The sequence below is a fragment of the Amycolatopsis sp. NPDC043887 genome, from assembly GCF_056435665.1.
The window spans coordinates 356,870-437,862 of sequence record NZ_JBWKEB010000008.1 but is presented as its reverse complement, the minus strand read 5'-3'; the positions used below and the strand labels follow the sequence as shown (position 1 = coordinate 437,862).

Genomic DNA, 80,993 nt, shown 5'->3' with positions numbered 1-80,993 from the left:
AACTTCAACGGCCCCTGAGGCGACCGATCCCCGCGGATCTCGAACATCACAACCCCTGAACAAGTCAGGTGTTGCAACCACCGCTAGAACCCAAGCCCTCGGCTCAGCCGAGGGAAGGGGGCCTTCACGCGCATCCGGCAACGTGCCCCAAGGCGTGCCTCGCGTGCTCAGAGACGTGACTCGCGTGCTTGGAGGCCGCACACGCGAGATCCGTGTCTGAGCACGCGAGATCCGTGTCTGAGCACGCGAGTCACGTGTTGAGCACGACTTGCCCGGCGAGGTCGATGGAGACACCCCCATGGCGGAAGTCCGTGAAGGCCTCCTTCCCTACCCTGAAGGTAGTGAAGGAGGCGTTCACGGCATCACGCCTTTTGTAACCGTCTGGGGGCGGAAAGTGACAAAGATCAACTCCTGCCGGCTTTCACATCAGAGACGGTCCGTTCGCGCGTCGGAACGATCAACGGACCACCGAGCCCGGGTGGTCCGGTCCGCGCCTCGACCGACCGAACGTTCATGCACTTGTCCGCAGAGCGGACAGCGACCGGACAGTCGCTAGCCCGACTGGGGGAAACTTACCGCCCTTGTACATCCACCCGTTAGCATCCGCACATTTGTTCGTTCCTGCGCGTCCCGATCGGGCGAAGAACACGTCTCACCATTCAAGTCCACAAGACGAGTGAGGTCGCCAGCGATGAGCACAGAGGGTCTCTCGATGCCAGGTATCTCGGTGGGCGGCTCCGGAGCGGACGCCGCCGACCGGATGCGCCGTGCCGCCGGGGTCATGTCGTTCGCCAAGATCAAACGCCCGGCGCTGGTCGCGCTGGGCATCGACACACTCGCGATCTTCCTGGCCGCGCTCGACGTGTGGCTGGTGATCCCCGAGAAGGCTCAGCCGTACTCGATCTACCTGTCCGGCGCCGCGTGCCTCGGCCTCGCCTTCCGGCGCAAGCTGCCGTTCCTCGCGGTGATCGTCACCGTCCCCGGGTTCCTGGCGGGCTGGTCACAGCTGGCCGCGATGATCGCACTCGGCTTCCTCGCCACCCGCAAACAGATGCACTGGCAGACCTGGACCGGGTTCGCGCTCGTCTTCACCTGCCGGTTCGTCCAGTGGCCGCTGGCCGACTTCGTCGAGCTCAGCTGGCGTGAGCACGTCCTGGACGGCATCTACGGCGTCATCGTCGCCGGGATGCCGGTGGCGATCGGCCTGCTCATCGGAGCGCGGACCGAGATTTCGCAGAAGCTCACCGAACTCGCCGCCAGCCGCGACCGCGAGCGCCGCTTCCACGCCGACGCCGTCCGCGCGGAAGAGCGTGCCCGCCTCGCGCGGGAGATGCACGACGTCGTCTCGCACCAGATCACGCTGATCGCGATGCAGGCTGGCGCGCTGCAGGCGCAGACCACCGACGCCCGCTCGCTCGAAACCGCGCAGGTCATCCGGAAGCTGAGCACCAAGACGCTCGAAGAGCTGCGTTCACTCGTGAGCGTGCTCCGCTCGAGCTCCGAAGACGACGGGCCCCGGCCGGGGATCAACGAACTCGACCGGCTGATCCGCGGCTCGGACGTCCCGGTGCATCTGACCGTCGAGCGGATCCCCGACCTCCTGCCCAGCCAGGTTTCGGCGGCGGCCTATCGGACCGTGCAGGAATGCCTGACCAACGTGCACAAGCACGCGCCCGGCGCCACCGCGACCATCCGGATCCAGGGCGAGCACGGTTCGCTCAAGGTCGAAATACGCAACGAGCGCGCTCGGACCCCCGGTGCGGCCCTGCCCTCGGGAGGGCACGGGCTGACCGGGCTGGCCGAACGCGCTCGACTGCTGGGTGGGAGTTTCGAAACCGCCGACACCGAGGACGGCGGGTTCCGGGTGCGTGCCCGGTACCCGCTCGACCGGTAGGCCTCGGGGAGTCTCAGATCTCCCGGCGCTGGCGCAACCGCTCCAGCGCCTCGGCGAGAATGGCCTCGCCGTCGGCGTCGGAACGCCGTTCCTTCACGTACGCGAGGTGAGTCTTGTAAGGCTCGGTCCGCGGCGCGGCAGGAGGGTTCTTCTCGTCCTGCCCACCGGGGAGCCCGCATCGCGGGCAGTCCCACTCGTCGGGAATCTCGGCGTCCATCGAGAACGAGGGCTGTGCCTCGTGCCCGTTGGCGCACCAGTAGGAAATGCGGCGCCGCGGCGCCGACTCACCCCGTTCCGATTCGCCCGAAGGACCGGCACCCACACGGGTGCCCCGAATCGCGTTACCGCCAACCATGAATCCTCACACCTATAGGGATCGGCGGCGCGCCCCCCATAGGCACGCCGAAACACCTGGATCGATCAGACCTTGAGCAGGAGCCCGAGGCCGATGATGCTGATCAGCCACACCGCGCCCAGCAGCAGCGTGATCCGGTCGAGGTTCTTCTCGGCCACGCTCGAGCCGGAGAGGCTCGACTGCATACCGCCACCGAACAGCGAAGACAGACCGCCACCACGGCCGCGGTGCAGCAACACGGCGACCACCAGCAGCACGCTGGAGGCGATCAACAGGATTTGCAGGAACAGCTTCATGTCATCCTCTGCGCTCTTGGAGAATGCAGGAAAACGGTGTGCCACCGGCGGCTGTCGACCGCCAGAACACACCGTACTCCTGGACTCGTCCACTGCTGTGTGACGGACCGGATACCCAGGTTACCCGGTAGGTGCCCCGATCAGGGCAGGGGCCCGCCCGCGGCGAGTGCGCAGAGTTTGGTGAACTCGTCACCATCCAGGCTGGCACCACCGACGAGCGCACCATCGATGTTCTCGCAGGCGACGAGGTCACTGATGTTGTTGGCCTTGGCAGAGCCGCCGTAGAGTACGCGGACCGAGGACGCGACCTCGGCACCGTACTTCTCGGCGAGGGTGGCACGGATGGCTCCGCACACCTCCTCTGCGTCCGACGGGGTCGCGACCTTGCCGGTCCCGATGGCCCAGACGGGCTCGTAGGCGACGACGACGTCCTTGACCTGCTCGGCCTTGAGCCCCTTGAGGCCCTCGACCAGCTGGGTCGTGGTGTGGGCGATGTGCTCGCCGGCCTCGCGGACCTCGAGCTTCTCCCCCACGCACAGGATCGGCTTGATGCCGTGCTTGAGCGCGGCCTTGACCTTCTTGTTCACCAGTTCGTCGGTCTCGCCGTGGTACTCACGCCGCTCCGAGTGCCCGACGGTGACGAAGCTGCACCCCAGCTTCGCCAGCATCGGACCCGACACATCGCCGGTGTAGGCACCGGAGTCGTGCGGCGACAGGTCCTGGGCGCCGTAGGTGAGCGACAGCTTGTCGCCGTCGGTCAGCGTCTGGACGCTGCGGATGTCGGTGAACGGCGGCAGGACCGCGACGTCGACCTTCGCGTAGTACTTCTCCGGCAGGGCGAAGGCGATCTTCTGAACCAGCGCGATGGCTTCGAGGTGGTTCAGGTTCATCTTCCAGTTGCCGGCAATGAGCGGTTTGCGCGCCACTAGTCGTTCTCTCCCAGCACAGCGACTCCGGGCAGTTCCTTGCCCTCCAGGTACTCCAGCGACGCACCGCCGCCGGTCGAGATGTGCGAGAAGCCGTCCTCCGGCAGGCCGAGCTGCCGCACGGCCGCGGCGGAGTCTCCCCCGCCGACCACGGTGAAGGCGTCGCTCTTGACCAGCGCTTCGGCCACGGCACGGGTGCCGCCGGCGAAGGACTCGAACTCGAACACGCCCATCGGGCCGTTCCAGAACACGGTCGCCGCGTCGGCCAGCTTGCCCGCGAACAGTTCCCGCGACTTCGGGCCGATGTCGAGACCCATGCGGCCGGCCGGGATGGCCTTCGCGTCGACGACGTCGAACTCCGCGTCGGCCGCGAAACCCGTCGCGGCGAGGACGTCCACCGGCAGGATCAGCTCGACGCCGCGCTTCTCCGCCTCGGCGAGGAAGCCGCGGACCTGGTCCAGCTGGTCCTCCTGCAGCAGCGAGTTCCCGACCTCGTGGCCCTGGGCCTTGAGGAAGGTGTACGCCATGCCGCCGCCGATGAGCAGCCTGTCGACCTTGGTCAGCAGGTTGGCGATGACGCCCAGCTTGTCCGAAACCTTCGCGCCGCCGAGGACGACGACGTACGGCCGAGCCAAGTCCTCGGTGAGCTTCTTGAGGACATCGACCTCGGCCAGCACGAGCCCGCCCGCGTACGCCGGAAGCGCCCGCGCGATCTCGTAGACCGAGGCCTGCTTGCGGTGCACGACACCGAAACCGTCGGAGACGAACGCGCCGCCCGGGACGAGCGCGGCCAGCTCGGCGGCCAGCTCCTGCCGCTCGGCCTCGACCTTGCTGGTCTCGCGCACGTCGAAACGCACGTTTTCCAGCAGGGCCACCTGGCCGTCGGCCAGACCGGCGACGGTGGCCTTGGCGGACTCGCCGACCAGGTCACCGGCCAGCGGGACGTCGACGCCGAGCAGCTCGGTGAGCTTCGCGGCGACGGGCGCGAGCGAGAACTTCGGGTCCGGCTCGCCCTTCGGACGGCCGAGGTGCGCCGTGACGACCACCTTCGCGCCCGCCTCGGCGAGGCGCTTGAGGGTCGGCAGGGCCGCGCGGACGCGGCCGTCGTCGGTGATCTTGTCCCCGTCGAGCGGGACGTTCAGGTCGGAACGCACGAGTACGTACCGGCCCGAAACGTCCCCGCTCAGCAGGTCTTCGAGGTTCTTCAGCGCCATGGCTCAGGAGAGCTTGGTGCCGACGAGCTTGACGAGGTCGGCGAGGCGGTTGGAGTAGCCCCACTCGTTGTCGTACCAGCCGACGACCTTGACCTGGTTGCCGATGACCTTGGTCAGCGGCGCGTCGTAGATGCAGGACGCCGGGTCCGTGACGATGTCGGCCGAAACGATCGGGTCGTCGCTGTAGCGCAGGATGCCGGCCAGGGGGCCCTCGGCGGCGGCCTTGTACGCGGCGTTGATCTCGTCGAGGGTCGCGCTCTTGGTCAGCGTGACGGTGAGGTCGGTGGCCGAACCGGTCGGGACCGGGACTCGGACCGCGTAGCCGTCGAGCTTGCCGTTGAGTTCCGGCAGGACCAGGCCGATGGCCTTGGCGGCACCGGTCGAGGTCGGGACCATGCTCAGCGCGGCGGCGCGGGCGCGGCGCAGATCCTTGTGCGGCGCGTCCTGCAGGTTCTGGTCCTGCGTGTACGCGTGGATCGTGGTCATCAGGCCCTGCTCGATGCCGAACGCGTCGTTGAGGACCTTGGCCAGCGGGCCGAGGCAGTTGGTGGTGCAGGACGCGTTCGAGATGATCGTCTGCGAACCGTCGTACTTGTCGTCGTTGACGCCCAGCACCACGGTCAGGTCCTCGCCCTTGGCGGGCGCGGAGATGATGACCTTCTTGGCGCCACCGGCGATGTGCGCCTTGGCGGCGTCACCGTTGGTGAAGAAACCGGTCGACTCGACGACGACGTCCACGCCGAGGTCGCCCCAGGGCAGGTTGGCCGGGTCGCGCTCGGCGAGGGCCTTGATCGTCTTGCCGTCGACGACGATGCCCTCGTCACTGACGCTGACCTCGCCAGGGAAACGGCCGAGGATGGAGTCGTACTTGAGCAGGTGGGCCATGGTGGCGACGTCGCCGAGGTCGTTGAACGCGACCACCTCGATGTCGTGACCGGCGGCCTGCACGGCCCGGAAGAAGTTGCGGCCGATGCGGCCGAAGCCGTTGACACCTACGCGAACCGTCACTGCTGCCACTCCCTTGAGACTCGTCCGGGATCGCCCCGGTAAGACGTCCTTTACTCGGGCGCAACCCTAGCGTGCGTGCTCGGGCGACCCTCTTTGCCCTGACGAGACTTCCACCACTCGGTGGGTCAGGTCAAGAATCGATTAAGACCATCGCTACCAGGCCGTCTTGTCAAAACTCTCAGCTTCCCTGTGCTAGCCGTCGCTCCAACGGTGTCCGCATCCGTGGCGTGACTCGCACCTCTCCGAACCACTCGGCCAGGTGGTTCGCCTCCGTCTCGACGGCCCGTTCGACCTCCGCGCCGACGTCCTCCAGGAAGTGGTGGACGATCTCGCCGTCCGGACGCTGCGCCCAGCCGCCGACGATGCGGCCGCCGGCCCAGACGGTGGGCCCGATGTTCCCGGTGCCGTCGAACAGCGGTGCCTTGTGCGGGCCGAGATACCAGTCGCGCTCGATCCAGCCCATCGACGTCGGATCGAGGGACGGGAGCAGCGCGACCCACGGGGCGGGCTCGTCGACCGGCTCCAGATCGTCGGCGAGGACCACGCCGGGAACGCCGTCGAGATCGACCTCGGCCGGCTGAATCGCCGCGAGGGCCTTCTTCGTCTGGCCCGCCGTCCAGCCCGTCCACCAACGGAGGTCCGCGATCGGGGCGGGACCGTAGGCGTAGAGCCACCGCCGGGCGAGCTCGGCCCTGGCGGCGTCGGCGTCCCATTCGGCGAGGCCCTGTGGCAGCCAGCCCGCCATCGGGGCCCAGTAGTACTGGCTGCTGATCCAGCTGCCGCGCGGGCGGCCGCGAACGATGCGGCCGTCGACCGCGAGCTGGAACAGGACACGGCTGGTGACGTTGGCGATCGCCTCGTACGGCTTGCCCTTGGCCATCAGCAGCTGCTGTTTGAGGCGTGGCTCGTCCTCGGACAGCTGCTGTGCCGTGGCGGAACCGCGGGCCTTCAGCGCACGCTCGGTCGCGTCCTCGACCTCGGCGAGCCAGCCCTCCGGCTCCGGCACGTTCTCCGGGTGTCCCTGCGTACCGAGGTGCTGTTCGAGCAGGCGGCGCTGCTTCCTGGCGATGTCGGCGGAGCACGCGGCCTGCACGAGCGCCGCGTTCTCGTGGCCGAGGACGAAGACCGTGCGGCGCATGCCGAGCATCCGGATCAGCGTGCGCTCCTCGTACAGCGCGCTTTCCAGCTCGGCGACGCCGTCGCCCTTCACACGCGCCCACGCCGACAGGTGCACCGACGCCGGGTCCGTGGCGTGCAACGCGACGACCGCGTCCGCGGCGGCGTGCACCGACTCGGCGGGCGTGACGAGGCGATGGCGCGTCGCGAGGCGGGCACGGCGCTGCCGGATATCGATCTTGGGGGTCACGGATCGTTCCTACCACCGGCCCCCGACAAAACTCCGGATCGGACCGGGGCACCGTACGGCTTCGGTCCGTGAAGGCCTCCTTCCCTACCCTGAGAGTAGGGAAGGAGGCCTTCACGGACCGCGCTCACCGCTACTCCCGGCCGTGGGCCAGTGGCGGCACCGGTGGCCCGGGCCGTGACTCGACGCGAGCGACCCGCGGACGCCGTGCCTGCGGGTGAGGCGGCGGCGCGGGAGGGACGGCCGGAATCACCTGGGTGATCTCGGTGTCCGGGTGCGGCGCGGGTTTTCCCTTGCCGGACCGGGGTTCGCCCGGCGCACGGAGGTAGATTCGCAGCTTCTGCGTCGGCCGTTCGATCAGCCGCCAGGACACCACCCCGCAGGCGTACGCGGTGGGCACCGCGAGCACGATCAGCAGGTACGAATTGCGGACCCCGGCGAGGGTGTACAGCTGCTGCACCGGCATTCCCCACACGTACATCCCGTAGCTGGGATAGACCCACTGGTCGTAGCCGTCCAGCCGGCGCGGCCAGTGGTACGCCCAGGTGATCGCGCCGTAGCCCGCGGCGATGGGCAGGATGAAGCGCGTCGCGGGTTCGATGGGCGGGGTGAAGTTCGCGACGAGGTAGAGCGCCACCAGCGCGTACGCGACCGCCGGGCGCAACGGGATGAGGTCCCGGTAGCTGTGCAGCAGCATGCCGATGACGAACGCCACCAGGAACGCCACCATCGATCCCAGCGGCACGCTGAACAACGTGCCCGCGTCGCCCTGGAAGCCCACCGAGGCCCCGATGATCCCGTCCGCCACCATAAACGCCAGCAGCAGCGGGAACAGGACTATCCGTCCGCGCGCGAGGCCGCCCACCAGGCCGATGACGAGCACGATCAGATACCCGGTGGTCTCCATCGGGAGTGTCCAGATCGAACCGTTCGCGGAGTACGGGTACGGGTTCTCGGTGAACACCCCCGGCAGCAGGTGCTGCAACGGGTACAGCATCGCGTTGTGCACCACGTAACCCCAGGTGTCGGGATTCCCCCAGTACTCGCGCGGGCTGAGCACCGTCACCAGTGGCCCGATCACGAACGCCGTCACCATGACCACGAACAGCAGCGGCGGCCAGATCCGCAGCACCCGCTTGAGCAGGTAACGCCACCACGAGGAGTCACGCTGCCAGCTGTCCGCGATCTGGTAGCCGCTCATGGCGAAGAAGCCCATGAGCGCGAAATACCCCAGCGAGATGTTCCAGCTCGACGGCAGGCTGGTGATCCGGCTCGGTTCGATGATCGGGAAACAGTGCTCGAAGACGACCAGGATCGCCCCGAACATCCGCAGCCACGCGAACCCGGTGTCCGGTTTCGCGTAGGTCTTCGCGCCCGGGCTACTCATGGACCACCGGGGCGAGCAGTCCGCTCAGGGTCTCGCGGGCCACCCCTGGCCCGAACTGGTCCGCGACGGCGACCCGGCCCGACTCCGAAAGCCGTTGCCACAAAGCGTCGTCGATGAGCAGGGTGACGATCTTCTCTGCGATCTCTTCAGCCGTCTCACCGGTCAGTACCTCCTCGCCATCGCGCAGCCGCATACCTTCGAAGGCCAGCGGGGTACCGACCACCGGCACCCCGAAGGCGAGGCTCTCGCCCACTTTTCCTTTGACGCCCGAGCCGAACCGCAACGGCGCCAAGGCCATCCGCGTGGCGGCGTAACGCGGCTCGAGTTCGGCGACCCAGCCGCGGACGACGACGCCGTCACCGGCCAGCGCGTGGATGTCGCCGGTGGGGTCGGCGCCGACGAGCTCGAGCTCGGCCGACGGGCATTTCCGCCGCACGGCGGGCCAAATCTCACCGGCCAGCCAGAACGCGGCGTCCCGGTTCGGGCCGTGTTCGAAGCTGCCGACGAACATCGCGCCCGCCCGTCCCTCGGGGCTGGTGGGTTCGCTGCTGAAGGGATGCACATTGGACAGCACGTCGACCTTGGCCGATGGCACCAGTTCGGCGAGCAGGTCCCGTTCGGCCTCGGACACCACCAGCGTGCGGTCGGCGGACCGGACCAGCGCCAGCTCCAGTTCGCGGTACAGCTCGGCACGCCGCCGCAGCATCACCGCGATCGCCGGATCGCCGATCCGCTCGACGAGATCGGCTTCCCTGCCAAGCCGGACGAAGTGCAGATCGACGGTGTCATAGGCCAGAACCGCCTGTGGCGCGCAGATCTGGATCCGCTCGGCCATATGCCAGGCGACCGTCGGCCGGGACAGCAGCACCAGGCTCAAGGCGCCGCCCGCCTCTTCGAGGAACTTCTCGCGGTCGGCCGGTTCGAGTAGAACGGCGACCCCGGCGCGTCTGAGGTCTTCGGTGTATTCCGGCGACTGGACGTCGTCCATCGGGCAGAACACCACCCGCTGCCCGAGCGCGAGCAACTCGTCCACGAGCCTGCGCATCCGGACCGAGCCGGAATCCTTGTCCGGCGCGGGCACCCGCAGATCGGCGATCAGCACGATACCGGTGTCACGGGGTGCTTTCCCGGGCATCCGCTGCCGCCCGAGCCACAGTCCCGCCGGGCTCGGCCCGGCGATCTGCCCAGTCAGGGTCTCCGCCCACTTCTCGGCGAACACCAGCCGGTTGGTCTCCTGGAAGCGTTTGTGCCCCGAGCTCGGATCCGTGCCGTTCGAGACGCCCTCGTGGTGCACCACGACCGCGGCCGGTTCGACCACGGTCCGGAAACCGGCGGCACGCACCGCGAACGCCAGGTCGGTGTCCTCGTAGTACGCGGGCGTGTAGCGCTCGTCGAACCGGCCGAGCTGCTCGAAGAGTTCGCGGCGGATCATGATCGCCGCGCCGGAGCAGTAGTCGACGTCGCGGACCGAGGCGTAGCGGGCGTCGTCCGGGTCGTCACCGTGGCCGTAGTTCGCCGCGCCGGCGTCCGCCCACACGATCCCGCCGCATTCCTGCAAAGTGCCGTCCGGGTAGACCAGTTTCGCGCCGGCCAGGCCGATCCCGTCGTCGCGATAGACCGCCTCGGCGAGCGAGTCCAGCCAGCCCGGCTTCGGCTCGGTGTCGTTGTTCAGCAGGACCAGCAGTTCGCCGCGGGCTTCGGCGGCGCCGAGGTTGGTGGCCTTCAGGAAACCGACGTTGGTGCCGGTGCGGACCAGCCGCACGCCGGGACATTCGGCGAGCACCCGCGCGGACGCGTCGGGCGAATCGTCGTCGACGACGATCACCTCGAACGGCACCCGCGGCCGTCCTTCCTCGATCGAAGCCAGGCACTGCCGCGTGTAGTCCCATTTGCCGTGAACCGGGATGACGATGCTGACCAGCGGTTCGGCACTGGTGCTCACGGCCACCGGTTCCAGGCCGTGCCCCTCCTGCGGGACTTCGTCGGTGCGCCCGAGTGCGCGCTCATAGGCGCTCCGGACCGCGCTGCCCCTCGGCGCGTACTTCTCGATGGCGCCCCGGTACTTCTTGACCAGCCGGTTCACCGTGGCCGAATGCCCGTCGCTCAGCACCGCGTTCTCCGCGGCGAGCCGGGCCGCCTCGGCGCTGTACCGCTCGGCGGTCTCGGTCCGCCACGCCAGCCGTGCCGCGTCCAGTTCCGCCTCCCGGCGGAGTTCGGCGACCTCGGCCGTGAGCCGATCGCGTTCCTCCCTCAGCCGGGCCAGCTCCTCCTCTGTCTCGGCGTGCCTCGATGCTCCCTGTTCCCGCATGGCTCCCAGCAGGGAGAGCCGGGGGTCGAGCAGGGTGCCGACGGCCGGGACGGCGTCCAGCGGGCCGTCGGAGGCGATCCCGACGAGGTACGTATGCGGGCTGCCGTCGGTGACCGTCCAGCCGTCCTCGCCGTTCCCGGTCAGGCTCTGGTTCAGCGCCGGCCCCTTCGCGTGCGGCTCGCCGGGATCGGCGGCCAGCAGCGAACCCACCGCGATGTTCTGCCGCAGCACGGCCATGTTCCCGAAATGGCCGCCGAGGAGCGCGCGGAACTCTTCCTCGGTCAACTCCTTGACGTGGAAGGGATTGTCGTTGCCGTGTTCGTGGCTGTAGACCCGGAGGTCCGGGGTGCTGCCGAGGAAGACCCCGCCGGGGGCGAGCCGGACGCGAACCAGGCTCATCAGATCGTCGTGTTCGACGACATGCTCGATGGCTTCGAAACAGGTGATCACGTCGAATCGACCGGCGTCGGAAAGCAGTCCCTGGTCGATGATCGACCCCTGGGCGAAACTGAGATTCTTCCGCCCTGCGTAGGTGTTTCGCGCGTGTTCGACGGCCGACTCGTCGATGTCGACCCCGACGACCTCGGCGGCGGTCGTGGCCATCAGCGCCGCGCCATAACCTTCACCACTGGCGAGGTCGAGTACGCGCTTGCCCGCGACGAATCGGGAAGCGAGCGCATACCGGTGGTGGTGCTCGTAGATCATCTGAATGTCCCCGGCCCACGGCACACACCGCTCGCCGGTCCATTCGATCAACCGATGAGAGTCTCCCGAACCCGCCATGCGCGGCAGGCTACCGGGGCCTTGCCAGGGTCCGTGCAAGATACCGATACTTCTGGTGAAAAAGTACCGACGCCAGCCATCACTGAACACTGAGAGCACAGAAGGAGTGACCCACGGTGACCGAGCCCGATCGTTCACGCCGGGAACTCAACCTGGGACTGGTGGTGATCGTGGTGCTGTTCATCGTCCTGGAGGCCGCGGTGATCGGTTACCTCGTCACCTCGAACTGAGCGACGGCCGGGCTGTCAGGCGTTCACCGGACTCCCACGGCTCTTCGAACCCGATACTTTTCTCTCTGTCAACAGACCGCGGCCCACCATTTCGTGCGCACGCACAATTCGGCTGGCTACCGCTGTCCTCTGGTTGAAAGAGTGGGGAAAACCATGTCCAAAATCGGGAGAATCATCACCTCGTCCGCCGCGACCGCGGTAATGGCGGGAACGGCGATGTTCGGCCTGCTCGCCGCGCCGGCCCAGGCCGCGGAAACGGCCGCGTCGAGCGAAATCGGCATCGCGTCCTCCGACGACGGCGCCTGCAAGACGAAGAAGACGGTCGGAAACGCGCGGAACAAGGGAGATGTCTTCCACTCCTACGCCAAGACCTCCGTGTTCAAGCACAACCACGTCGGCATCTACTACACGACGAAGACGATCGTCGAGGCACCCGGCAAGGGCAGCAAGAGCAGGTCCGTCACGGCGTCCACGCTGAAAAAGTGCGGCCCCATCTACAAGATGTCCGTCAACGCCAAGCAGTCCAGCCGCGACAAGGCGGCCAACCACGCCTACAACAAGTTCCGCGGCCTGGCCTACGACGCGGACTTCGCGAACAACAAGTACAACAACAACGGGAAGCTGAACTGCTCCGAGCTGGTGTGGAAGGCCTACAAGGATTCCGTCGACATCGACTTGGACAAGAACGGCGGACTGGGCGTCTACCCCGACAACATCAAGGATGACGGCAGCACCGTGGTCTACGCGACCATCAAGTAACGACATTCGATGGACGGGTGCGGCCTGCCGGGTGCGGGCCGCACCACCCACCGCCTGAGAGGATTCGGCCCGGTGCGCCTCCCCCGACTCGTCGCGCTCGCCGCCTGCGCGCTTCTGGCCGTGACGGCCTGCACTTCGCCGGACGGCGGAGCGGAGATGAACATCGCCGATCCCGATGTGGTGAAGCTCGGCGAAACCGTCGTCGCGTTCTACCTCAGCCCGGACACCTCCGCCGACAAGCCGGCGGAAAAGCGGCAGCCTGCCTATCTGGTCCTGGTGCGGGCGGACGGTGGCACACAGCTGATCGAGACCGGCGGCATGACCGAGTCGCATATCGCGTGGTCGGAGGCCGGGCTGTTCTTCAGCGACGACACCCGCGACTACATCCTCGGCAAGGACGGTCTGGCCAGCTTCGAGAACAAGAAGGCAGGGCATCAGCAGTCGGCTTTCGCGCTACCCGGCGACAAGGGTTTCGTCGCGGTCTACAATGAAGGCTTCTCAGAATCCGGTTACACCAATCAGGTGGCCGTCACCACTTCGACCGGTTCCCAGCTCTACCGGGTCGAAGGAAACTACTTCATGAACGCGCTGTGCGGCGGCGTCCTCAACGGAATCGCCACCGACGCGGGAGCTCATTTCGCGGATTCGGCCAAAATTCCCGGCATGCGCTCGAAGGCCGATCCCGGTGCGCAGCCGGAGCTGCTTTCGCAGCTGTACCCGGCAACCGAAGGAAAGGAAAAGGTCCTCGCCTGGCGAGGAGTCTTCGACGCGGGAGACCACAACCGTCACGTTCCCTGCCAGGACGGTGTCATCACGTTCCTTTCCGATTACACCGACGCCGACGGCAAGCCCCATCTGGCCATCGTTTTGTGGAACACCGGCGACGGTAAGTACAACGAACAGCCACTCGTCGACGCCGAGGGACGCCCCATCACCGAGAAACTGGTCGACCCCGAGACGTTCTCCCAGAAGACGTACGACGCCAAGGCCGTGCGGGAAGGCCGCCTCGAATGGCTCGCCGCGGACGGCCGGATCATGAGTACCGAAATCGCCTCCGGGATCACCACGCCGCGGTTCGACACCGGGTTCACCTCGGACAGCGATTCGTCCAGCCAGGCCGTCTTCACGGACCGGTCGATAAATCTGATCCAGGAAACGTTCGACGGCAAGACCCCCGTCAGGATCAAGCGGTTCGATCGCGTCACCGGGAACCTGATCACCGAAATCACCGTGCCCGGACTGGCGGAACGGTTCGGCATCCAGTTCAACTTGCGCGGTATGGCCGTTCCCCCGTCGTCGTGAGTGGCAAGGACGGTTAGAACCGTCCTTGCCACTCACGAGGGGGCTAGACCCGCTCCAGCTCGAAGACCGGGATGACGCGGCTGGTCTTGCTCTGGTACTCGGCGAACTGCGGCATGACGGCGGACTGCCTGGTGTAGATCTCGTCGCGCTCGGCGCCGGTGAGCAACCGCGCGCGGACGGGGAAGGTCTCGGTGCCGAGTTCGACCTTCGTGTCCGGGTTGGCCACCAGGTTGTGGAACCACGCCGGGTTGTCGTCGGAGCCGCCCTTGCTCGCGAAGATGAAGATCCGGTCGCCTTCGAGAAGCGGGACGAGCGGCGCGATCCGCTGGGTGCCGGATTTCGCGCCGGTGTGGTGGACGAGGACGAGCGGGTAGCCCTCGAACATGCCACCCGCCTTGCCGCCGGTCTCGCGGAACTCGGCGATCACGGTGCGGTTGATCTGGTCGAAGTCGAACGTGTCAGTCATGACCTCGATCGTATGACGCACTCAGTGACCGTATCGATGCCTGAAGACGCCACGAACATATCCGTTTGTCGCACTATCGTCGATGCCATGGACCTGTTGGCCGAAGCGCTCGCCGTGGGCGGCGTCCGTGGCACCGCCGGGGCGCGGATCGAGGCATCCGGACCGTGGGGCATCCTCTGGCACGGCACCACCCGCGCCGCCTTCTACGCCGTCACCTGCGGCACCGCCTGGCTGGAACTGGCCGGGCACCCGCCGCGGCAGCTCATGCCCGGCGACGTCGTCCTGTTGCCGAACGGCCCGGAGCACACTCTGCGCAGCGCTCCGGACGTCGCGATCATTCCCAACCTGTGCACGGCGGCGGAGAAGGCGCGAGCCTGCGGCGGCGTGTTGCGCCTCGGGTCCGGCGAGGTGGACACCCATGTCCTCGGCGCGTCCTACGACTACGACCCGGCGGTGTCCACCCAGGTGCTGGCCACCCTGCCGGAACTGGTGCACATCCGCGCGAACCGTGTCGGCGGCGGGCTGGACGACACCGTCCGGCTGTTGTCGCGGGAGCTGGCCTCCCCGCAGATCGCCACCGAGTTCGTCCTCAACCGCCTCGTCGACATCCTCCTGGTCCAATTGCTCCGCGCGTGGCGGACCGAAAAACCGGCCGAGGCGCGAGGAACCTGGCTCGGTGTCCTCGGTGATCCGCTGATCAGCGTGGCACTGGCGAAGCTCCACGAGGGCCCGGCGAAACCGTGGACCACCGATCTGCTCGCGGCGGAACTGGCGACCTCGCGCAGCACGTTGACCCGGCGCTTCCGCGAAACCACCGGCCGGACGCCCGGCGAGTACCTGACCCAGTGGCGGATGGACCTGGCCGCCGTCCGGCTGCGCGACACCGACGACACGGTGGACACCATCGCCCGCTCGGTCGGCTACACGTCGGTGTACGCGTTCAGCCGCGCCTTCCGTCGCGCTCGCCGTCAGGCTCCTGGGCAATACCGGGCCTCGACGCGGGAAGGCCTCAAGCCGGTCGGGTGACGGATCGCTCGACGTTGAAGGTCGCGAAAGCCACTTTCGCGACGGGGGCACCGGACCGGCTTGGCCGGAACTCACCCCTCGACCGTCAGGCCGTCTCCTCCTCCGGCTCCGGCTCGTCCGCCGGCCGCGTGAACAGCCGAGTCGCCGAAAGCCGCGCGACGCCGTCCGGCTCGCCGAGTTCGTCGGTCGCGTTCCGGATCGTCGCGTCGACGGACAGGTACTTGCGCCCCGCCCGCAGATCCGCGTCGTTGCGCAGCCGCACGATCAGCGGGAACTCGCTCAGCGCGCCGGCGTCGAACAGGCCAGTGGTGTAGATCAGCTGGACGCCCAGCGCCTCCGCGACCGCGCGCTGCAGTTCCAGCAGATAGCCCGCCGACGCACGGCCGATCGGATTGTCGAGGAACAGCACGCCGGAATGCCGGTTGCGGGCCTTGCCGCGGTTGTTCGCCCGCAGCGCCGCCAGGGTGCAGTACAGGATGATCGCCGCGGTCAGCTGCTGCCCGCCGGAGAACACGTCCCTGATCTCGGAGACACGCTGCCGCTCGGTCCGCAGCACGGAGTCCGGCTTCAGCATGTCGACCCGGAAACCCTTGGGAGCGGCGGCCTGCACGCCGCGCAGGACGAGCGAAAGCCCGTCCCGCTTGACATCCCGGCCGTCGGAGGTCTTCCCCACCGCGGCCTCGTCGACGACCTCGCCCAGTTTCTCGGCGAGCACGTTCTCCTCGAGTTCGGTGAAGCGGATCCGCAGGAACTCCTGGCCCGACCAGTCGCCGAGACCGTCCGGCAGCCGCGAAACCCGTTGTGCCGCACGGAGAGTGCGCAGTGCGCCGTCGACCATGCCCTGCAGGCGGGTGATGATGCCGCCGCGGTGCCGGTCGATCTGCGCGAGATCGTCGGTGAGCGTGCGCAACCGGGGCCGCAGCGCCTCCGCCCATTCCGCGGCGTGGGCGGGCAGCTGATCGCGGCGGACCGAGATCACCTGCTGCCGCACCGGCGTGCTGAGCTTCTCGAACCGCTTGTCCGTGGCGTACTGCGCCAGCTGGTCGGCCGCGGCCCGCACCCGGCGGTCACCCGCGTCGGCGGCGTCCTGCGCCTCGGTGAGCGAGGTGTTGAGCCGCGAGTGCTTGGCGCGCGCGGATTCGACATCGCCCTCGAACGCCGCCACTTCGTCCTCTTTGGACAAAAGGTGCGCCATGGATTCGGCCAGCAGGCCGAATCCGGACGCGGAGGCCTTCGCGGACTCCAGCGTCGCTTCGGCCGCGGCGCGGCGCTCCTGCAGCTCCTCCCATTTCCGTGCGGCGGCGGACACTTCCAGGCCGGCGTCGTCGATGAGCGCCAGGCCGTGTTCGACGTCCTTCGGCCGCGCGTCGGACGAGATCGCGGCGAGCTGGGCGCTCGCTAGCTCCGGAAGCTGGTTCAGTTCCGCCTTGCGGGTCGCGACGAGCCCGACGATCTCGGTGCGCTCTTCCTCCAGCACCGCGACCGCGCGGTTCGCCCGCGCTTGCGCGGCCGCCCGTGCCGAAGCGTCGGAGCCGTCCGGCGTTTCCAGCAACGCCGATGCCCGCTCGCGGACGGCGTCGTCCAGGGCCTCCACGGCCGCCCGCGAGGACGCCTCGACACTCTCGGCCTGGTCGAGTTCGGCACGGAGGTCACTGCCGACCTCCACCTTCGCGTACGCCTCGGAAGCCGACGCGAACGTACGCCGCAACGCGTCCACCGGTTCGGTGGGCACGGGGTCGTTTTCGGTGACGTCACTCGATCCCGGTACCTCGGCCAGTTCCGCTTTCGCGGTCGTCGCCGTGCGGCGGTGCCCGTCGGCGGTGCGTTGCTCCTCGCTCGCCTGTTCGCGCAGCCGGGACGCCTTCACGGCTGCTTCGGAAGCCGTCGCCTCCGCCCGCTCGGCGGTCTCGGTCGCGCGTTCGACGTCGTCCGTCCACTCGGGAATCTTCGCGGCACGCGCGGCGAGCGTTTCGAGCCCGCGGGCCCGCTCCCCCGCCTCGGCCGAAGCCGCACGCAGTTCGGGGACCCGTTCCCGCAGCCCTGCCGCCTTCTCACCGAGGCGCTGGAATTCCTTTTCCGCCTGCTCCAGCGCGACCTGCGCGGTTTCGTGCGCGGTGCGCGCGTTCTGGAGCTGCTCGGCCAGTGTCGCGATGCTGCCGGGCGGGTAGTCCTCGCGCCAGGTCTTGAGCTTCCACGACAGGGCGCTGTCGTCGGCGAGCGACGTCGCCAGCGCTTCCAGCCGACGCTGACGCTCCGCGTGCCGGAGCGCGATGGCCTCGCGCTCGGCGTCTGCGGCTTCCTCGTCGTACATCGCCGGGTTGGGCGGCACCAGGAATTCGATCCCGGCCTCGTCCGGCAGGCGGTCGGTCGCGGTGGCCTCGGTCGTGGCGACCGGGATGATCGTGGTGGGCAGCAGACGCCGCTCCGACAGGACCTTCTCGGCGCGCCGGACCTGATCCGGTTCGTTGAGCAGGATCCCCGAGACCAGCTGGGGCGCGCGGGCCAGCACGGCCGCCCGCCGCTTTTTGTCCAAAGTAGACAGATAGCGCCAGCCGGACCACGCGTTCATCCCGGCGGCTTCCAGCGCGTCCAACGCGGCCTGGACCTCTTCGGTGGCGGGCAGGAGGCCGCCCGAACCGAGCGCGTTCAGCGCGCGCTCGTCGACCGATTCCTCCATCCGCAGCGCGGTCTGCTCCTTCTCCGCGGCCGAACCCGCCTCGCGTAGACGCTCCAGCAATACCGGAAGGTCCGTCTCCAGCGTGACGTCGTCCGCGCCGAGGAGCTCGCTCAGCCGGGGTTCGACGGCTAGCGCGTCGGTGCGCCGGTTGGCCCGGTCGAGTTCGTCTGCCGCGCGCTCCAGACGGTCCTTTGCAGACCCCGCGAGCCGGTGCGCGTCGTTGACGGTGGCCTGCGCGGATCGCAGATCCTCCGCGACTCGTTCGAGTTCCTGTTCGCGCCGGACGAGTTCGGCGGCGGTCTCCTCGGTCTCCGCCCTGGCCGCACGCGCCGCTTCGGCGACGTCGGCACCGGACTTGAGCGCGCCGGACCGGACGGTTTCCGCGATCTCCTCACGGATTTCCGCGATCCTCGCTCCCAGCCCTCGGGCCTCCGCCCGGCGCGAGGCCGCGAGGTTCGCCGACTCGTCGCGTTCCGCCTGAGCCTTCTCCGCCTCGGCACGCAGCGCGCCGACATGGGCTTCGGCCTTCGCCGCCTGCTCGGTGGCGTTCTTGGCCAGGGCCAGCAGGCCCCGCGCGAGCGCGCCCGCGGCGGCGTTGCGCGCCTGCAGCGCGGGCTGCGCCTTCTGCTCGCGATTCCCCACCAGTTCCCGGAAATCTCGCGCCTTGCGCGACGCGTTGAGGTGGTTCAGCACGGTGGCGCATTCACGCCAGGCCTCGGCTACGGTCTTGGCCTCGGCCAGTTCGCCGTCGATCCGCTTCTTGCTCTCCTGCGCCTCCTCGAGCCGCAGTTTCCCGACCAGGCGGCGGAGTTCGGTGACCCCGGCGGTGAGACGGCGGTGGTCGCCCTCGGCCAGTTTCTCCGCGGACTTCACCTCGTCGACGTGCTGTTCGAGCCCGCTCAGCCGCTCGTTCTCCAGCTTGTCGCGCGCGGCGACCTGCCCGGCCAGCGTCCGCATCTCGGCGCGGGCCGCGTCGGCGAGCTTCCGTGAAGCGGCGGCGACGCCTTCTTCGTCCGCCAGCGGCGTGAGCAGGTCGAGCGCCCCCGCGACGAAATCGCGCTCCGACAGCAGATCCCCGCGCCGTGCGAGGTTGTGCGCGTACGTCGCGACAACCTCGGCGAGATCCTTCGGCTCCTCCTCCGAAAGCACCGCGCGCAACAGGAACTCGACGAACGCCTCGTCGGTGCTGAACGCGAAGGCGTCCGCCGCCTCGCCCTCACCGGCGTTCATCGCGCGCTGGTACCGGAAGAGTTCGGTGTCGAGGCCGAGCCCGTCGAGCCGGGACGTCCATTCGTGGTGACGCCGCGTCCAGAACAGCTCCAGTTCGGGCTCGCCGCCGTGCACCTTGTCGAGCTGGTCGTGGAAGCCGGACATCGTCAGCAGCCTGCCGTCCGACGTCAGCGGGAGCGAGTCCAGATCGAGCGAGGGCGTCGGCCGGAAGCAGTACCAGGAATCGACGAGGTTCTCCGAGTCCGCCGACACCACGTGCCCGCGCCATTCCGACACCTTGCCGGTGATCACCCGGTGGCCGGTCTCGACCTGCAGCCACTCCAGCACGACGTGCGAGACGTCCTTGGCGGCGACGAACTTCTCCAGCACCTTGGTGTTCGTCGTGCCGACGACCTGGCGGCGGCCGGGCAGCATGACCGAGAAGATCAGCTTGATCAGGACGGATTTGCCGCCGCCGTTCTCCAGGAACAGCACGCTCGCCGGCGACGGGCGCCGCGGCGGCCCCTCCCCCGCCAGGTGGATCCCGGCGCTGAACAGCGCATCTTGTTTGGGCGCGGTGATGGCCGCGCCGACGCCGCTGAAGTCCAGCAAGACATCCTGGTACCGCGCGCCCGCCGGGCCCACCGAGTGCAGGCGAACCCGCGAAAGCTCGTACATCGATTCCCCTTGTTAGAGCGTGTCCGACGCGGCCGCGCGCAAGGTCCCGCCGCCGTTGGCGACCGAGACGACGTTCAGTTCGAGCAGATCGTCGAAGGCCGCGTCGGCGGCGAGTTCGCGCACCTGCACCTGATAGCGCGGTGTCGTCCGGTAGGTCCCGCCCTGTTCTCCGCTGACCTGGACGAGAAACCCTTGATCGGCGAGGAAACGCAGCGCACGCGCGACCATGCCGCGTGTGGTGTCCGACGCCAGTCTGCCGTCCTTGGTCGCCGCGGCCGCCGGACGCCGGGCGTAGGCGCGCCAGGCCTGTTCGAGCTCGGGCGCGTCGGCCAGCGGGTCGTTGTTCGCCTCAGCCTCCGCAGCGCGCTCGTCGAGGATCCGGCAGGCCTCCCGCACCATCGCGTCCACCTGCTCGACACTGACGCGGCCGATGTAGGTGTCGTTGGCGAGATCGTCCGGGCGCGGGTAGCCGAGCGCGGCGGTCGCGAGGTGGACGAGCCCGTGCAGGACCTTCTCGGTCTCCCGGCGTTCGCGGATCTTGCTCTGTCGCGCGTAGCTGTCCATCTTGATCTCGAAGACGGACTCGTCGGTCGCCGCCAGCACGGCACCGGCCTGGAGGTTGACCTCCAGCACCATCAGCCCGAGCCCTGCCGCGACCGCGTGCGTGAGCTGCTTGAACGCCCTGTCTTCGCCGTAGCGCCGGACGAGGTCGCCATACACGACGTCCCGCGACGGCAACTGCTTCGGGCGCATCCCGAAGGAGACGAGCCGGGCCGCGGATTCGACGTCCCCTGTGGTCGTCACGCGACCTCCTCCTCATCTTCGTGGCGATCGACCGTGGCCGACGAAAGCAGCAGATCCGCTCCGCCGAACTCGGGATCTTCGAGCAGCGTGCCGTCGTCGACGGCCAGCAGCACCTGGCGCTCCCCCTGCCGCAGCGCCGCGCCGACCTCGGGACTGTAGGCGTGCACCGCCCGCAGGGCGACCAGGGCCGGCAGCCCGGGATCGATCCGGCGAGCTTCTTCGAGCAGCCCGGACAGCCTCCGCGGCACCTCCGGCAGGTCGAGCAGGTCGTCGGCGAGGCGCCACTGCTCGTCGCCGAACCGGTCGGTGACCTCGGCGGGCATGAGTTCGGGTTCGGGGATTTCGCCGACGAGCTGGTCGCGTTCGGGGGCAGGCCGCAGCAGCAGCGACACCAGCGACGACAACGACGGCACGGTCGGTGGGGAGATCCCGGCGCCGGCGTGGAAGAACGATTCGGCGGGCGCGACGGCTTCGGCGATCGGCAGGCCCAGCGTCGGCATCAGGAGCTGGCCGAACAGGTCGATCGTCGCGCGCTGCGGCGGCCCGGAGAACTGCTGACGGTCCTGCTCGGCGCGGAACACCGCGCCCGCGTCGGCCAGCCGTGACTGGAGCCGGGTGTGGCGGCGGATGCAGTCACCGACGATGTCGACGAGCTCGGCCGCGCGGCGTTTGCGGTCGAGGTCCTCCGTCTCGTCCCTCGACGCGGTGATGTTCTTGAGGATCGCGTTCTCGGCGCGGAAGCGGGACTCGATATGGGACAGCGCCTGATCCAGCAGGTCCGGGACCTCGCGCTCCCAGTCGACCGCGCGCACGTCGCGCCGGGTGGCGTCGAGCTTGGCGCGCAGGGTCTCGCCGTACTGGACCGTCCGGTAGCGGGCCTGTTCCGCCGCGAGCTTCGCGTCGGCAAGGCGGCCGCGGTTGATCAGGTTCTCCAGTTTGACCTCGGCCGCGATCTGGGCCGACTCGACGTCGGTGTCCAGTGCGCCGACGAGCACGTTGATCGCCTCGTCGGTGGCGCGCAGGTAGACCTCGCCGTCGGGTGCGGCCAGCTCGACGAGCAGCTTGAAGTCGAACTGGCGGCGCTGGTAGCCGCCGCCGGGGCCGATGGAGCCGTAGACGCGGCGGAACCCGCGATCCGTGGTGCCGACGTTGATCAGGTTGTCGAGGACCCACCGGGCGACCTTGGCGTGCTCGTCGGGCGTCCGGCCGGGCGCCTGGAGCGCCACGAACGGCAGCAGCCGCGCGATCACCTGTTCGTGATCGGCGCCCGTGTCGAAGTCCATCGAGACGGTGACCTGGTCGATCGTGTGCAGGGCGATCTCGGCCATCTGGTAGATCGTGGCGTCCGCCCAGTCCAGCTTCGCCTTGCGCGCGTCGAGGTCGTGCAAGGGCGCGGTGCAGGCCAGCGCCTTGAGGCGGCGGGTCAGCCCCTCGTCGGCCAGCCCCATCCCGGTCAGCTCGTCGTCTCGCACAGCAGGCCAGGCTAGTCGCCGCCCCTCGCGCCCCGCACGGGTGACCGGGGTGCCCGGCGCTCCGGGCGGCGGTAGCGTCTGGTTCATGCGTGAAATGAGCCGGGACGAATGGTGGAAGTTCGCGAGCGAGGGCACGCGGACGGGCATGCTCGGCCTGGTCCGCGCCAACGGGGCGCCGATCGTGACGCCGGTGTGGTTCCTGCTGAACGAGGGGCCGGACGGTGACGAGCTGATCTTCACCACCGGCACGGACACCCTCAAGGGGAAGGCACTGCGGCGCGATCCGCGGCTTTCGCTGGCCGTCGACGACCAGCGGCCGCCGTACTCGTACGTGCAATTCACCGCCGAAGCCGTGTTGCACGACGACCTCGACGAGATGCTCGAATGGGCGACCAGGCTCGGTGGGCGGTACATGGGCGAGGACAAGGCCGAGGCCTACGGCAAGCGGAACGCCGTGCCCGAGGAGTCGTTGGTGCGGGCGCGGATCACGAAGGTGATCGCGCGGGCGGACATCGCCGGCTGACGCCTTTGTCTCCGCGTGAAGGCCCCCTTCCCTCCCATCGCGTTTAGTCCTCTGGATGCGGTCCTTGCACACGCAAGGACCGCATCCAGAGGACTAAACGCGTTTCGGGAGGTGACCCTCCGTGTTGATGTTGGTCAAGTATTGACACGAAGCACCCGCTGGTGTGTGATCTGAACCATAGATAGGAAAGTTTCCTAACTAAAACTCCACGCCCCCCGCCGGGCTCGCCCGGTCCGCCGTTGCACCTCCCGACCCCGAACTTCACGCATGGAGGCTCCAGTGGCACCCCGACCACCGTGGCGCGCGCTGCTCACGTGTGCCGCCGCGACGGCGATGACCTTCGCCGTCCTGCCGGCTCTGCCCGCCGGCGCGGCACCGACCGATCACGAATCCGAAGCCGCGACGATCTCCCAAGGCGCCGTCGAAAAGAACCACGCCGGCTATTCCGGCACCGGGTTCGTGAACTTCGACAACGTCATCGGCAGCTATGTCGAGTACACGGTGAACGCCGCGCAGGCCGGAACCCAGACGCTGACTTTCCGCTACGCCAACGGAACCACGATCGACCGGCCCGTCTCCCTCAGCGTCAACGGCACGGCCGCCGGGACACTGTCCTTCCCCGGTACGGGGGCGTGGACCACCTGGAAAACCGTCACGAAGGACGTCGCGCTGGCCGCCGGGGCCAACAAGATCCGCACCACCGCGACGACCGCGAACGGCGGTCCCAACGCGGACAAGCTCACCGCGAGCGGGGTGCTCGACGCCGAAGCGCCGACCCCGCCGAAGAACCTGGCCGCCAAGGACATCAAGGCCCGCAGCGCCACCTTCACCTGGGAGGCCGCGACCGACAACGTCGGCGTGGTCCGCTACGACGTCATGCGCGGCGGCAACGTCCTCAAGACCGTCGACGGGAACACGCTCACCACGACCGTCGACAACCTGCAGCCGAACACGGCCTACGACATCTCGGTCGGCGCCTTCGACGCGGCCGGAAACCCTTCGCAGCAAAGCAATGTCGTCCAGTTCACGACACCGCCCAGCGGGGACACCACACCACCGACGGTGCCGGGGAACCTCCGCTCGACGTCGGTGACCGCGAACAGCGTCTCCTTGGCGTGGAACGCTTCCACGGACAACAGCGGCACGATCGCCGGCTACGACGTGTACGAGGGCACCACGAAGGTCGCGACGACGCCTTCGCTCGAAGCCACGGTGACCGGCCTGACAGCGAACACGTCGTACACCTTCACGGTGAAGGCGCGTGACCTCGACGGCAACGCATCGGCCGCGAGCAACGCACTGACCGCGAAGACGAGCGGCGCCGCGGGCGGCGGGATTCCCGAATACGACAAGGACATCACGAAGGTGGACCTCGCCTGGTCCGTCGACTTCCTGCCGGACGGAACCGGGCTGGCGACCGAACGGGACCGGTTCGAGATCCTGCGGATCACGCCGTCGGGCGAGAAGACCACGCTCGGCAAGGTTCCCGGCGCGGTCGGCACCAGTGGCGAGGGCGGCCTGCTCGGCATCGCGATCTCGCCGAACTACGCCACCGATCACGCGATCTACCTCTACCACACGGCTTCCGGGGACAACCGGATCGTGAAGATGACCTACGAGAACGGAAAGCTGTCCTCGACGTCGACGCCGGTGCTCACCGGGATCGCCAAGAACCGTTACCACAACGGGGGAAGGGTGCGGTTCGGTCCGGACGGCAAGCTCTACGCCACCGTCGGCGACGGGCAGAACAAGGCGACGGCGCAGGACAAGAGTTCGCTCAACGGGAAGATCCTGCGGCTCAACCCCGACGGCTCGGCGCCGAACGACAACCCGTTCTTCTCCACCGGCGGCAACGCCCGGTACGTCTGGAGCTACGGGCACCGCAACCCGCAGGGCCTCGCGTGGGACTCCCGCGGCCAGCTGTGGTCCTCGGAATTCGGGGACGGCACCCAGGACGAGCTCAACCTGATCCAGAAGGGCGGCAACTTCGGCTGGTCCCAGTGCGAAGGGACCACCGGCAGCTGCGCCGGCACGATCGCGCCGAAGAAGACCTGGCCGACCAGTTCCGGCGGGCCGAGCGGGATCGAGATCGTCAACGACTGGATCTACGTCGCGGCCGTCACCAGCCAGCAGCTCTTCGCCACCCAGATCAACGCGGCGGGCAACGGCGTCGGCTCGGTGCAGTCGCTGTTCTCCGGCCGCTGGGGCAGGCTCCGCTCGGTCACCAAGACACCGGACGGCGGCCTGTGGGTCACCTCGACCAACGCGGACAAGAACGGCGGCACCCCGAGCGGGATCGACAACGTCGTGGTCCGGCTGAAGTTCCCCGGTGCCTCGCAGCCGGGAGCGTTCAAGCTGACCAGTTCCGCGTTCGCCGACAACGCGTCGATCCCGGACAAGTTCACCTGCGCCGGCGACGGCACCGCGGGCCAGGACACCTCCCCGCCGCTGGCGTGGGGCGCCGGGACCACCGGCGCCAAGGGCTACGCGATCGTCTTCGCCGACGTGGCCAACAACGGCAACAAACCGCACTGGGCGATCTGGGACATCCCGGCGTCCTCGGGGTCCACAGTGTCACTGCCCGAAGGCCTCGGAGCGGGCTACACCGTCCCGAACCAGAACGGCGCCAAGCAGAAGGCCATGGGCAGCGGAGCGAACTCGCAGAAGTACTTCGGTCCCTGCCCCGGCGGCTCCAGCCATCCCTACACCTTCACGCTCTACGCGCTGAAGTCGGCAACGGTTCCGGGCTTGTCCTCGTCCTCGACGATGGCTCAGATCGAAACGGCGATCAAGAACGCCTCGACGGCCAACGTCAAACTACGCGGCAAATCCAGCGCCGCGTCCTGAGCACGGCCGGGGTGTCCGGAGCGGCGCCGGGCACCCCGACCGTATCCAGTGTGAGCTGGAGGAACGCCACCCCGTCCGGGACCTCCCGGCGGGGTGCCGTTTTACGTGCTCACCAGCCGAACAGGTTCCGCATGATCCGCCCGCACCGCTCGGTCATCGCCGCGGCGTCCTGGTCCGGCTGGTCGATCCACCAGCTGATCAGCGAATCGACCACGCCGGTCCACACCTGCGCGATCGCCTCGATGTCGCGATCGTCGTCCAGGCCCCGCGAGCGCATCAACTGGGCGGCGCCGACCAGGGCGAACCCGTCGAGCCGGTAGCGGTAGTCGATCGCGACGCCGGCGATCTCACCCGTCGAGGGCACCGTCGGGTCGCGGAGCAGCTTCCAGGCGTACCGGTCGTTGTCGAACGTCTCGAAAATGGCCGAGAGCACCGCGAGCGGCATCCGTTCCGGCGGCTCGGCCTCCGCCGCCATCGTCTCGGCGACGCCTTCGGTCAGCCTGTCCCCCGCGCGGTGCAGGCAGGCGAGGTACAGCCCGTCCTTCGAGCCGAAGTACTGGTACAGCAAGGGTTTCGTGACACCGACCCGGCGGGCGATCTCCACCATCGACGCCCCGGCGTACCCGTTCTTGCCGAACTCCTCCGTCCCGGCGCGCACGATCTGGGCCTCCCGCTCTTCGCGGGGCACCCCCTTCGTGCCGACGGCCCTTGCTTCTGTCACGGCGATTATCTTACCCTGAGGTAAGTGACCCTCGGGTAAGTTACCTGACGGTCAGATTACGGGGGCGGACGAGGGAGAGGTGCGGTGGCGGATTTTCTTGCCCATCTGAGTGACCCGGTGCTGCTGGCGACACCGGTGTTCCTGCTGTTCGTCGCGATCGAGATCCTCGCGCTGCACGTGCTGGGCCACGACGACAACGTCATCGGTTACAGCGTCAAGGACACCCGCACGAGCATGTCCATGGGCGCGGTGGCGGTGGTGATCAACGGTGTCTTCCGCATCGCCATGCTGTTCGTGTTCGCCGCGCTCTACGAACTGGCGCCGGTGAAGTTCAGCCCGCACGACTGGTGGACCTGGGTCCTGATGCTGCTGGGCCAGGAGATCGTCTTCTACGCCTACCACCGGGCGAGCCACCGCGTCCGGATCATGTGGGCGGGCCACCAAGTGCACCACTCGAGCGAGCACTACAACTTCTCGACCGCGTTACGGCAGAAGTGGACACCGTACTTCCAGCTGCCGTTCTGGTCGGTCCTCGCGCTCGCGGGCATCCCGCCGTGGATGATCCTCACCGGCCTGTCGATCGACCTCGTGTACCAGTTCTTCGTGCACACCGAGAAGATCCGGAAGCTGCCGCGCTGGTTCGAGTACGTGTTCAACACGCCTTCACACCATCGTGTGCATCACGGCAGCGACCAGGAGTACCTGGACGCGAACTACGGCGGCATCCTGATCATCTGGGACCGGATGTTCGGCAGTTTCGTGCCGGAGGGCAAGCGCCCGACCTACGGGCTGACCAAGAACGTCGAGTCCTACAACCTGCTCAAGGTCGGCTTCCACGAGTACGGCTCGATCCTGCGCGACGTCCGCGCGGCGGAGTCGTGGCGGGACAGGCTCGGCTACGTGTTCGGCCCGCCGGGATGGCAACCCAGGGAGGCGTTAAGCGCTCCTGCGCAAGGCGGGTGAGTTCTCCGGGCGGATCTCCGGCGGGAGGCTCTCCAGCGGCGGCCGCTGCGTGAGGGCCACGTCGGTGAGCACGAGTTCCCGCTCGACGGACTCCCCCGCACCGCGCCGGAACTGGGCGAGCGACGTCGACGGGGGCGCCGCGGAGATCACCCGGCCCCCGCGTTCCAGCCGGTCCATCAGGGTCAGCATGATCTGCGCGGACATCCGGCCGAGGGCCTGCGTGCTCTGGTGGCGGTGGGTCCGGTGACCGAGGTCGACCTGCGCGAGCGCGTCGAGGCCGTGCGCTTCGAGCAGGTCGATGAGGTGGCCGACCTCGACGCCGTAGTGCGTGACGAACGGGATGCCTTCGAGCACTTCACGGCGTCCCGCGTACTCGCCGGCGAGCGGCTGGACGAAACCGGCCAGTTCCGGCCAGTACATGTTGAGCAGCGGCCGGGCGACGAGTTCGGTGACGCGGCCGCCGCCGTCGGGTTCGACGCCTGCCGCCCCGGCGAGCGGACGGTGGTAGAAGCCTTTGACGTAGGCGATCCCCGGGTCGGTCAGCAGCGGCCCCAGCAGACCGGTCACGTAGCCGGCGGTGAAATCGCGGAGATCGCCGTCGACGAAGGCGACGAGATCGCCGGTGGTTTCGGCGACGCCCTTCCAGAGCGCTTCTCCCTTGCCTGCCAGGCTTTCCAGCTCCGGGAACACCGCGTCCTGCGCGACGACGCCCGCTCCGGCCGCACGGGCGACCTCGGCGGTGGCGTCGGTGGAATGACTGTCCACCACCAGGATCTCGTCCACCAGGGGGAAGCGTTCGACGAGTTCACGCCGGATGGTGCCGACGATCGCACCCACCGTCTCCTCCTCGTCGCGGGCGGGGATCACCACCGAAACCCGGGTCCCGCGTTTGGCGGCGACCAGCTCCGCCGCCCACCAGTCACCCGCCCGGCTGCTGCGCCGCGCGAGCCACCTGCCGACCTCCGCCGATACCCGCATGGCTGTCCCTTCCTCGAAGATCACCTCTCCGGCGATCTTCGAGTGAGGCTGTTTCCATCGGTCGTCACCGCGGAAACCGCCGCGTTACGCCTGCCCGCGACAGGTTAACGCCTGGGAGAGGACCTCCCCGGTCCGTCGCTTGGCGAGGTAGAACGCCGCCTCGTGCGGTTTCGCGCCGTTGTCGACGGTGTAGCCGCTGTCCAGGACACCGTCGGCGCCGGGGAACATGCCGCTGAGATCCGGCCGGGCGGCGACGAGATCGTCCCGGTCGGCCAGGTTCACCCAGCGCGCGACGCCGGGCGGGACACACGGCGGCTGCGGACGGGTCCGTTCGTAGACCACCGTGCGCAGGCCCAGCGGCGAGCCGAGGGTGAGCAGCAGCGGCAGCGGACGGCCGTGCCGATGGGCGGCTTCGTAGGCGACGACGGAACCGAGCGAATGCCCGACGATCGCCTCGGTCTCCGGCCCGATGTGCTCGGCGACGCGCTCCTGCACGCGTTCCCGGATCGTCTCGTCGGTGAGGTACAGCGTCACCTGTTTGAGCGCCTTGACCACCACGCGTTCGGCGAACGCGACCCCGAGTCTCGCGAACGGCTTCAGCCGCACCAGCGCGTTCAGCACCGGGCGGGCGGCCGCGCGCACCCCTTGGGTCTCCCCGGCCGGGCCGTCGAGCTGGGCCAATTCGGCCCTCGCCCGGTCCCGGTCCGTCTCGCGGGACGCCGACGAAGCAGCGTTGCGGAGCCATTCCGCCGCCAGGGTCTCGGCGAGCGCCCACTCGTCCGCGGTCAGTTCGTCCGCGCCGCCTTGCTGGCCGTCCTTGCGGAAAAGGTCGCCGTAGAAGGCCATTCGCGCGTCGCCGGGCCGGGCGTCGCGCCACACGGCGTCGGCCAGCGCGGTGTCACCGGCGAGCCGGACACCGCCCGCCAGACTCGGCAGCCATTCGGCCTCGAGGGTGTCCGCGGACTTCTGTTCCTGGGCGATGCCGTGCACCAGAACGATCCGAGCCATGGCGCACAGTATCGCGGCCCCTTGCCGGGTGACCGCCCGATGAGACAAAGTGATCTCCGTGGGAGAGCGCAGGTCGTTGGTGGTCGCGTCGCAATGCGACTCACTGAACCTTCTCTCGTTCCTCCCCGACGCGGGGCATCAGGTCTCGACGGCCCTGCTCGACCCCGAGATCGGCGGCTGCGTGCCCGCGCTCGAAGACGGCCGCGGCCTGCTCGTCGACCCGACGATGGTCGAACTGGACGACGCGCTCGTGGAGGCCTTCGAGCGCGCGTCGGAAGACGAGGCGACGCTCTTCCTCTCGCTCGTCGGCCACGGCGAATACGCCGACGACGACTTCTACTTCCTCACCAAGGACACCGGCCTGCCGGTGGACAGCCGCAGGTCGTTCCTGTTCGCCCAGCGCATCAAGGAGCTGCTCGGCCGCTACTCGATGCTGGACGGTCTGGTGATCCTGCTCGACACCTGCCACGCCGGTATCGGGGCGAGGCAGGCGGGCCAGCGCTGGCTGAGGATCGTCGGCGAAGCGGGCAAACGTTTCGACCTGCTCACCGCCTCGGACGACCGCGTCGCGGCCAACGGGTGTTTCAGCCGGTCACTGGTCTCGGTGCTGCGGTCGGGGCACGCGGAGTTCGGCGAACGGGTCCGGTGCGCGGATCTCAAACGGGTGATCACCGGCCTGTGCCCGATGCAGACCGCCATCCACCTCGGTTTCGACGGCACCCGTGAGGTGGCCGAGGCCGATCAAGGGCTGTGGCTCGCGCTGAACTCCTCCCCCTCTTGGCGGCGTTCCCCGCTGGCGGGCAACCCGGCCGCGCCCCGGATCGAACGGCTGACCGCGAACTACCAGCAGGATCCGAAACTCGGCGAGACCGTCGGGCGCCTGCTCACCGGCGCCCGGCTGGTCGCGATCACGGGTGAGGCCGGCGCGGGGAAGTCGACCATGCTCGCCGCGCTCGCCCGGCCGTCGGTGGCCGGCTCCTATGTGCCGCCCGACTTCCTGCACGGCGTCCTGTTCGCGAGCCGCGGCGACACGGCGGAGCGGCTCGCGGGGGAACTCGCCCGCCAGTTGCGGCGCACCGTGCCCGGTTTCGCCGAAGCCGAGCAGGCTCACCATGCCGGGCTCGACGACGCCGCCCGCAGCGGTGCCAGCGCTTTCGATCTGGCGCTGCGCGGTCCCCTGCGGACGCTCGCTCCACAGTGGACCGGAGCACCGGTGCGGATCGCGATCGACGGGCTCGACGACCTCGACCCCGACGTCCGGGAACGCCTGTACGGCCTCGTCCGGAGCCTTTCGACGGACCCGGGCTTGGAGCTGGTGACGACGGTCGTGGCGACGCGGGATCCGGGGCGCCTTCCGCCCGCGGCGGAGGTTTCACTGGTACTGGCCGGCGGTTTCGAGCCACCCGGCGGGTGGTGGCCGACCGTGGATCCGCGGCCGATGACGCGGGAACCCGAGGACGCCGAAGAGTGGGGTCGCCATCACGCCGGTTCGGCCACCTCACCGAGGATCACCCCGGCCACCCTGATCATCGACGTCCCCGGTCAGCCGCCCGCGCACCACGAACTGTCCTTCGGGCTCACGACGCTCGGCCGCAGCAGGAACGCCGCGGTCCGCCTCGGGGACTCGCGGGTGTCCCGGCTCCACTGCAAGATCCGCTGGGACGGAACGACCGCGTGGCTGACCGACCTCGACTCCGCCAACGGCACCTTCGTCAACGGGCAGCGAGTGCCGGACGCCGAGCTGGCGCACGGCGACGTTCTCCGGCTCGGTGATTCGACGGTCACCTTCATCAGCGTCGCGCAGGTGGATGAGGCGGCCGAGGAAGACGTGTCCGACGTCGAGCAGGGCACCGGTGCGGTGGCCTCGCCGCGGCCGGGTCACGCGCTCCTGCTGGAACTGCTGGGGCTGGCCGCGACCCGCGGGCCCATCCCGATCTCGATCCTCACCGCGGCGAGCGCGGCGGCGGGTGGCCCGGCGCGGCGGGTGCACGTCCGTGATTTCCTGGCCGGGCTCGGAGACTCGGTCAGCCGGACGCGGGCGGGTCTCGCCGACGAAACCGTCCTGTGGACCGAAGAACAGCCCGTTCTCTCCCCCGACGCGGCGACCCGCCTGCACGCCCGGCTGGCGGCGGCGACCTCGGAGGTGGCACTCGTGACCGTAGACGACGAGCCGACGCTGGAACAAGGCTACGCGGCGGCCAACGAGGCCGAGCACTTCTGGCTCGCCGGACTCCGCGAAGACGCCCTCGCCGCGCTGGAGCGCAGGGCGTCCCACATCCCCGTCGAGAACCGGGAACGCTGGGCGGCCTGGGCGAACCGCGCCGAACGGGAACTCGGCGAGACCGACCGGATCACGCTGCGCTGCAAGGCACGGCACGCGACGTGGACCGGCAAGGCGGGTGACGCGGCCGCGGCGCTCGCCCGATTCGAAGAACTGCTGCCGATCGCCACGATCACCCTGTCGGACGGCGACGAAGACGTCTTGAGCATCCGCAACAACCTCGCTTTCTGGAGCGCCGAAATCGTATCGACGGCTCCTCGGCGAAGCGACGGGACGACTGAATGACCGGCATCCCGACGTCCTCGACCTCCGGTTCGGTCTCGCGCTCGCCAAGGCGGGCCAGGTCACCGAGGCGCTCTTGGCCTGGACCCTGCTGCTCGGCGATTCCGTCGAGGTCCGCGGCGAACGGCACGACGAAACCCGGAAGATCCGCGAACAGCTCGTCTACTGGGGTACGCGGGAGTGAGCGGTGAGCGCACTGCGGATCGCGCTCCTGACCTACCGCGGGAACCCGCGCAGCGGCGGGCAGGGCGTGTACGTCCGGCATCTGAGCCGCGAACTCGCCGCGCTGGGGCATCACGTCGAGGTGCTGTCCGGGCCTCCGTACCCTGAGGTGGATGACGGCGTGCGATTGACGAAGATCCCGGGGCTCGATCTGTTCGCGGAGCCGAATCCCTTCCGGACACCGCGACCGGGTGAACTACGCGATCTGCCGTCCTGGGTGGAGTTCCTCGGCATGCGGCGCGGCGGCTTCCCCGAACCTCTCGCGTTCTCCCTGCGTGCCGCCCGCGCTCTCGCGAAACGCCGGGGCGACTTCGACATCGTCCACGACAACCAGGGCCTCGGCTACGGCATGCTCCATTGTGGACTGCCGACGATCGCCACCGTCCACCACCCGATCGCCGTCGACCGGGCGTTGAAGCTCGCCACCGTCACCGGGCGCGAAGCGGCACGGGTCAAACGGTGGTACGGGTTTGTCGACATGCAGCACCGGGTCGCCCGGCGGCTGCCCACGCTGACGGTGTCGCGGGCGTCCCGGGCGGCCATCGGCCGGGAAATGGGTGTGCAGGAGGATCGGATCCACGTCGTCCCGCTCGCCGCCGACACGAGGTTCTTCCGGCCGCGCCCCGAGATCCCGCGGGTCCCGGGGCGTGTCGTGGCCACTGCGAGCGCGGACGAACCGTTGAAGGGGCTCGAACACCTCCTGACGGCGTGGGAACGGATCGAGGGTGAACTGGTGATCGTCGGCAAACCGAAACCGGACGGCCCGGCGGCGCGGGCGCTCGCCCGGCTCGGCCCCGGCGCCGGCGTCCGGTTCGTCGGCGGGCTGACCGACGACGAACTCGCGCGGTTGCTCTGTTCCGCCGAAATCGCTTGTATACCTTCGTTGTTCGAAGGGTTCTCGCTCCCGGCCGCCGAGGCGATGGCCTGCGGGACGCCGGTCGTCGCGACGACGGGCGGGGCGCTTCCCGAGGTCGTCGGCGACGCCGGGATCCTCGTGCCGCCAGGTGACGTACCGGCGCTCGCCGAGGCGCTCACCAAGGTCCTCGGCGACGAACACCTGCGCGCCGACCTCGCGGCCCGTGGCCTGGAGACGGCGGGAGCGCTGAGCTGGCAGCGCACCGCCGAGGAGACCGCGGCGTACTACCGGCGTGTCCTCGGCCGGGAGCGTGCGGGATGCTGACCGTCGACTTCGACCGGTTCCCCGTCGGCCCCGGGGACCGGGTGCTGGACCTCGGCTGCGGCGACGGCCGTCACGCCTACGAAGCGTACAAACGCGGCGCGGACGTGGTCGCCGCCGACCTCGACGACATCGCGCTCAAACACGTGCGGGATATGTTCGCCAATCTGGCGGAGGCGGGCGAGGCTCCCGCCACGGCTTCGGCGCTGGCCGTTCGCGCGGACGCCCTCAGGCTTCCGTTCCCGGACGGTTCGTTCACGCGGGTGATCGTGGCCGAGACGCTGGAGCACATCCACGCCGACCGGACGGTGCTCGCGGAGGCGAGCCGCGTGCTGGCGCCCGGCGGCAGGCTGGTGGCGACCGTGCCTCGCTGGTGGCCGGAGCGGATCTGCTGGCTGCTCTCGGACGCGTACCACGAGGTCGAAGGCGGGCACATCCGGATCTACCGCCGCCGCGAACTGCTCGGCAAGCTCAGGGAAGCCGGACTGCGGACGGAAGGCGGCCATCACGCGCACGCCCTGCACTCGCCGTACTGGTGGCTGAAGTGCGCCGTCGGTCCCGACGAGGAGCACCGGCTCTGCGCGCTGTACCACCGGTTCCTGGTCTGGGACATCATGCGGAGCCCCCGGCCGGTGCGGTTCGCCGAGTGGGCGCTGAACCCGGTGCTCGGCAAGAGCCTCGTCGTCTACGCGCGCAAACCGTGAAGGCCACCGCCGCCACGATCGCGGCCGTGCAGCGGCCGGACGGCGGGATCCCTTGGGAGACCGGCGGTCACCTCGACCCGTGGAACCATCTCGAAGCCGCCATGGGGTTGGACGTCGCCGCGTGCGGGGCCGAGGCCGAAGCCGCGTACGACTGGCTGGTCCGGAACCAGCGCCCTGACGGGACCTGGGCTGCCCGGTACCGCGACGGCGGAATCGACTTGTCCACTATGGACACGAACTTCACCGCCTACGTCGCGGTCGGGACGCGGCACCATTTCCTGCTGACCGGCGACCACGCGTGGCTGGAGCGGATGTGGCCCGTCGTGGAAAGGGCCGTCGACGCCGTCCTGCGGCGGCAGCAACCATCTGGCGCCATCTCCTGGCGCGACGACCCTGAAGTCCGCCTGGTCGCGGGATGCAGCAGCATCCACCACGCGCTGACGCAGGCGCTGGCGCTCGCGTCCACGACGGGGCTGGACCGTCCACAATGGCGGGACGCGGCGCACCGGCTGCGCGCGGCCCTGGTCGGCGAGCCGCGGCTGTTCGCGGCGAAACCGCACGCGATGGACTGGTACTACCCGGTTCTGGGCTCCGTGGTGACCGGCGCCGACGCCTCGGCGCGGCTGGCGGCGGGCTGGGACCGGTTCGTCGCACCAGGGCTGGGTGTGCGCTGTGTGCACCACGAGCCGTGGGTCACCGGCGGGGAGACCGCCGAACTGGCACTGACTCTCGCCGCCCGCGGAGACCGGGCCCGCGCGGGCGAACTCCTCGCGTGCGTGACCCGGCTCCAGCTCGACGACGGCTCGTACTGGACCGGCTATCAGTACGCGGACGAGGAATTCTGGCCGGACGAGCGCACCACGTGGACCTCGGGCGCCGTCCTCCTGGCGACCGCCGCCCTCGATGGCGACCCGGCCACGTGCGAAGTCTTCGGGGAACACCGCATTTAGTCCTCTGGATGCGGTCCTTGCACACGCAATTACCGCATCCAGAGGACTGAACGCGAGCTGATCAGGCCTCGTCTTCTTCGAGCATGTCCGGCGTGACCGCGGATTCGGTGTCCGGAATGCCTTGTTCCTTCGCCTTCTTGTCGGCCATCGCCAGCAGGCGGCGGATCCGGCCGGCGACGGCGTCCTTGGTCATCTGCGGATCGGACAGCTGGCCCAGCTCTTCGAGCGAGGCCTGCCGGTTCGACAGGCGCAGTTTGCCCGCGGCGAGCAGGTGGTCCGGGGCGGATTCGCCGAGGATGTCCAGCGCACGCTCCACCCTGGCCGCCGCCGCCACGGCCGCGCGAGCCGAACGCCGCAGGTTCGCGTCGTCGAAGTTCGCGAGCCGGTTCGCGGTGGCGCGCACCTCGCGGCGCATGCGCCGCTCTTCCCAGGCGAGCACACTCGTGTGCGCGCCGAGCCGGGTCAGCAGCGCGCCGATGGCGTCACCGTCACGCACGACGACCCGGTCCGCGCCGCGGACCTCGCGCGACTTGGCCTGGATGCCCATCCGCCGGGCGGCGCCGACGAGCGCCAGCGCGGCCTCGGGACCGGGGCAGGTGACTTCGAGCGACGACGAGCGCCCGGGTTCGGTGAGCGAACCGTGCGCCAGGAACGCGCCGCGCCAGGCGGCTTCCGCGTCGGCGACACCACCGGACACGACGGCGGCGGGCAGCCCGCGCACCGGGCGGCCGCGCTGGTCGATCAGGCCGGTCTGCCGGGCGAGCCCCTCGCCGTCCTTGACCACCCGGACGACGTACCGCGTGCCCTTGCGCAATCCACTGGAGGAGATGACGTGGACGTCGGACTGGTGTCCGTACAGTTCGTGGATCTCCTTGCGCAGCCGCCTCGCCACCGAACCGGTGTCGAGTTCGGCCTCCACCACGACGCGGCCGGCCACGATATGCAGCCCGCCCGCGAATCGCAGCATCGACGCGACCTCCGCGCGGCGCGGGCCGATCTTGGTGATCTCCAGCCGGCTCAGCTCGTCCTTCACGGCGGCGGTCATCGCCATCGCTGCCCCTCCATACCTTCAGCTCCTCCCCCGGTGAGACCGAGAGCGTCCCGCATACAGCCCGCGAGCGCATCAGGATCATGCCGCCCCGTCACGACCGGGTCAGCCACCGCCCCCAGCAACGCCCGCGCGCCCAGTCTCCCGGCGGCGTCCCGCAACCGGGCTGGTGAGGGCACCGAGTCACGATCCGCGATCACCGCGTCCACCCGCAATTCCGGGGCGTGTTCGAAGAGTACGTCCAAATGCTTCTCCGGCGAGAACCCCGCCGTCTCCCCCGGTTGGGGGATCAGGTTGAGGATCACGACCTTCGTGGCGTCCGTTCGGAGCAACGCGTCGTGCAGATCCGGCACCAGCAGATGGGGCAGCACACTGGTGAACCACGACCCCGGGCCGAGGAACACGACGTCCGCGCCGAGCACCGCCTCGATCGCCTCGGCGCAGCCACGCGGGGGCCGGTCGGCCTGGCCGGACGGGTGCAGGCTGATCCGGTGCACTTGCCCCGGGGTCGTCGCCACCGCCACCTGACCGCGGATCCGCCGGACCGCCTCGGGATTCTCGGCGTCCAGCCCCGAGACCTCACCCTGGATCTCCAGCGGTTCGGGTGACATCGGCAGGACGCGGCCGGAGACGCCCATGAGCCTGCTCGCCTCGTCGAGCGCGGCGACCGGATCCCCGAGCACCTCGAACAGCCCGGCCAGCAACAGGTTTCCGACCGCGTGCCCGGCGAGCGCGCCGTCGCCGCCGAAGCGATGTTGGAACACCTCCGCCCACAGGGTCCCGCCGTCCTCGGCGGCGAACGCGGCGAAGGCCTGCCGCAGGTCGCCCGGCGGGAGCAGCCCGAGCTCCCGGCGCAGCCTGCCGGACGAGCCCCCGTCGTCCGCGACGGTGACCACGGCGGTGACCTGCGAGGTCACCCGGCGCAACGCGGTGAGGGTGGCGTGCAGGCCGTGCCCGCCCCCCAGTGCGACCGCGCGCGGATCACTCGCGGCCAAGGTCGCGGTGCACCACCTTCACGGCCATACCGTCCTCATTGGACAGACGCTGGGCGAGTTCCTCGGAAATGGCGACACTGCGGTGCTTCCCGCCCGTGCAGCCGACGGCCAGCGTCAGGTACCGCTTGCCTTCGCGCTTGTAGCCCGCGCCGATCAGGCGCAGCAGCTGGTGGTAGCGGTCGAGGAACTCGTCCGCGCCTTCCTGGCTGAGCACGTAGTTGCGGACCTCGCCTTCGAGACCGGTGTGGTCGCGCAGTTCCGGGATCCAGAACGGGTTCGGCAGGAATCGGACGTCCATCACCAGGTCGGCGTCCATCGGCAGGCCGTACTTGTAGCCGAACGACAGCACGGTGACCCTGGTCTGCGTGCTCGCCTCGGAGCCGAAGGCGTCCTCGATCTTGGCGCGCAGGTCGTGCACCGAAAGCGACGAAGTGTCGAGCACAAGGTCGGCCTCTTCCCGCAGCGGCTCCAGGAGCGTGCGCTCGGCGGTGATGCCGTCGGCGAGCCTCCCGTCGCCCTGCATCGGGTGACCGCGGCGGACGGCCTCGAACCGGCGCACCAGCACCGCGTCCGTGGCCTCCAGGAACAGGACTCGCGGCTTGTACCCGCGGGCGTCGAGGTCCTTGATGACCGACGCCAAGTCGTCGGTGAACGCGCGCGAACGCACGTCCATCACCACGGCGACCTTGGTGATCGCGCCCCGCGCCTGCGCGCCGAGCTCGACCATGGTCGCGATCAGCTCGGGCGGCAGGTTGTCCACCACGAACCAGCCCAGGTCCTCCAGGCATTTCGCGGCGGTGCTGCGGCCCGCTCCGGACAGACCGGAAACGACCGCGACCTCCATCCCCGAACCGCGGCCTTCTTCTTGCGCACTCACGATGGTCCCTTCACCGATCACGTACCGGACTCCCCCGCCGCCGCGGCTTTCTCCCCTGCGAGTGCCGCGACGACCGCTTCGGCGGTGCGCCTGCCGAAGCCGGGCACCGCCTCGATCTCCTCTATCCGCGCTTCGCGGAGCTTCTTCACCGAGCCGAAATGCTTGATCAGCGCGGTACGGCGAGCCTGCCCCAGCCCGGGCACACCGTCCAATGCGGACACCTGCATCCGTTTGGACCGCTTCTCCCGGTGGTACCGGATGGCGAAGCGGTGCGCCTCGTCACGCAGCCGCTGCAGCAGATACAGCGCGTCGGAGGTGCGCGGCAGGATCACCGGGTCGGGGTCGCCCGGGAGCCACACCTCCTCCAGCCGCTTCGCCAGGCCGACCACGGCGACGTCGGTGACGCCCAGTTCGGAGAGGACGTCCGCGGCGGCGGTGGCCTGCGGGCCCGCGCCGTCGACGACGAGCAGGTTCGGCGCGTAGGCGAACTTGCGCGGCTTGCCGGTCTCCGGGTCGATGCCCGGACGGTCCGGATCGACCTCGGCACCCTCGGCGTTTTCCTTGAGGTAGCGGGAAAACCGGCGACGGACGACTTCGGCGATCGAGGCGACGTCGCCTTCCTCCGCGGCCTCGCGCAACGCGAAGCGCCGGTACTCGGACTTGCGCGGGATCCCGTCCTCGAACACCACGAGCGACGCCACCACGTCACTGCCCTGGATATGGCTGATGTCGACGCATTCGATGCGCAGTGGCGCGGTTTCCAGCGCCAGGTAGTCCTGCAGTTCCGCCAGCGCGGCCGACCGCGCGGTGAGATCGCCGGCGCGGCGCAGTTTGTGCTGGGTGAACGCCTCGCCGGCGTTGCGCGTCACCGTCTCCGCGAGGGCGCGCTTGTCGCCGCGCTGCGGGACCCGCAGGCTCACCCTCGACCCGCGCAGCCCGGAAAGCCACTCGCCGAGCGCCTCCGCGTCGGCGGGCAGTTCGGGGACGAGGACCTCGCGCGGCACCGGCGGGCCGCCGTCGGGATCGTCCGCGCGTTCGGCCTGCTCGCCGTAGAACTGCGTGATGAAGTGGTCGACGAGTTCCTGGACGCCCATCTCCTCGGCCTTGTCGATCACCCAGCCGCGCTGGCCGCGGACCCGGCCGCCGCGCACGTGGAAGACCTGGACGGCGGCTTCGAGTTCGTCGTGGGCGAAGGCGACGACGTCCGCGTCGGTACCGTCGCCGAGCACGACCGCCTGCTTCTCCATCGCGCGCCGCAACGCGCCGAGATCGTCCCGCAGCCGGGCGGCACGCTCGAACTCCAGCTCTTCGGACGCGGCCGCCATTTCCTGTTCCAGTCGGCGGATCAGCGCGTCGGTGCGGCCGGCGAGAAAATCACAGAAGTCCTCGACGATCGCGCGGTGTTCGTCGGCGGAGACCTTGCCGACGCACGGCGCGGAACATTTGCCGATGTAGCCCAGCAGGCAGGGCCTGCCGATCTGGCCGTGCCGTTTGAAGACGCCCGCCGAGCAGGTGCGCGCCGGGAAGACCCGGAGCAGCAGGTCGAGCGTTTCGCGGATGGCCCAAGCATGCGCGTACGGACCGAAATACCGCACGCCCTTCTTGCGCGCGCCGCGATAGACGTGCAGGCGCGGGAACTCCTCGTTCATCGTGACGGCGAGGACGGGATAGCTCTTGTCGTCGCGATAACGGACGTTGAACCGCGGGTCGAACTCCTTGATCCAGTTGTACTCCAGCTGGAGCGCCTCGACCTCGGTGCTCACCACGGTCCACTCGACGCTCGCCGCCGTCGTCACCATCTGGCGGGTGCGCGGGTGCAGGCCGGTGAGATCGGCGAAGTACGAGTTCAGCCTGCCGCGGAGGCTTTTCGCCTTGCCGACGTAGATGACCCTCTTCGTGGCGTCACGAAATTTGTACACGCCGGGGGCGTCCGGGATGCTCCCCGGCGAGGGACGGTAGGTGGTCGGGTCAGCCACGCCGCCAAGCCTATGGGGCACCACCGACAGTCTTACGAGGCCCCGTCCTTAGCCGCGCTCCGGTCAACCCTTCGAGTGGCCATTCCCACGATCCGGTCCGTATTTCACTACGTATACCGACCTAAGTCGGGTCTTCGGCCGGAACCGACGTTCGTTGGTTCCTAGCGAGTGAACCGGTTGATTACTTTCCGTCCCAGTTCCACTTCACTCGGTTCTTCGTCAGATGACGCTCGAAAGGACTCCTGCACCGTGAGCCGTCTTCGTACGCTGGGCGCCGCCACCCTCGCCGCCGCAGCCCTCACCATGACCGCCGGCGCGGTCGCCTCCGCGGGCACCCCCACCGGTGTCCAGCCCAACATCGTGGGCGGCGGCACCGCCCCCACCGTGAGCTGGGGCGCCCAGATCTACGTCAACACCCCGGGCCGTCAGTGGGACGGGTTCAACTGCTCCGGCAGCGTCATCGCCCAGCGCTGGGTCCTGACCGCCAAGCACTGCCTCGACTCCGACGGCAGCGGCATGCGGGTCCGCGTCGGCAGCAACCAGCTCCAGGGCGGCCGTGAGATCGCCGTCGACCGCAAGGTGTCCTCGCCGAACGGCGCCGACATCTCGCTGCTGCACCTGGCCTCCGACGCCGGTGTCACGCCGATCGGCCTGGCCAGCTCGAACCCGTCGGTCGGCAGCACCAACCAGCTCTACGGCTGGGGCCGCGAGACCCCCACCGGCCCGCCCGCCTCGGCGCTGAAGGTCGCCAACGTGCGCGTCACCGGAACCTCGCGCGACGCCTACGGTGGGCCCGCCATCCAGAGCGTCGGCATCGACGGTTCGGCGTGGAAGGGCGACTCGGGCGGTCCCCAGGTCTTCAACGGCGTCCAGGTCGGTGTCGCCTCGACCGTGCAGAACCAGAGCGGCTCGAACATCCGCGGCACCAACAACTACGGCAGCGTCGCTTCGGCCCGCTCCTGGATCCGCTCGACCACCGGGGTCTGACCTCCACCCCGGCCGGCCCCTGTCGCGACGTGACCCGTCGCGGCAGGGGCCCTTTCACGTCAGGGTGTCGGTGGGGTGTGGGACGCTCGCGGGCATGCGGATCGCGACCTGGAACGTGAACTCGATCGGACCCCGGCTGCCAAGGGTGCTGGACTGGCTCGGCTCGGTACAGCCGGACGTGCTGTGCTTGCAGGAACTCAAATGCGGCACCGACGCCTTCCCCTTCGACGCCGTGAAGGAATTGGGCTATGAGACGGCCGCGTACGGCATCGGACGCTGGAACGGCGTCGCGATCGTGTCCCGCGTCGGCTTGGAAGACGTGACACGGGGCCTGACCGGCGAGCCCACCTTCGAGGACAAGGCCGACGCGCGGGCCATCGGCGCCACCTGCGGCGGGCTGCGGCTGTGGTCGGTGTACGTGCCGAACGGGCGTGACCTGGAGAACCCGCACTACGGCTACAAACTCGCCTGGCTTTCGGCGCTGGAGGCGACCGTGCGGGAGGAGCAGGCGCGCGGGCTGCCGTTCACGGTGCTCGGCGACTTCAACATCGCGCCGACCGACGCGGACGTGTGGGACATCGGCCTGTTCGCCGAATCGACGCACGTGACCGAGCCGGAGCGGAAGGCGCTCGCCGCGCTGCGCGACCTCGGGCTGTCCGATGTGTTCCCGCGGCCGCTGAAGTACGACCACCCGTTCACGTACTGGGACTACCGGGCCGGGAACTTCCCGAACAACAAGGGAATGCGGATCGACCTCGTCTACGCCGACGCGACGGTGGCCGGTGCGGTGACGGATTCCTATGTGGACCGTGAGGCGCGGAAGGGGAAGGGGCCCTCGGACCACGCGCCGATCGTGGTGGATCTTTCGCTTTGAGCGCTTGCCGGTCCGTGAAGGCCTCCTTGCCTACCTTGAGGGTAGTGAAGGAGGCCTTCACGGACTTGGTGACCTGGAGGTCGCGGTCGGCACCCCCGAACGCAATGAAGGGGCCTTTCATAGCAAATTTTGCTATGAAAGGCCCCTTCATTGCACTGCAAAGAGAGCCGCGTCAGCCTTCCCAGGCGGCCTTGTGCAGCCGCCGCAGCGCCCGCACCGCGGCCACCGCGCGTTCCCGGTCCACCGCCTGCACCGCCATGACCGAGTAGTACTCGTCGTCCGGCAGTTCCAGCCGCGCCCACGAGGCCCCGTCCGGGAAGCTCACCGAGAGCACCTCGCTCCACGCGAACTTCTTGGTCATCAGCACGTTCCGGACCTCGATGCCGTCGGCGTCGGCCTTCACGCGCGCGGTCGCGAACAGCATCGTGCCCGCGGCGAGCAGGACCCCGATACCGATCATCGCCGCCTGGTCGGACGGCTGGAAGATCACGCCGGTGTCCGAGCCGCGCAGCAGGACCGCGACGACCACGAACGTCGCCAGCATGATCACCGCCAGCACCGAGCACATCACCAGGGCACGGCGGGGCCGCACCACCACGACCTCGGATTCCGTCATCACATCCGCCTCGACGCTCACACGAAGCCCCGCTCGGTCCACGGCTGGCGCAGGTTCCGCAACGCGTGCGCGGCGTCCAGCGCGGCGACCGTCGCTTCGTAGCCTTTGTCCTCGGCGGAGCCGGGCAGCCCCGACCGGTCGAGGGCCTGCTGCTCGGTGTCGCAGGTGAGGACGCCGTTGCCGACCGGGGTGCTCTCGTCGAGCGCGACCCTGGTCAGGCCCGCGGTGACCGCGTCGCAGACGTACTCGAAATGCGGCGTCCCGCCCCGGATGACCACGCCCAGCGCGACGACCGCGTCGTGCGTGCGGGCCAGCGCCTGCGCGGCGACGGGCAGTTCGACGGCGCCCGCGACGCGCACGACCGTCGGCTCCTCCTCCAGGTCGGCCGCCTTGGCCGCCTCGAGGGCGCGTTCCAGCAGCGCGCTCGTGATCTTCGTGTGCCAGCGCGTGGCCACGATCCCGAGCCGGATGTTCTTACAGTCGGACAGGTCGAGTTCGACGTCCGGACGGCCCTCGCCGCTCACCGCGTGCCACCTCCGTTGCCCTGGTCGACCTCGGCGCCGACCTGGTCGAAATGCTCCAGCTGGGACAGGTCGTGCCCCATCCGGTCCCGTTTGGTCTTGAGGTAGCGCAGGTTCTCCGGGTTCGGCGAGATCGGCAGCGACACCCGCCCGCTCACCCGCAGGCCGTAGCCCTCCAGCCCGACCCGCTTGGCCGGGTTGTTCGTCAGCAGCCGCATCGAGCGGACGCCGAGGTCGCACAGGATCTGCGCGCCGGTGCCGTAGTCCCGCGCGTCGGCGGGGACGCCGAGCTGCAGGTTCGCGTCGACGGTGTCCGCGCCGGCGTCCTGCAGCTGGTAGGCCTGCAGTTTGTGCAGCAGCCCGATGCCGCGGCCCTCGTGGCCGCGGATGTAGAGCACGATCCCGCGCCCTTCCTTGGCGACCGCTTCCAGCGCGGCCTCCAGCTGCGGGCCGCAGTCGCAGCGCAGCGAACCGAAGACGTCACCGGTCAGGCACTCGGAGTGCACGCGGACCAGGATGTCCTCGCCGTCGCCGATCTCGCCGTAGACGAACGCGATGTGCTCGATCCCGTCGAGCAGGCTGTCGTAGCCGACCGCCCGGAACGTGCCCGCGGCCAGCGGGATACGCGCCTCGGCGACCCGCTCGACCTGCTTCTCGGTGCGCCGCCGGTACGCGATCAGGTCGGCGATGGTGATCATCTTGAGGTCGTGGTCCGCGGCGAAGACCTCGAGTTCGTCGCGGCGGGCCATGTCGCCCTCGTCCTTCTGCGAAACGATCTCGCAGAGCACGCCGGACGGGGAAAGCCCGGCGAGCCGGGCCAGGTCGACGGCGGCTTCGGTGTGCCCCGGGCGCCGCAGGACACCGCCCTGCTTGGCGCGCAGCGGGACCACGTGGCCGGGCCGCCGGAAGTCCGACGCCTTGGACGCCGGGTCGGCGAGCAGCCGGACGGTGTGCGACCGGTCGGCCGCGGAGATACCGGTGGTGATGCCCTCCGCGGCGTCGACCGTGACGCTGTACGCGGTGCCGCGCTGGTCCTGGTTCGTGTGGTACATCGGCGGCAGGTCGAGCCTGTCCGCCTCGGGTTCGGTCAGCGCCACGCAGACGTACCCCGAGGTGTAGCGCACCATGAAGGCCATCAGTTCCGGCGTGGCCTTCTCCGCCGCGAAGATCAGGTCACCCTCGTTCTCGCGGTCCTCGTCGTCCACCACGACGACCGGACGGCCGGCCTTGATGTCGGCGATGGCCGCCTCGATGGCATCGGCGTTCACGGCCACCCCGCCTCCACAGGGGGTCAGATCCGCCGACCCCGGAATCGCACTCGTCTCGCTCACGCCCGCTCCTCCGTACCGCCATTGTCCCCCTGCGCGCGCAGGTGCGGCATGGCCAGCTTCTCGACGTACTTGGCGACCACGTCGACCTCGAGGTTCACCAGGTCACCCGGGGTGTTCCGGCCGAGCGTGGTGAGTTCGAGGGTGGTCGGGATCAGGGCGACGGAGAACTCCTCGTCGGTCACCGAAGCGACCGTGAGGGAGACGCCGTCGACCGCGATCGACCCCTTCTCGACCACGTACCGGGACAGCTTCTTCGGCAGCGCGAACGTGGTGAGTCCCTGCTCGTCGCGTTTGAGGAAGACGCCGGTGCCGTCGACATGGCCCTGCATGATGTGCCCGCCGAGCCTGCCGCCCGCCGGCGTCGCGCGTTCGAGGTTGACGACGTCGCCGACCTGCACCTTCGCGAGGCTGGAGCGCTGCAGGGTCTCGTGCACGACATCGACGGTAAACTCACCGCCCGCCACCGCGACCACGGTGAGGCACACGCCACTCACCGCGATGGAGTCGCCGTGCCCGGCGTCGCTGGTCACCAGCGGCCCCCGAACGGTCAGTCTCGCGGCGTTCGGGACCTGCTCGACCGCGGTGACCTCGCCGAGTTCCTCGACAATGCCGGTGAACACTCCTGCTGCCCTCCTCCTGGCTCGCACCGTCGCTGGGAACGGTGCTCCCCACATCCAACACCCATCGGGGCCGATTCCTTCTCCTGACCCGACGGCGGATCACCGAGGCGGGATCAGCCGCGGACGCGGGCCGCCTGCTCGCGCAGCGCCGCGACCGCCTTACCAGGGTCTTCGGCACCGTAGACGGCGGAACCGGCGACGAAGCAGTCCACACCGGCTTCGGCGGCCTGCTCGATGGTGTCGGCGTTGATCCCGCCGTCGATCTCGACGACGAGCTTGAGGTGGCCGGTGTCGACGAGGCGCCGCGCGGTGCGCACCTTGTCGAGGACGCCCTCGATGAACGACTGACCGCCGAAACCGGGCTCGACCGACATCACCAGCAGCGTGTCGTAGTGCTTGAGCGTCTCGAGGTGGTCCTCGATCGGCGTGTTCGGCTTGATCGACAGACCGGCCTTCGCCCCGGCGGCGCGCAGGTTCTTCGCCAGCGCGATCGGGTCGTGCGCGGCCTCGACGTGCACGGTGACGTTGTAGGCGCCCGCCTCGGCGTACCCGATGGCCCACTTGTCGGGGTTCTCGATCATCAGGTGGCAGTCGATCGGCACGTCGGTGGCCTTGAGCAGAGACCGCACCACGGGCAGGCCCAGGGTCAGGTTCGGCACGAAATGCGCGTCCATGACGTCGACGTGGACCCAGTCCGCGCGGGTTTCCCCCTCCCCCGCGACGGCGCGGATCTCTTCGCCGAGGCGGGCGAAGTCCGCGGAGAGGATGCTGGGTGCGATCAAAGGTCGGTGAGCCACGCGCCCGAGTGTAGGAGGGCGCCGCTAACGCCCGCTAACCGGCTGTGACCGGCGACCCGGTCTGCAGTATGACGCGAAATGGCACCGCAGTGGGAGGTGCGCGCACGCGCCGCCGAATAGCGTTCCGGTCATGGTCAACCCCCTGAAACCCCTCGTGCGGATCGGCGGCTACCGCAGCATGCCGTTCGGGCTCCTCGGCATGGTGATGACGGCGGTGCCGTTCCCGATCGCGCTCATCCCCGCCGTGCTGATTCCCGGCGACGTGCGGCTGAAGTTCGTCTACGGGATGCTCGCCATGGGCGTGCTGGTCGTGCTGGCCGGTTTGCCGGGGCCGATGCGGCGGGTCGGGATCTGGTTCTCCAACCAGATGCTGGGCACCCGGATCGCGCAGCCCTTGCCGAACACGAAGGTCGCCTGGGCCGAGCGCTGGCGTTCGGCGGCCTGGCTGCTCGTGCACACCGCGCTCGGCTGGGTGCTGTTCGGCCTCGGCTGTTTCCTGATGCTCGGCTTCGTGTTCGCCATCGTGTGGGCTGGAGGCGGCGGCAGCCCCATCGAGTTCTTCGGGGAACGGGTGACGATCGAATCGGGCACCGGCGGGCTGTGGACACTGCCGATCGCGCTGGTCACGCTCGTCGTCATCGCCTACGTCCTCGCAGGTTTCACCAAACTGTTCCAGTACAGCGCGGTCGCGCTGCTGGGTCCCTCGGCCGCCGAACGCGTCGCCGCCGCCGAAGTCCGGGCGAACCACTTCGAACAGCGCAACCGGCTGGCCCGCGAACTGCACGATTCCATCGGCCACACGCTGACGACGTCGACCATCCAGGCGGCCGCGGCCGCCGAACTGGTCGATTCCGAACCGCAGCTGGTGCGCCGGGCGCTGGGCACCATCGAGGAGTCGTCCCGTGCGGCGCTCGAAGACCTCGACCACGTACTGGGCCTGCTGCGGGACGACCGGTCCTCCCGCGAACCCGAACGACGGCTGATCGAGGTCGGCACGCTGGCCGAACGGGCTCGCGCTGGTGGCGCGGTGATCGACTACGAGCTGAGCGGGCCCGCCGCGGAACTTCCCGCGACCCTTTCGCGGGAGGCGTACCGGATCGTCCAAGAAGGACTGACGAACGCGCTGCGGCACGCTCATCCCGGCCCGGTGACCGTGCGGGTCGCGGTGCTCGCCGACGCGTTGCGGATCGAGATCGTGAACCCGCTCGTGGAGCACACGGCCGCTTCCGGCCGCGGCGGCAACGGACTGCCGGGTCTCACCGAACGCGTCGAAGCGCTGCGCGGCGAGCTCGTCGCCGGCCCCGCCGTCGACGGGGAGCCGCTGTGGCGGCTGGTGACCACGATCCCGCTACGGTCGCGCCCATGACCCTGCGTGTCCTGATCGTCGACGACGAACCCTTGCTGCGTGCCGGTTTGCGCTCGCTGCTGGACAACCAGCCCGATCTGACCGTGGCCGGGGAGGCCGGCGACGGCGGCGAAGTGGTCGATCTGGTGCGGCGGACGCATCCCGACGTGGTCCTGATGGACGTACGGATGCCCGGGGTGGACGGGATCGAGGCGACCCGGCGGGTACTGGCCGAAATCCCCGAACCGCCGAAGGTCCTCGTGATCACGACGTTCGACAACGACGACTACGTCTACGACGCGCTGCTGGCCGGGGCGAGCGGATTCCTGCTGAAGCGGGCCCGCAAGGAGGAGTTCGCGCACGCCATCCGGACCATCGCCGCCGGGGAGACACTGCTGTTCCCCGACGCCATCCGGCGGATGGTCACCGCGCGCCCGACGCCGTCCGGCCTCGCTCCGCGGCCTTCCTCGCTGACGAAACGGGAGACCGAGGTGCTGCGGCTCATCGCCACCGGGATGTCAAATGTGGACATAGCGGCCGAGTTGGTGATCAGTCTCGAAACCGTCAAGACCCATGTGGGCAACATCTTCGGGAAGCTGGGCGCGGCCAACCGGAGCCAGGCGGTGGTGTTCGCCTACGAGACCGGCATCGTCGCACCGGGGCACAGCCTGCGCTAGGCCTCTCCTCGCGCGGCCCCACGCCCGGCCGTGTCGCGAAAGTGGCCGCGGCGCCTTGCACCCGAGAGTCCGTGAAGGCCTCCTTCCCTACTTTGAGGGTAGGGAAGGAGGCCTTCACGGCCAGGTGGGGCAGACCCCCGGTCCGGCGTGGGGCCTGCCCCATGGCCACCGCGCCCGAGCGTCCCTAGCTTGGTATCCATGCGAAAATCCTTGCCAGGCAAGAAGATCATCGCCACCGGTTCCCTGGTCGCGCTGCTCGCCGCGACGACGGCCACCCCGGCGCTCGCCGTGACCGGGGCCCATCACGACGTCGACAAAGCGCTGAAAACGCTGGTGCTGGACGGAGTTCCCGGCGCGCAGGCGACGGTGACGAACCCGTCCGGGCGGACGTGGTCGGAGCGCGAAGGCGTCGGGAACGTCGAGACCGGGACACCGTTCCCACACGGCTCGAAGTTCCGGGCGGCCAGTATCACGAAGACGTTCGTCGCCGTCCTCGTGCTGCAACTGGTCGCCGAGGGAAAGGTCCGGCTGGACACGCCGATCGACCGGTACCTGCCGGGGCTCGTCAGCGGGAACGGCAACGACGGCACGAAGATCACCGTGCGCCAGCTGCTCCAGCACACCAGCGGGCTCTACGACTATCTCCGTGACCTCGACCTCGAGGAGTGGCGCCATCGCGGTGCCGAACCCGAGGAGCTGGTGGCGATCGGTCTCGCGCATCCGCCGTCGTTCGCGCCCGGCACGAGCTGGTCGTACTCCAACACGAACTACATCATCGCCGGGATGCTGATCGAGAAGCTCACCGGTCGTTCCGTCGCCACCGAAATCCGGAGCAGGATCACCGAACCGCTCGGCCTGCGCGACACCTCCCTGCCGTCGCGCGGCGACGAAGACTTGCCGTATCCGCACGCCAGGGGCTACGCACCGGGCCACACCGACTACACCGAATTCGATCCGTCGGCCGCCGGGGCCTCCGGCGGGCTCATCTCGACCGGCGCGGACCTGAACCGGTTCTACGGCGCGCTCGTCGACGGCCGCCTCCTGCCGCGTGCACAGCTGGCGGAGATGCAGCGGACTGTTCCTGCGCCCGTCGGGCTCCCGGGCGGGGAGTACGGCCTCGGGATCGCGTCCGTCCCGCTGTCGTGCGGCGGCAGGTTCTGGGGGCACGGTGGGAACATCGTCGGCTACGCGAACCTGTCGGGCGCCGTCCCGCACGGCAGGCGGGTGAACGTCGTGGTGAATCTGAATCCCGCGCCGCCCAAGGTGGCCGACGACCTCGCCAAGGCGCTGGACACCGGGTTCTGCGCCCGCTAAACCGACGGCAGCAGGTCCAGCACGGAGGTCCACGAGGCCTCCGGGCTGAGCCTCGCGGTGGTGACCCCGGCGGAGGCGAGCGTGTCGAGATGGCGTTGCCACGCCGGATGGTGGATCCGCGTGTCCTGGATCTGGTAGCCCAGCACGATCGTGATGCCCGGCGTGCCGAGGACGTCGCCGAGCAGGGTGAGCGCCTGGTTGTCGGCGATGCCCAGCGCCAATTTCGCGACGGAGTTCGCGGACGCGGGCGCGAAGAGGAACACCTCGGGATCCGGATGCGGCCGGGGTTCGCCCGGCAGCCGGGAGGTACTGCGGACCGGCAGCTCGGTGCACTTTTCGAGGTCACCGAACCCGCCGGTCTCCTCCAGCCAGCGGGCCGCGGTGGGGGTCAGCGTGATCGCGAGCTCCCAGCCGCGGTCCGCGGCCGGTTTCGCGAGCTGCGCGGCGAACCGGGTGTCCAGTCCGCCGCACGAGCTCGCGACCAGGCCGAGGACCCTGCTCACCCGGCGGATTCCGGCTTCCGCAGGACGGCGCAGAACATCGCGTCCGTGCCATGGCGGTGCGGCCACAACTGGACGTACGGGCCGTTGCCGAGCTGCGGGACACCCGGGAAGAACTCCCGCGCGTCGACGATCTGGGCGCCGGCGCGGCGTGCGGTCTCCCCCACGACGCCTTCGGTCTCGGCCAGATGCGGCGAGCAGACGACGTAGGTGACGATGCCGCCGGGCCGGACCAGGTCCAGCGCCGCGATGATCAGCTGGCCCTGCAGTTTCGTCAAGTCCGAGATGTCGCTGGGCTGACGGCGCCAGCGTGCCTCGGGGCGGCGCCGCAGTGAGCCGAGTCCACTGCACGGCGCGTCGACCAGGACGCGGTCGTAGCCCGGTTCGAGACCGGTCTCGCGGCCGTCGGCGACGTGCACGGTCACCGGCAGGTCCTGGACGGCCTTCTCGATCAGCTTCGCCCGGTGCGGGGCCTTCTCGACGGCGTCGACGGTCGCGCCGGCGGCCACCGCCAGCGCGCCGAGCAGCGCGGCCTTGCCACCCGGGCCGGCGCACAGGTCCAGCCACCGCACGTCGGTGCCGGAGACCGGGACTCTCGTGACGGCGTAGGCGCACAGCTGGCTGCCCTCGTCCTGGACCGCGGCCAGCTTTTCCTTGATCGGTTCGAGGTCGCCGGGGTCGCCGGAGCCCGCGGGCAGCCGGACGCCGTAGGGCGAGTACGGCGCGACGTCGCCACCGGTGATGGCGGCCAGCTCCTCGGCGCTGATCTCGCCGGGCCGGGCGACCAGATGGACGTCGGGGCGGTCGTCGTCGGCCTCCAGGGCCGCCTTCAGCTCAGGCCCCTTGTCCCCCAAGGCTTCCGCGAACGACCGGGCGACCCAGCGCGGATGCGCCGTCCGCAGGGCGTAGGCCCCGATCGGGTCGGCGGCTTCGTCGGGCGCCAGCTCGTTCAGCCAGGTCTCTTCGTCCTTTTCGGACACCGAGCGCAGCACGGCGTTCACGAAACCCGCGATCCAGGAACCGACTTCGGCGCGGACGAGGTCCACAGTGGACCCGACGGCGGCGTGCTGGGGGATGCGGGTGCGCAGCAGCTGGTACGCGCCGAGCCGCAGCCCGTCCAGCACGATGGCGTCCACCTTGGCCAGCGGCCGGTCGAGGCAGGCCTCGATGACGGCGTCCAGCATGCCGACCGCGCGGCAGGTGCCGTAGGTCAGTTCGGTGGCCAGCGCCGCGTCACGACCGGAGATCCGGCGGGTGCGCAGCAGTTGCGGCAGCACCAAGTTCGCGTATGCGTCGTCCTCCCGGACCGCGCGCAGGACGTCGAAGGCGACCTGGCGAGCCGGGTCGATCTGCGGCGGGCGGCTCGGCCCCTCTTTACGCTGGCCCGGACGGCCGCGATCCGGCCTCGACGGCCGGCGTTCCCTACGCTCGTTCACTGCAGGCGCTCTCCTTGTTCGATCCTCGTACCGCGCGCCCAGTCGGTGGCCGCCATCCGCTTCTTCCCCTGCGCCTGCACCTCGCCCAGCCGCACCGGCTTCGACGCCGTGCCGACCAGGACCCGCTTGCGCTCCACGACCAGTTCACCGGGCGGGGGCCCCGGCTCGTCGACGACCGTCACCGGGCCGAGCTTCAACCGCTCGCCCCGGAACTCCGCCCAAGCGCCCGGTTCCGGCGTGACCGCGCGGATCTGCCGGTCGACCGCGGTGGCCGGGTCGGCGAACGACACGCGTGCGTCCTCGACGGTCACCTTGGGCGCGTAGGTCACTCCGTCGCCGGTCTGCTCCACCGCACGCAGCGTTCCGTCGGCGATCCCGTCCATCGTGGACACGAGCAGCTTCGCCCCGGACTCCGCCAGCCTGGCGAGCAGTTCCCCGGCGGTGTCGGTGTCGGCGATCTGCTCGGTGACCACGCCGAAGACCGGGCCCGCGTCGAGTTCCTTGACGATGCGGAAGGTCGAGGCGCCGGTGATCTCGTCCCCGGCGCGGATCGCGGCCTGGACCGGCGCGGCGCCACGCCACGCGGGCAGCAGCGAGAAGTGCAGGTTGACCCAGCCGTGCGCCGGGATGTCCAGCGCGGCCTGGGGCAGCAACGCCCCGTACGCGACCACCGGGCACGCGTCGGGCGCGATCTCCGCGAGCCGGGCGAGGAACGCGGGGTCGCTCGCCTTCGGCGGGGTCAGCACCTCGATCCCGTGCTCGTCGGCCAGCGCGCCGATCGGGGACCGGACGACCCGGCGGCCGCGGCCGGCCTGTGCGTCCGGGCGGGTGACGACGGCGACGACCTCGTGCCGCTCGGACGCGAGGAGCGCGCGCAGCGACGGGACGGCGGGCTCGGGGGTGCCGGCGAAGACGAGGCGCATCAACGCACCTCCGCCGGGGGGACGGGTACCTCTGACTGGGCGAACATCGCCGCTCAGTCTAGAAGGGCCCCGCCGCCGGGGCGCGCTCGCTCTCCCCGTGCCCACCGAGGGCCGCGATGAAGGGGCCTTTCATCGCAAATTTTGCTATGAAAGGCCCCTTCATTGCACGTGAGCGGGGACCTACCGCGGCGGCCAGGGCAGCACGACGGCCGCCGAGCCGCCACCCCGGCGCGTGGGTTCGGCGGCGGCGAGCCACCGGCCGTCCTGCAGCCGTTCGACACCGGTCGCCGCCCCGATCTCCGCGGGCGTCGCCGAGAAGCCCTGTCCCTTGGCCTTCAGCGCCTTGAGCACCTCGGTCTGATCCAGGAACACCCGCTCGACCTGCGCGGCCGCGGAGTTCCGCTGCGAAGCGCGCGGTTCGGCGATCGCGTCGGCGAGCTTCAGCCCGCGGTCGATACGGCCGGTGAGGATCTGCAGCACCGTGGTGATGATCGACGCGCCACCGGGCGAGCCCACGGCGAGGAACGCCTTGCCGTGGTCGAGCACGATGGTCGGCGCCATCGACGAACGCGGCCGCTTCGCCGGGCCCGGCAGGTTCGGGTCGGGCACACCCGGCGTCACCGGAGTGAAGGAGAAGTCGGTCAGTTCGTTGTTGAGCAGGAACCCGCGGCCCGGCACGACGATGCCGCTGCCGCCCTCCTGCTCGATGGTCAGCGTGTACGCGACGACGTTGCCCCACCGGTCGGCGACCGTGAGATGCGTGGTGTTCTCGCCCTCGTACGGCGTCGGCGCGGCGTTCGTCCCCGCCACACACGGCGTGTGCTTGCGCGGGTCGGCCGGTGCGACCGGGCTCGTCCCGGCCTTCGCGGGGTCGATCAGGCACGCGCGGCTGTCGGCGAACTTCTGGCTGATCAGTTCCTTCGCCGGGACGTCGACGAAGGCCGGGTCGCCGATCCACCGGTTGCGATCGGCGAAGGCGTACCGCGTCGACTCCAGGAAGTAGTGCAGGTAGTCGGCCTTCTCCCGTTTGGAGAGCTTCGTGTTCTCGAGGATGTTCAGCGCCTCGCCGACGGTCAGCCCGCCGGACGACGGCGCGGGCATGCCGTAGACGTCGAGGCCGCGGTACCGGGTCTTGGTCGGCTTCCGCTCGACGACGCGGTACTTCGCGAGGTCGGCCGCCGTCATGTCACCGGGCCGGACGTTCAGCGTCGACGCCGGGTCCACCGGCGGCTTCCGGACGGTGTCGACGACGTCCGCGCCGATCGGGCCGCGGTAGAGCACGTCGGTGCCCTTGGCGGCGAGCTGCGCGTACGTGCCGGCGAGGTCCGGGTTCTTGAACGTCGTGCCGACCACGGGCGGCGCGCCGCCGGGCAGGTACAGCGACCTGGTCGACGGGAACGCCGAGAAGCGGGCGGCGTTGTTCGCGATCTGGGTGGTGAAGGTCTGGTCGACGGTGAAGCCCTTGCGGGCGAGGAGTTCGGCGGGCTTGACCGCCTTCGCCAGCGACCTGGTCCCCCACTTGCGCAGGGCTTCGTCCCAGGTGGCGGGCGTGCCGGGCACGCCGACGCCCAACCCGCTGGTGACGGCCTCCGGGAACGGGATCGCCTTGCCGTTCTCGACGAAGAGGTTCTCGTTCGCCGTCGACGGCGCGGTCTCGCGGCCGTCGAGGGTGTGCACCTTGCCGGTGCGCGCGTCGTAGTAGACGAAGAAGCCGCCACCGCCGAAGCCCGCGGAGAACGGGTCGGTGACGCCCAGCGCGGCCGCCGTCGCGACGGCGGCGTCGACGGCGTTGCCGCCCTCGCGCAGGATCTTCGTGCCGATCGCGGTCGCGTCCGCGTCGATACTCGACACCGCGCCCAGATAGCCGACGGCGGTCGGCGACTTGGGGGTCGGTGGTGCCGCGGCCGCGGTACCCGGCGCGGCCGTGCCGACCAGTGCGGCGATCGCGGTGACTGCGGTGATGCGTCCCAGAGTGCTTCTGTGCGCGGCCATGGCGCGAGTCTGCCCCGCCTGTCCACCTCGGACAAGACCCGGCCGGACCTGCGAACGTCGGTAGTGCGGGCAGGCCTCGATGAGAAGAATGCGGCCCATGAAGACACCCGGCAGGCGGCGGAGCGCGCTCCTCCCGCTGCTCATCGCACTCCCCGTCCTCGCTGTCCCCGGCGTCGCCCGAGCCGAAGGCGCCCGTGCCTGCTTCGACGAGTCCGCCGCGATCACCGTCGAGGAGAAGCGGCTCACCGCGACCCTGCCTTCGGGTGGCCCGGCGGTCGGTCCGGAGCTCGTCCGGCTCGCCGGATTCGACAAGCTCGTCTCCGACTTCACGGCCCGTCTTTGCGCGACCAAGACCGCTTTGCGCGCCGGGAAGCTCGCCGGGACCGCCGGTGACGGGCTCTGGCGGACCGCGGTCGACCGCGCGCAGGGCCGCCGTCCCGATCTCGGCACCATCGACAAGGCCGACGACCGCCCGCTCTATTGGGCACGCCTGCGGATGAGCAAAGCGCTGCGGCAGTGGACGCCGAGCTTCCCGCTGTCCGCACCCGCCCGCGCGGAGCTGCTGAAGACGTTCGACCTCGGCGCGCGCGGACTCGACGACTCCCGTTTCCCGTCCGGCCCGAAGCTGCGCCGGGTGCTGGTGAGCGGATTCGACCCGTTCACCCTCAACGGCGCGGGAGTCCGCATCGCGAACCCGTCGGGCGCGGCCGCGCTGCACCTCGACGGCAAGGTGATCCAGACCCCGACCGGTCCCGCGCAGGTGCAGGCCGTCTCGTTCCCGGTGGTGTGGAGCTACTTCGACGCCGGCATCGTCGAAGCGGCCTACGGTCGGGCGTTCACGGACCGCTTCCGCCGCCCGGAGCTGATCATGACGATCAGCCAGGGCCGCCCGGGCCGGTTCGACATCGAACGCTGGGCCGGTGCGTGGCGCGGTGGCTCGCCGGACAACCTCGACGAGCCCGTCCGCGGCCCGGTCCCGCCCGCCCGCGGCTGGCCGCAGCCGGACGTCCAGTTCATCGAAACCACGCTGCCCTACGAAAAGATGCTCGCCGCGCCCGCCGGGGCGTACCAGGTGCTGTACAACCAGGCGTTCTGCGTCTGGCCGGACAGCTCGAAGCCGGGGACCGGCACCGCGGTGTGCCGGACGGACGCGCCGAAGCCCGGTGAGGTCGCCGCTTCGGGCGGGGGCGGCAATTATCTGTCGAATGAATCGATGTTCAGAAGCAACCGGCTCCGGACGGGACTCGGCCTGGACGGGATCGCGGGCGGGCACCTGCACACGCCCGTCCTCGGCACGCCCGCCGATCCTTCGGCGCTGACCGACGCCGGCTTCGAGGCGCGGCGGGCGGCGATCTCTTCGCAGATCGTCACCCTGCTCACCGCCGCTCTCGGTGGCTCAGCCGCGAAGCCGGCTACGCCCGCTCCGGGCTCTTCGGCCCGCGCCGACGTCCTCGCCACCCCCGGCACGACGCTCTGACCCCGCGCAATTAGTCCTCTGGATGCGGTAGTTCGAGGTCGAACTACCGCATCCAGAGGACGAAACGCGGAGGTTAGATGAGCTCCAGAGGGTCCAGCTGGATCCGGATGGGCTCGGACGCCTTGCGCGCGTCCCGGCGGGCGGCGGCCGCGTGGATCGCGGCGGCGAGCGCCTTCCCGTCCGGACGCGCGACGCGCACCAGTGCCCGTTCGCGTTCGGCGTTGCCGTCCTCGTCGACGTCTCCGAGCGGCACCGGGCCCAGCACCTCGCCGGTCTCCGGGAGGGCGAGGTCGTCGAGCAATCCGGCGACCGCGTCCGGCGTGCCCTCGACGCTCGCCATCCGCATCGCGGGCGGGAACCCGAGTTCGCGCCGCTCGGCAAGCTCCAGGCTCGCGTGCCAGCCCGGGTCCCAGCGCACCAGCGCCTGCACCACCGAAAGGCCCGCTTCCGCGCCGACGAACACGCGACCGCCTTCGGTCCCCGGTCGCACCAGGGCCGCCGCCGCCATCCAGCGGCGCAGGGTCTCCTCCCCCGCGCGCAGGTCCTGCCGCCCCAGCAGCGCCCAGCCGTCCAGCAGCAGCGCCGCGCCGTAGCCGCCTTCCGCGACCGGCTCGGCGCCCGGCGTGCACACCACCAGCGCCGGTTTCCCGGGTACCGAAGCCAAAACCTCCGTCGCACCCGAAGTACGCACGGGGAATCCGGAGAACGCGCGGCCCAGCTCCTCCGCGGTGCGCTTGGAGCCCACGACGACCGCCCGCAGCCGTACCGAACCGCAAGCCGCGCAATGGAAGTTCGTCTCGGGGACGCCGCACCACCGGCAGGCCGGCGGCCTCGGCGCGCCGTCGATCAGCCCGCCCGGCAAGGAAAGCGGACCCGCGCAACGACGGCAGTGCGCCGACGTCCGGCAGTTGCCGCAAGCGAGCCCCGGAACGTAACCGCGACGCGGAACCTGGACCAGCACAGGGAATCCGCCGGCCAACGACTGCCGCGCCGCCTCGAACGCGACCGATGGGAGCCGCGCGGCCTTCGCCGCTTCGTCCCGGGCGACGTCGAAGTCCTCACCGACCGGCGTGACCCTCGGCGCGGCCGCCCGCAGCTCGGGGCGGGCCGCCACGAGAGGCTGCGCCCAGCCTGATTCCACCAGGAACTGCGCCTCGGCGGTGCGCGCGAAACCGGCGACGAGCATGGAGCCCTTCGCGGTGTGCGCGCGATCCATCAGCACGTCGCGAACATGGGGGTACGGCGCGTGCTGGTCGAGGTGGACGTCGTCGCCGTCGTCCCACACCACGAAGAGGCCCGGATCGGCGACCGGCGCGAACATCGCCGCGCGCGTGCCGACGACGACGCGCACCGCGCCGCGCAGCACCGCGAGCCACCGGCGATAGCGCTCGGCGGGGCCGAGCCCGGCGATCAGCGCGACCACGGAATCGGCGCCCAGCAAGGAAACGCACGCGTCGTGGAGCCGCGTCAGGTCGCGGTGGTCGGGAACGACCATGACGACACCCCGGCCCGCGGCGGCCGCGACGGCGGCGGCTTCGGCGAGGCGGCGAGGCCAGTCCTCGCCCGGCAGCGCCTGCCAAACGGCGTTGGCCGGCCGCCGTTCCGCGACGGCTTCCAGGAACGCCGGACCGCTCTGGTACTTCTCCCAGGCGGTCGTTTCGGGTGGCTCCGGCGTCTGCGCGGGTTCGGCGGGCGGTTCGGCCTCGACCTTCGCGTGCCGGGACGGGATCGCGAGCCGCAGAACGTCGCTGAGCGTGCCGCCGTACCGGTCCGCGACGGACCGGCAGAGGGTGTGCAGCGCCGGAGGCAGCACCGGCTCGCTGGAGGTCACCCGGTCGATGTACGCGAGCTTGCCGGTGAACTCCGTGGCGTCGGTGCGCTCGACGAGGTACCCGTCGACGAGCTGGCCCGCGAACCGGACGCGTACCCGGCAGCCGGGCACGGCGGCTTCGTGCAACTTCTCCGGGATCCGGTAGTCGAAGGTCCGGTCGAGGTGCGTGAGCGGGATGTCCACGACGATCCGCGCGACCGGGTTCTCGGGCGCGGGGTTCTGCGCGCCGCGACGGCTGGCCGTTTTCGCGCGCGCCGGCTTGGCCTTCCGCGACGGCTCGGCTTTCGGCTCCGGAAGGTCCCACAGCGGGGTCGGTTCGGGACTGCTGCTCACCCGGTGATCTCTACCAGACTCCGTCGCCACTGCCTGTCACCGCGTGCGATGAACGGTCCGTTACTTGCGAATTTTGCAAGCAACGGACCGTTCATCGCACACGCTCCTGGGGCACATGTCGCGCTGGTCAGGGCCCTCCGCCACATCAGCCGGTGACGTAGTGAAGGCCTCCTTCCCTACCCTCAAGGTAGGCAAGGAGGCCTTCACGGACGGATCAGGCGCCTGCGGCCGACTTCAGGTCCGCGGCCCGCGCCGTGCTCTCCCACGGGAGCTCCAGCTCGGGACGGCCGAAGTGGCCGTACGCGGCCGTCGGCGCGTAAATCGGGCGGAGCAGGTCGAGGTCGCGGATGATCGCGGCCGGACGCAGGTCGAAGACCTCCTGGATGGCGGCCTGGATCTTCGACGGGTCGACCGTCTCGGTGCCGAAGGTCTCGACGAAGAGGCCCACCGGGGCCGCCTTGCCGATCGCGTACGCCACCTGCACCTCGGCACGCGAGGCGAGACCGGCGGCGATGACGTTCTTCGCCACCCAGCGCATCGCGTACGCGGCCGAGCGGTCCACCTTGGAGGGGTCCTTGCCGGAGAACGCGCCGCCACCGTGACGGGCCATGCCGCCGTAGGTGTCGACGATGATCTTGCGGCCGGTCAGGCCCGCGTCACCCATCGGACCGCCGATGACGAAGCGGCCGGTCGGGTTGACCAGCAGCCGCACGTTGGAGGTGTCGAGACCGAGCTCGGCGATCTCCGGGGCGACCACGTGCTCGCGGACGTCGACGCCGAGCATCTGCTCGAGGTCGATGCCGTCGGCGTGCTGGGTGGACACGACCACCGTGTCGAGCCGCACCGGCTGGTCGCCGGCGTACTCGATGGTGACCTGGGTCTTGCCGTCCGGGCGCAGGTACGGCAGCACGCCTTCCTTGCGGACCCTGGTCAGGCGCTGCGAGAGCCGGTGCGCCAGCGCGATCGGCAGCGGCATCAGCTCGGGGGTGTCCGAGCAGGCGTAGCCGAACATCAGGCCCTGGTCGCCCGCGCCCTGACGGTTGATCTCGTCCTCGTCGGACTCGACGCGGGACTCGTACGCCGTGTCGACGCCCTGCGCGATGTCCGGCGACTGGGAGCCGATCGCGACGTTGACGCCGCAGGAGTTGCCGTCGAAGCCCTTGGCCGAAGAGTCGTAGCCGATCTTCAGGATCACGTCGCGGACGATGGTCGGGATGTCCGCGTAGGCCTCGGTGGTCACCTCGCCGGCGACGTGCACCTGCCCGGTGGTGATGAGGGTTTCGACCGCGACCCGGCTGCGCGGGTCTTTAGCCAGCAGACCGTCCAGGATCGAGTCGCTGATGGCATCGCAAATTTTGTCGGGATGACCTTCGGTCACCGATTCCGACGTGAACAGTCTGCTCGTGGACGCGCTCACGGTGGCCGTCACTCCCTCACCTAGACGTCTGATGCCCAGTAAGTTAGGCACCCCTCAGCTTGCAATCAAGCCTACTGACTATCGCTTGGGGGACTCTCAACGCTTCATCAAGGTCACAACAGCATCCCACAATGTGGACGCGAGTTCGGCCTTGGCGCCGAGGGGGATCGGGATTTCGGTGCCGTCGGCCCCGAGCAGCCAGCCCGAGTTGTCCTCGGTCCCGAAGGCCTTCCCCTCACCGACGGCGTTCACCACCAGCAGGTCCGCACCCTTGCGCTTCAGTTTGACCCTGGCGTGATCAAGGACGCCACCCTTGTCGTCCCCGGTTTCCGCGGCGAAACCGACGACCACCTGGCCGTTTGTCCGGTTTCGCACCAGTTCGGCCAGGATGTCCGCGTTGCGCGCGAGCTCGACCACGGGATCCGGCGCGTCGTCGGACTTCTTGATCTTGTGGTCCGCCCGGTTCGATGGCCGGAAATCGGCGACGGCCGCGGCCATCACCACGACGTCGGCGGTGGCGGCCTCGGCGTGCATCGCCTGGCGCAGTTCCTCGGCGGTCGACACGTGGACGACCTTCGCGCCCGCGGGCTCCGGCAGCGCGATGGTGTGCGCGGCGACCAGGGTGACCTCGGCGCCGCGCTGGGCGGCGACCCGGGCGAGCGCGTAGCCCTGCTTGCCCGACGAGCGGTTGCCCAGATACCGGACCGGATCCAGTGGCTCGCGGGTGCCGCCCGCCGAAATGGCCACGCGCACGCCTTCGAGGTCGCGCGGGAGGGCCTTCGGCACGGCGAGCAGGAGCCGGGCGAGGTCGACGATCTCGGCGGGGTCGGCGAGCCGTCCCTTGCCGGTGTCCTTGCCGGTCAGCCTGCCGGCGGCGGGTTCGGCGACGATCAGGCCGCGCGAGCGCAGCAACGCCACGTTGTCACGGGTGGCCGGGTGCTCCCACATCTCGGTGTGCATCGCCGGGAAGAAGGCGACCGGGCACCGGGCGGTGAGCAGGGTGTTGGTCAGCAGGTCGTCCGCGATGCCGTGCGCGGCCTTGGCGAGCAGGTTCGCCGTGGCGGGCACGACGATCACCAGGTCGGCTTCCTTGCCGACGCGGACGTGCTGGACCTCGGGCACTTCGGTGAACACGCCGGTGTTCACCGGGTTCCCGGACAGTGCCTCGAAGGTGGCCGCGCCGACGAAGTTCAGCGCGGCTTCGGTAGGGACCACGCGGACGTCGTGACCGGATTCGGTCAGTCCGCGCAGGACCTCACAGGCCTTGTAGGCGGCGATCCCGCCACCTACGCCCAGGACGACCTTGGGTTTACTCAACGGTGTTCTCGGCAGAGTCGCGCCGGGTCACCTTGACAGCCGCCGTGGCCATCGAGTCCCTACTCACCCTCGGTGTGCTCGAGCAGGCCGCCGTGGATCTCGCGCAGGGCGATGGAGAGCGGCTTCTCGCGCGGGCCCGGCTCGACGAGCGGGCCGACGTACTCCAGCAGGCCCTCGCCCAGCTGGGCGTAGTAGTCGTTGATCTGGCGAGCGCGCTTGGCCGAGTAGATCACCAGCGCGTACTTCGAGCTGACCTTCTCGAGGAGGTCGTCGATGGGCGGGTTGGTGATGCCTTCGAGCTCTTCGTGCAGCGTGGCCTGAGTCGTCACTCGTGGTGCTCCGAATCTTCGGTCTAGTTGTCGCCGGTTATCAAGTTTAGCAACTGCTCAGCGGCCTCTCGCACGTCGGCGTTGACAACGCGCTCGTCGAACTCCCCGGCGGCGGCGAGTTCGCGTTCGGCCTCGGCCAGCCTGGCCTTCACCGCGGCCTCGTTTTCGGTGCCGCGGCCGGTCAGCCTGCCGACCAGTTCTTCCCACGACGGCGGCATCAGCATCACCAGCCGGGCCTCCGGCATCGCCTTGCGGACCTGCCGCGCGCCCTGGAGTTCGATCTCCAGGATGGCGTTGCGGCCTTCGGCGAGCACCCGCTCGACGGGCCCGCGCGGGGTGCCGTAGCAGTTGCCCGCGAACTCGGCGTGTTCCAGCAGTTCGCCGTCGGCGACCATTCGGTCGAACTCGGCCCGGTCGATGAAGTGGTAGTGCTCGCCGTCCACCTCACCCGGCCTCGGCTTCCTGGTGGTCACCGAGACGCTGAAATAGATCTCCGGATCCAGCTTGCGCAGCTCCTTGGCCACGCTCGACTTCCCGACTCCCGAAGGCCCCGATACGACCGTGAGCCGGTGCCGGGATGCAACTCCCGCCACCGGCTCACCGCCGCGGTCAGCGCCCGGGTTCACCGGGTGGTCCTGACCGGTGCCGCTCACTCGCCGCTGAATTCGGCCAGCAGCGCCTTGCGCTGCCGGTCGCCGAGGCCGCGAAGACGACGGCTGGGTGCGATCTCCAGTCGTTCCATGGTCTGCTGGGCACGGACCTTGCCGACGCCCGGAAGAGCCTCGAGCAGAGCCGAGACCTTCATCTTGCCGAGGACTTCGTTCTCCTCGGCCTGCTTCAACACGTCGACCAGAGTGGTACCGCCCCGCTTCAGCCGCTCCTTCAGCTCAGCACGGATGCGGCGGGCGGCGGCGGCCTTCTCCAGCGCCGCAGCGCGCTGTTCCTCTGTCAGCTGGGGAAGTGCCACGTTTTCCTCCGGTAGTTCTCAAATCTGGGTGGGTGTGGCGACGGTACCCACCCGTTACCTCGGCCCACAATGCGGGGGTGGCTGGTCATGACGGATTCCCGAGCCTGCTATTGGCCATTTTCCAGGGGACCGAGGGAATCCCGGGTCCGCCGAACGGCCGCACGCAGAGCTTCGGGGTCCGGCCCGTGCCTGAGGACGTCGCGGGACGACGCGGGCAGCACACCCGGCAGTCCCGGCCCGAAAAGGGCCCGCAAATCGGCCGGAGTGGCCCCCTGTGCCCCGAAACCGGGCGCCAGGACGGGACCGTTCAGCTTGCCCAGATCGAGCTCTCCCGGCGCGATGGTGGCGCCGACGACGACACCGATGTCACCCAAGGGCCCGACACCCGCGTTGTACGCGGCCGCGGTGTCGACGATGTCCTGCGCGACGGTTTTTCCGTTGGACAGCAAGGCGTTCTGCAATCCCTGCGCCTCCGGGTTCGAGGTGCGCGCGAGGACGAAGAGCCCCTTGCCCTGTGCCTGCGCGACATCGATCGCGGGGGCGAGCGAGCCGAATCCGAGGTACGGCGACACCGTGATGGCGTCCGCCTCGAGTTCCGCGCCGCCGGGCAGGAACGCCGCCGTGTACGCCGCCATCGTCGAGCCGATGTCGCCGCGTTTGACGTCCAGCAGGACGAGCGCGCCCGCCTCCCGGCACACCTTGATCGTCTTGGCCAGAACGGCGACCCCAGGCGGCCCGTAGGCCTCGAAAAAGGCCGACTGGGGTTTGATCACCGCGACCTCGGGCGCGAGCGTCTCAGCGGCCGTGAGCGCGAATTTCTCCAGTCCGCCCGCGTCCGCCGGGAGCCCCCACGCCTGGAGCAGCCCGGGATGGGGGTCGATCCCGGCGCAGAGCGGCCCCTTCTCCGCGACCGCCAGCGCCAGCCTCGCCCCGAACCGTTCGCTCATGCCTTGGCCTTCAGCGCCGCCTGCAGGCTCTGCAGCGACCGCACACCGATGTCGCCCTTGATGACGGCCTCTATCCCGTGCACGGCCGCCGCCGCGCCCTGCACCGTGGTGATGCAGGGGATGTCCCGCGACACCGCGGCGGTGCGGATCTCGTAGCCGTCGATGCGGGGACCGCTGTTGCCGTACGGGGTGTTGATCACCATCTGCACTTCGCCGCTGAGGATGACGTCCACGACGTTTTGTTCGCCTTCAGCCGAACCTTCGTAGTGCTTGCGCACGACGGTGCAGGCGATCCCGTTGCGCCGCAACACTTCCGCGGTGCCGGACGTGGCGAGGATCTCGAAGCCGAGGTCCGCCAGCCGCTTCACCGGGAACACCAGCGAACGCTTGTCGCGGTTGGCGACGGAGACGAATACCTTGCCCGACGTCGGCAGCGAACCGTAGGCACCGGCCTGCGACTTGGCGAACGCCTTGCCGAAGGAGACGTCCACGCCCATGACCTCGCCGGTGGACTTCATCTCCGGGCCGAGCAGCGAGTCGACGCCGTGGCCCTCGGGCGTGCGGAACCGGTGGAACGGCAGGACCGCCTCCTTGACCGCGACCGGCGAATCGGCGGGCATGTGGCCGCCGTCACCCTCGGCCGGGAGGACGCCGGACTCGCGCAGATCCTTGATCGACGAGCCGGTCATGATCAGCGCCGCGGCCTTCGCCAGCGGCACCGCGGTCGCCTTCGACACGAACGGCACCGTCCGCGACGCGCGCGGGTTGGCCTCCAGGACGTACAGGACGTCGTCCTTGAGCGCGTACTGGACGTTCAGGAGCCCGCGGACGCCGACGCCGCGCGCGATGGCCTCGGTCGAGCGGCGCACCGTCTCGATGTCGGTCCGGCCCAGCGTGATCGGCGGCAGCGCGCACGAGGAGTCGCCGGAGTGGATCCCGGCCTCCTCGATGTGCTCCATGACGCCGCCGAGGAAGAGCTCGTCGCCGTCGAACAGCGCGTCGACGTCGATCTCGATGGCGTCGTCGAGGAACCGGTCCACCAGCACCGGGTGCTCGGGGGTGACCTCGGTGGCGCGGTGGATGTAGCCGGCGAGGGATTCCTCGTCGTAGACGATCTCCATGCCGCGCCCGCCGAGCACGTAGGACGGCCGCACGAGGACCGGGTAGCCGATCTGGTCGGCGATCCGCTTCGCGCCCTCGAACGAGGTCGCCGTGCCGTACTTCGGCGCGGGCAGCCCGGCGTCGGTGAGGACCTCGCCGAACGCGCCGCGGTCCTCGGCGAGGTGGATCGCGTCCGGGGAGGTGCCGATCACCGGGACACCGGCGTCGGCGAGGCGCTTCGCGAGCGAGAGCGGGGTCTGGCCGCCCAGCTGCACGATGACCCCGGCGACGGTGCCCGACTCCTGCTCGGCGTTGACCACTTCGAGGACGTCCTCGAACGACAGCGGCTCGAAGTAGAGCCGGTCCGAGGTGTCGTAGTCGGTGGAGACGGTCTCGGGGTTGCAGTTGACCATGACGGCCTCGAAACCGGCCTCGCGCAGGGCGATCGCGGCGTGCACGCACGAGTAGTCGAACTCGATGCCCTGCCCGATGCGGTTCGGCCCGGAGCCGAGGATCAGCACCTTCGGCTTGTCGGTCTGCGCGGTGATCTCCGACTGCGCCGCGGGGTCGGTCTCGTAAGCCGAGTAGTGGTACGGCGTCTTGGCCGCGAACTCGGCCGCGCAGGTGTCGACGGTCTTGTACACCGGCCGCACCCCGAGACGGCGGCGCAGCGCGCGGACGCCGTCCTCCCCCGCCAGTTCCGGCCGCAGCGAGGCGATCTGGCGGTCGGAGAGGCCGATCCGCTTGGCGCGCCGCAGCAGCGGCTCGTCGAGTACCTGGGCGTCGCGGACCTCGGCGCCGACCTCGCCGATGAGGGCGATCTGGTCGATGAACCAGGGGTCGATCCCCGAGGCCTCGTGCACCTGCTGGACCGTGGCGCCGAACCGCAGCGCCCGCTCGACCTCGTAGAGGCGCCCGTCGTGCGGCGTGCGCAGGGACTCCAGTACGGACTCCAGCGTCGCGCCTTCGGGGTCGGGGCGGGTCCAGAAGCCGGTGGCCTTGGTGTCGATGGACCGCAGGGCCTTGCCGAGCGCCTCGGGGAAGCTGCGGCCGAACGACATCGCCTCGCCGACGCTCTTCATCGTCGTGGTCAGCGTCGGGTCCGCGCCGGGGAACTTCTCGAAGGCGAACCGCGGCACCTTCACCACGACGTAGTCCAGCGTCGGCTCGAAGGCCGCCGGGGTCTCGCCGGTGATGTCGTTGCGGATCTCGTCGAGGGTGTAGCCGATGGCGAGCTTCGCGGCGATCTTGGCGATCGGGAAACCGGTCGCCTTCGACGCCAGCGCGCTCGACCGCGACACGCGGGGGTTCATCTCGATGACGACCATGCGGCCGTCCTCGGGGTTGATCGCGAACTGGATGTTGCAGCCGCCGGTGTCGACGCCGACCTCGCGCAGCACGGCGATGCCGACGTCGCGCATGTGCTGGTACTCGCGGTCGGTCAGGGTCATCGCGGGCGCGACGGTGACCGAGTCGCCGGTGTGCACGCCCATCGCGTCGATGTTCTCGATCGAGCAGACGACCACCACGTTGTCGTGCCGGTCGCGCATGAGCTCGAGTTCGAACTCCTTCCAGCCGAGGACGCTCTCCTCGATGAGCACCTCGGTGACCGGCGACTCGGTGAGGCCGGTGGAGGCGAGGCGCTCCAGTTCCTCGTCGGTGTGCGCCATGCCCGAGCCGAGCCCGCCCATGGTGAACGACGGCCGGATGACCACCGGGAGGCCGACCTCGGCGACGGTCGCGCGGACCTCGTCCATGTCGTGGCAGACCCGCGACCGCGGCACCTCGGCGCCGATCGTGCGGACGATGTCCTTGAACTTCTGCCGGTCCTCGCCGCGCTGGATGGCGTCGACGTCGGCGCCGATCAGCTCGACGCCGTACTTCTCCAGGACACCGCGCTCGTGCAGGGCGACGGCGCAGTTCAGCGCCGTCTGCCCGCCGAGGGTCGCGAGGATCGCGTCGGGGCGCTCCTCGGCGATGACCTTCTCGACGAATTCCGGGGTGACCGGCTCGATGTAGGTGGCGTCGGCGAACTCGGGGTCGGTCATGATGGTCGCCGGGTTCGAGTTCACCAGCGAGACGCGCAGTCCCTCTTCGCGGAGTACGCGGCAGGCCTGGGTGCCGGAGTAGTCGAACTCCGCCGCCTGGCCGATCACGATCGGCCCGGAGCCGATCACCAGCACGTGCTGGATGTCTGTCCTCTTCGGCATTACTTGGCCTTCTCCATCAAGCTCACGAACTCATCGAACAGGGGGGCCGCGTCGTGCGGACCGGCGGCGGCCTCGGGGTGGTACTGCACCGAGAACGCGGGGACGTCGAACGCGCGGACACCTTCGACGGTGTCGTCGTTCGGGCAGTAGTGCGAGATCTGCGCGGCGCCGAACGGCGTCTCGAAGCGCTGGCCCGGCTCGCCTTCGAGGGCGAAACCGTGGTTCTGCGCGGTGATCGCGACCCGTTTGGTGGCCACGTCGATCACCGGGATGTTGATCCCGCGGTGGCCGTAGCGCATCTTGTAGGTGCCCAGTCCCAGCGCGCGGCCGAGGATCTGGTTGCCGAAGCAGATGCCGAACAGCGGGATCTCCCGCTGCAGCACCGATTTCGTCAGCTCCGTGGCATGCGCGGTGGTCGCAGGGTCGCCGGGACCGTTGGACAGGAACACCCCGTCCGGCTCCACGGCGAGCAGTTCGTCCACAGTGGATGACGAGGGCAGCACGTGCACCTCGATGCCGCGGGCGGCCATCAGGCGCGGGGTGTTGGACTTGATGCCCAGGTCCAGCGCGGCCACGCGGAACTTCCGCTCGCCCTGCGCCTCGACGACGTACGCCTGCTTCGTGGTGACTTCGCCGGCGAGGTCGGCGCCCTTCATCTGCGGGCTCGCCTGTACCTGCGCGAGCATCTCCTCGTCGGTGCCGAGCGCGTCACCCGAGAAGACACCGGACCGCATGGCGCCCTGCTCGCGCAGATGCCGGGTCAGCGTGCGGGTGTCCACTTCGGAGATCCCGACGACGCCCTGGCGCTCCAGTTCCTCGTCCAGCGTGCGCTTGGAACGCCAGTTGGAGGGGGTACGCGCCGGGTCGCGGACGACGTAGCCCGAGACCCAGATGCGCGAGGACTCGTCGTCTTCGTCGTTCCAGCCGGTGTTGCCGATCTGCGGCGCGGTCTGGACCACGATCTGCCGGTGGTAGGAGGGGTCGGTCAGCGTCTCCTGGTAGCCGGTCATGCCGGTGCAGAACACCGCCTCGCCCAGGCTCCGGCCGCGGGCGCCGTAGGCCGAGCCGCGGAACACGCGGCCGTCTTCGAGGACCAGTGCGGCGGGGGTCCTGGCGCTGTTCACGGTGCTCATCAGGCACCTCCCTTGATGTCGTTGCGAGTGTCTTGCAAAGCTTCGATCCACTGTGGATAGTCGTCGACGTCGTCGCCGCGGAATCCGGTGTCCAGTTCGACGTCCCCGGCCAGCCAGGTGATGACGAGCAGCGCGTCGATGCCCATCACCTTCCCGGCCATCCCCTTGCCCTTGCGGACGCCGGTGACGGACGCGCGCGGGATCCAGAAGTCCGGGGCGCCGCCGCGTTCGATGGCGATGCCGTCTTCGTGCAGGCGCCACACCGCGCCGGTGCGCAGGCCGGCGCCGCGGGTGACGACGCGGTCCTGCCAGTGCCCGGCGGTCGTCGTGCTGACGTAGAGGCCGGTCGATTCGAGCAGTGCTTCGCCGGGCTCCGCGGGGATCTGCGGGAACGGCGGCACCTGCACGCTCTGCGCCCGGGACTTGCGCCGCCAGCCGCGCCACATCAGGAACACGCAGAAGAGGAAGAAGGCGAAGACCGCCAGGGTCAGCAGGATCCGGTCACTCATTGCGCGATCTTCCCTTCCCGCGCGGTGATCCGCCCGCGCAGCAACGTCGCCGTCACCACGCCGGGGAGCCGCATTCCTTCGTACGGGGTGTTGGCCGCGATGCTCGCGAACTCGGCCCCTCGCACGGTCCATTCGGTGTCCGGGTCCACCAGCGTCAGGTTGGCGGGTTCGCCGACCTCGATCGGGCGGCCGTGGTCGGACAGGTTGCCGATCTCGGCGGGCCGCTCGCTCATCACCCGCGCGACGCCCCGCCAGTCCAGCAGGCCGGTGCGGACCATGGTCTCGACCACGATCGACAGCGCGGTCTGCAGACCGAGCATGCCCGGCCGGGCAGAGCTCCACTCGCAGTCCTTGTCCTGGACCGCGTGCGGCGCGTGGTCCGTGGCGACGCAGTCGATGACGCCCTCGGCCAGTGCGGCGCGCAGCTTCTCGGCGTCGGACTCGGTGCGCAGCGGCGGGTTGACCTTGTTGACCGGGTCGTAGGTCGCGAGCCGCTCGTCGGTCAGCAGCAGATGGTGCGGGGTGACCTCGGCCGAGACCTTGGTGCCGCGGTCCTTGGCCCATTTGAGGATGTCCGCGGTGCCCGCGGTCGAAACATGGCAGACGTGCAGCCGCGCGTTCGCGTGCTCGGCGAGCAGGCAGTCGCGGGCGACGATCGACTCCTCCGCCGAGGCGGGCCAGCCGGTGTAACCCAGGCGCGCGGCCTGCTCGCCTTCGTGCGCCTGCGCGCCGACGGTCAGCCGCGGCTCCTCGGCGTGCTGGGCGATGACCACGCCGAGCGCCGTCGAGTATTCCAGCGCGCGGCGCATGAGCAGCGGATCCGCGACGCAGAGACCGTCGTCGGAGAAGACCTTCACCTGGGCTTCGGACTTCGCCATGGTGCCCAGTTCGGCGAGCTTCTCGCCGTTGAGCCCCACGGTGACCGCGCCGACCGGGTGCACGTCGACCAGCCCGGCCTCCTGGCCGCGGCGCCACACGTGGTCGACGATCACCGCGTTGTCGGCCACCGGGTCGGTGTTGGCCATGGCGAACACCGCGGTGTAGCCGCCGAGCGCCGCCGCGGCCGAACCGGTGGCGATGGTCTCGGTGTCCTCGCGGCCGGGTTCGCGCAGGTGGGTGTGCAGGTCGACGAAACCGGGGAGCAGCACCTGGCCGCCCGCCTCGATGACTTCGGCGTCGTCCGGGGTGTCGAGGGATCCGATGTCGGTGATGACCCCGTCCTCGACGAGTACGTCGACCGGATCGCCCTCGCCGTAGGGGCGGGCGCCCTTGATCAGGACGGTGGTCACGCGGCTACTCCTTTGCCGGTCTGCGCACGTTCGTGCGCCTGTGCGCTCTCGGGGCGATTCGCGAACCGCGAAGTCCTCGACTTCATGCGTCGACCCCTTCGCTGGCGAGCAGGTGGTAGAGGACCGCCATGCGCACGTGGACGCCGTTGCGGACCTGTTCGGTGATGGCCGAGGCCGGGGAGTCGGCGACCGCCGAGGCGATCTCCATCCCGCGCAGCATCGGGCCGGGGTGCAGGACGACGGCGTGCTCGGGCAGGAGCTTCATCCGCCGTTCGTTGAGGCCGTACGCGATCGAGTACTCGCGCGCGGAGGGGAAGAAGCCCCCGTGCATGCGTTCAGCCTGGACCCGCAGCATCATGACCGCGTCGAGCGCGGGCAGTTCGGCGTCGAGTTCGTGCGACACCGTCACCGGCAGACTCTCCACGCCGGCGGGCAGCAGCGTCGGCGGCGCGACGAGCACCACCTCCGCGCCCAGCGCGGACAGCAGGTGGATGTTCGACCGCGCGACCCGGCTGTGCAGGACGTCGCCGACGATCCCGATGCGGCGGCCCTCGAATGAACCGAGGCGCTCCCGCAGCGTGGCCGCGTCGAGCAACGCCTGCGTCGGATGCTCATGGGTGCCGTCCCCGGCGTTGACCACCGCCGTCCCCGCTTCGGCGAGCCAGCCCGAAAGCCGCTGCGCCGCACCGGAGGCGGGGTGCCGGATGATCACGCAGTCGGCGCCGGCCGCGGCCAGCGTCAGCGCGGTGTCCCGCAGCGATTCGCCCTTGTTGACCGAGGAACTGGACGCGGAGACGTTGATCACGTCGGCGCTCATCCACTTCCCCGCGATCTCGAACGAGACGCGGGTGCGGGTCGAGTTCTCGTAGAACAGCGTGATGACGGTGCGGCCGCGCAACGTCGGCAGTTTGCGGACCTCGCGGCCCAGCAAGGTGTGCTTGAGCTCTTCGGCGGTGTCCAGCACGGCTGTCGCGAGCGCCGGGTCGAGCCCGTCGGTGGCGAGCAGGTGCTTCACGATCGATCTCCTTCTGGTTGCGCGCGAAGCAGAACCGAGTCCCGTCCGTCCACTTCGGACAGCAGAACCTCGATCCCCTCGGCGCGCGAGGTGGGCACGTTCTTGCCCACGTAGTCGGCGCGGATCGGCAGTTCGCGGTGGCCGCGGTCGACCAGCACGGCCAGCTGGACCGCGCGCGGGCGGCCGTGGTCGCGCAGGGCGTCGAGGGCGGCGCGGATGGTACGGCCGGAGAACAGCACGTCGTCGACCAGGATCACCACCGCGTCGTCGATACCGGTCGGCGGCAGCTGCGAATGTTCGAGCGCGCGGGGCGGGCGGCGGCGGAGATCATCACGGTAGAGCGTGATGTCCAGCGCGCCGGTCGGCGGACGGATGCCGGAGAACTCGGCGATCTTGTCCGCGAGCCGCAGGGCGAGCGGGGTTCCCCTGGTGGGGATGCCCAGCAACACGGGCGGAGTCGAGCCACCGGCACCGAGAGCGGTCTTCTCGATGACCTGGTGGGCCATTCGGGCGATCGTGCGCGCGACATCGCCGGACGAGAGCAGCTCGCGCTCTCCCGCCGGTTCCGCCGCGCCACGCGGGCGTGACGACAAGGCGGACCTCCTTCCCCGCCTCTCTGGACGGGTCCTTAAAGGACGTCGACTTCCTGCGTAGCGAGGAAATCTCCCCGACACTAGCAGGAGCGATCGCTCATTCTTACGAGTGGCGCGCCCCAGGTGACGAAGGCCTCTCGAAAGCACCCGCTTGACCTGGTGACAACTATGCGTAACCATTACTCTGAGTATTCGACTCTAGGAGTCCCCTGGACCGGTCACCCCGACCGGTTGGGGGTGAGGAAACGGAGAACCACCAGATGGGCGATTACGCCAAGGCGCTCGGGGCCAAGCTCCGCGGGATCCGCCAGCAGCAGGGTCTGTCCCTGCACGGGGTCGAGCAGAAGTCCGGAGGCCGCTGGAAGGCCGTCGTCGTCGGTTCGTACGAGCGCGGGGATCGCGCCGTCACCGTGCAGAAGCTCGCCGAGCTCGCCGATTTCTACGGCGTCCCGGTGGTCGAGCTGCTGCCGGAGGGCCGGGTGCCGTCGGGCGCGGAACCCGCCACGAAGATCGTCATCAACCTGGAGCGTCTCCAGCAGCTCCCGGCGGAGAAGGTCGGTCCACTCGCCCGCTACGCGGCCACCATCCAGAGCCAGCGCGGCGACTACAACGGCAAGGTGCTCTCGATCCGCACCGAGGACCTCCGTTCGCTGGCGATCATCTACGACATGACCCCCGGCGAGCTCACCGAGCAGCTGATCGACTGGGGTGTGCTGCCGCCCGAGGCTCGACCGTCCAAAGAGGACTAGAGATGGCGACGTTTTCGGTCCGGGGGGACCGGAAACGCCAACCGGCACCACCGAGCACGAGAACGGGCCGTGCCCTCGGCAGAGGACACGGCCCGTTGTCGTACGTCTTCTAGAGGACCGCGCGCAGCCGGTCGGCGATCGTACCGATCCGGCCGAGCACGCCGTTCACGAAGCGCGGCGAGTCGTCGGTCGACAGCTCCTTCGCCAGCCCGACGGCCTCGTCGATGGCGACCGGGTCCGGCACGTCCTCGGCCCACAGCAGTTCGTAGACGCCGACGCGGAGCACCGCCAGGTCCACCGGCGGCATCCGGTCCAGCGTCCAGCCCTGAGCGTGCTCGGAGAGCAGCTCGTCGATCTGGGTCTTGCGGCCCGTGACGCCCTCGACCAGCGAGATCGTGTAGTCCGCGATCGGGTCGACCTCGACCGAACCGACCCGGTCCGCCAGCAGCGTCACCGCGTCGGCACCGCGCTGGGCGGCTTCGTACATCATCTCGACCGCCCGCTTGCGGGCCTGGCGACGGCTGATCGGCCCACCGCGGTTCGGCGACTTGCCGGACTTGTCTGAACCGGCCATCAGCTGGAGACGCGGCCCAGGTAGCGGCCGTCACGGGTGTCGACCTTGATCTTCTCGCCGGTGGTGAGGAACAGCGGCACCTGGATCTCGGCGCCGGTCTCCAGGGTGGCGGGCTTGGTGCCACCGGTGGAACGGTCGCCCTGCAGGCCGGGGTCGGTGTGCTGGACGATCAGCTCGACCGAGGTCGGCAGCTCGATGTACAGCGGGACGCCCTCGTGCACCGCGACCTGGACCTCGAAGTTCTCGAGGAGGTAGTTCGCGTTGTCGCCGACGGTCTCGGCCAGGACGGTGATCTGGTCGTAGGTCTCCGCGTCCATGAACACGAAGTCCGCGCCGTCCTTGTACAGGTACGTCATGTTGCGGCGGTCGACGGTGGCCGTGTCGACCTTCGTCCCCGCGTTGAAGGTCTTGTCGACGACCTTGCCGGTCAGCACGTGCTTGAGCGTCGTGCGGACGAACGCGCCGCCCTTGCCCGGCTTGACGTGCTGGAACGCGGTGACGGTCCAGAGCTGGCCGTCGAGGTTGAGGACGAGCCCGTTCTTCAGGTCGTTGGTGGTGGCCACGAGTGTGCAGTCTCCTGTGTCGATCTTCCGGGCCGCCGTCAGACGACCACGAGTTCCTTGGTGCTCAGCGTGAGGAGTTCGGGCGTACCTTCCCGCACGACCAGCGTGTCCTCGATGCGCACGCCTCCGCGTCCGGGCAGATACACACCAGGCTCGACGGTGACGGCCATACCGGCGGACAGTGTACCGACGCCGGTCGCGGCGAGGCTGGGCGCCTCGTGCACCTGCAGCCCGACGCCGTGGCCGAGCCCGTGGCCGAACTCCTCGCCGCGCCCCGCGCCCACGATCACGCCACGGGCCGCCTTGTCCACTTCGGACACTTCGGCGCCGGGGAGGACGGCGTCACAGCCCGCCGCCTGCGCGCGCTGGACCAGCTCGTAGATCTCCTCCTGCCAGGCCGCGGGCTTGCCGAGCACGAACGTGCGGGTCATGTCGGAGTGGTAGCCGTCGACCGTGGCGCCGAAATCGATCTTGACGAAGTCGCCGGTCGCCAGCACGGCCGAGGTGGGCCGGTGATGCGGGATCGCGGAGTTGGCGCCCGCCGCGACGATCGTGTCGAAGGACGGCCCGGTCGACCCGTGGCCGAGCATGCGATTCTCGAGGTCACGGGCGACGTCCAGCTCGGTCCGGCCCGGCCGGAGCCCGCCGGCGGACACCAGGTCCTCCAGCGCCCGGTCGGCCGCCGCGCACGCCTGGCGCAGCGCCTCGATCTCCTGCTCGTCCTTGACCAGCCGCAGCCGCTCGACGAGCCCGGGCGTCCGCACCAGCTCGACGCGGTCGAAGCGGACCTTGAGGTCCTCGTGCTGCTCGACACTGACGTGCTGGCTCTCGAATCCTGTCTTGCCGAAGTGTTTTCCGGCCGCCAGATCGGCGAGCTTCGCCGCGCTCGCGCGGTCGAGCACCCGCTCGAGGTCGGGCACCTCCGTCGCCGACTGGACCGTGTAGCGGCCGTCGGTGCAGAAGATCGTCTTGTCGTCGCCGCTCCCGTGGACGAGGAGAGCGGCGTTGGACCCGGTGAAGCCGGTCAGGTACCTGATGTTGAGCAGGTCCGTGACCAGCAGCGCGTCCACCCCGGAGTCGGCCAGCAGGGAACGCAGCGCCGCGCGGCGGCGAGAGAAGTATTCACGCACGTGATGGAGTTTAGGGGGTTCGCTGCCGGTGGCACGCGTTTCGCCGACCACTTGCGCCGGGTGTGGTGCCCGGTGGTCCGTGAAGGCCTCCTTCCCTACCCTCAAAGTAGGGAAGGAGGCCTTCACGGACCTTTCGCCCGCTATCAAGGGCCGCGCGGGCGTGACCATCGCTACTGGCGAGTTAAACTCCCCCAATGGCACCGTGGCTGACTCGTGGACTCGTGATGGCGCTGCTGCACGGCGCGGCCGTCACCGTGCTGGCCAAGTACGAGGTCTTCAACCCCACCGACAAGACCCTCGTCACCGCCCTCACCCTCGCCGTCCTGGTCGGCGCGGCCGCGGGCTGGGGCGCCGTGGACGCCTGGCAGGGCAAACCCGAACGCGGCAAGAACTGGTTCATCGCGGCGCTGATCGCCGGTCCGGTCTCGGGCGTGCTGTACGTGATCGGCCGCGCGGTATTCGTCGATCAGACCGGCGCTTCGGAGCTCGGCGGCGCGCTCACCGGCGGCGCCGCCTTCTCGGCCCTGCTGGTGCTCATCCCGGCCGGGCTCGGCCTGTTCGTCGGCGGCCGCATCACCAAGGCCGATCAGCCCGCGAGCGAGAAACCCGCCGGGAAGCCGTCCCAGGCCTGATCGGCGATCTTCTCGACGGCCGAGTCGTTCAGCGCCGCCGCCCCGCCGTCCGGCAGCGCGAAGAGCTTGCCGTCGAGCACCACGCCGAACCCCCGGCCTGGCGCGTGCACCACCCTCGCCCCGGCGCTCAACCGTGCCGCCCGCGGGAGGTTGTCGACGGCCTTGAGCCGCTCGTTCAGCACCTCGCCCGCGAGCGCCGCCGCCACCGAGCGCCGGTCGACCCGGACCAGGGTGCCGTCGGCCACCAGGTCGATGGTCCGCTGCGGCGACGGCATCGCGACGCCTTCGAACGAGGTCCGGATCCGGGCCTCGTCCTCGCACGCCCGCGAACCGCGGACGTCCAGGCCGAAGTACTTGAGGTCGGTCGGCGCCCCCGCGCCGCCGATGACGGTGGCGCGGACGACGTCGAACGGGACCCGATCGCAGACGTCGCCCGAGGAGAGCGGCGCGTGCCCGTCGGGCCGCCGGACCAGCCCTGGGCCTTCCTTCCACACGCCGGGGATGATCGCCTGCCGGTACGGCTGCGCGGAGAAGTCTCTGGTCCAGAACGTGAGGCTGGTGCCCTTTTCGGTCTCGTGCGCGATCACGAAGGCGTCGAGCGAACCGACCCACATCAGGTCGGTGCTGAACCCGTCGACCAGCGAACGGGTGCGCGGCGAGGTCGTGCTGGACTTGGCGAGGAAGCCCTGCTCCCCCAGCGTTTCCACGTTCCGGGTGAACGCCGCGTCCTTGGCGCGGAGCAGGAACTGCCCGGCGCCGTTCCATCCGGCGCCCTTCGCTGTGGTGTCGGTGAAGAGCACGTAGAACCAACCGTCGAGGTACACCGCCGAGGGCTGGCCCGCGCCGTAAACGTTGTCGCGGTGCACGTCGTGCGACGGCCCGATGATCGGCTTCCCGCCGGCCGCCCGCGTCCACGTGAGCCCGTCCGGGCTGGTCGCGAGGCCGATCGAGTTGCCGAGCGCGTGGTCGCCCGCCGCGCCGGTGTAGTACATGTAGTAGGTCGAGCCGACCTTGATCACCGACGGATCGCAGGTGTGCATGCCGTCGAAACCGCCGGGCGCGCCCGAGAACACCGCCGCCGGGCCACCACCGGACGGGCCGGTGAACGGACCGTCGAGCGAGGGCGACTGCGCGTAGAGGACGTCGTCGCCGGGCGGCTGGGCGCTGCCGTACTGGCTGCACCACCACATCTTGAGTTTGCCGCCATCCCGCATCACGGTCGGGCTGTAGTTGTAGACCGCGTCCTGATCGCCCGCGGCCACCACACCGCCGCTGGCTCGCGGATCGCTCGTCACGAGCTCGACGTTCATCCGGCGCGGCTTTTCCTTGGGCGCCTGCTGGGCTCCGCCGATCCCGCCGCCCTTGCCGTCGGCCTGGGACTGCACCGTGCCGTCGCTGCACGCCACGAGGACCGCGCCGGCCGCGAAGAGGGCCACCACGGCACGGGCGGGTCGCCGACCCCCACGAAAAAGGCGCATGATGGCCGAGTGTAGCGAGGCTTAGCCCTGTCGAGTGACGTCAGTACCCGGGAGAGCGACCAATTCCACTTCGAAGCCATCGGCGTTTTCGAAGTAGGCGGCGTAGTGGTGATCACCGCCCGCATACGGATACTTGTCCGCGAACATCGGCGACCAGTCGTGTTCGAGGGCCTTCGCGGCCAGTTCGTTCACCCGTTCGCGGGACTCGACGTGCAGGGCGAGATGGTTCAGGCCCGGGGCGGTGCGCTCGTGCTTTTCGCCGCTGAGCGCGGGAGAACGCTCGACGACGAGATAGGTCGCGCCGTGTTTCCAGCTGACCCCGGCGGGCCAGCGCTGGAACTCGCGCCAGCCGAGTTCGCCGAGCAGCCAGCCCCAGCTCTCCTCCGCGCGGCCGAGATCGGGCACCCACAGCTCGATGTGGTGCGCGCGGCCGTGGTCCGAAGGCAGCGCGACGAAGACCCGGTGCGGCCCGCTGCCGTAGTGGTCTCCACCGCCGACGTCGAGGAAACCCAAGCGCCGCACCAGGTTCTGACTGGCCACATTGGACTCGCCGACCAGCGCCCACACCGACGACAGGCCGAGTCCGACGAGTCCGTGCTCCAGCAGGGCCTTCGCGGCCTCGGTCGCGAGGCCTTGCCCGCCGTGCGCACGGGCCAGGTAGTAGCCGATCTCCGGCACGTCGCCGGGCAGTTCCTGCGACGGCCGCAGATGCGCGAGGCCGATCACCTCGTCGTCGCGTTCGATCACCCAGTGCCCCATCCCCGCCGGGCCGTCGTAGGACAACCCGCGGCCGACCATTTCGCGGACACGGTCCGGCTCGGTGAGAGGCACCGCGAAATGCGAGCTCATCGCCGGGTCGGCGAAGAGCTTGACGATCGCGTCGGTGTCCGCCTCCGTCAGCGCGTGTAACCGCAGTCTCGCCGTCTCAAGCGTGGGAGGGTTGTTCATGCCGCGTTCGCGGCCATCCAGCGCAGGGCCAGCGGGTACCCGTCGACCCCGAGCCCGGCGATCACGGCGGTGGCGATATCCGACAGCACGCTGTGGTGCCGGAACTGCTCACGTTTGTGCACGTTGGAGATGTGCAGCTCGATCAGCGGCGCCGTGAGCTGGGCGGCGGCGTCGCGGACCGCGATCGAGTAGTGCGTCCACGCGGCGGCGTTGAGCACCACCGGCCACCCCGCGTCGGCGGCCTCGTGCAGCCAGCCGACCATCTCGCCCTCGTGGTCGGTCTGCCGGACCTCGACGTCGATCCCCAGCTCCTTGCCGGTTTCGACACAGATGGAGACCAGATCCGCGTGCGTGGCCGAACCGTAGATACCGGGTTCGCGCAGGCCGAGCCTGCCGAGGTTGGGACCGTTGAGGACGAGCACCTTCACAGCAGCACGCTCCCGCCGGGCTTGGGGGCTTCACCGGCCACCACCGAGTACGCGGCGGCGAGCAGCGACGGGTCCGGGCCTTCCAGCCTGCCGGGTTTGGCGAGCCCGTCGAGGACGACGAAACGCAGCACACCCGAACGGGTCTTCTTGTCGCCCTTCATCGTCTCCAGCAGCTGCGGGAGAGCGTCCGGGTCGTAAGTGGTCGGCAGGCCCAGCAGCTTGAGCACGGACGAGTGCCGCTCGGCGGTGGCGTCGTCGAGACGGCCGGCCAGGCGCGCGAGTTCGGCGGCGAACACCAGGCCGACGCTGACCGCCGCGCCGTGGCGCCACCGGTACCGCTCGCGGCGCTCGATGGCGTGGGCGAGCGTGTGCCCGTAGTTGAGGATCTCGCGCAGATCCGACTCGCGCAGATCGGAGGCGACGACGTCGGCCTTGACCTGGATCGAGCGGTGGACCAGCTCGCCGAGGACCTCGCCGGTGGTGTCCAGCGCCGCGGCGGGATCCTGCTCGACGAGTTCGACGATCCGCGGGTCGGCGATGAACCCGGCCTTGACCACCTCGGCCATTCCGGCGACGAGTTCGTTGGGGGGCAACGTTTCCAGCGTCGCGAGGTCGACGAGGACCGCGCTCGGCTCGTGGAAGACGCCGACCAGGTTCTTGCCCGCCTCGGTGTTGATGCCGGTCTTCCCGCCGAGGGAGGCGTCGACCATGCCCAGCAGCGTGGTGGGCACGTTGACCAGGCGGACGCCGCGCATCCAGGTGGCGGCGACGAACCCGGCGAGGTCGGTCACGGCGCCGCCACCGAGCCCGACGACCACGCCCTGGCGGTCGAGGCCGATGCGGCCGAGGACCTCCCAGCAGAAGCTGGCGACGGTGAGCGCCTTGCCGTCCTCGGCGTCGGGGATCTCGACCCGGTGCGCGTCGATCCCGGCCTCGGCCAGCTCGTCGCGGATGGCCTCGGCGGTGGTCGTCAGCGTCGGCGGGTGGATCAGCGCGACCTTGGAGGCGTCGGCGAGCTGCTCGGTGAGCTCGCCCAGCAGGCCTCGGCCGATGACGACGTCGTAGGGCTTGGCGGTGTTGACGGTGATGCGGACCGGCTCGGTCATCGTTCCCCTCACTTCGGCGGAAGCCGCTTGGCCCTCGCGACCTCGCAGGTGATCTTGCCCTTGACCGGGGTGTCCCCCGGGATCTCTTCGGTCACCGTCTGGCCGGGCGTCATCCGGTTCTTCGCGAACAACGCCTCCCCGGAGGCCTTGCCGTCGGCGTCCTTGATCGCGATGGTGACGGCGTACCGCGCGTCTTCCGCGGTGTTGTTGGTGACCTCGATGGTGATCTTCGGGGTGTAGCCGCCGCTGTCGCATTTGGTGACCTTGACGTCGGCCGCGACATCCGCCTCCGGCGCGGCGCTGGTGGCCGCACTCGTCTGGATCACGTCCGCGCCGGGAGGTTGCCTTTCCTCACCACACGCGGTCAGGGTCAGGGCCACGACGGCGAGCAGGACGCCTGCGGTCGTGCGTTTCATGCTCGGTCCTTGCTGATCTCGTTCAGCCCGATGAGGGCGGCCTCGACGACCTCGTCGGCGGTCAGGTGGTCGGTCTCGATCTCGAACGTGGCGACCTCGCGGTACACCGGCAGGCGCGCGTCGAGGAGCGCCTTGTAGGTGGCGCGGGGGTTCACCCCGGCCAGCAGCGGGCGCGCGGTCGAGAGCCCGGCGCGCTGGACGCCCGCGGCCATCCCGACGTTGAGGAAGACCACGGTGTGCCCGGCGAGGCGTTCGCGGGTGCCCGGCGTGATCGGCGCTCCCCCGCCCAGCGAGAGGACGCCTTCGTGCTCGGCCAGCGCCTTCGCGACCATCTCCTCCTCCAGCGCGCGGAAGGCGGGCTCGCCCTCCTCGGCGAAGATGTCGGTGATGGGCTTGCCCGCGCTCGCGACGATGTCGTCGTCGCTGTCGCGGAAGGCGAGACCGAGCCGGGCGGCGAGCGCCGGGCCGACCGTGCTCTTGCCCGAGCCCGGCGGCCCGATGATCACCGCGCGAGGAGTCACCAGCGCTCCTCGAGCGCCTTCAGGTAGGCCTCTGCGTTGCGCTTGCCCTCGGCCAGCGAGTCGCCGCCGAACTTCTCCAGCGCGGCGTCCGCGAGCACCAGCGCGACCACCGACTCCAGCACGACCCCGGCACGGGGCACCGCGCAGACGTCGGAACGCTGGTGGATGGCCACCGCGGGTTCGCCGGTGGTGACATCCACAGTGGACAGTGCTTTGGGGACGGTCGAGATCGGCTTCATGGCGACGCGCACGCGCAGCGGCTCACCGTTGGTGATACCGCCTTCGAGGCCGCCCGCGCGGTTGGACCGGCGGGTCACCCCGACCGGGCCGGTGCCGCGGTCGATCTCGTCGTGAGCCTGGCTGCCCCACCGCTTGGCCGTGGTGAAGCCGTCGCCGACCTCCACGCCCTTCATCGCCTGGACGCCCATGAGCGCGCCGGCGAGGCGGGCGTCGAGCCTGCGGTCCCAGTGGACGTGCGAGCCGAGGCCCGGCGGCAGGCCGTAGGCGATGACCTCGATCACGCCGCCGACGGTGTCACCCGCCTTCCGCACGGCGTCGACCTCGGCGACCATCGCGTCGGTCCCCTCCTGACCGAAGGCACGGACCGGGCTCTCGTCGATGGCGGGCAGGTCCGACGGGACCGGCAGCGGCCCCTCGGGGGCCGACGCACCGCCGATGGACACGACGTGGCTGAGGATCTCGACCCCGAGCAGCTGCTTGAGGTACGCACGGGCCACCGTGCCGAGCGCCGTGCGGGACGCCGTCTCACGGGCGCTCGCGCGCTCCAGCACCGGACGGGCCTCGGGGAAGCCGTACTTCTGCATCCCCGGCAGATCCGCGTGGCCGGGCCGGGGACGGGTCAGCGGCTCGTTGCGCGCGAGGCCTTCCAGCTCCTCGGCGGGCACGGGATCGGCCGACATGACCTTCTCCCATTTGGGCCACTCGGCGTTCTCGATCTGGACCGCGACGGGGCCGCCCTGGGTGAGCCCGTGCCGGACGCCGCCGGTGAACTCGATGTGGTCGGTCTCGAAGCCCATCCGGGGGCTACGGCCGAAGCCGAGCCTCCGGCGCGCGAGCTGCTCGCCCACTTCGGCGGTGGTGACCTCGACCCCGGCGGGCATCCCTTCCAGGATGGCGGCGAGGGCGGGTCCGTGCGATTCCCCTGCGGTTATCCAGCGCAACACCTGACAGATCCTGTCACAACCTCCTCTCTGTCCCGGTACAGGCCGGGCTATCCCGGACCGGGTCCGGCGAAGACGGCGAGCGCCCACGCCGCGACCAGGAGACCGGGCCCGTGCGGCACCGTGGGATGCCGGGGGCCGCCCACCGCGAGCGCCACGCTCAGTAACGCGGCGGCGACGGCGCCGAGCACGATCGACGGCCAGCCCGTCGCGGCCAGGACCGCGCCCAGGCTGCCCGCGAGCTTCACGTCTCCGGCGCCGAGCGAGCGCGGCGACAACGCGTGGACGAGCGCGTGCGCCCCGCCGAAGACCAGCGCGCCGAGCACGGCCCGCCACGCGATGGCGGCCCCTCCCCCGTGCGCGGCGATCGCGAGGGCGGCGGCCAGTGCCGGGTACGCGGGCAGGGTCAAAACGTCGGGCAGGCGGCGGTACTTCAGGTCGGCGAGCGCCAGCGGGACGGCGAAGACGGTCAGCACGGCCGGGACGGCGAGCCACCACGACGGCCAGGCACCGGCGTCGTACCGCAGCCAGACCACGACGAGCGCCGCCGCGGCGATGGCGGCCGCCCACGCCGTGACCGGCGCTCCCGCCCGGCGCAGGCAGGAGCGCGTGGCGAGCGCCGATCCGGCGCCCGCCACCGCGATGGCGATCGGCGTGAACACAAGATCAAGAGTGCGCCCGTCGCGCTCGGTGAGACAAGAATTTCTTTTCGTGACAGGAACTTTCACGCACTTTCGGCAGGCCGGGCGCGGGTGCTGAAGTCGTGAACGGGCCGTTCAGGGACGTGGGCGCGTCGCGGCGGGCGTGGACTGAAGGGGCCCTTCACTGCGTCGCATGTGGCGAAGGGAGCTTTCGCCGCATGACGCGTGGTGAAAGCGTCCTTCGGCCCCGGTCGGCGGCAGCGTGCGGTATGGCCGCTCACATGAGTGCGATTCGGATTCTGCCGCAAGGGCGCGGACGGGGCCCGCAGAGCCCTGAGTGTCCTCACGAGACGCTTTCCGCCGACCGAATGCCCGATTTATGTACCTGTGACCGATTCCAATGGGGGTCGTGAGTGGCAAAGAGGGTTAGAACCCTCTTTGCCACCCCCGACCCCCGTCCAGACCCTCGCAAACGCCTCAAACCAGGGAACGTCAACCCAAGAAGAGGCCCTTTTT

71 protein-coding genes are annotated in these 80,993 nt (G+C 69.8%); 19 read left to right on the top strand and 52 right to left on the bottom strand.

The window, feature by feature from the left end; all coding sequences use genetic code 11:
• The first annotated feature begins 691 nt into the window (after positions 1-691).
• Positions 692-1,894, top strand: coding sequence for a sensor histidine kinase (locus tag AC069H_RS23795; RefSeq protein ID WP_478227529.1), 1,203 nt, complete (start codon positions 692-694; stop codon positions 1,892-1,894).
• 13 nt (positions 1,895-1,907) lie between these two features.
• On the opposite strand, the gene AC069H_RS23790 is transcribed toward AC069H_RS23795, so the two are convergent.
• From AC069H_RS23790 to AC069H_RS23755, 8 genes are all read right to left on the bottom strand, one after another.
• The gene (locus AC069H_RS23790; protein WP_034311760.1) at positions 1,908-2,249 is read right to left on the bottom strand and encodes an RNA polymerase-binding protein RbpA; all 342 of its coding nucleotides are present in this window, start codon (positions 2,247-2,249) and stop codon (positions 1,908-1,910) included.
• Between the two features lie 65 nt (positions 2,250-2,314).
• Positions 2,315-2,545 carry a preprotein translocase subunit SecG gene (gene secG / locus AC069H_RS23785; protein ID WP_016333144.1) on the bottom strand — a complete coding sequence of 77 codons (231 nt, stop codon included), beginning with the start codon at positions 2,543-2,545 and terminating at the stop codon, positions 2,315-2,317.
• A 140-nt stretch (positions 2,546-2,685) separates the two neighbouring features.
• Positions 2,686-3,471 (bottom strand): triose-phosphate isomerase, encoded by a 786-nt coding sequence (gene tpiA, locus AC069H_RS23780; RefSeq protein WP_478227528.1) that lies wholly within the window; start codon positions 3,469-3,471, stop codon positions 2,686-2,688.
• Positions 3,471-4,679: a phosphoglycerate kinase gene (locus tag AC069H_RS23775; protein WP_478233868.1), complete on the bottom strand. Its 1,209-nt coding sequence runs from the start codon at positions 4,677-4,679 to the stop codon at positions 3,471-3,473. The genes tpiA and AC069H_RS23775 overlap by 1 nt, the downstream gene beginning before the upstream one ends.
• Before the next feature lie 9 nt (positions 4,680-4,688).
• Positions 4,689-5,693 (bottom strand): type I glyceraldehyde-3-phosphate dehydrogenase, encoded by a 1,005-nt coding sequence (gene gap, locus AC069H_RS23770; RefSeq protein ID WP_240597410.1) that lies wholly within the window; start codon positions 5,691-5,693, stop codon positions 4,689-4,691.
• A 178-nt stretch (positions 5,694-5,871) separates the two neighbouring features.
• Positions 5,872-7,059, bottom strand: coding sequence for a winged helix DNA-binding domain-containing protein (locus tag AC069H_RS23765; RefSeq protein ID WP_478233854.1), 1,188 nt, complete (start codon positions 7,057-7,059; stop codon positions 5,872-5,874).
• 130 nt (positions 7,060-7,189) lie between these two features.
• Positions 7,190-8,443, bottom strand: a complete 1,254-nt coding sequence (locus AC069H_RS23760) for an acyltransferase family protein (RefSeq protein WP_478233853.1) — start codon at positions 8,441-8,443, stop codon at positions 7,190-7,192.
• Entirely contained in the window at positions 8,436-11,534 is a 3,099-nt protein-coding gene (locus AC069H_RS23755) for a glycosyltransferase (protein WP_478233852.1), read from the bottom strand. The genes AC069H_RS23760 and AC069H_RS23755 overlap by 8 nt, the downstream gene beginning before the upstream one ends.
• Positions 11,535-11,917: 383 nt before the next feature.
• Between AC069H_RS23755 and AC069H_RS23750 the strand changes: the two genes are divergently transcribed.
• Entirely contained in the window at positions 11,918-12,523 is a 606-nt protein-coding gene (locus tag AC069H_RS23750; protein ID WP_478233851.1) for a YiiX/YebB-like N1pC/P60 family cysteine hydrolase, read from the top strand.
• Positions 12,524-12,595: 72 nt separating this feature from the next.
• Complete coding sequence (locus AC069H_RS23745; protein WP_478233850.1) at positions 12,596-13,825, top strand: hypothetical protein; 1,230 nt, start codon at positions 12,596-12,598, stop codon at positions 13,823-13,825.
• A gap of 43 nt (positions 13,826-13,868) precedes the next feature.
• Here the strand turns inward: AC069H_RS23745 and AC069H_RS23740 are convergent, their stop codons facing one another.
• Positions 13,869-14,291 (bottom strand): nitroreductase family deazaflavin-dependent oxidoreductase, encoded by a 423-nt coding sequence (locus AC069H_RS23740; protein WP_478233849.1) that lies wholly within the window; start codon positions 14,289-14,291, stop codon positions 13,869-13,871.
• Positions 14,292-14,378: 87 nt separating this feature from the next.
• Between AC069H_RS23740 and AC069H_RS23735 the strand changes: the two genes are divergently transcribed.
• Complete coding sequence (locus AC069H_RS23735) at positions 14,379-15,317, top strand: AraC family transcriptional regulator (protein ID WP_478227522.1); 939 nt, start codon at positions 14,379-14,381, stop codon at positions 15,315-15,317.
• A gap of 85 nt (positions 15,318-15,402) precedes the next feature.
• Here the strand turns inward: AC069H_RS23735 and AC069H_RS23730 are convergent, their stop codons facing one another.
• From AC069H_RS23730 to AC069H_RS23720, 3 genes are read right to left on the bottom strand one after another with little or no spacing between them, the layout of a single operon-like run.
• Entirely contained in the window at positions 15,403-19,881 is a 4,479-nt protein-coding gene (locus tag AC069H_RS23730) for a hypothetical protein (RefSeq protein ID WP_478233848.1), read from the bottom strand.
• Positions 19,882-19,893: 12 nt separating this feature from the next.
• A complete protein-coding gene (locus AC069H_RS23725; protein ID WP_046199931.1) occupies positions 19,894-20,634 on the bottom strand; it encodes a hypothetical protein in 741 nt (246 codons plus the stop codon).
• 47 nt (positions 20,635-20,681) lie between these two features.
• The gene (locus AC069H_RS23720; protein WP_478227612.1) at positions 20,682-22,133 is read right to left on the bottom strand and encodes a hypothetical protein; all 1,452 of its coding nucleotides are present in this window, start codon (positions 22,131-22,133) and stop codon (positions 20,682-20,684) included.
• 109 nt (positions 22,134-22,242) lie between these two features.
• Here AC069H_RS23720 and AC069H_RS23715 point away from each other — a divergent pair, with 109 nt between their 5' ends.
• Together AC069H_RS23715 and AC069H_RS23710 are read left to right on the top strand one after the other, a co-directional pair.
• Entirely contained in the window at positions 22,243-22,680 is a 438-nt protein-coding gene (locus tag AC069H_RS23715) for a PPOX class F420-dependent oxidoreductase (protein ID WP_478227520.1), read from the top strand.
• Between the two features lie 333 nt (positions 22,681-23,013).
• Complete coding sequence (locus AC069H_RS23710) at positions 23,014-25,527, top strand: PQQ-dependent sugar dehydrogenase (protein ID WP_478233867.1); 2,514 nt, start codon at positions 23,014-23,016, stop codon at positions 25,525-25,527.
• 109 nt (positions 25,528-25,636) lie between these two features.
• Here AC069H_RS23710 and AC069H_RS23705 read toward each other — a convergent pair whose 3' ends face one another.
• Entirely contained in the window at positions 25,637-26,248 is a 612-nt protein-coding gene (locus AC069H_RS23705) for a TetR/AcrR family transcriptional regulator (RefSeq protein WP_478233847.1), read from the bottom strand.
• A gap of 84 nt (positions 26,249-26,332) precedes the next feature.
• Here AC069H_RS23705 and AC069H_RS23700 point away from each other — a divergent pair, with 84 nt between their 5' ends.
• Positions 26,333-27,211 (top strand): sterol desaturase family protein, encoded by an 879-nt coding sequence (locus AC069H_RS23700; RefSeq protein WP_478227519.1) that lies wholly within the window; start codon positions 26,333-26,335, stop codon positions 27,209-27,211.
• On the opposite strand, the gene AC069H_RS23695 is transcribed toward AC069H_RS23700, so the two are convergent.
• Positions 27,185-28,189, bottom strand: coding sequence for a glucosyl-3-phosphoglycerate synthase (locus AC069H_RS23695; RefSeq protein ID WP_478233846.1), 1,005 nt, complete (start codon positions 28,187-28,189; stop codon positions 27,185-27,187). The genes AC069H_RS23700 and AC069H_RS23695 overlap by 27 nt on opposite strands.
• An 84-nt stretch (positions 28,190-28,273) precedes the next feature.
• Positions 28,274-29,197: a hypothetical protein gene (locus AC069H_RS23690; protein WP_478227517.1), complete on the bottom strand. Its 924-nt coding sequence runs from the start codon at positions 29,195-29,197 to the stop codon at positions 28,274-28,276.
• Positions 29,198-29,255: 58 nt separating this feature from the next.
• Between AC069H_RS23690 and AC069H_RS23685 the strand changes: the two genes are divergently transcribed.
• The 4 genes from AC069H_RS23685 (at position 29,256) to AC069H_RS23670 (ending at position 34,813) form a co-directional block, all read left to right on the top strand.
• Positions 29,256-31,763 (top strand): FHA domain-containing protein, encoded by a 2,508-nt coding sequence (locus AC069H_RS23685; protein ID WP_478233845.1) that lies wholly within the window; start codon positions 29,256-29,258, stop codon positions 31,761-31,763.
• Between the two features lie 184 nt (positions 31,764-31,947).
• On the top strand, positions 31,948-33,162 hold the full coding sequence (locus tag AC069H_RS23680) for a glycosyltransferase family 4 protein (RefSeq protein WP_478233844.1): 1,215 nt from the start codon (positions 31,948-31,950) through the stop codon (positions 33,160-33,162).
• Positions 33,156-33,863 (top strand): class I SAM-dependent methyltransferase, encoded by a 708-nt coding sequence (locus tag AC069H_RS23675; protein WP_478233843.1) that lies wholly within the window; start codon positions 33,156-33,158, stop codon positions 33,861-33,863. Before AC069H_RS23680 ends, AC069H_RS23675 begins: the two co-directional genes overlap by 7 nt.
• Positions 33,860-34,813, top strand: coding sequence for a prenyltransferase/squalene oxidase repeat-containing protein (locus AC069H_RS23670; protein WP_478233842.1), 954 nt, complete (start codon positions 33,860-33,862; stop codon positions 34,811-34,813). Before AC069H_RS23675 ends, AC069H_RS23670 begins: the two co-directional genes overlap by 4 nt.
• A 61-nt stretch (positions 34,814-34,874) precedes the next feature.
• On the opposite strand, the gene whiA is transcribed toward AC069H_RS23670, so the two are convergent.
• The 4 genes from whiA to uvrC are packed head-to-tail and all read right to left on the bottom strand — an operon-like array spanning position 34,875 to position 39,709.
• Positions 34,875-35,864, bottom strand: coding sequence for a DNA-binding protein WhiA (whiA, locus tag AC069H_RS23665; RefSeq protein ID WP_061980674.1), 990 nt, complete (start codon positions 35,862-35,864; stop codon positions 34,875-34,877).
• Positions 35,855-36,856, bottom strand: coding sequence for a gluconeogenesis factor YvcK family protein (locus AC069H_RS23660; RefSeq protein WP_478233841.1), 1,002 nt, complete (start codon positions 36,854-36,856; stop codon positions 35,855-35,857). Before AC069H_RS23660 ends, whiA begins: the two co-directional genes overlap by 10 nt.
• Entirely contained in the window at positions 36,843-37,700 is an 858-nt protein-coding gene (gene rapZ / locus AC069H_RS23655) for an RNase adapter RapZ (RefSeq protein WP_034311885.1), read from the bottom strand. The genes AC069H_RS23660 and rapZ overlap by 14 nt, the downstream gene beginning before the upstream one ends.
• A gap of 50 nt (positions 37,701-37,750) precedes the next feature.
• A complete protein-coding gene (gene uvrC, locus AC069H_RS23650) occupies positions 37,751-39,709 on the bottom strand; it encodes an excinuclease ABC subunit UvrC (RefSeq protein ID WP_478233840.1) in 1,959 nt (652 codons plus the stop codon).
• Between the two features lie 249 nt (positions 39,710-39,958).
• Between uvrC and AC069H_RS23645 the strand changes: the two genes are divergently transcribed.
• On the top strand, positions 39,959-40,696 hold the full coding sequence (locus tag AC069H_RS23645) for a S1 family peptidase (RefSeq protein WP_478227513.1): 738 nt from the start codon (positions 39,959-39,961) through the stop codon (positions 40,694-40,696).
• 94 nt (positions 40,697-40,790) lie between these two features.
• Positions 40,791-41,570 carry an exodeoxyribonuclease III gene (locus AC069H_RS23640; RefSeq protein WP_478227512.1) on the top strand — a complete coding sequence of 260 codons (780 nt, stop codon included), beginning with the start codon at positions 40,791-40,793 and terminating at the stop codon, positions 41,568-41,570.
• A gap of 172 nt (positions 41,571-41,742) precedes the next feature.
• On the opposite strand, the gene AC069H_RS23635 is transcribed toward AC069H_RS23640, so the two are convergent.
• The 5 genes from AC069H_RS23635 to rpe form a co-directional block, all read right to left on the bottom strand.
• Positions 41,743-42,186, bottom strand: coding sequence for a PH domain-containing protein (locus tag AC069H_RS23635; protein ID WP_125674999.1), 444 nt, complete (start codon positions 42,184-42,186; stop codon positions 41,743-41,745).
• Positions 42,187-42,203: 17 nt separating this feature from the next.
• A complete protein-coding gene (gene ribH, locus AC069H_RS23630; RefSeq protein WP_340683130.1) occupies positions 42,204-42,710 on the bottom strand; it encodes a 6,7-dimethyl-8-ribityllumazine synthase in 507 nt (168 codons plus the stop codon).
• Positions 42,707-43,981 carry a bifunctional 3,4-dihydroxy-2-butanone-4-phosphate synthase/GTP cyclohydrolase II gene (locus AC069H_RS23625; protein WP_185927029.1) on the bottom strand — a complete coding sequence of 425 codons (1,275 nt, stop codon included), beginning with the start codon at positions 43,979-43,981 and terminating at the stop codon, positions 42,707-42,709. Before AC069H_RS23625 ends, ribH begins: the two co-directional genes overlap by 4 nt.
• Before the next feature lie 53 nt (positions 43,982-44,034).
• Positions 44,035-44,658 carry a riboflavin synthase gene (locus AC069H_RS23620; RefSeq protein WP_016333119.1) on the bottom strand — a complete coding sequence of 208 codons (624 nt, stop codon included), beginning with the start codon at positions 44,656-44,658 and terminating at the stop codon, positions 44,035-44,037.
• A gap of 113 nt (positions 44,659-44,771) precedes the next feature.
• Entirely contained in the window at positions 44,772-45,440 is a 669-nt protein-coding gene (gene rpe, locus AC069H_RS23615) for a ribulose-phosphate 3-epimerase (protein WP_478227610.1), read from the bottom strand.
• A gap of 145 nt (positions 45,441-45,585) precedes the next feature.
• Here rpe and AC069H_RS23610 point away from each other — a divergent pair, with 145 nt between their 5' ends.
• The 3 genes from AC069H_RS23610 (at position 45,586) to AC069H_RS23600 (ending at position 48,791) form a co-directional block, all read left to right on the top strand.
• Positions 45,586-46,821 carry a sensor histidine kinase gene (locus AC069H_RS23610; RefSeq protein WP_478227511.1) on the top strand — a complete coding sequence of 412 codons (1,236 nt, stop codon included), beginning with the start codon at positions 45,586-45,588 and terminating at the stop codon, positions 46,819-46,821.
• Entirely contained in the window at positions 46,818-47,477 is a 660-nt protein-coding gene (locus AC069H_RS23605) for a response regulator transcription factor (protein WP_478227510.1), read from the top strand. Before AC069H_RS23610 ends, AC069H_RS23605 begins: the two co-directional genes overlap by 4 nt.
• A gap of 198 nt (positions 47,478-47,675) precedes the next feature.
• The gene (locus AC069H_RS23600) at positions 47,676-48,791 is read left to right on the top strand and encodes a serine hydrolase domain-containing protein (RefSeq protein WP_478233839.1); all 1,116 of its coding nucleotides are present in this window, start codon (positions 47,676-47,678) and stop codon (positions 48,789-48,791) included.
• Here the strand turns inward: AC069H_RS23600 and AC069H_RS23595 are convergent.
• The 4 genes from AC069H_RS23595 to ggt all read right to left on the bottom strand — a co-directional run bounded on the left by AC069H_RS23595 (position 48,788) and on the right by ggt (position 53,642).
• Positions 48,788-49,294 carry a flavoprotein gene (locus AC069H_RS23595; RefSeq protein WP_340683134.1) on the bottom strand — a complete coding sequence of 169 codons (507 nt, stop codon included), beginning with the start codon at positions 49,292-49,294 and terminating at the stop codon, positions 48,788-48,790. The genes AC069H_RS23600 and AC069H_RS23595 overlap by 4 nt on opposite strands.
• Complete coding sequence (locus AC069H_RS23590) at positions 49,291-50,727, bottom strand: RsmB/NOP family class I SAM-dependent RNA methyltransferase (protein WP_478233838.1); 1,437 nt, start codon at positions 50,725-50,727, stop codon at positions 49,291-49,293. The genes AC069H_RS23595 and AC069H_RS23590 overlap by 4 nt, the downstream gene beginning before the upstream one ends.
• Positions 50,724-51,650 carry a methionyl-tRNA formyltransferase gene (gene fmt, locus AC069H_RS23585; protein ID WP_478227506.1) on the bottom strand — a complete coding sequence of 309 codons (927 nt, stop codon included), beginning with the start codon at positions 51,648-51,650 and terminating at the stop codon, positions 50,724-50,726. The genes AC069H_RS23590 and fmt overlap by 4 nt, the downstream gene beginning before the upstream one ends.
• Positions 51,651-51,830: 180 nt before the next feature.
• Positions 51,831-53,642: a gamma-glutamyltransferase gene (gene ggt / locus AC069H_RS23580; protein WP_478233837.1), complete on the bottom strand. Its 1,812-nt coding sequence runs from the start codon at positions 53,640-53,642 to the stop codon at positions 51,831-51,833.
• Between the two features lie 97 nt (positions 53,643-53,739).
• Here ggt and AC069H_RS23575 point away from each other — a divergent pair, with 97 nt between their 5' ends.
• A complete protein-coding gene (locus AC069H_RS23575) occupies positions 53,740-55,119 on the top strand; it encodes a pyroglutamyl-peptidase I (RefSeq protein ID WP_478227504.1) in 1,380 nt (459 codons plus the stop codon).
• A gap of 73 nt (positions 55,120-55,192) precedes the next feature.
• Here AC069H_RS23575 and AC069H_RS23570 read toward each other — a convergent pair whose 3' ends face one another.
• The 13 genes from AC069H_RS23570 to pyrR all read right to left on the bottom strand — a co-directional run bounded on the left by AC069H_RS23570 (position 55,193) and on the right by pyrR (position 70,110).
• On the bottom strand, positions 55,193-57,283 hold the full coding sequence (locus tag AC069H_RS23570; protein WP_478233836.1) for a primosomal protein N': 2,091 nt from the start codon (positions 57,281-57,283) through the stop codon (positions 55,193-55,195).
• A 214-nt stretch (positions 57,284-57,497) separates the two neighbouring features.
• Entirely contained in the window at positions 57,498-58,700 is a 1,203-nt protein-coding gene (gene metK, locus AC069H_RS23565; RefSeq protein WP_478227609.1) for a methionine adenosyltransferase, read from the bottom strand.
• Between the two features lie 96 nt (positions 58,701-58,796).
• Positions 58,797-60,017, bottom strand: a complete 1,221-nt coding sequence (gene coaBC, locus AC069H_RS23560) for a bifunctional phosphopantothenoylcysteine decarboxylase/phosphopantothenate--cysteine ligase CoaBC (RefSeq protein ID WP_478233835.1) — start codon at positions 60,015-60,017, stop codon at positions 58,797-58,799.
• Between the two features lie 59 nt (positions 60,018-60,076).
• Positions 60,077-60,346, bottom strand: a complete 270-nt coding sequence (gene rpoZ / locus AC069H_RS23555) for a DNA-directed RNA polymerase subunit omega (protein ID WP_005152353.1) — start codon at positions 60,344-60,346, stop codon at positions 60,077-60,079.
• Between the two features lie 23 nt (positions 60,347-60,369).
• Entirely contained in the window at positions 60,370-60,999 is a 630-nt protein-coding gene (gene gmk, locus AC069H_RS23550; RefSeq protein WP_478233834.1) for a guanylate kinase, read from the bottom strand.
• Entirely contained in the window at positions 60,996-61,313 is a 318-nt protein-coding gene (gene mihF, locus AC069H_RS23545) for an integration host factor, actinobacterial type (protein WP_003096398.1), read from the bottom strand. The genes gmk and mihF overlap by 4 nt, the downstream gene beginning before the upstream one ends.
• Positions 61,314-61,420: 107 nt before the next feature.
• Positions 61,421-62,260, bottom strand: coding sequence for an orotidine-5'-phosphate decarboxylase (gene pyrF, locus AC069H_RS23540; protein ID WP_478233833.1), 840 nt, complete (start codon positions 62,258-62,260; stop codon positions 61,421-61,423).
• Positions 62,257-65,571: a carbamoyl-phosphate synthase large subunit gene (carB, locus tag AC069H_RS23535; RefSeq protein ID WP_478233832.1), complete on the bottom strand. Its 3,315-nt coding sequence runs from the start codon at positions 65,569-65,571 to the stop codon at positions 62,257-62,259. The genes pyrF and carB overlap by 4 nt, the downstream gene beginning before the upstream one ends.
• Positions 65,571-66,704 (bottom strand): glutamine-hydrolyzing carbamoyl-phosphate synthase small subunit, encoded by a 1,134-nt coding sequence (gene carA, locus AC069H_RS23530; protein ID WP_478233831.1) that lies wholly within the window; start codon positions 66,702-66,704, stop codon positions 65,571-65,573. Before carA ends, carB begins: the two co-directional genes overlap by 1 nt.
• On the bottom strand, positions 66,704-67,213 hold the full coding sequence (locus AC069H_RS23525; protein ID WP_478233830.1) for a PH-like domain-containing protein: 510 nt from the start codon (positions 67,211-67,213) through the stop codon (positions 66,704-66,706). Before AC069H_RS23525 ends, carA begins: the two co-directional genes overlap by 1 nt.
• Positions 67,210-68,502, bottom strand: coding sequence for a dihydroorotase (locus tag AC069H_RS23520; protein WP_478233829.1), 1,293 nt, complete (start codon positions 68,500-68,502; stop codon positions 67,210-67,212). The genes AC069H_RS23525 and AC069H_RS23520 overlap by 4 nt, the downstream gene beginning before the upstream one ends.
• Positions 68,503-68,584: 82 nt before the next feature.
• A complete protein-coding gene (locus AC069H_RS23515; protein ID WP_478233828.1) occupies positions 68,585-69,517 on the bottom strand; it encodes an aspartate carbamoyltransferase catalytic subunit in 933 nt (310 codons plus the stop codon).
• Positions 69,514-70,110 carry a bifunctional pyr operon transcriptional regulator/uracil phosphoribosyltransferase PyrR gene (gene pyrR / locus AC069H_RS23510; protein ID WP_034311664.1) on the bottom strand — a complete coding sequence of 199 codons (597 nt, stop codon included), beginning with the start codon at positions 70,108-70,110 and terminating at the stop codon, positions 69,514-69,516. The genes AC069H_RS23515 and pyrR overlap by 4 nt, the downstream gene beginning before the upstream one ends.
• Positions 70,111-70,370: 260 nt before the next feature.
• Between pyrR and bldD the strand changes: the two genes are divergently transcribed.
• Positions 70,371-70,859, top strand: coding sequence for a transcriptional regulator BldD (gene bldD / locus AC069H_RS23505; protein WP_003096372.1), 489 nt, complete (start codon positions 70,371-70,373; stop codon positions 70,857-70,859).
• Between the two features lie 109 nt (positions 70,860-70,968).
• Here bldD and nusB read toward each other — a convergent pair whose 3' ends face one another.
• From nusB to AC069H_RS23490, 3 genes are read right to left on the bottom strand one after another with little or no spacing between them, the layout of a single operon-like run.
• The gene (gene nusB / locus AC069H_RS23500) at positions 70,969-71,433 is read right to left on the bottom strand and encodes a transcription antitermination factor NusB (protein ID WP_005152382.1); all 465 of its coding nucleotides are present in this window, start codon (positions 71,431-71,433) and stop codon (positions 70,969-70,971) included.
• On the bottom strand, positions 71,433-71,996 hold the full coding sequence (efp, locus tag AC069H_RS23495) for an elongation factor P (RefSeq protein ID WP_005152384.1): 564 nt from the start codon (positions 71,994-71,996) through the stop codon (positions 71,433-71,435). The genes nusB and efp overlap by 1 nt, the downstream gene beginning before the upstream one ends.
• Positions 71,997-72,034: 38 nt before the next feature.
• Complete coding sequence (locus AC069H_RS23490) at positions 72,035-73,126, bottom strand: M24 family metallopeptidase (protein WP_478227493.1); 1,092 nt, start codon at positions 73,124-73,126, stop codon at positions 72,035-72,037.
• A gap of 194 nt (positions 73,127-73,320) precedes the next feature.
• Here AC069H_RS23490 and AC069H_RS23485 point away from each other — a divergent pair, with 194 nt between their 5' ends.
• Positions 73,321-73,758, top strand: coding sequence for a B-4DMT family transporter (locus AC069H_RS23485; protein ID WP_192745269.1), 438 nt, complete (start codon positions 73,321-73,323; stop codon positions 73,756-73,758).
• Here AC069H_RS23485 and AC069H_RS23480 read toward each other — a convergent pair.
• From AC069H_RS23480 to AC069H_RS23445, 8 genes are read right to left on the bottom strand one after another with little or no spacing between them, the layout of a single operon-like run.
• Positions 73,713-75,197 carry a glycoside hydrolase family protein gene (locus AC069H_RS23480; RefSeq protein ID WP_478233866.1) on the bottom strand — a complete coding sequence of 495 codons (1,485 nt, stop codon included), beginning with the start codon at positions 75,195-75,197 and terminating at the stop codon, positions 73,713-73,715. The two genes, AC069H_RS23485 and AC069H_RS23480, sit on opposite strands and share 46 nt — an antisense overlap.
• Positions 75,198-75,257: 60 nt before the next feature.
• Entirely contained in the window at positions 75,258-76,184 is a 927-nt protein-coding gene (locus AC069H_RS23475; protein WP_478233827.1) for a GNAT family N-acetyltransferase, read from the bottom strand.
• Positions 76,181-76,612: a type II 3-dehydroquinate dehydratase gene (gene aroQ / locus AC069H_RS23470; RefSeq protein WP_478233826.1), complete on the bottom strand. Its 432-nt coding sequence runs from the start codon at positions 76,610-76,612 to the stop codon at positions 76,181-76,183. The genes AC069H_RS23475 and aroQ overlap by 4 nt, the downstream gene beginning before the upstream one ends.
• Complete coding sequence (gene aroB, locus AC069H_RS23465) at positions 76,609-77,718, bottom strand: 3-dehydroquinate synthase (RefSeq protein ID WP_478233825.1); 1,110 nt, start codon at positions 77,716-77,718, stop codon at positions 76,609-76,611. The genes aroQ and aroB overlap by 4 nt, the downstream gene beginning before the upstream one ends.
• 8 nt (positions 77,719-77,726) lie before the next feature.
• Positions 77,727-78,134 carry an FxLYD domain-containing protein gene (locus AC069H_RS23460; protein ID WP_478233824.1) on the bottom strand — a complete coding sequence of 136 codons (408 nt, stop codon included), beginning with the start codon at positions 78,132-78,134 and terminating at the stop codon, positions 77,727-77,729.
• Positions 78,131-78,655, bottom strand: coding sequence for a shikimate kinase (locus tag AC069H_RS23455; RefSeq protein WP_478233823.1), 525 nt, complete (start codon positions 78,653-78,655; stop codon positions 78,131-78,133). The genes AC069H_RS23460 and AC069H_RS23455 overlap by 4 nt, the downstream gene beginning before the upstream one ends.
• On the bottom strand, positions 78,652-79,839 hold the full coding sequence (gene aroC, locus AC069H_RS23450; RefSeq protein ID WP_125675055.1) for a chorismate synthase: 1,188 nt from the start codon (positions 79,837-79,839) through the stop codon (positions 78,652-78,654). Before aroC ends, AC069H_RS23455 begins: the two co-directional genes overlap by 4 nt.
• A gap of 47 nt (positions 79,840-79,886) precedes the next feature.
• Complete coding sequence (locus AC069H_RS23445) at positions 79,887-80,498, bottom strand: prepilin peptidase (RefSeq protein ID WP_478227486.1); 612 nt, start codon at positions 80,496-80,498, stop codon at positions 79,887-79,889.
• Between the last annotated feature and the right edge of the window lie 495 nt (positions 80,499-80,993).

Excerpts from the sequence above, each read along its gene's own strand:
- AC069H_RS23795 (WP_478227529.1), top strand. The coding sequence starts at position 692 with ATGAGCACAGAGGGTCTCTCGATGCCAGGTATCTCGGTGGGCGGCTCC.
- AC069H_RS23790 (WP_034311760.1), bottom strand. The coding sequence starts at position 2,249 with ATGGTTGGCGGTAACGCGATTCGGGGCACCCGTGTGGGTGCCGGTCCT.
- secG (WP_016333144.1), bottom strand. The coding sequence starts at position 2,545 with ATGAAGCTGTTCCTGCAAATCCTGTTGATCGCCTCCAGCGTGCTGCTG.
- AC069H_RS23760 (WP_478233853.1), bottom strand. The coding sequence starts at position 8,443 with ATGAGTAGCCCGGGCGCGAAGACCTACGCGAAACCGGACACCGGGTTC.
- AC069H_RS23755 (WP_478233852.1), bottom strand. The coding sequence starts at position 11,534 with ATGGCGGGTTCGGGAGACTCTCATCGGTTGATCGAATGGACCGGCGAG.
- AC069H_RS23750 (WP_478233851.1), top strand. The coding sequence starts at position 11,918 with ATGTCCAAAATCGGGAGAATCATCACCTCGTCCGCCGCGACCGCGGTA.
- AC069H_RS23740 (WP_478233849.1), bottom strand. The coding sequence starts at position 14,291 with ATGACTGACACGTTCGACTTCGACCAGATCAACCGCACCGTGATCGCC.
- AC069H_RS23735 (WP_478227522.1), top strand. The coding sequence starts at position 14,379 with ATGGACCTGTTGGCCGAAGCGCTCGCCGTGGGCGGCGTCCGTGGCACC.
- AC069H_RS23730 (WP_478233848.1), bottom strand. The coding sequence starts at position 19,881 with ATGTACGAGCTTTCGCGGGTTCGCCTGCACTCGGTGGGCCCGGCGGGC.
- AC069H_RS23725 (WP_046199931.1), bottom strand. The coding sequence starts at position 20,634 with ATGCGCCCGAAGCAGTTGCCGTCGCGGGACGTCGTGTATGGCGACCTC.
- AC069H_RS23720 (WP_478227612.1), bottom strand. The coding sequence starts at position 22,133 with ATGGGGCTGGCCGACGAGGGGCTGACCCGCCGCCTCAAGGCGCTGGCC.
- AC069H_RS23715 (WP_478227520.1), top strand. The coding sequence starts at position 22,243 with ATGCGTGAAATGAGCCGGGACGAATGGTGGAAGTTCGCGAGCGAGGGC.
- AC069H_RS23710 (WP_478233867.1), top strand. The coding sequence starts at position 23,014 with ATGACCTTCGCCGTCCTGCCGGCTCTGCCCGCCGGCGCGGCACCGACC.
- AC069H_RS23695 (WP_478233846.1), bottom strand. The coding sequence starts at position 28,189 with ATGCGGGTATCGGCGGAGGTCGGCAGGTGGCTCGCGCGGCGCAGCAGC.
- AC069H_RS23690 (WP_478227517.1), bottom strand. The coding sequence starts at position 29,197 with ATGGCTCGGATCGTTCTGGTGCACGGCATCGCCCAGGAACAGAAGTCC.
- AC069H_RS23675 (WP_478233843.1), top strand. The coding sequence starts at position 33,156 with ATGCTGACCGTCGACTTCGACCGGTTCCCCGTCGGCCCCGGGGACCGG.
- whiA (WP_061980674.1), bottom strand. The coding sequence starts at position 35,864 with ATGGCGATGACCGCCGCCGTGAAGGACGAGCTGAGCCGGCTGGAGATC.
- rapZ (WP_034311885.1), bottom strand. The coding sequence starts at position 37,700 with ATGGAGGTCGCGGTCGTTTCCGGTCTGTCCGGAGCGGGCCGCAGCACC.
- AC069H_RS23640 (WP_478227512.1), top strand. The coding sequence starts at position 40,791 with ATGCGGATCGCGACCTGGAACGTGAACTCGATCGGACCCCGGCTGCCA.
- AC069H_RS23635 (WP_125674999.1), bottom strand. The coding sequence starts at position 42,186 with ATGACGGAATCCGAGGTCGTGGTGGTGCGGCCCCGCCGTGCCCTGGTG.
- AC069H_RS23610 (WP_478227511.1), top strand. The coding sequence starts at position 45,586 with ATGGTCAACCCCCTGAAACCCCTCGTGCGGATCGGCGGCTACCGCAGC.
- AC069H_RS23605 (WP_478227510.1), top strand. The coding sequence starts at position 46,818 with ATGACCCTGCGTGTCCTGATCGTCGACGACGAACCCTTGCTGCGTGCC.
- AC069H_RS23600 (WP_478233839.1), top strand. The coding sequence starts at position 47,676 with ATGCGAAAATCCTTGCCAGGCAAGAAGATCATCGCCACCGGTTCCCTG.
- fmt (WP_478227506.1), bottom strand. The coding sequence starts at position 51,650 with ATGCGCCTCGTCTTCGCCGGCACCCCCGAGCCCGCCGTCCCGTCGCTG.
- ggt (WP_478233837.1), bottom strand. The coding sequence starts at position 53,642 with ATGGCCGCGCACAGAAGCACTCTGGGACGCATCACCGCAGTCACCGCG.
- AC069H_RS23575 (WP_478227504.1), top strand. The coding sequence starts at position 53,740 with ATGAAGACACCCGGCAGGCGGCGGAGCGCGCTCCTCCCGCTGCTCATC.
- pyrF (WP_478233833.1), bottom strand. The coding sequence starts at position 62,260 with ATGAGCGAACGGTTCGGGGCGAGGCTGGCGCTGGCGGTCGCGGAGAAG.
- carB (WP_478233832.1), bottom strand. The coding sequence starts at position 65,571 with ATGCCGAAGAGGACAGACATCCAGCACGTGCTGGTGATCGGCTCCGGG.
- carA (WP_478233831.1), bottom strand. The coding sequence starts at position 66,704 with ATGAGCACCGTGAACAGCGCCAGGACCCCCGCCGCACTGGTCCTCGAA.
- AC069H_RS23525 (WP_478233830.1), bottom strand. The coding sequence starts at position 67,213 with ATGAGTGACCGGATCCTGCTGACCCTGGCGGTCTTCGCCTTCTTCCTC.
- bldD (WP_003096372.1), top strand. The coding sequence starts at position 70,371 with ATGGGCGATTACGCCAAGGCGCTCGGGGCCAAGCTCCGCGGGATCCGC.
- nusB (WP_005152382.1), bottom strand. The coding sequence starts at position 71,433 with ATGGCCGGTTCAGACAAGTCCGGCAAGTCGCCGAACCGCGGTGGGCCG.
- AC069H_RS23485 (WP_192745269.1), top strand. The coding sequence starts at position 73,321 with ATGGCACCGTGGCTGACTCGTGGACTCGTGATGGCGCTGCTGCACGGC.
- AC069H_RS23475 (WP_478233827.1), bottom strand. The coding sequence starts at position 76,184 with ATGAACAACCCTCCCACGCTTGAGACGGCGAGACTGCGGTTACACGCG.
- aroB (WP_478233825.1), bottom strand. The coding sequence starts at position 77,718 with ATGACCGAGCCGGTCCGCATCACCGTCAACACCGCCAAGCCCTACGAC.
- AC069H_RS23460 (WP_478233824.1), bottom strand. The coding sequence starts at position 78,134 with ATGAAACGCACGACCGCAGGCGTCCTGCTCGCCGTCGTGGCCCTGACC.